104 protein-coding genes and 1 tRNA gene (1 of these 105 cut by a window edge) are annotated in these 115,343 nt (G+C 54.2%); 45 read left to right on the top strand and 60 right to left on the bottom strand.

Annotated elements, in window-relative coordinates; all coding sequences use genetic code 11:
- Positions 1 to 263, bottom strand: the 5' portion of a protein-coding gene (locus D9A02_RS04660) for a F0F1 ATP synthase subunit delta (RefSeq protein ID WP_120499797.1). Its footprint begins 298 nt before the window's first position; only the first 263 of its 561 coding nucleotides appear in the window; its start codon is at positions 261 to 263; its stop codon lies beyond the left edge, outside the window.
- Between the two features lie 381 nt (positions 264 to 644).
- Positions 645 to 1,109 (bottom strand): NUDIX pyrophosphatase, encoded by a 465-nt coding sequence (locus D9A02_RS04655; protein ID WP_120499901.1) that lies wholly within the window; start codon positions 1,107 to 1,109, stop codon positions 645 to 647.
- A gap of 91 nt (positions 1,110 to 1,200) precedes the next feature.
- On the opposite strand from D9A02_RS04655, the gene D9A02_RS04650 reads away from it, so the two are divergent.
- A complete protein-coding gene (locus D9A02_RS04650; RefSeq protein ID WP_120499796.1) occupies positions 1,201 to 1,536 on the top strand; it encodes a VanZ family protein in 336 nt (111 codons plus the stop codon).
- 8 nt (positions 1,537 to 1,544) lie between these two features.
- On the opposite strand, the gene D9A02_RS04645 is transcribed toward D9A02_RS04650, so the two are convergent.
- The 4 genes from D9A02_RS04645 to D9A02_RS04630 all read right to left on the bottom strand — a co-directional run bounded on the left by D9A02_RS04645 (position 1,545) and on the right by D9A02_RS04630 (position 4,837).
- Complete coding sequence (locus D9A02_RS04645; RefSeq protein WP_120499795.1) at positions 1,545 to 2,252, bottom strand: methyltransferase domain-containing protein; 708 nt, start codon at positions 2,250 to 2,252, stop codon at positions 1,545 to 1,547.
- A 77-nt stretch (positions 2,253 to 2,329) separates the two neighbouring features.
- Positions 2,330 to 3,676: a 3-phosphoshikimate 1-carboxyvinyltransferase gene (gene aroA / locus D9A02_RS04640; RefSeq protein ID WP_120499794.1), complete on the bottom strand. Its 1,347-nt coding sequence runs from the start codon at positions 3,674 to 3,676 to the stop codon at positions 2,330 to 2,332.
- A gap of 84 nt (positions 3,677 to 3,760) precedes the next feature.
- On the bottom strand, positions 3,761 to 4,117 hold the full coding sequence (locus D9A02_RS04635; RefSeq protein WP_120499793.1) for a RidA family protein: 357 nt from the start codon (positions 4,115 to 4,117) through the stop codon (positions 3,761 to 3,763).
- A gap of 75 nt (positions 4,118 to 4,192) precedes the next feature.
- On the bottom strand, positions 4,193 to 4,837 hold the full coding sequence (locus tag D9A02_RS04630; protein ID WP_120499792.1) for an RluA family pseudouridine synthase: 645 nt from the start codon (positions 4,835 to 4,837) through the stop codon (positions 4,193 to 4,195).
- Between the two features lie 218 nt (positions 4,838 to 5,055).
- Here D9A02_RS04630 and D9A02_RS04625 point away from each other — a divergent pair, with 218 nt between their 5' ends.
- The 3 genes from D9A02_RS04625 (at position 5,056) to D9A02_RS04615 (ending at position 7,659) form a co-directional block, all read left to right on the top strand.
- Positions 5,056 to 5,532, top strand: a complete 477-nt coding sequence (locus D9A02_RS04625; protein ID WP_120499791.1) for a DUF3592 domain-containing protein — start codon at positions 5,056 to 5,058, stop codon at positions 5,530 to 5,532.
- 157 nt (positions 5,533 to 5,689) lie between these two features.
- Complete coding sequence (gene aroC, locus D9A02_RS04620) at positions 5,690 to 6,793, top strand: chorismate synthase (RefSeq protein WP_120499790.1); 1,104 nt, start codon at positions 5,690 to 5,692, stop codon at positions 6,791 to 6,793.
- Between the two features lie 20 nt (positions 6,794 to 6,813).
- Complete coding sequence (locus D9A02_RS04615; RefSeq protein WP_120499789.1) at positions 6,814 to 7,659, top strand: DMT family transporter; 846 nt, start codon at positions 6,814 to 6,816, stop codon at positions 7,657 to 7,659.
- A 5-nt stretch (positions 7,660 to 7,664) separates the two neighbouring features.
- Here the strand turns inward: D9A02_RS04615 and D9A02_RS04610 are convergent, their stop codons facing one another.
- Together D9A02_RS04610 and D9A02_RS04605 are read right to left on the bottom strand one after the other, a co-directional pair.
- Positions 7,665 to 8,366 (bottom strand): response regulator, encoded by a 702-nt coding sequence (locus D9A02_RS04610; RefSeq protein ID WP_120499788.1) that lies wholly within the window; start codon positions 8,364 to 8,366, stop codon positions 7,665 to 7,667.
- On the bottom strand, positions 8,363 to 8,860 hold the full coding sequence (locus tag D9A02_RS04605) for a MarR family winged helix-turn-helix transcriptional regulator (RefSeq protein ID WP_120499787.1): 498 nt from the start codon (positions 8,858 to 8,860) through the stop codon (positions 8,363 to 8,365). The genes D9A02_RS04610 and D9A02_RS04605 overlap by 4 nt, the downstream gene beginning before the upstream one ends.
- A 159-nt stretch (positions 8,861 to 9,019) precedes the next feature.
- Between D9A02_RS04605 and D9A02_RS04600 the strand changes: the two genes are divergently transcribed.
- Positions 9,020 to 9,886: a branched-chain amino acid aminotransferase gene (locus tag D9A02_RS04600; RefSeq protein ID WP_120499786.1), complete on the top strand. Its 867-nt coding sequence runs from the start codon at positions 9,020 to 9,022 to the stop codon at positions 9,884 to 9,886.
- Between the two features lie 70 nt (positions 9,887 to 9,956).
- Here the strand turns inward: D9A02_RS04600 and D9A02_RS04595 are convergent, their stop codons facing one another.
- The 6 genes from D9A02_RS04595 to D9A02_RS04570 form a co-directional block, all read right to left on the bottom strand.
- Complete coding sequence (locus D9A02_RS04595) at positions 9,957 to 11,168, bottom strand: ABC transporter permease (protein WP_120499785.1); 1,212 nt, start codon at positions 11,166 to 11,168, stop codon at positions 9,957 to 9,959.
- 5 nt (positions 11,169 to 11,173) lie between these two features.
- Positions 11,174 to 12,445, bottom strand: a complete 1,272-nt coding sequence (locus tag D9A02_RS04590; protein ID WP_120499784.1) for an ABC transporter permease — start codon at positions 12,443 to 12,445, stop codon at positions 11,174 to 11,176.
- A gap of 102 nt (positions 12,446 to 12,547) precedes the next feature.
- Positions 12,548 to 13,639: an extracellular solute-binding protein gene (locus D9A02_RS04585; RefSeq protein WP_120499783.1), complete on the bottom strand. Its 1,092-nt coding sequence runs from the start codon at positions 13,637 to 13,639 to the stop codon at positions 12,548 to 12,550.
- A gap of 113 nt (positions 13,640 to 13,752) precedes the next feature.
- A complete protein-coding gene (locus tag D9A02_RS04580) occupies positions 13,753 to 14,853 on the bottom strand; it encodes an ABC transporter ATP-binding protein (RefSeq protein ID WP_120499782.1) in 1,101 nt (366 codons plus the stop codon).
- Positions 14,854 to 15,241: 388 nt separating this feature from the next.
- Entirely contained in the window at positions 15,242 to 16,639 is a 1,398-nt protein-coding gene (locus D9A02_RS04575; protein WP_120499781.1) for an aspartate aminotransferase family protein, read from the bottom strand.
- Positions 16,640 to 16,741: 102 nt separating this feature from the next.
- Complete coding sequence (locus D9A02_RS04570) at positions 16,742 to 17,437, bottom strand: GntR family transcriptional regulator (protein ID WP_120499780.1); 696 nt, start codon at positions 17,435 to 17,437, stop codon at positions 16,742 to 16,744.
- 146 nt (positions 17,438 to 17,583) lie between these two features.
- Here D9A02_RS04570 and D9A02_RS04565 point away from each other — a divergent pair, with 146 nt between their 5' ends.
- The 6 genes from D9A02_RS04565 (at position 17,584) to D9A02_RS04540 (ending at position 23,885) form a co-directional block, all read left to right on the top strand.
- Complete coding sequence (locus D9A02_RS04565) at positions 17,584 to 18,669, top strand: polyamine ABC transporter substrate-binding protein (RefSeq protein ID WP_120499779.1); 1,086 nt, start codon at positions 17,584 to 17,586, stop codon at positions 18,667 to 18,669.
- 61 nt (positions 18,670 to 18,730) lie between these two features.
- Positions 18,731 to 19,852, top strand: a complete 1,122-nt coding sequence (locus tag D9A02_RS04560) for an ABC transporter ATP-binding protein (RefSeq protein WP_120499778.1) — start codon at positions 18,731 to 18,733, stop codon at positions 19,850 to 19,852.
- Positions 19,853 to 19,854: 2 nt separating this feature from the next.
- Complete coding sequence (locus D9A02_RS04555; protein WP_120499777.1) at positions 19,855 to 20,745, top strand: ABC transporter permease subunit; 891 nt, start codon at positions 19,855 to 19,857, stop codon at positions 20,743 to 20,745.
- A complete protein-coding gene (locus D9A02_RS04550) occupies positions 20,742 to 21,557 on the top strand; it encodes an ABC transporter permease (protein WP_120499776.1) in 816 nt (271 codons plus the stop codon). Before D9A02_RS04555 ends, D9A02_RS04550 begins: the two co-directional genes overlap by 4 nt.
- A gap of 9 nt (positions 21,558 to 21,566) precedes the next feature.
- The gene (locus D9A02_RS04545) at positions 21,567 to 22,892 is read left to right on the top strand and encodes an FAD-binding oxidoreductase (protein WP_120499775.1); all 1,326 of its coding nucleotides are present in this window, start codon (positions 21,567 to 21,569) and stop codon (positions 22,890 to 22,892) included.
- 381 nt (positions 22,893 to 23,273) lie between these two features.
- A complete protein-coding gene (locus tag D9A02_RS04540; RefSeq protein ID WP_120499774.1) occupies positions 23,274 to 23,885 on the top strand; it encodes an HNH endonuclease signature motif containing protein in 612 nt (203 codons plus the stop codon).
- Positions 23,886 to 23,956: 71 nt separating this feature from the next.
- Here the strand turns inward: D9A02_RS04540 and D9A02_RS04535 are convergent, their stop codons facing one another.
- Entirely contained in the window at positions 23,957 to 24,880 is a 924-nt protein-coding gene (locus tag D9A02_RS04535; protein WP_120499773.1) for a DMT family transporter, read from the bottom strand.
- Positions 24,881 to 25,004: 124 nt separating this feature from the next.
- Here D9A02_RS04535 and D9A02_RS04530 point away from each other — a divergent pair, with 124 nt between their 5' ends.
- Positions 25,005 to 26,507: a malonyl-CoA synthase gene (locus D9A02_RS04530; protein WP_120499900.1), complete on the top strand. Its 1,503-nt coding sequence runs from the start codon at positions 25,005 to 25,007 to the stop codon at positions 26,505 to 26,507.
- Between the two features lie 119 nt (positions 26,508 to 26,626).
- A complete protein-coding gene (locus tag D9A02_RS04525; protein WP_120499772.1) occupies positions 26,627 to 27,973 on the top strand; it encodes an 8-oxoguanine deaminase in 1,347 nt (448 codons plus the stop codon).
- Here D9A02_RS04525 and D9A02_RS04520 read toward each other — a convergent pair.
- The 10 genes from D9A02_RS04520 to D9A02_RS04475 all read right to left on the bottom strand — a co-directional run bounded on the left by D9A02_RS04520 (position 27,970) and on the right by D9A02_RS04475 (position 40,321).
- Positions 27,970 to 28,797 (bottom strand): alkaline phosphatase family protein, encoded by an 828-nt coding sequence (locus D9A02_RS04520; RefSeq protein WP_120499771.1) that lies wholly within the window; start codon positions 28,795 to 28,797, stop codon positions 27,970 to 27,972. The two genes, D9A02_RS04525 and D9A02_RS04520, sit on opposite strands and share 4 nt — an antisense overlap.
- A gap of 3 nt (positions 28,798 to 28,800) precedes the next feature.
- Complete coding sequence (locus tag D9A02_RS04515; RefSeq protein ID WP_120499770.1) at positions 28,801 to 29,469, bottom strand: ureidoglycolate lyase; 669 nt, start codon at positions 29,467 to 29,469, stop codon at positions 28,801 to 28,803.
- Complete coding sequence (locus D9A02_RS04510) at positions 29,466 to 30,065, bottom strand: HD domain-containing protein (protein WP_120499769.1); 600 nt, start codon at positions 30,063 to 30,065, stop codon at positions 29,466 to 29,468. Before D9A02_RS04510 ends, D9A02_RS04515 begins: the two co-directional genes overlap by 4 nt.
- The gene (locus D9A02_RS04505) at positions 30,062 to 31,204 is read right to left on the bottom strand and encodes a TauD/TfdA family dioxygenase (RefSeq protein WP_120499768.1); all 1,143 of its coding nucleotides are present in this window, start codon (positions 31,202 to 31,204) and stop codon (positions 30,062 to 30,064) included. The genes D9A02_RS04510 and D9A02_RS04505 overlap by 4 nt, the downstream gene beginning before the upstream one ends.
- Positions 31,205 to 31,372: 168 nt before the next feature.
- The gene (locus D9A02_RS04500; RefSeq protein ID WP_120499767.1) at positions 31,373 to 33,838 is read right to left on the bottom strand and encodes an FAD-dependent oxidoreductase; all 2,466 of its coding nucleotides are present in this window, start codon (positions 33,836 to 33,838) and stop codon (positions 31,373 to 31,375) included.
- Positions 33,839 to 33,848: 10 nt separating this feature from the next.
- The gene (locus D9A02_RS04495) at positions 33,849 to 34,553 is read right to left on the bottom strand and encodes a hypothetical protein (protein ID WP_120499766.1); all 705 of its coding nucleotides are present in this window, start codon (positions 34,551 to 34,553) and stop codon (positions 33,849 to 33,851) included.
- A complete protein-coding gene (locus tag D9A02_RS04490; RefSeq protein WP_120499765.1) occupies positions 34,550 to 36,535 on the bottom strand; it encodes an FAD-dependent oxidoreductase in 1,986 nt (661 codons plus the stop codon). Before D9A02_RS04490 ends, D9A02_RS04495 begins: the two co-directional genes overlap by 4 nt.
- Position 36,536: 1 nt before the next feature.
- Positions 36,537 to 37,565, bottom strand: coding sequence for an L-threonine 3-dehydrogenase (tdh, locus tag D9A02_RS04485; RefSeq protein WP_367946743.1), 1,029 nt, complete (start codon positions 37,563 to 37,565; stop codon positions 36,537 to 36,539).
- An 8-nt stretch (positions 37,566 to 37,573) separates the two neighbouring features.
- Positions 37,574 to 38,770: a glycine C-acetyltransferase gene (locus D9A02_RS04480; protein WP_120499763.1), complete on the bottom strand. Its 1,197-nt coding sequence runs from the start codon at positions 38,768 to 38,770 to the stop codon at positions 37,574 to 37,576.
- Between the two features lie 30 nt (positions 38,771 to 38,800).
- Entirely contained in the window at positions 38,801 to 40,321 is a 1,521-nt protein-coding gene (locus tag D9A02_RS04475; RefSeq protein ID WP_120499762.1) for a trimethylamine methyltransferase family protein, read from the bottom strand.
- Positions 40,322 to 40,411: 90 nt separating this feature from the next.
- Here D9A02_RS04475 and D9A02_RS04470 point away from each other — a divergent pair, with 90 nt between their 5' ends.
- Positions 40,412 to 41,308 carry a LysR substrate-binding domain-containing protein gene (locus tag D9A02_RS04470; RefSeq protein WP_120499761.1) on the top strand — a complete coding sequence of 299 codons (897 nt, stop codon included), beginning with the start codon at positions 40,412 to 40,414 and terminating at the stop codon, positions 41,306 to 41,308.
- Here D9A02_RS04470 and D9A02_RS04465 read toward each other — a convergent pair.
- The 7 genes from D9A02_RS04465 to D9A02_RS04435 form a co-directional block, all read right to left on the bottom strand.
- Positions 41,305 to 43,305 carry a hydantoinase/oxoprolinase N-terminal domain-containing protein gene (locus tag D9A02_RS04465; RefSeq protein ID WP_120499760.1) on the bottom strand — a complete coding sequence of 667 codons (2,001 nt, stop codon included), beginning with the start codon at positions 43,303 to 43,305 and terminating at the stop codon, positions 41,305 to 41,307. The genes D9A02_RS04470 and D9A02_RS04465 overlap by 4 nt on opposite strands.
- Positions 43,306 to 43,351: 46 nt before the next feature.
- On the bottom strand, positions 43,352 to 44,407 hold the full coding sequence (queG, locus tag D9A02_RS04460; RefSeq protein ID WP_120499759.1) for a tRNA epoxyqueuosine(34) reductase QueG: 1,056 nt from the start codon (positions 44,405 to 44,407) through the stop codon (positions 43,352 to 43,354).
- Between the two features lie 68 nt (positions 44,408 to 44,475).
- Positions 44,476 to 45,114: a cell wall hydrolase gene (locus D9A02_RS04455; RefSeq protein ID WP_120499758.1), complete on the bottom strand. Its 639-nt coding sequence runs from the start codon at positions 45,112 to 45,114 to the stop codon at positions 44,476 to 44,478.
- Positions 45,115 to 45,278: 164 nt separating this feature from the next.
- On the bottom strand, positions 45,279 to 46,061 hold the full coding sequence (locus D9A02_RS04450; protein ID WP_120499757.1) for a dimethylarginine dimethylaminohydrolase family protein: 783 nt from the start codon (positions 46,059 to 46,061) through the stop codon (positions 45,279 to 45,281).
- Between the two features lie 13 nt (positions 46,062 to 46,074).
- The gene (locus D9A02_RS04445) at positions 46,075 to 47,676 is read right to left on the bottom strand and encodes a 5-guanidino-2-oxopentanoate decarboxylase (protein ID WP_120499756.1); all 1,602 of its coding nucleotides are present in this window, start codon (positions 47,674 to 47,676) and stop codon (positions 46,075 to 46,077) included.
- Positions 47,673 to 48,860, bottom strand: a complete 1,188-nt coding sequence (locus D9A02_RS04440; RefSeq protein WP_120499755.1) for a pyridoxal phosphate-dependent aminotransferase — start codon at positions 48,858 to 48,860, stop codon at positions 47,673 to 47,675. The genes D9A02_RS04445 and D9A02_RS04440 overlap by 4 nt, the downstream gene beginning before the upstream one ends.
- Positions 48,857 to 49,504 carry a TetR/AcrR family transcriptional regulator gene (locus D9A02_RS04435; protein ID WP_120499754.1) on the bottom strand — a complete coding sequence of 216 codons (648 nt, stop codon included), beginning with the start codon at positions 49,502 to 49,504 and terminating at the stop codon, positions 48,857 to 48,859. Before D9A02_RS04435 ends, D9A02_RS04440 begins: the two co-directional genes overlap by 4 nt.
- Before the next feature lie 84 nt (positions 49,505 to 49,588).
- On the opposite strand from D9A02_RS04435, the gene D9A02_RS04430 reads away from it, so the two are divergent.
- The 4 genes from D9A02_RS04430 to D9A02_RS04415 are packed head-to-tail and all read left to right on the top strand — an operon-like array spanning position 49,589 to position 52,731.
- Entirely contained in the window at positions 49,589 to 50,389 is an 801-nt protein-coding gene (locus D9A02_RS04430) for an ABC transporter ATP-binding protein (RefSeq protein ID WP_120499753.1), read from the top strand.
- A 36-nt stretch (positions 50,390 to 50,425) separates the two neighbouring features.
- The gene (locus D9A02_RS04425) at positions 50,426 to 51,199 is read left to right on the top strand and encodes a transporter substrate-binding domain-containing protein (protein ID WP_120499752.1); all 774 of its coding nucleotides are present in this window, start codon (positions 50,426 to 50,428) and stop codon (positions 51,197 to 51,199) included.
- A 9-nt stretch (positions 51,200 to 51,208) separates the two neighbouring features.
- A complete protein-coding gene (locus tag D9A02_RS04420) occupies positions 51,209 to 51,961 on the top strand; it encodes an ABC transporter permease (RefSeq protein ID WP_120499751.1) in 753 nt (250 codons plus the stop codon).
- On the top strand, positions 51,958 to 52,731 hold the full coding sequence (locus D9A02_RS04415; RefSeq protein ID WP_120499750.1) for an ABC transporter permease: 774 nt from the start codon (positions 51,958 to 51,960) through the stop codon (positions 52,729 to 52,731). Before D9A02_RS04420 ends, D9A02_RS04415 begins: the two co-directional genes overlap by 4 nt.
- A 58-nt stretch (positions 52,732 to 52,789) precedes the next feature.
- On the opposite strand, the gene D9A02_RS04410 is transcribed toward D9A02_RS04415, so the two are convergent.
- From D9A02_RS04410 to D9A02_RS04395, 4 genes are all read right to left on the bottom strand, one after another.
- Positions 52,790 to 54,139: an HlyD family type I secretion periplasmic adaptor subunit gene (locus D9A02_RS04410; protein WP_120499749.1), complete on the bottom strand. Its 1,350-nt coding sequence runs from the start codon at positions 54,137 to 54,139 to the stop codon at positions 52,790 to 52,792.
- Complete coding sequence (locus D9A02_RS04405; RefSeq protein ID WP_254054544.1) at positions 54,132 to 56,159, bottom strand: type I secretion system permease/ATPase; 2,028 nt, start codon at positions 56,157 to 56,159, stop codon at positions 54,132 to 54,134. The genes D9A02_RS04410 and D9A02_RS04405 overlap by 8 nt, the downstream gene beginning before the upstream one ends.
- 26 nt (positions 56,160 to 56,185) lie before the next feature.
- On the bottom strand, positions 56,186 to 58,297 hold the full coding sequence (locus D9A02_RS04400; RefSeq protein ID WP_120499748.1) for a hypothetical protein: 2,112 nt from the start codon (positions 58,295 to 58,297) through the stop codon (positions 56,186 to 56,188).
- Positions 58,298 to 58,395: 98 nt separating this feature from the next.
- Positions 58,396 to 60,522 carry a hypothetical protein gene (locus tag D9A02_RS04395; RefSeq protein ID WP_162932962.1) on the bottom strand — a complete coding sequence of 709 codons (2,127 nt, stop codon included), beginning with the start codon at positions 60,520 to 60,522 and terminating at the stop codon, positions 58,396 to 58,398.
- A gap of 806 nt (positions 60,523 to 61,328) precedes the next feature.
- On the opposite strand from D9A02_RS04395, the gene D9A02_RS04390 reads away from it, so the two are divergent.
- From D9A02_RS04390 to D9A02_RS04340, 11 genes are all read left to right on the top strand, one after another.
- Positions 61,329 to 62,075 carry a LuxR C-terminal-related transcriptional regulator gene (locus tag D9A02_RS04390; RefSeq protein WP_254054543.1) on the top strand — a complete coding sequence of 249 codons (747 nt, stop codon included), beginning with the start codon at positions 61,329 to 61,331 and terminating at the stop codon, positions 62,073 to 62,075.
- Positions 62,072 to 62,572 carry a hypothetical protein gene (locus D9A02_RS04385; protein ID WP_120499746.1) on the top strand — a complete coding sequence of 167 codons (501 nt, stop codon included), beginning with the start codon at positions 62,072 to 62,074 and terminating at the stop codon, positions 62,570 to 62,572. The genes D9A02_RS04390 and D9A02_RS04385 overlap by 4 nt, the downstream gene beginning before the upstream one ends.
- A 382-nt stretch (positions 62,573 to 62,954) precedes the next feature.
- Complete coding sequence (locus D9A02_RS04380; protein ID WP_120499745.1) at positions 62,955 to 63,386, top strand: hypothetical protein; 432 nt, start codon at positions 62,955 to 62,957, stop codon at positions 63,384 to 63,386.
- Positions 63,383 to 64,033, top strand: a complete 651-nt coding sequence (locus tag D9A02_RS04375) for a MotA/TolQ/ExbB proton channel family protein (RefSeq protein ID WP_120499744.1) — start codon at positions 63,383 to 63,385, stop codon at positions 64,031 to 64,033. The genes D9A02_RS04380 and D9A02_RS04375 overlap by 4 nt, the downstream gene beginning before the upstream one ends.
- Positions 64,026 to 64,409, top strand: a complete 384-nt coding sequence (locus D9A02_RS04370; RefSeq protein WP_120499743.1) for a biopolymer transporter ExbD — start codon at positions 64,026 to 64,028, stop codon at positions 64,407 to 64,409. Before D9A02_RS04375 ends, D9A02_RS04370 begins: the two co-directional genes overlap by 8 nt.
- Entirely contained in the window at positions 64,406 to 64,801 is a 396-nt protein-coding gene (locus D9A02_RS04365) for a biopolymer transporter ExbD (RefSeq protein WP_120499742.1), read from the top strand. Before D9A02_RS04370 ends, D9A02_RS04365 begins: the two co-directional genes overlap by 4 nt.
- A complete protein-coding gene (locus D9A02_RS04360; protein ID WP_120499741.1) occupies positions 64,798 to 65,610 on the top strand; it encodes a TonB family protein in 813 nt (270 codons plus the stop codon). Before D9A02_RS04365 ends, D9A02_RS04360 begins: the two co-directional genes overlap by 4 nt.
- A gap of 165 nt (positions 65,611 to 65,775) precedes the next feature.
- The gene (locus tag D9A02_RS04355; RefSeq protein ID WP_120499740.1) at positions 65,776 to 66,825 is read left to right on the top strand and encodes a hemin-degrading factor; all 1,050 of its coding nucleotides are present in this window, start codon (positions 65,776 to 65,778) and stop codon (positions 66,823 to 66,825) included.
- 56 nt (positions 66,826 to 66,881) lie between these two features.
- On the top strand, positions 66,882 to 67,697 hold the full coding sequence (locus D9A02_RS04350) for a hemin ABC transporter substrate-binding protein (RefSeq protein ID WP_254054542.1): 816 nt from the start codon (positions 66,882 to 66,884) through the stop codon (positions 67,695 to 67,697).
- Positions 67,698 to 67,701: 4 nt separating this feature from the next.
- On the top strand, positions 67,702 to 68,775 hold the full coding sequence (locus tag D9A02_RS04345) for an iron ABC transporter permease (protein ID WP_120499738.1): 1,074 nt from the start codon (positions 67,702 to 67,704) through the stop codon (positions 68,773 to 68,775).
- Positions 68,775 to 69,548, top strand: coding sequence for a heme ABC transporter ATP-binding protein (locus D9A02_RS04340; protein WP_120499737.1), 774 nt, complete (start codon positions 68,775 to 68,777; stop codon positions 69,546 to 69,548). The genes D9A02_RS04345 and D9A02_RS04340 overlap by 1 nt, the downstream gene beginning before the upstream one ends.
- A gap of 115 nt (positions 69,549 to 69,663) precedes the next feature.
- Here D9A02_RS04340 and D9A02_RS04335 read toward each other — a convergent pair whose 3' ends face one another.
- The 4 genes from D9A02_RS04335 to D9A02_RS04325 form a co-directional block, all read right to left on the bottom strand.
- Entirely contained in the window at positions 69,664 to 71,721 is a 2,058-nt protein-coding gene (locus D9A02_RS04335; RefSeq protein WP_120499736.1) for a TonB-dependent hemoglobin/transferrin/lactoferrin family receptor, read from the bottom strand.
- A 445-nt stretch (positions 71,722 to 72,166) separates the two neighbouring features.
- Positions 72,167 to 72,295: a hypothetical protein gene (locus D9A02_RS19500; RefSeq protein WP_301951087.1), complete on the bottom strand. Its 129-nt coding sequence runs from the start codon at positions 72,293 to 72,295 to the stop codon at positions 72,167 to 72,169.
- A gap of 19 nt (positions 72,296 to 72,314) precedes the next feature.
- Positions 72,315 to 73,406, bottom strand: a complete 1,092-nt coding sequence (locus D9A02_RS04330; RefSeq protein WP_120499735.1) for an aminomethyltransferase family protein — start codon at positions 73,404 to 73,406, stop codon at positions 72,315 to 72,317.
- A gap of 20 nt (positions 73,407 to 73,426) precedes the next feature.
- The gene (locus D9A02_RS04325) at positions 73,427 to 74,998 is read right to left on the bottom strand and encodes a trimethylamine methyltransferase family protein (RefSeq protein ID WP_254054541.1); all 1,572 of its coding nucleotides are present in this window, start codon (positions 74,996 to 74,998) and stop codon (positions 73,427 to 73,429) included.
- 515 nt (positions 74,999 to 75,513) lie between these two features.
- Between D9A02_RS04325 and D9A02_RS04320 the strand changes: the two genes are divergently transcribed.
- Positions 75,514 to 75,603 (top strand) — tRNA-Ser (locus tag D9A02_RS04320).
- Positions 75,604 to 76,262: 659 nt separating this feature from the next.
- Here D9A02_RS04320 and ychF read toward each other — a convergent pair.
- Complete coding sequence (gene ychF / locus D9A02_RS04310) at positions 76,263 to 77,360, bottom strand: redox-regulated ATPase YchF (RefSeq protein ID WP_120499733.1); 1,098 nt, start codon at positions 77,358 to 77,360, stop codon at positions 76,263 to 76,265.
- 69 nt (positions 77,361 to 77,429) lie between these two features.
- Complete coding sequence (locus D9A02_RS04305) at positions 77,430 to 78,257, bottom strand: PhzF family phenazine biosynthesis protein (RefSeq protein WP_120499732.1); 828 nt, start codon at positions 78,255 to 78,257, stop codon at positions 77,430 to 77,432.
- Between the two features lie 415 nt (positions 78,258 to 78,672).
- Here D9A02_RS04305 and trpA point away from each other — a divergent pair, with 415 nt between their 5' ends.
- From trpA to pth, 5 genes are all read left to right on the top strand, one after another.
- Positions 78,673 to 79,464: a tryptophan synthase subunit alpha gene (gene trpA, locus D9A02_RS04300; protein ID WP_120499731.1), complete on the top strand. Its 792-nt coding sequence runs from the start codon at positions 78,673 to 78,675 to the stop codon at positions 79,462 to 79,464.
- Between the two features lie 33 nt (positions 79,465 to 79,497).
- Complete coding sequence (locus D9A02_RS04295; protein WP_120499730.1) at positions 79,498 to 80,265, top strand: hypothetical protein; 768 nt, start codon at positions 79,498 to 79,500, stop codon at positions 80,263 to 80,265.
- 62 nt (positions 80,266 to 80,327) lie between these two features.
- Positions 80,328 to 81,491, top strand: a complete 1,164-nt coding sequence (locus D9A02_RS04290; protein ID WP_120499729.1) for an alpha-hydroxy acid oxidase — start codon at positions 80,328 to 80,330, stop codon at positions 81,489 to 81,491.
- 126 nt (positions 81,492 to 81,617) lie between these two features.
- Positions 81,618 to 82,283: a 50S ribosomal protein L25/general stress protein Ctc gene (locus tag D9A02_RS04285; RefSeq protein WP_120499728.1), complete on the top strand. Its 666-nt coding sequence runs from the start codon at positions 81,618 to 81,620 to the stop codon at positions 82,281 to 82,283.
- Between the two features lie 123 nt (positions 82,284 to 82,406).
- Positions 82,407 to 83,099 (top strand): aminoacyl-tRNA hydrolase, encoded by a 693-nt coding sequence (gene pth, locus D9A02_RS04280; protein ID WP_120499727.1) that lies wholly within the window; start codon positions 82,407 to 82,409, stop codon positions 83,097 to 83,099.
- Between the two features lie 4 nt (positions 83,100 to 83,103).
- Here pth and D9A02_RS04275 read toward each other — a convergent pair whose 3' ends face one another.
- Complete coding sequence (locus D9A02_RS04275; RefSeq protein ID WP_216824943.1) at positions 83,104 to 84,255, bottom strand: MFS transporter; 1,152 nt, start codon at positions 84,253 to 84,255, stop codon at positions 83,104 to 83,106.
- A 100-nt stretch (positions 84,256 to 84,355) separates the two neighbouring features.
- Here D9A02_RS04275 and D9A02_RS04270 point away from each other — a divergent pair, with 100 nt between their 5' ends.
- Positions 84,356 to 84,859: an Lrp/AsnC family transcriptional regulator gene (locus tag D9A02_RS04270; RefSeq protein WP_120499725.1), complete on the top strand. Its 504-nt coding sequence runs from the start codon at positions 84,356 to 84,358 to the stop codon at positions 84,857 to 84,859.
- 50 nt (positions 84,860 to 84,909) lie between these two features.
- Here D9A02_RS04270 and D9A02_RS04265 read toward each other — a convergent pair whose 3' ends face one another.
- The 6 genes from D9A02_RS04265 to D9A02_RS04240 all read right to left on the bottom strand — a co-directional run bounded on the left by D9A02_RS04265 (position 84,910) and on the right by D9A02_RS04240 (position 91,543).
- Positions 84,910 to 85,812 carry a glutaminase gene (locus tag D9A02_RS04265; protein ID WP_120499724.1) on the bottom strand — a complete coding sequence of 301 codons (903 nt, stop codon included), beginning with the start codon at positions 85,810 to 85,812 and terminating at the stop codon, positions 84,910 to 84,912.
- Positions 85,813 to 86,000: 188 nt separating this feature from the next.
- Positions 86,001 to 86,510, bottom strand: coding sequence for a peptide-methionine (S)-S-oxide reductase MsrA (msrA, locus tag D9A02_RS04260; protein WP_120499723.1), 510 nt, complete (start codon positions 86,508 to 86,510; stop codon positions 86,001 to 86,003).
- Complete coding sequence (gene msrB / locus D9A02_RS04255; protein ID WP_120499722.1) at positions 86,510 to 86,953, bottom strand: peptide-methionine (R)-S-oxide reductase MsrB; 444 nt, start codon at positions 86,951 to 86,953, stop codon at positions 86,510 to 86,512. Before msrB ends, msrA begins: the two co-directional genes overlap by 1 nt.
- Before the next feature lie 113 nt (positions 86,954 to 87,066).
- The gene (locus D9A02_RS04250; RefSeq protein WP_120499721.1) at positions 87,067 to 88,392 is read right to left on the bottom strand and encodes an aspartate aminotransferase family protein; all 1,326 of its coding nucleotides are present in this window, start codon (positions 88,390 to 88,392) and stop codon (positions 87,067 to 87,069) included.
- Complete coding sequence (locus D9A02_RS04245; protein WP_367946742.1) at positions 88,389 to 89,153, bottom strand: 3-keto-5-aminohexanoate cleavage protein; 765 nt, start codon at positions 89,151 to 89,153, stop codon at positions 88,389 to 88,391. The genes D9A02_RS04250 and D9A02_RS04245 overlap by 4 nt, the downstream gene beginning before the upstream one ends.
- Positions 89,150 to 91,543: an FAD-dependent oxidoreductase gene (locus D9A02_RS04240; protein ID WP_120499719.1), complete on the bottom strand. Its 2,394-nt coding sequence runs from the start codon at positions 91,541 to 91,543 to the stop codon at positions 89,150 to 89,152. Before D9A02_RS04240 ends, D9A02_RS04245 begins: the two co-directional genes overlap by 4 nt.
- A gap of 123 nt (positions 91,544 to 91,666) precedes the next feature.
- On the opposite strand from D9A02_RS04240, the gene D9A02_RS04235 reads away from it, so the two are divergent.
- From D9A02_RS04235 to D9A02_RS04210, 6 genes are all read left to right on the top strand, one after another.
- Positions 91,667 to 92,554, top strand: a complete 888-nt coding sequence (locus D9A02_RS04235; protein ID WP_120499718.1) for a MurR/RpiR family transcriptional regulator — start codon at positions 91,667 to 91,669, stop codon at positions 92,552 to 92,554.
- 85 nt (positions 92,555 to 92,639) lie between these two features.
- Positions 92,640 to 93,614 (top strand): TAXI family TRAP transporter solute-binding subunit, encoded by a 975-nt coding sequence (locus D9A02_RS04230; protein WP_120499717.1) that lies wholly within the window; start codon positions 92,640 to 92,642, stop codon positions 93,612 to 93,614.
- A gap of 86 nt (positions 93,615 to 93,700) precedes the next feature.
- A complete protein-coding gene (locus D9A02_RS04225; protein ID WP_120499716.1) occupies positions 93,701 to 96,304 on the top strand; it encodes a TRAP transporter permease in 2,604 nt (867 codons plus the stop codon).
- Positions 96,301 to 96,729 carry a universal stress protein gene (locus D9A02_RS04220; protein ID WP_120499715.1) on the top strand — a complete coding sequence of 143 codons (429 nt, stop codon included), beginning with the start codon at positions 96,301 to 96,303 and terminating at the stop codon, positions 96,727 to 96,729. The genes D9A02_RS04225 and D9A02_RS04220 overlap by 4 nt, the downstream gene beginning before the upstream one ends.
- Positions 96,730 to 96,924: 195 nt before the next feature.
- Positions 96,925 to 97,314, top strand: a complete 390-nt coding sequence (locus D9A02_RS04215; RefSeq protein ID WP_254054540.1) for a thiol-disulfide oxidoreductase DCC family protein — start codon at positions 96,925 to 96,927, stop codon at positions 97,312 to 97,314.
- Complete coding sequence (locus D9A02_RS04210) at positions 97,311 to 98,972, top strand: SDR family oxidoreductase (RefSeq protein ID WP_120499713.1); 1,662 nt, start codon at positions 97,311 to 97,313, stop codon at positions 98,970 to 98,972. Before D9A02_RS04215 ends, D9A02_RS04210 begins: the two co-directional genes overlap by 4 nt.
- A 273-nt stretch (positions 98,973 to 99,245) precedes the next feature.
- Here the strand turns inward: D9A02_RS04210 and D9A02_RS04205 are convergent, their stop codons facing one another.
- Together D9A02_RS04205 and D9A02_RS04200 are read right to left on the bottom strand one after the other, a co-directional pair.
- On the bottom strand, positions 99,246 to 100,631 hold the full coding sequence (locus D9A02_RS04205; RefSeq protein WP_120499712.1) for an aspartate aminotransferase family protein: 1,386 nt from the start codon (positions 100,629 to 100,631) through the stop codon (positions 99,246 to 99,248).
- Positions 100,632 to 100,815: 184 nt separating this feature from the next.
- On the bottom strand, positions 100,816 to 101,259 hold the full coding sequence (locus D9A02_RS04200; protein ID WP_120499896.1) for an Lrp/AsnC family transcriptional regulator: 444 nt from the start codon (positions 101,257 to 101,259) through the stop codon (positions 100,816 to 100,818).
- A gap of 82 nt (positions 101,260 to 101,341) precedes the next feature.
- On the opposite strand from D9A02_RS04200, the gene D9A02_RS04195 reads away from it, so the two are divergent.
- The 3 genes from D9A02_RS04195 to D9A02_RS04185 all read left to right on the top strand — a co-directional run bounded on the left by D9A02_RS04195 (position 101,342) and on the right by D9A02_RS04185 (position 103,642).
- Positions 101,342 to 101,941 carry a LysE family translocator gene (locus D9A02_RS04195; protein WP_120499711.1) on the top strand — a complete coding sequence of 200 codons (600 nt, stop codon included), beginning with the start codon at positions 101,342 to 101,344 and terminating at the stop codon, positions 101,939 to 101,941.
- 65 nt (positions 101,942 to 102,006) lie between these two features.
- On the top strand, positions 102,007 to 102,624 hold the full coding sequence (locus tag D9A02_RS04190; RefSeq protein ID WP_120499710.1) for a hypothetical protein: 618 nt from the start codon (positions 102,007 to 102,009) through the stop codon (positions 102,622 to 102,624).
- A 55-nt stretch (positions 102,625 to 102,679) separates the two neighbouring features.
- Entirely contained in the window at positions 102,680 to 103,642 is a 963-nt protein-coding gene (locus tag D9A02_RS04185; RefSeq protein WP_120499709.1) for an acetyl-CoA carboxylase carboxyltransferase subunit alpha, read from the top strand.
- A gap of 122 nt (positions 103,643 to 103,764) precedes the next feature.
- Here the strand turns inward: D9A02_RS04185 and D9A02_RS04180 are convergent, their stop codons facing one another.
- The 9 genes from D9A02_RS04180 to D9A02_RS04140 form a co-directional block, all read right to left on the bottom strand.
- Complete coding sequence (locus D9A02_RS04180) at positions 103,765 to 104,868, bottom strand: transporter substrate-binding domain-containing protein (RefSeq protein ID WP_120499708.1); 1,104 nt, start codon at positions 104,866 to 104,868, stop codon at positions 103,765 to 103,767.
- Positions 104,869 to 104,910: 42 nt separating this feature from the next.
- Positions 104,911 to 106,170, bottom strand: coding sequence for a transporter substrate-binding domain-containing protein (locus D9A02_RS04175; RefSeq protein WP_120499707.1), 1,260 nt, complete (start codon positions 106,168 to 106,170; stop codon positions 104,911 to 104,913).
- 29 nt (positions 106,171 to 106,199) lie between these two features.
- Positions 106,200 to 106,985 (bottom strand): PP2C family serine/threonine-protein phosphatase, encoded by a 786-nt coding sequence (locus D9A02_RS04170; protein WP_120499706.1) that lies wholly within the window; start codon positions 106,983 to 106,985, stop codon positions 106,200 to 106,202.
- Positions 106,986 to 106,988: 3 nt separating this feature from the next.
- The gene (locus D9A02_RS04165; protein WP_120499705.1) at positions 106,989 to 107,933 is read right to left on the bottom strand and encodes an FHA domain-containing protein; all 945 of its coding nucleotides are present in this window, start codon (positions 107,931 to 107,933) and stop codon (positions 106,989 to 106,991) included.
- Positions 107,934 to 108,030: 97 nt separating this feature from the next.
- Positions 108,031 to 110,262, bottom strand: a complete 2,232-nt coding sequence (locus D9A02_RS04160) for a serine/threonine-protein kinase (protein WP_120499704.1) — start codon at positions 110,260 to 110,262, stop codon at positions 108,031 to 108,033.
- Positions 110,263 to 110,597: 335 nt separating this feature from the next.
- The gene (locus D9A02_RS04155) at positions 110,598 to 111,899 is read right to left on the bottom strand and encodes a dynamin family protein (RefSeq protein WP_120499703.1); all 1,302 of its coding nucleotides are present in this window, start codon (positions 111,897 to 111,899) and stop codon (positions 110,598 to 110,600) included.
- Positions 111,896 to 113,953 carry a dynamin family protein gene (locus tag D9A02_RS04150; protein WP_120499702.1) on the bottom strand — a complete coding sequence of 686 codons (2,058 nt, stop codon included), beginning with the start codon at positions 113,951 to 113,953 and terminating at the stop codon, positions 111,896 to 111,898. The genes D9A02_RS04155 and D9A02_RS04150 overlap by 4 nt, the downstream gene beginning before the upstream one ends.
- A 65-nt stretch (positions 113,954 to 114,018) precedes the next feature.
- On the bottom strand, positions 114,019 to 114,924 hold the full coding sequence (locus D9A02_RS04145) for a hypothetical protein (protein ID WP_120499701.1): 906 nt from the start codon (positions 114,922 to 114,924) through the stop codon (positions 114,019 to 114,021).
- Positions 114,925 to 114,935: 11 nt separating this feature from the next.
- Complete coding sequence (locus D9A02_RS04140; RefSeq protein ID WP_120499700.1) at positions 114,936 to 115,331, bottom strand: hypothetical protein; 396 nt, start codon at positions 115,329 to 115,331, stop codon at positions 114,936 to 114,938.
- Positions 115,332 to 115,343 lie beyond the last annotated feature (12 nt).

Raw genomic sequence — 115,343 nt, 5'->3', positions numbered from 1 at the left:
GCCATCAGGTTCAGGCCGTTTTGCAGCTCGGGAACTAGTTTCATTTTCTTGCCAACCGCAGCAATCGCAGCCCCTTGTTCTGCACGAGGCACAACCGGGCTCTGGATCAGGTCGCGCAGCTCGGCACTGTCGTCCAGTGCCGCGGCAAGATCAGTTAAATTCTTCTCGAGTTTCGTCAAAGAGCTGGACTCTTTCGAAATTTCGAAGATCGCGGTGGCATAGCGGTCAGCAATGCCAGATGAGATCGAAGCTGGTTCGGACACGTCCACCCTTCCGATATTGGCCCCGGCTGTAGCTCTTAGCGGCTGGCTCCGGGGGCGTTTAAACACAGCGCACCGTAAGGAACACCGATTTTCCGCGTGGGTGTAGCAGAGCCGCGCTCACCTCGCAAGCCAGTTAGCCCAGTCTTCTAGGCAGTGAATATTGTTACTTTTCAGCTAGATAACCAGAGTGCGACCGAATGTGCCGAATTTAAATCTTGAAAAAGCGCTGCTTTCCACATGTTTTCAGCGATTCCTCCTGTTTGAAGCCTTCTCATCGTTAGCGATATCACGCCCGAGACACCCAAAGATGCGCATACCTCTTTGGGGTTATGCCGCCAGAAATCATACACTCAAACGGCCATAGATTCGGATCTCAACGTGTCACCCTTCAAACAATAGAAGTTGTGGATGGACTGGGCGATTGACAATCTCTTCTTCGACGTGCCGCAATACATTTCGCTGCCCCGCAAATGGCACCATATCTCTGGCCTGCTCAAATGAGACCCATTGAAAATCACTATGCTCGTGGTTCAATGATATCACATCATTATCACCGACAATTGCGACAAACACCGCCGCCATCGTGATTGCATCGCGGTCCGCCTCATAAAATTGCTCACATATATCTGCAGAATATAGCTTGAGCGCCGACAACCCAGTTTCTTCCATCAACTCACGCAACGCTGCCTGCCAGGCGGTCTCGTTTCCCTCAATGCCACCCGCAACCTGACACCACTCACCGGTAAGCGTCTGCGTCCGCTTCAGCAGTAACACCTCAGCTTCGGTCTCTACTTTTCGTAGGACGATCAAAGATACCATAAACGAACGGATTGGGATTTCTGACAATTTCGCCTCCTGAACTTTCATAAAAAACGACGGAATTGGTACCTTAATAATCTGGCTTTCTCACGTCATCAGATCGTTATATGTCGCACCAATGAAAAACCCAATCGCCCTTGTGCTCACCTGCGCCATTGCCCTGCTCATAGCCTATGGCACGCTCAAGCCCCCCGGCTCGTCAAGCGATCCTTGGATATTGAACGACAAACAAGTGCATTTCTTGGCGTTTGCGTTTTTGACCCTGCCCATGGGTTGGGTCCGCCCTCAGGCAGTATTGTGGCTGGTGCCGCTTGCCATTTGCTATGGCGGTATAATCGAACTGATACAGCCCATGTTCGGACGGGGCGCAGAGCTGGGCGATTTAATAGCCGACGGCTTGGGCGCTATGACCGGCGCCCTCCCGGGCTTAATCCGTCACAGCATCCGCAACTAAATCAGCAATTACGACGTTCTGAGCGTACAGGTGCTCCTCACCTTTCGCGCTTTTCGAAAATAGTCGTGCATACCCTGACGATCCCGGCCCAATATTCGTTCTTTATCAAGCCACGCCAATTCGTAACCTATAGCCTCGGCCATCATTTCCGTGGCTTGGCGGCTGGGTATCCCTACAACCGTCTGCGATAAGTTGCCCGATATTGGCGTCGCGTTGAGCACATTTTCAGTGTTTTCCAGAACCAATTGAATCATACCATTGTTGGCTTCAATAAATTCGCCATCGATAATGATCAGTTTCGGTTCAAGCTTCTGGCACAGTTTCAGCAGCCGCATGTGGTCCATGATGTGATAGAAAATCCCATAGACTGCAATCACGTCAAATTGCATGCCGTCCACAACCATTTTCTCCATGACATCAAAAATGTCACCACAGAGCAGCTTTACATTTGGTTTGAAATTTATTTCCGGAAATCCTGCAAACCGGTCAACCAGTTCCTGACGCGCTTCGACACCGGTCACCTCTCGCGCTCCTGCTGCTGCAAGGGCATAAGACCACCGCCCATCATGGCAAGCCAAGTCAAGAACCCGCGCATTTTTTAGATCCGAAGCAAAGGGCTCGACAATCAAACGATAACGCTGGTTCAGACGATAAACACCTGCTTCATCGAGATCATAAGGGGGCACATAATGCAAGAAATCGAAAAAATCCGTCATCGCCGTTCAGCCCTAGGAAGCAAAGAACATGACTTCTCAACTACAACGTCTACCGAAGTTGGCAAAGCCCCATTCCGTTATTCGCTACGAATATCAGCCCCCAACTGTGTCATCAGAGGTTCAAAAATCGGAAAGGAGGTCGCAATCGGGCCGCCGTCATCCACGCTGACGGGCTGTTGTGTGGAAAAACCGAGCACCATGAACGACATCGCAATCCGGTGATCCAGATGACTGGCACAGGTTGCGCCGCCCGGAACATTCCCGATACCCATGCCTGTGACAATCCACCAATCATCGCCTTCGTCGACTTCAACCCCGTTGGCGCGCAGGCCGCGGGCCATCGCATCAATCCGGTCGGATTCCTTGACCCTCAATTCTTTAACACCACGCATGACCGTCTGTCCTTCTGCATTTGCTGCGACCACAGACAGAACAGGGTATTCGTCAATCATGCTGGCTGCGCGCCACTCAGGCACCTCGATGCCCTTCATGTTAGGCGAATACTTGGCACGTAGATCGGCAACAGGTTCACCGCCCTCTTCGCGCATGTTTTCATAAACAAGATCCGCGCCCATCTCGCGTAGCGTATCAAACAAGCCCGCACGGGTTGGGTTCAGGCCAATATTTGGCACCAAGACATCCGACCCTTCGGTGATCAACGCTGCACAAACCGGAAAGGCTGCACTTGACGGATCACGCGGCACCGCAATGGTTTGCGGCTTCAGCTCGGGCTGACCTGTCAGGGTGATCACCCGACCATCATTGGTCTCTTCTGTGCTGATCTCAGCGCCAAAGCCCGCCAGCATCCGCTCTGTATGGTCTCGCGTGGCTTCCTGTTCGATCACCACGGTCTGGCCTGGCGCATTCAAACCCGCCAGCAACACCGCTGATTTAACCTGTGCCGACGGCACCGGCACGGTGTAATTCACTGGCACGGGGCTTTCGGCCCCAACAATCGTCATCGGCAAACGCCCACCAGAACGCCCAACCGTCTGCGCCCCGAACAATGCCAGCGGATCAGTGACCCGCGCCATTGGCCGTTTGTTCAGACTGGCATCACCAGTGAAGGTCACCGAGATCGGGCAGGTCGCCATCGCGCCCATAATAAGGCGCACACCAGTGCCCGAGTTGCCACAATCCATCACCTGATCAGGCTCAGCAAAACCACCAACCCCAACGCCATGCACGGACCACGACCCATCTTCATGCTTGGTCACTTCCGCACCAAAAGCCTGCATTGCCTTGGCCGTGTCCAGCACGTCCTCACCTTCCAGCAAGCCTGTGATCTTGGTTTCACCCACGGCCATCGCACCCAAAATCAGTGATCGATGCGAGATCGACTTGTCCCCAGGTACATCTGCCACCCCGGACAGGCCGGATGATTTATACGACGTCATCGGGATGGGGGTGCCGTGGCCAGACATGGGCGCGCCTTTCAAGATAGAATTCCACCGATCTGATAGCGCAACCACTTGGCCGCGTCCATCAGCATTGCAGGCAGGTTTTATTTATGCTTTGCCTTCTGCCGCAATCACCAGAAACTCAACTTTGAGCACTGGCCGCGCCAGTTTGGATTCACCGCAAGCACGTGCAGGCGCATGGCCGGGAGCAACCCAGTTGTCCCATACCGAATTCATCTCAGCAAAATCGTTGATGTCAGCCAACCAGATCGTTGTGTGCAAGATCCGGGTCTTGTCTGATCCCGCTTCTTCCAACAGGGCCTCGACCTTCTCCAGACAGGCACGGGTTTGCCCCGCGGCATCCTCATGCGTGTCATCGACCTGACCCGTCAGATAGATCACGCCGTTGTAAGATACGATCTTGCTGGACCGCTGTCCGGTGTGGTGGCGTACGATATCGCTCATGGTCTGATGTCCTTTGATAGATTTTCACGCATTCCCTGCCCGATCTATCGGCAAGGGGCAAGAGAGCATCAACGATCAGAACGGCACTTTCGCCCGAAACGACATGCCACGTCCGCTTTCAGGGTGGTTTACCCGCAATTCCTGTGCATGGAGCATCATCCGCTCATGCTCAGCAGCCGCGCCCTCGGCATAAAGCGGATCCCCCAGAATCGGATGCCCCAGCGCCAGCATATGCACGCGTAACTGATGGCTCCGGCCGGTGTGCGGCAGTAACCGCACACGGGTCTCATCCTTTGTGGTTTTCAAAACCCGCCAATCAGTGATCGCCTCTTTACCCGTCTCATGGCAAACCATTTGACGCGGGCGATTTTCCCAATCCACAATAAGCGGAAGATCAATGGTCCCGACCTTGTCCTGCAGCGTTCCCTCAACTCGCGCGACATATGTCTTTTTGGTTTTGCGGGTCTCAAACTGCATCGACAATGAGCGCTGCGCATGTGGCGTCAGGCCAAACACCATCACGCCTGATGTATCGCGGTCCAACCGATGCACCAAAAGTGCTGTCGGAAACGCCTCTTGCACGCGGGTCAGCAGGCAATCCGCCAAATGTTCTCCCCGCCCCGGAACGGACAACAACCCCTCAGGTTTGTTGACGGCAACAATTTCATAATCCTCATGCAGGACATCAAGCGGCGTATCGGGGGGGGAATAATCAGACATGGTGCCCGCCTACAGCAAGAATGCACTTAGGAGCCAGCTTTTATTGCGCAAAGACGGATATGCGGGACTTAGCCGGCATTGCAGCTCACGGAAAATTTAACCGCACCACGCCAACGTTCCCTCGTGTATAAGGCGTCTTATATGGTAACTTAAGGCAGTGGTAATAAAACATTCATTTGGGAGTTAAATCATCTGATGCTCATTACTATTTCTTTATCATGAACACTTTTCTGGAACAGCTTTTTTCGGGTGATCGTGATGCCATCATTCTGGGAGCCGCCGGCTATTTTGCGTTGATGGCGGTAATTGCGTTTGTTCGCATGTTCTGGCTCAGCCGTTGGCCAAGCGTCGTCGGCGTATTGCACGAGGAAGGAATTGAAGGTTCTGGCATGGGCGCCACTTCAACTGATGAACGCGAATATATAGCTATGGTACGTTACAGCTATTCCGTTAATGGCGTGACTTATGAAAGTGATCGCCTGAATGCATGGTACGTGTCTGTCACCCACAATTTGCGCGCGCTCCTAAAATATCAATTTCGTGGAATAGAGCGGCATGAGGGGGCCAATGTAACTGTTTTTTACAACCCTCGAAAACCACATAAATCATACCTCGATGTGCCCGGCTGGCGCTCGATTGTTCTAGTCGTGGGGTTGTGTTTCGGATTGGCGGCCTTAATTCTTTCCGCACTATAGCCATTCCCGGTATGTTTGATCTGGCTCTGAGCGGTCCCCGGATGCATTGCAGCATCCTCCACTGGTAAATCCTTATCAAAGCCACAAAGCAGATTACCTAAAACCACTTGAGGCACAGCGCACACAGCGATACACCGCTCTCAAAGGAGCGCCGCATATGAGCCTGAATACATTTGGTCATCTCTTCCGTGTCACCACTTGGGGTGAAAGCCATGGACCCGCTTTGGGCGCTACGGTTGACGGCTGCCCTCCGGGTGTGCCGATCACGCCAGAGATGTTGCAACAATGGCTTGATAAACGCCGCCCCGGCCAGAACAAAAACACCACGCAGCGCAATGAACCTGACGCAGTGGAAATCCTATCTGGTGTGTACGAAGGGCAAACCACCGGCACGCCGGTGCAGCTGATGATCAAGAACACCGATCAGCGTTCCAAGGATTACGGCGAGATTGCCAAGACCTTTCGCCCCGGTCATGCCGACATTACCTACCACCAAAAATACGGCCTGCGTGACCCGCGCGGCGGTGGTCGCAGCTCTGCCCGTGAAACCGCAGCCCGCGTCGCCGCAGGTGGTTTGGCCCGTGCCGCGTTGGCAGAACTGGCCCCTAATGTTGAGATCAAAGGCTACATGACCCGCATGGGCGATCTGGAAATTGATCGCAGCCGGTTTGACTGGGACGCCATTGAAGGCAATGATTTCTGGATTCCCGACGCCGAGGCCGCCCCCGAATGGGAAGCCTACCTGCAAGCCATCCGTAAAGACCATAACTCTGTTGGCGCTGAGATCGAGGTTGTCGCCCGCAACATCCCTGCCGGTCTGGGCGCGCCGATTTATGGCAAGCTTGATACAGACCTGGCCGCCGCGATGATGTCAATCAATGCCGTCAAAGGGGTTGAGATTGGCGAAGGCATGGCCGCCGCCCGCCTCAAAGGCACCGAAAACGCCGACGAGATTTACATGGGCGACAACGGCCCTGAATATAGCTCAAACCATTCGGGCGGCATTTTGGGTGGTATCTCCACCGGACAAGACGTGGTCGTACGCTTTGCCGTCAAACCCACATCATCCATTCTGACACCACGCAAATCGATCCGCATCGATGGCAGCCCGACCGAAGTGATCACAAAAGGCCGCCACGACCCCTGCGTCGGTATCCGCGCTGTGCCCGTGGCCGAGGCAATGATGGCCTGCGTCGTTCTTGACCATCTGCTGCTGCATCGCGGTCAGGTCGGCGACGGCCCGCGCGGCAGCATCGGTTAAACGTAGATAAGGAAACGCCCATGTCCCTGATTGTTTTTCTTGCAATAATCGGGGCGGCGCTTTTGCATGCCTCATGGAACGCGATGGTCAAAGGCAGCGATGACAAGCTGACCAGCATGGCCGCCGTTGTGTTTGGACACGCACCGTTTGCTGTGTTGGCCTTGGCGTTTGTGCCACTTCCTGCTGTGGCATCCCTGCCCTATCTATTTGCAGGCATTGGTTTGCACTTTGGCTATCAGATATTTTTGCTTCAATCCTATAAGCTTGGCGATCTGACGCAAGTTTATCCAATTGCCCGCGGCTCGGCCCCATTGATCGTCGCTGCAATTTCCGTTGCGATTTTGGGCGTCACGCTTAGCGTTTCAGAGTTACTGGCAATCGCGTTGATTGGCATCGGCATTATTAGCCTGACATTGGTGCGTCGCGCTGACGGTCAACGCAATGCCAAGGCCGCGTTTATGGCCCTGACCACTGGTGGATTTATCGCCTCTTATTCACTGATTGATGGATTGGGCGCGCGTGTTTCAGGAACGTCATTGGGCTTTTTCGCGTGGCTGGCGCTGGGCAACAGCCTGTTGATGGCACTCTATATTGCCGCCCGTTCACCGGGTACATTTAGGGCGGTCTTCACTCGTGGACGTAAGATCTTTCTGATCGGAGGCAGCGCATCGTTCATCGCGTATGCGCTGATTACATGGGCCTTTACGCAAGCCCCTATTGCCGTGGTCACCGCCCTGCGCGAAACCAGCATCATCTTTGCCCTGTTCATCGGTGTTTTCTTCCTTAAGGAGCGCCTGGATCTGGCCAAGCTGCTCTCGACTATGCTGACCTTGATTGGCGCAGCGTTGTTGCGCTACGCCAGATAACCGCTTTAATCCGGGATCAGCATATACCCCTCACCGCGCACCGTTTGCAGATAGCGCGGTTGTTTTGGGTCAGTTTCGATCTTGCGACGCAGGCGTGTAATTTGCACATCCACCGCGCGTTCTTGTGCCTGTCCCTTATCGCGGCCAAGATCCTCGACCAACTTGGCGCGGCTTACTGGTTCGCGTAAGTGCTCGGCAAAGATCCGCATCAACTGTACCTCGGTCGCCGTGAGGCGCACAGACTCTTCGCCGCGCATCATCTCGACCCGTTCGATATCAAATCGCACTGGCCCCATGTTCAGCACCTTGGGTGCCACCTGTTCTGGTTCCGGCTCGGGCATCCGGCGCAGAATGGCGTTGATCCGTAGCAACAGCTCTTTAGGCTCAAACGGTTTTGGCAAGTAATCATCCGCACCCGCTTCAAGCCCGGCGATACGATCATCAGTATCGCCTTTGGCAGTCAGCAGCAGGATCGGCGTTTGCAGATTTTCACGTAGGCTACGCGTCAGCGCAACACCGTCTTCACCCGGCATCATCACGTCCATCACGATCAGATCGAACTCCAAGCCCGACAGGATCCGCCGTGCATGGGCAGAGTCGCGGGCGATAGAAACCAGAAAGCCGTTACGCGCCAAAAACTTGCGCAGCAATCCACGGATACGTTCATCGTCATCCACAATTAACAGGTGGGGGGCTGGTTCACTCATACGTCTTTCTCCCTGATGGCCTGATAATGCCGGCGCATCTTCGCATCCATCATCTGCTCCAGAACCGCACGAAATCCGGCCACGGCTTCTGGGCCTGCATTGCGATACGCGGTTCGCATCCGAACACGTTGCGCATCACTCAGTTTCTTTTCAAGCGCTTCGCCTGCTTCTGTCAAAAGCAGGTTACGTTCCCGTTTATCCGACTTTCCCACCCGGCTTTCAACCAACCCATCTTCAACCAGTGTACGCAACACCCGGTTCAATGATTGCTTGGTCACACCAAGAATGCTCAGCAGGTTGTTGACCGTTGTGCCTGGGCTGCGTGAAATGAAGTGGATAGCCCGGTGATGGGCCCGCCCGTAAGCCATGGTTTCTAGAATGCGATCAGGATCCGCCGTAAAGCCGCGATAGGCAAAAAACATCGCTTCGATCCCCTGCCTCAACTTTTCATCCGTTAGAAAGAGAAGATCGTCACCGCTTGATCTGCTGGCCATCCTGCACCCCGGTTACTTACACTTTACAACACGATAATACGTCAGCTTTGTTGACATTCCAAGTGTGAACTGGTACCGAATCGCAGTTTCTTGGTAATTTTATGTCCGATACGGACATTTCCCGCGCAACAAATGAAAAATGAGCCTAGGAGAATGACAATGGCTGCCTATGATGACCGCGACGGTAAAATTTGGATGGATGGTGCAATGGTCAACTGGCGCGATGCCAATGTGCACCTTCTGACACATGGGTTGCACTATGCTAGCTCGGTCTTCGAAGGGGAGCGGGCTTATAACGGCAAGATATTCAAAAGCCGCCAGCACTCCGAACGCCTGCACTTCTCGGCTGATCAACTGGACTTTGAGATCCCCTTCTCGGTTGACCAGATTGAAGCCGCCAAAGAACAGGTTCTGAAAGAAAATGGTCTCACCGATGCCTACATCCGTGCCGTTGCATGGCGTGGCGCGGGCGAAGACATGGGTGTCGCCAGCGCACGCAACCCGGTTCGTCTGGCCATCGCCGCCTGGGAATGGGGCAACTACTACGGCGACGCCAAGATGAAAGGCGCCAAGCTCGACATCGCTAAATGGAAACGCCCAAGCCCGGAAACCATTCCAAGCCACGCCAAAGCCGCCGGTCTCTATATGATCTGCACCCTGTCCAAGCACGCGGCCGAGGCCAAAGGCTGCTCGGATGCGATGATGTTTGACTATCGCGGCTACGTGGCCGAGGCGACCGGTGCAAACATCTTCTTCGTCAAGGACGGCGAGGTTCACACACCTAAGCCGGACTGCTTCCTCAACGGCATCACCCGTCAGACCGTCATCGGTATGCTGGAAGAGCGCCAGATCAAGGTGCATGAGCGCCACATCGAGCCCGGCGAGCTAGAAGGCTTTGAACAATGCTGGTTGACCGGCACCGCCGCCGAAGTCACCCCCGTTGGCCAGATCGGTGATTACACCTTTGAGGTTGGCGCCCTCGCCCGCGAGATTTCCGAAGGCTACGAAAAGCTGGTTCGGGAATAATCAACGCACCATTCCAAAACAAAAAGGGCGCCACAATGGGCGCCCTTTTTTATGTATCTGTGTCGCTACTTTACTGCGGGCTCATACCGCGCAGGCGCTCTGATCGGCGGCGCAGGAATTCCAGCGTCATCAACAGAGCAATCGAGATTCCAACAAGGATTGTCGCCACAGCCAGAATGGTCGGGCTGATCTGCTCGCGCAGGCCAGTGAACATCTGCCAAGGCAATGTCTTCTGGCTCGCAGAGCCAACAAACAGCACCACAACCACCTCATCGAATGACGTGATAAAGGCGAACAGGCCGCCTGAAATCACACCCGGCAGGATCAAAGGCATCTGCACCCGGAAGAACGTTGTCACCGGATCCGCCCCCATGTTCGACGCGGCACGGGTCAATGAGCGATCAAAGCCCACAAGTGTCGCTGTCACTGTGATGATCACAAAGGGAATACCAAGAACCGCATGCGCAAGGACCACTTTCACATAGCCCACAAAGTTTTTGTTCAAGCCAAGCGTACCTTCCATCCAGTTACCGATCTGAGAGTAGAAGAAGAACATGCCTGTGGCTGAGATGATCAGCGGAACAATCATTGGCGAGATCAAAATCGCCATAATCGCCCGGCGTCCTGGCACGTGTGATTGCGAAAGACCAATCGCCGCCAATGTGCCAAGGCTCACCGAGATCACCGTGGCAATAGGCGCGATCAACAAAGAGTTCTTAAAGCTACGTTGCCATTCGTTGTTGGTAAAGAAATCGCGGTAATGCTTGAGTGAATACCCTTCCGGATCAAGCCGCAGCATTTCTGGCGTAAAGGTAAAGAAGTCCTGCGCGTTGAACGACAGTGGCATCACCACAAGAATCGGCGTGATCAGGAAGATAAAGATCGCGCCACAAATGACCCGAAAGCCATAGTGCCACAAAACCTGACCAGGTGTGAGGTACGGCAACAGGCGCGCACGATAGCGGCCTTCATATAGCCAGTAGATAAACCAGCTATAAAACCACCCCGCAAGTGCACCTATGATGGCTGCGGGAAGGCCGCCAAAAACAAAGCCAAGTATGGCCAACCCGATAATGGAAATCCACTTCGCGAGCTTTTCGTTCTTAAGCACCTGAGTAAAGACCAAGGCCAGTCCGGCAATGAAAGCCGCGCCAATGACCATCCCCAGAGGGCCTGACCCGTTGGCGGTCCCGACAAAGAGGCCAAGGATCGCGCCTGCGGCGGCGACAGTTGGCAAGACCAATGACATTGGCTTGCGTGAGATCGGTGTTAGTGCTGCCATCTGCCTTACCCCAGTTTAACGTTATCGATGCCGACGATCTTGTCGTAAGCCCAGTAGAGAATAAGGACCACCACCAGCAAGATTGTCCCCAATGCGGCCGCAAGACCCCAGTTGAGAGAGCTGGAAATGTGATAGGCAATCCGGTTCGAGATAAAGACACCTTTGGTGCCACCAACGATTTCAGGCGTGATGTAGTAGCCAATCGACAGGATGAAGACGAGGATCGAACCCGCACCAATCCCTGGGATCGATTGTGGGAAGTAAACCCGCCAGAACGCTGTCCAATTCGTCGCGCCCATGGATTTTGCCGCGCGCAGGTATGTCGGTTGAATGGTCTGCATCACCGAATACATCGGCAAGATCATGAACGGCAACAGAATGTGCGTCATCGCAACAACAGTACCAAACTGGTTGTTGATAATCACCAATCGCGCATCATCAGCCACAAGTCCTAACCAGACCAAAACCTCGTTGATCACACCTTGTTGCTGCAACATCACCTTCCATGCGGATGTCCGCACCAAAAGCGACGTCCAGAATGGAAGCAGGACTAAGATCATCAGCATGTTTGCTTGCCGAGCCGGCAGGTTCGCCAAGATCCAGGCGATCGGATAGCCTAGCAAAATGCAAGATCCCATGATGATCAATGACATGATCAACGTGCGGACAAACAGCTTCACAAGTACCTTTTTATTGTCAGGTTGTGCCTCGATGCCATCCGGTGTCTTCTGCATATCGATCGCATTTAAGAAGTAACCGTTGGTATACTTTCCCGCGTGAGTCTGGATAGTTTTCCAGTTTTCTACATCACCCCAGCCCTTGTGCAGCTCGATGAACTTTTCCTTGTATGGGGCATCCGCAGTGGGATCCCATTTTTTGATCTTCCGACCCGATTTGCGGAACATCGACGCCATGCCGGTTTTTTCATAATTCAGACGGGTGGCCAGTTTCGTGTGTTTTTTGGCCTTTACCGCTACGATCATGTCGCGCGCCATCGCGGCATACACCTCTTCCGACGGCAATTCCCCCGATGAGGAATCCCACTGCGCCAGAATTGGCACTGTTTCGGGCAGCGTATTGATGACGATGTCGTTCTCAACCGAGCGGAACAGCATCGAAATGATCGGGATGATAAAGGAAACCAGTACGAAAAACAGCAGCGGCGCAATCAGCAGCAAGGCACGCGTTTTCTGGACTCTCAAAGCACGGTTGAGGCTGCGCTTTAACGGTGTCCCGTCAGCGGCCAGCACCGGGCCTTTGTCGGCAGTGTCACTCATCTTCATCCCCATCGGTTCTTATTATTTTATTTATAGGGCCGCAGAGGTCTACGGCATGGAAAGGGCCGTTTTTCGGCCCTTTCCTTAATCATTCAGCACAACTTATTGTGCCAGCCACGCTTGGAACTTGGCTTCGATGTCGTCGCGATAGTCCGCCCAGAACTCGTAGTTATAGAGGAACGTGTTCGCAGCATTGTTTGGATCGGTTGGCATGTGTGGTGCCATGTCGATACCCAGATCAGCGTGCTTGCCAACCAGTGGTGCCGAAGACTTACGCGCCGGACCATAAGAGATCCATTTCGCTTGGTCGGCCAGACGCTGTGTGTCTGTCGCGAACATGATGTAGTCCAGAGCACGCGCTTTGCGCTCATCGCTCAGACCCGCAGGAATGATCCAACCATCAAGGTCAAACACCTGAGCGTCCCAAAGCATCGCAACAGGTTGCTTTTGCTCTTCGATCACGCTGAACAGACGACCATTGTAGGTCGAACCCATCACAACTTCGCCGTCCGCCAAAAGCTGTGGCGTATCCGCACCGGCAGACCACCAGACAACGTCGTCTTTGATGGTGTCCAGTTTGGCCAACGCTCGGTCTTGACCTTCCTCAGTTGCCAGAACGTCATAAACGTCTTCCTTGGCAACACCATCACAGAGCAGTGCCCATTCGACATTGTTGATCGAACGTTTTTCCAGCGAACGCTTACCAGGATAAGCTTCGGTATCGAAGACGTCACAAATCTTGCTTGGTGGTGTGTCACCTACCAAGTCAGTGCGATAGCCAAATGTGGTCGAATAAACGATCTGCGGAATGAAGCAATCGCCAACCAGCAGGTCGCCAAAGTCTTCCGACGCAGGTGTGCCATCCGGCGCAGGCGCCAACATGGTGTCTGGGTCGATTTCCATTGCCAGACCTTCGTCGCACAGACGCAAAGCGTCAGCCGCAACAACGTCCACAACGTCCCATGTCACGTTGCCCGCTTCGTCCATCGCACGCAGCTTTGCAACCGCTTCGGCAGAGCTATCATCGTTGATGATGGTGACCCCAGATTTTTCCGAATACGGGTCATGATATGCGTTCTTTTGCGATTTAGTATAAGCGCCACCCCAGGAAACGATGGTCATTTCCTCAGCTGCAACCGCGCCTGCTGCAACAGTCAGCGCTGTCGTTGTAAGCAGTGTTTTGGTCAGTGTCATACAGTAGTCTCCCTAAATTAGCCCGCTGCTAACATTATTAGAGCCCCGTCACGGGCGAACATTGGAACTCTTTATCCATCGCACGCCCAAGGACATGCGATATTCTTTAGCCCTTAGGCATCTAGTGCGCGGCAGTCTTCCGGCAACCAGCCGATCTCGATCTGCTCACCCGGCTGCAAACGCACCTGATCCGGCGCGTTCCGTGTCTTGACGATAAATTCGTCATTGCCAGCCACCCGCAGACGTGTGCGGAAGATGTCGCCCATGTAGATGAACTCAAGCACTTCCGCTTTCAGCGTATGCGCGCCCTCTTGCAGGCGGTCTTTGTTAAACTCAACACGCTCTGGCCGGATTGACACACGGGTGCGATCGCCAACTGCGCTCACATTCACCGGCTTACAATCGATAAGTTCGCCATCATCCAACTGAACCAGCGCCTGACCACCCTTGAGCTCTTTAACAGTTCCCAACAGCGTGTTGTTTTCGCCAATAAACTGCGCAACGAAGCTGTTTTTGGGCTCTTCATACAGCGTATCCGGTGGATCCAGCTGCTGAATACGGCCATCATCAAACACCGCAACGCGGTCTGACATGGTCAGCGCTTCAGTCTGGTCGTGCGTCACGTAAACCGTTGTAATGCCAAGGCTGTGTGCCAGGTGGGTAATTTCGAACTGCATTTTTTCGCGCAGCTGCTTATCAAGCGCGCCCAGCGGTTCATCCATCAAAACCAGCTCAGGTTCAAACACCAGTGCACGTGACAAAGCGATCCGCTGCTGCTGACCGCCTGACAACTGTGCCGGCCGACGGCCACCAAAGGCCCCCATTTCAACCATCTCCAGCGCGCGCTTCACTTTGGCTTCACGCTCCGACTTGCCAATTTTGCGCACTTCCAATGGGAAGCTCAGGTTTTCAGCAATCGTCATATGTGGGAACAGGGCGTAGTTCTGGAACACCATACCAATTCCGCGTTTATGCGGCGGGATGTTGTTGATCGATACACCGTCCAGTTTGATCGATCCGTGTGTCGCCGTCTCAAATCCAGCTAGCATCATCAGGCAAGTGGTTTTACCAGATCCTGAGGGCCCAAGCATCGTGAGAAACTCACCTTTGGGCAATGCGAGATTGAGATCCTTTACGACCAGTGTTTCGCCGTCATAACTTTTCTGAACGCGTTCAAACTCAACGAACGCATCGTTGTTGCGTGGCTCGGCCAACTGTGTCTCCCCATTGTTTAGTCGTGGTTGTTCCACGTTTGCCCCAGACTAAACTCCGAAAAATGTCGCGGTGCAAGCTCAATGCGGCATTTTCTTCCGAATTCGCGACACCCGCTTTCAGACGACCATTTCGTTCATAAAATACACGAATGATACTGAGATCCACACACAATAGACCGTTTCAATATGCGCAAACCATCATAATTATAGGCAATTCGCCATATCCAAATACAGGCAATTGGCCTTCAAAAGACCTAGATTAATAAGAAACCACAAGAGCCAAGCTGCTTGCGGTTTCTTGAAAATCACAGGTATTCAAATGAAAAATCGACGGGCACCAACTTTGACCCGATTCTGATTCTCCACAAACGACCCCGCCAGCCAGCTATTAGCTAGCCGCTTGCATCAGCCCTTCACTTTTCAGCTGCGCATGCGCCTGATCCAGCGCCTTCCATGCGCGTTCAGCCAATGCATCGATATCACCCTTGGTGATGACCAGTGGAGGCGAAATCACCATCCGGTCTCCCACATGACGCATGATCAAACCATTAGCAAAACAATGCTCGCGACAGATCAGACCCGCCGTACCGGCCTCTGCCGCAAATTGCGCCCGGCTGTCTTTATGCGGTGTCAGAGCCAGAGATCCCATCATGCCACAGATCTGGGTTTCCCCAACCAACGGATGGTCGTTAAGGCTGTCCCATTTTTGCTTAAGATACGGACCCGTTTCTTTACTCGCTGTTTCAACGATACCTTCTTCGTCCAGCAAGCGCAGGTTTTCCAAAGCAACCGCACAGGCTACCGGATGGCCCGAATAGGTATAGCCGTGATTGAATTCGCAACCATTCAGCACCTCAGCCACCTCATCGCAGACCAGCGATCCGCCGATTGGCGCATAGCCAGAGCTCAAACCCTTGGCGATGGTCATGATATGCGGCTTGATGTTGAACGTTTCTGAACCAAACCAGTTGCCCGTCCGGCCAAAACCAGTGATCACCTCATCCGCGATCAGCAAGATGTTGTATTTCTCGCAGATACGCTGAATTTCCGGCCAATATGTTTCTGGCGGAATGATCACCCCGCCTGCACCCTGAATAGGCTCACCGATAAAGGCAGCAACCTTGTCTTCACCCAGTTCCAGAATGGCCTCTTCCAGTGCACGCGCACGCTGCAGCCCGAATTCATTCGGGTCCATGTCTCCACCTTCAGCATACCAGTTTGGCTGGTCGATATGATGAATGTCCGGGATCGGCATGCCACCCTGCGCATGCATACCAGTCATACCACCCAGCGAACCACTGCCCACCGTTGACCCGTGATAGCCATTCTTGCGCGCGATGATGGTTTTCTTTCCAGGATGGCCTTTTTCGGCCCAATAGGTGCGTACAAGACGAATGTTAGTATCATTCGCCTCAGATCCCGAACCCGCATAAAACACATGGTTCAGATCGTAAGGGGACAACTTCGCCAGACGTTCGGACAAGGCAATCGCCGGAACGTGTGTGGTCTGGAAGAACGTGTTGTAATACGGCAGCTCAAGCATCTGGCGCGCAGCCACTTCGGCCATTTCTTTGCGGCCATAGCCAACATTCACACACCACAGGCCCGCCATGGCATCCAGAATTTCGTTACCCTCACTGTCGGTCAAGGTCGAACCGGTCGCGCGTGTAATAACACGCACGCCTTTTTCGTTCAGCTCGCCGCCATTGGTAAACGGGTGCAAATGGTGAGCCGCATCAAGCGCCTGAAGTTCTGCCGTCGGCATATGGTTGGAAATGACTGTCATGACAGGCCCTTCTCATTAAAGAAATTATACGTGACCAATGTCCAAGCTTGGTCATCGAAGCTTGCCCCTAAAATATGATCAAATTTTTTCGTGTCAATCGAATCAATGCTGCGCGGCTTCAATCTCTAAAGCGTGACGCACTTGCTCCATCCCTTGAATCACATCCTCACGAATGGCGCGGGCCGCGGCCTCAGCATCCCGTGCATGCATAGCATTCAGAACTTCTTTATGTTTATCAGGCAGGTTCTGCGTTCCCATCCGGCCACAAACAACACGCAAAGATGGGCCAAAACGTAACCACAACCCGTCAGCCAGATCTGCAAGAATCGGCGCATCCGCAATTTTATACAACCGCTTGTGAAACTTATAATTAAGCTCCAGATAGCTTTTTAGGTCCCCTTTTCTAATGGCATTGTCATGATCCGAATCAATCGCTGTAAGAAAATCCAGATCCTCCAGCGTCGCACGTTCTGTCGCGCGAAGTGCCAGATGCGGGTCAAGCCATTGTCTTGCAAGAATTAACTCGCTGATATTATCCGCATTCAAAAGCGGAACACACACGCGCCGGTTACCCTGAAACTCCAACGCGCTTTCAGCCGTAAGGCGCCGGATTGCCTCGCGGACCGGGGTCATGCCCGTCTCCAATCGCTCGGTCAAACCCTGAATTGTTACGGGTTGTCCCGGTGTTAAATCACCAAACAAAATCAGGTCCCTTAACCGGCGGTATACAACCTCATGCGCAGGCAATCTTCCTGCTGTTTGAACCACTTGGCCGATTTTTTTGTCTGGCTTGTTCATTTTTAGGGCCCTTGTTGCGGCTTTATCTATCTCTGTTCTTGCGAGTTTAGCCTCTGCGTGAAAACATTACCATATTGCCAAACGCGTAATAATTTGATCAAATCCGCGCAAGGCGTCATAGACATGCCGACCAACGGGAGAAAACCATGAAAAGACTAATCCTGACCACAACCGCCACTCTGGCCCTTGGCGCACTCAGCGCTGCGGCAGAAGAGGTGCGGGTTTATAACTGGTCCGATTACATCGACGAAGAACTACTGGCGAAATTCGAAGAGGAAACCGGGATCGATCTGATCTACGATGTCTTCGACAGCAACGAAGTCCTCGAAACCAAACTGCTGGCTGGTGGCTCAGGTTATGACGTGGTTGTTCCGACCGGCTCGTTCATGGCCCGCCAGATCCAGGCAGGTGCGTTCCAGAAATTGGACGCATCACAGCTGCCCAATTCCGCAAACATGTGGGAACCGATCAAAGATCGCACCGCGCTATATGATCCCGGAAATGAATATTCAATCAACTACATGTGGGGCACAACTGGCCTGGGCATAAACACCGCAAAAGTTGCCGAAGCACTTGGTGATGACGCACCAACGGATTCTCTGGCATTGGTATTTGATCCAGCCAACATGGAAAAGCTGGCCTCATGCGGCGTTTATTTCCTCGATGCCCCGGATGAGATGATCCCGGCGGCGCTGAAATACATCGGCGAAGATCCAAACAGCATGGATCCTGAAGTCGTGGAAAAGGCAGAGCCCATTCTGGCGGCGGTCCGCCCTTATATCAAAAAGTTCCACAGCTCAGAGTACATCAACGCTTTGGCAAACGGTGACATCTGTGTGGCCTTCGGCTGGTCAGGTGACATTCTGCAAGCCCGTGACCGCGCGGCTGAGGCCGAGAACGGTGTAGAAATCGAATACAACGCCCCAAAAGAAGGCGCCCTGATGTGGTTCGACCAAATGACCATCCCGGTCGACGCACCAAACCCAGAAGGTGCGCATAAGTTCCTGAACTTCATCATGGACGCGCAAAACATGGCGGCGGCGTCCAACTATGTCTATTACGCCAACGGCAACTTGGCCTCGCAAGAGTTTCTGGTTGAAGACGTAATCGACGACACCGCGATCTACCCTGATGAAGAGACTGTAAAGAACCTCTACATCAAGGAATCCTATCCGCCAAAGGTTCAGCGTAAAGCGACCCGGATGTGGACAAAGATCAAATCAGGCACCTAAAGCTTTATAATTTGGCCCGCGCAAACAATTTGCGCGGGCTCTTTTTTATCCGGGGATAGTGATGAACCAGACCGTATTTGCTCCGTGGGAAGATCCCGCCGCCAAGCCGCTTATTCAGTTCAAAAATGTGACTAAGCGTTACGGCGACTTCACCGCGATCGACAACCAGTCGTTTGATATCTACGAACAAGAATTTTTTGCCCTGCTTGGCCCTTCAGGCTGCGGTAAAACCACGATGATGCGGATGCTGGCGGGTTTCGAAACTCCAACCGAAGGCACTATCTTGCTGGGTGGCGAAGACATCGCCCCCATCCCCCCGAACAAACGCGCCGTGAACATGATGTTCCAGTCTTACGCGCTGTTCCCACACCTCTCGATCTGGGAAAACATCGCCTTTGGCCTACGCCGGGACAAAATGCCCAAAGATCAGATCGAAGCCCGCGTCGAAGAGATGCTCAAGCTGACGCGGTTAGAGCAATTTGCTCGCCGCAAACCGCACCAGATTTCTGGCGGCCAACGCCAACGCGTTGCACTGGCCCGCTCACTCGCTAAAGCCCCCAAGCTGCTTTTACTGGATGAGCCGCTGGGTGCACTTGATGCCAAGCTGCGTCAGGACACACAGTTTGAACTGATGGACATACAGGAAAAGACTGGCACCACCTTCGTGATCGTGACCCACGACCAAGAAGAGGCGATGACTGTCGCAAGCCGCGTCGCTGTCATGGACCACGGCAAGATCATTCAAGCCGACACCCCATCGCAAATCTATGAGGCGCCAAATTCCGTCTATGTAGCCGACTTCATCGGTGATGTGACCATTATCGAAGGCGGCGTCACTGCCAAAGACAACGGATACGAGGTTGCCTTTGCCGAAGGTCAGTCAGTTTTCGCAGAATCCTCACTCAAGCTGACCAATGGCCAGACCGGCCATATCGCGATCCGCCCCGAGAAAGTGGCGATCTCGTCCGAGAAACCCAAGGGCGTACGCAACGCCGTACAGGGTAAAATTCTCGACATCGCCTATCTGGGCAATCTTTCAACCTACTATGTTGAATTGCCCAACGGACAAACCGTAAAATCACAAACCGCCAACACCCGCCGCCTGTCGCGGCGCAGCTTCACTTGGGAAGATGAGGTGTGGCTGTCGTGGACAGATACCGCCGGTATCTTGTTGGAGGGCTGAGCATGCGCCGCGCAGTCCTGATCCTCGTCCCATATCTCTGGCTACTGGCACTGTTCTTGGTGCCGTTTCTGATCGTTTTGAAAATAAGCCTGAGTGACGCCGCCATTTCGATCCCACCCTATACGCCAACCTTGGATTTCTCCGCTGGCTGGCAAGGGATCAAAGAGTTCTTTTCTGAGCTGGATTTTGAGAACTTCCTCTTCCTGACCGAAGATGATCTTTATTGGAAAGCCTACCTGTCCTCGCTCAAAATCGCGACAATCTCGACCATCCTGACGCTCATCGTCGGCTACCCGATGGCCTACGGCATGGCCAACGCGCCCGAACATTGGCGCCCGACGCTGATGATGCTGATCATCTTGCCGTTTTGGACCAGCTTCCTTATCCGGGTCTATTCATGGATGGGGATCCTGTCGACCGAAGGCTATCTCAACCAGTTCCTGATGGGTATTGGTGTCATTTCCGAGCCCCTGGTCATCCTGAACACCAACATCGCGGTCTACATCGGTATCGTTTACACCTACCTGCCCTTTATGATCCTGCCGATTTATTCCGCATTGGAACGGCTGGATGGATCGTTGCTCGAAGCCGCCGAAGACCTCGGCTGCTCACGCCTCTCAGCCTTCTGGCTGGTCACCATCCCACTCAGCAAAAGCGGCATCATCGCCGGCAGTTTCTTGGTCTTCATCCCAACACTGGGCGAATTCGTGATCCCATCCCTACTGGGCGGCTCCAAAACCCTGATGATCGGTAAGGTCTTGTGGGAGGAGTTCTTCAACAACCGCGATTGGCCGGTGGCCAGTGCGGTGGCGGTGATCTTGCTGTTGATCCTGATCATCCCGATCGTGCTGTTCCAGCGTAACGAGCAAAAGCAACGGGAGGCCGAAGGATGAGACGTCTAACTTGGTTCAATACCACCTCTCTCACGCTGGGCTTTGTCTTCCTCTATCTGCCGATGATCATCCTGATCATCTTCAGCTTCAACGAAAGCAAACTTGTCACCGTCTGGGCCGGGTTCTCGACCAAATGGTACGGCGAGCTGTTCCAGAACGAGGCCTTCCTCAATGCAGCCTGGGTCACCATCCGCGTCGCGGTGATCAGCTCTACCATTGCGACCGTTCTGGGTACGATGGGGGCTTACGTCTTGGTCCGCGCAGGTCGCTTCAAAGGGCGCACATTGTTTTCGGGCATGATCTACGCACCATTGGTGATGCCCGAAGTGATCACCGGTCTGTCGCTGCTGCTTCTGTTCATCGGCATCGGGTTGGATCGCGGGATTTACACCATCATCCTGGCACACACCACGTTTTCGATGTGCTACGTCTCGGTGGTGGTCTCCTCGCGGCTGGTCAGCTTTGACCAGTCACTGGAAGAGGCGGCGCTTGATCTGGGCTGCACCCCGATGGAATCCTTCCGTCTGGTCACGCTCCCGATCATCGCCCCTGCGGTCATTTCCGGCTGGCTTCTGGCCTTTACCCTGTCGCTTGATGATCTGGTGATCGCCAGCTTCACCGCTGGCCCCTCGGCCACCACCCTACCAATCAAGATCTGGTCATCGATCCGCCTTGGTGTTAGCCCTGAGATCAACGCGCTCTCGACGCTGATGATCGCGGTGGTAACGGTCGGAGTGATCACCGCTTCGATTATCTCGAAACGATCCACCTTGCGACAACAGGCCGAAGAACGCGCTGCCGACCAATCGTAAAGGGCAACCATGAAGCGTATCTTCCCGGCCTACACCTATGGCGACGCGCCCCGCGCGAACTGCTACTGGCCAGCAACCGCAGATCTGCCCGACGTCGAAACAGCGTCGGGCACACTTCACGCTGACATCGCCATCATCGGCGCAGGCTACACCGGGCTGAATGCCGCCCTGCGACTTTCTGAGGCGGGCGAAGACGTCATCGTGCTCGATACCCACGCCCCCGGCTGGGGTGCCTCTGGTCGCAACGGCGGCTTTTGCGGGCTTGGCGGCTCCAAGGCCAGCGACCCAATGCTCAAACTGATGTTTGGCGAAGCGGCGCGCCGCGAGTACCGCCTTGCCGAATGGGAGGCGGTCAAACACGTCACCAGAACGCTCTCCAAACACAACATCGACGTTGACGCCCATTCCGAGGGCGAGACCGTCGTGGCCCACACGCCCAAAGCCTTCAAAGGCTTCGAGTACGAGGCCAAACAAACCGAGGCCGACCTTGGCGTCACCCCCACCATCATCGAAACGCAGAACATGCCGAAACACGGGCTTGGCGCAAATTTCCATGGCGCGATGACCACCCCTATCGGCTTTGCCATCAACCCGCTGAAATACGTGCGCGGATTGGTCGACGCCGCCACAAAGGCAGGCGTGCGGATCTTTGGCCACTCCCCGGTGCAGCGCATCGATCACAGCCAAGGCTTCACGCTGACCACCGACGCCGCCCAGATCAATGCCAAACGTCTGATCGTGGCCACTAACGGCTATTCCTCGGACGACCTGCCCGACTGGCTGCGCAATCGCTATCTGCCGACGCAGTCCAACATTCTGGTCACCCGCCCGCTCAGTGACGACGAAATCACCGCCCAAGGCTGGACCTCGCACCAGATGTGCCACGATTACCGCACCCTGCTGCATTACTTCCGCCTGATGCCCAACAAGCAGATGCTGTTTGGCATGCGCGGCGGCATGTTCAGCTCACCGGGCGCTGACGCCCGCATGTATAAAACCATCCGGCGACATTTTGACACCATGTTCCCGGCGTGGTCCCATGTGGAAACACCCTACAGCTGGAATGGCTTGATCAGCATGGCGCAGGATTTGACCCCCTATGCCGGGCCGATCCCGGAAATGGAAGGTGCTTATACCGCGCTCTGTTATCACGGCAATGGCGTCGCCATGGGCAGCTACGCAGGCGCACTTCTGGCCGATCAGATACTGGGAAAGACCGGAGACCTCCTCCACCCCAAAGTCATGCACAGCCCACACAAGAAATTCCCCTTGGGCCGCCTGCGCCGCGCCACCCTCTGGCCGGTCTATGCCTATGCCGGGATGACGGGGAATTAGGTTAGTACGCACGCCCTCCTACGCTGGCTCGATGTAGCTCGCTATGGAAGACACACATCGTTCTCAACCTCCCGCCCGGCGGCGCCGGGCAGCGCCCGACCTCCCCCCGGAGGGCGCTTTTGCACCCTCACCCCATACGGAACCGTCCCTAGTGTGGCACTCTCGTATCATCCGACTAAGGAAACAAACGCCCTCCAGGTCGGCTGCTGCCCTAGCGTTGAATACTAGTACCGCACTGTAACCAATCTCACCCTTTCAATTTGAATTCGGTGTTTTCCAATTCATAACTAAGGAAATTGACCACTAATATTATTTGCCATTCAAAATACCTTAAGTAGAGTTGAACAAATGGTATTCAAATGTGTTTTGAGAGCAAAATAAATGCAAGACGTCGAATATGTTAAAGCCGTTCTTTCTGAGAATTATTCGACAGAACGTTCACATGAAATTCCTTATCCCGCACTTGAGGAGGTAATAGAGCAAACTCCATTCAATTACATAGATGGTATTGTTGAAGGAGAAACACCGAACGGTAGCAAAAGTCGTGAAGGCCAAGACTATTATTGGTTTCAGCACGAAGGAAAATCGATATTATCTCATCGCTTCATCGCTGCGGTTACTATCGGAAAATGGGTTCCGCGAGATTTCGATGTGGATCACATAAATCACAACCCATCTGACAACAGGCCCTCTAACTTGCGTGTCGTAACACGACGAGACAACGCGGGTAATAGACGCAGAGCACTTCTATCAGATCTAGCAGACCTCGAACATGTCGCCGAAGTACTCAAAGAGCGAAGACAAAAACAAGAGCCTGAGCTGGAGCCCGAACTAGCATCCAATTTAGAATTTCGTGAAACAAGTGAGAACGATGACAGCTTTGCCCACTCTTCAGACTCAATGTTAACTTACACAGGCGAGACAAAGCCTGCCAACGATGGCTACAAATGGTATAGAACGAATATCGGGTCGTGGCATTTACGCAGAGGTTAATGCAGGCTGATCCAACATTCTTACAATTAAATATTGATCAGACCCACGTGGATGGATTTAAATCTCGCCCCCTACCCCTGCGGCGTCTTCAACGGCCTTGCCTTACCTCGTTGCAATCCCAACTGATGCTCACGCCAGATGATGATGCAGCCCGCCAGCACTACCAGTGACGCGCCCAGCAGCATGGTCTTGGTCGGCACCTCGTCAAAGATGAAATAGCCAATCAGCAGCGCGAATATCATCGAGGCGTAATCAAACGGTGCCACCACGCTGGCATCGGCAAACCGATAGGCCGAGGTCAGGAAAATCTGCGCCAGCCCGCCGATCAGCCCGGCCAGAATCAGATAGACCCATTCAGCCTGCGTCGGCCAAACCCAACCCAATGGCAGGGTCAGCAGCGACAGCAAGGTCGAGGTCAGCGAGAAATAGAACACAATCGCCGCCGTCTGTTCGGTTGCCACCAGCTTGCGGATGTAAATCTGCGCCAGCGCCGCACACAACGCCCCCATCAACACCAGCACCGCCCCTACCGCGGCCCCGGTCTCCACCGTTGGTCCGCTTAACGTGCTTAGCCTTGGCGACAGAACAATCATCACCCCCACCAGACCCAGCGCCACCGCGCTAATTCTGAACACACCGACCTTTTCGTTCAGAAACATCGCCGCAAACACCACCGTCATCAACGGCGCCGCATAGCCCAGCGCCGTCACTTCGGGCAGTGGCAACAACCCCAGCCCGGCAAACATCATCCCCATCGCCGCCGTGCCAACAAACCCGCGCCAGAAATGCCCTATGGGTGATTGCACCTTCAGGCCGGTCTTCAGCTCTTGCCGGTACCACAGCCAGATCAGGATCACCGGGATGGCAAAGGCGGATCGGTAAAACACCGTCTGTCCGGCCGGCACATGCTCAGACGCCGCCTTGATCAGCGACGACATCACGATGAACAGCATGACCGCGATGAGTTTCAGAGTGATGCCTTTGATCGGTTGCATGACGCGTCCTCTTCTCCGCCAAGCAATGATCCGATCCCGGCAAAAGGTCAATCTCCACCCTTGCGTTTCGGGGGCAGGCTCGGGCAAACAGTTGTGTACATAACTGGGGTCAAAAATGTACAGCCTGTACGCAAATAATCACCTGCTCAGCCAGCTCTCTGCCGCCGCTCCGGTAGGTAAAACCTTTGCAACGCGCCCGGGCTTGCCTGATGTCACCTACGGCGATCTTTTCGCCGGGGCCGAACGCATGGCCGCCACTCTGGCGCGGCTGGGTGTGGCCCCCGGTGATCGCGTTGCCGTGCAAGTATCCAAGTCAATCGAGGCCATCCAGCTTTACCTTGGCACCGTCATGGCGGGGGGCGTGTTTCTCCCTCTGAACACCGCATATACCGGCGCGGAACTGACCTATTTCTTTGGCGATGCCACTCCCACCGTGATTGTCTGCGATCCAGCGCGTCTGGACGAGATTACCCCTCTCTCAGGAGGCGCTTCCGTGCTCACCTTGGCGGGCGACGGCAGTGGCACACTGACAGAAGAATCAAATGCGCAACTATCTGTTTTTAATTCAGTTTCACGCTCTCCGGATGACCTCGCCGCGATCCTCTACACCTCTGGCACCACGGGCCGCTCCAAGGGCGCGATGCTCAGCCATAACAACCTGTCGTCGAACTCCGCCACCCTGCGAGACTACTGGAAATTCACCCCAGATGATGTGTTGATCCACGCCCTGCCAATCTTCCACACCCACGGCTTGTTCGTGGCCACCAACGTGGCCCTTCTGGCCGGGGCCTCGGTGCATTTTCTGCCCGGCTTTGACGCCGATGCCATCATCAAGGCCATGCCCACGTCAACTTCCCTAATGGGCGTGCCCACCTTCTACACTCGTCTATTGGACCATCCAGGCCTCACGCCCGAGGCCACCCAAAGCATGCGCCTCTTCATCTCCGGCTCCGCGCCGCTCTTGGTCGAAACCCACGAACGTTGGGAGGCTAAAACAGGCCACAGAATCCTCGAACGTTACGGTATGACCGAAACCAACATGAGCACCTCGAACCCCTACAACGGAGAACGCTGCGCGGGCACGGTGGGATTCCCACTGCCCAGTATTGAGTTACGTATCATGCAAGACGGTAAAGAAGTTCCTAATGGCGAGATTGGTGTGCTCGAGGTGCGCGGTCCCAATGTGTTCCAAGGTTATTGGAAAATGCCCGAAAAAACCGCTGAAGAACTACGTGCTGATGGCTGGTTTATCACTGGGGATCAAGGGCTTATAGATGATCGCGGCTATGTCACCATTGTTGGCCGTGAAAAGGATATGGTCATCACAGGTGGCTTCAATGTCTACCCAAAAGAGATCGAAAGCCTGATTGATGACATCAGCGGCGTGAAGGAATCCGCAGTCATAGGCCTGCCACACCCCGATTTTGGTGAGGGTATCGTCGCTGTGATTGTTCGTGACGACGAGGCCCTGATCGAGGATCACATTGCCTTCTCTCTTGAGGGACAGGTCGCCCGCTTTAAGCAACCTAAAGCGATAAAATTTCTCCCCGAACTCCCCCGCAACACCATGGGCAAAGTTCAGAAAAAAGCGCTGCGTGAGCAATTCAAGGATCTGTTCGCCTCGTAGCGCGAACAGCAACCCTGTTGACCTGAGTACCACTCAGCTTGTACCAAAGGCAGGCTGGTTCTTACCCGTTTTCCACCAGCAGATCACACTCCTCTGAGGCGGGCAAAGAAGGAGTGTACATGCCCGAAACCCTGATCCGCAATGCCGACACAATCCTGACAATGGATGATGATCGCCGCGAGCTTGCTGGCGCTGACATCCTGATGCGAGATGGCGTAATTATCGAAATCGGGTATAGCCTTGAAACCAAAGGTGAAATTCACGATACCAAAGGCTGTGCTGTCACGCCCGGGCTGATCAATACCCACCACCACCTTTACCAGTCCCTGACCAAAGCTGTTCCCGGCGGGCAAGATGCGTTGTTGTTCGGCTGGCTGCAGACGCTCTATCCGATTTGGTCCCGTTTTGGCCCCGAAGAAATGTTTGTCTCCGCCCAGATCGGTTTGGCAGAATTGGCCTTGTCCGGCTGTACGCTCAGCTCGGACCACCTCTATCTATATCCCAACGGTTCACGTCTGGATGACACCATTGCAGCAGCGCAAAAAATCGGCCTGCGCTTCCACCCTACGCGCGGAGCGATGAGCATTGGCGAAAGCGACGGAGGCCTACCACCCGACAGTTTGGTCGAACGCGAAGATGCCATACTGGAAGATTCCATTCGTGTGATCGATGCCTTTCATGATCCGTCAGAGGGATCAATGGTCAGGGTTGGCTTGGCCCCCTGCTCGCCATTTTCTGTCAGCCGTGACCTGATGCGTGATGCCGCCTTGTTGGCGCGCGACAAGAAGGTAATGCTGCACACGCATTTAGCGGAGAATGAAGAAGATATCGCCTATTCTGAGCACAAATTCGGCTGCCGTCCGGGACAATATGCCGAGGATCTTGGCTGGACCGGATCGGACGTCTGGCACGCCCATTGTGTTAAACTCGATGGCAAGGAGATTGATCTTTTTGCCCGCAGCGGCACTGGGGTCGCGCACTGCCCGTGCTCCAACTGTCGGCTGGGCAGCGGGATTGCGCCAGTACGCCAAATGCGGGATGCCGGGGTCAAAGTCGGGCTTGGTGTGGATGGCTCTGCAAGTAACGACAACGGCAATCTGATTGCTGAGGCGCGCCAGTCAATGCTGTTACAACGCGTCGCGAGCGGGGCCGATGCCATGTCAGCCCGCGAGGCACTTGAGATTGCGACACGCGGTGGGGCGGATGTTTTGAACCGACCCGATTGTGGCCGTCTAGCCGTGGGAAAACGCGCCGACATTGCAATCTGGGATGTCTCGGGCATTGAAAGCGCAGGCAGTTGGGACCCTGCCGCCCTACTGCTGGCTGGACCGACAAAGGTTAAACACCTCTTTATCGAGGGTCGTCAGGTCGTACGAGATGGACATATCACCACGATCGACCTGCCACGCGTAATCGAGCGCCAGAACCAACTGGCACTCAATCTGCAGGAACGTTCAGGGCCTTAGCACAGAGTTTGCGCCCGCATGGTTTCGGGCACATCCATACCCAGCAGTTTCAGAACGGTTGGGGCAATGGACTTTTGATCCAGCACATCACCCGCAGGCGCATCAACTTTATCGCTGAACACATAGAACGGTACTTGGCGCAGTTCCGGTTGATCTCCGGCGTGGTGGTGGTCGGAATTGATGCCGTGATCGGCCGTGACAAACACCTCATACCCAGCTTCACGCAGGCGGGGGATCAGGCGGGCAAGGGCGATGTCCACCTTGCTGGCCTGAATCCGGTATTCTGAAGATTCCCCACCGAACCAATGCCCCAGCGTGTCACAGCTGGACGTGTGGAACAGCAGATAGTCCGGCGCATGATCGCGCGCGATCCCCCAAACCTGTGCACACATGTCCACCTCGGCCGGCATAGCAGAGTTTTCCGGACAGTAGCCTTCCATCGAATAGTATCGCGCATGCGGCACGGGGGCATCCGGGTTATTAATCTCACCATGCTCGAACGGGTCAAAAGACGACCCACCATAGAGCGTATGATAATAGCAATGCGCCACCGCCCCGGTCACACGATCCGCCTGTTTCAAGATCGAAAACAGGTTAGGTTTGTTGGAGGGTCGGATCATTTCATTGCCGATGATCCCATGCTCCACTGGCGGCAGGCCGGTATGGATCGTCTCATACAAGGGCGCGGAAATGGTCGGCAGCTCGCTTTGCATTTTCCACAGGCGGGCATGGCCAGCCTCTACTGCGGCTTGCAAGTATCCGCAATCCGACAGGGCCGTGTCATAGCGCAGGCCATCGACGATAATCAGGCAGGTTTTGGTCATGTTTTACAGATCTTTGATTTTGGAGGGATCGAGTGGACAGGACAGATAGACCCCAAATTCCTGACCAATATCGGCGCTGACGCGGGCGTGTACAGCCCCCTGACGGTCCAGAAACCGTTGGTTATCTTCAACCGGGAAAATCCCCTCGTGCCAGATTCCAGCGTGGATATATAGACCTTTGTCGCCCTCACACCAAAAAGCCACCACCTTATCCGGGGTCAGATTGTCCCCCGGCAAGGCTACAGGCACTATGAAGGGTTTGTTGTCGATGGGCCAGAACATCTGCCCGCCGTCGGGGTGATAGTTCATATGCCAGAGCAGAACCTGATCCCGCGGTGCGGTTTGTGCCTCAAGCTTGGCCTGCTGTGGATCCGTGGACCAGCCCAGAACGTAGTTGCCGTTGACGGCCTCGTTCTCACCGTAAAGCACATCACCCTGCCAAGTCCCTTTGAACACGCCCTCAACATAGCCGCCTTCATCACCGGTGCCCTGATCAATCGGGCGCCACCCCTGCTGTGGCCAGCGGGTGATGGCAATCTCAAACGTATCCGGATCATCGACTAGGCAGCCATAGCCTTCGACGCTTTTATCGGTCGCACGAATGAGCGGCACCTCGTGCCATGGTAATGATGGCTTGCTGGAGGCTTCAAAGATATATTCAGGGGCGTTCATTGGACGGCCTCCGTGCAATGCAGATCGACCATCCGCTGCACCATTGGTGCAAAATGCCAAAAGTCAGGTGTTTCCATCCCATCGCGTTTGCCCGCGTCATCCAAATACCGCACGGCCACGATTTTTTTGAAGTTTGGATTGGCTTCAAATTCAGCCACTTCCTCTGCTTTCATCGGGCCACCCTGCAGGTTCAGGGAATGCACTGAGGCCTCACTTAGCCGGTCAAAATACTCTGGCTTAGCCGCGCAGAGATACCGCTTGGCCGCCACGTGGTAGCGGCAACAGTCGGTGATCACACTGGGAAAAAACCGCTCCAACACCTCTGCCCCGGCATCCTCATGATGCCGGTCCTCGGTGTCGTCCATGCTAAAGGTGCCAAACTCGGACGTGAAATGCCCGATGTCATGCAAAAGCGCGCCAACGATGATTTCTTCAGACTGGCCGTTTTGTTCGGCAATCGTCGCGCCTTGCAGCATGTGTTCACCCATAGTGACAGGTTCACCAAGGTATTCCTCTCCACCGCGTCGATCAAAGATCGACCCGATGAAATCGACGATGTTATCGCGGTTCAGGCTTTCGATATCCGGTTTACTCATTCTGCCGCCATCCCGGTTTGCTGTGCCAATGACGCGTAGGTGGACCGCAAGCCGTCCATGTCGGCATAGCAGCCTTGGAACCAGCGAGTGCCTGTTCCGGAATAGGCTTTGCGCGCATGCAGAACCCGGGTATTGTCCACGATGAAGCTCTCTCCCGGCTCCAGGCGAAAGGTAACTTCCATATCCGGGCCATCAATGATTTCACCCAAACGACGATAAGCCGCATAATAGGTTTCCATCTGTTCAAACGGCACATCCGTGACCGCCGCCAGTGACCGGTTGTTAAACCGTACTCCGACCAGCTCCCCATCGGGCGCCAGTTCGATCATCGGACGGCGTGATTGCAGGCATACGCCCTCTTCACCCGCGTATTCAAACCGCGCACAATATTGGCTTAGAACGCGGAAGTACTCCTCATTTTCTTCGCGCAGGCGCAGCGCGGCGGCAAACCCATCAACCACCATGTTTTCACCACCCGCAGCCGAGCTTTCAAGGCAATAGAGCACCTGAATTGACGGAACCGGGTCGCGATAAGGGTTGTCGGTATGCGCCTGAAGGCCCAGCCCGGTGAAGGCCAGATTGGTTGGGTTTACTTCGGTGCGCACCTCGAAATGTTTACCGTAGTTGGTGTCGCGGACAAAGCCGAACAGATCGACCACATCGAACAAAGCCCCATCTTTGATCGGGCCATTTTCTAGCTTGCCAAAGCCATAACGTGTCACAGCCCCCAGCCAATCCCTCAGGGCGTCCCCACCTTTGGCAAGTTCCTGAAAGTCGCCTGTTGGCACAGCAGTCTGAAGTTTCGCAGTCCATGGCTCAATATTGTCACCTGTCCAACCGGCAGCACGCACATCAGATCGATCATAAGCGTGATCCATCAGCCATGCCGAATCAAACGCAATTTCGCGCCCTTCGGGTGCAAATGTCACGATGACCTGATCGCCGTCCACTTTCGCATCTGCAACATGCGTGTCAGCCGGAATATCGCGCAGTGCGATCAGGCGCTGGCCGTTGCCGGGTGCACGGGTCTCGGAATCCCATGCGTTGTCCCGCAGCCACATGGCATGAAACCGCGCCTCATCTGGCCCGGCTATCAGCCGAATCGCACGACCTTCGTTAATAATTTCTACGGCATTCATCGCTTATCTCCTGTACGCAAGCTGGCTCGCTAATGTCCGTTCACCTTTAGCATCGGTCAGTAACAGCGGCATGTCGGTCAGGGATGCGACGTCCTACTATGTCCAAAAACGACAAAAGCAGGTCTGTTTTCCCGGGTCGACAATTTATCGACCCGGGTTGTTTTTGCATTAGGCGCGCATGTTCGCGCCGTTGGCGTCATATATAGGTGCACCCAGTACCTCGGCATCATACATCTCGCCTAGGATCTCGATCTGCAGCTTGGAACCGGCCTCGGCGTGGTCTGAGTTGACATAGGCCATAGCCATGGATTTGCCTGCATGGTGGGCATATCCGCCTGAGGAGATATATCCCACAGCCGCGCCATCGCTAAGCACCGCCTCATCGTTGCTGACGTCGATGCCATCAACCTCAATGGTCAGCGCCACCAACTTTCGCGTCACACCTTCATCGCGGAATTTCTGCGTCGCTTCCTTGCCAACAAAGTCCTTCTTCCAGTTGATGAAGACATCCATGCCAGATTCAACCGCGTTGAAATCAGGACGGAAATCAAGCGTCCAGACGCCCCAGCTTTTCTCAAGGCGCATCGACATCAGCGCCCGCGCGCCGTACCAGCGATAGCCCAGATCGTCGCCCGCCTCTTCAATCGCCTCAGAGAGTTTGATTAGGTACTGCGGCTTGCAATAAATCTCATACCCCAGCTCGCCCGAGAAGCTGATCCGGTTCAGGATCACCGGCACGCCGCCAACGTAGGTCTGACGCAGATCGCGGAACTTGAACGCCTCCGCCGAGACGTCATCCCGGCAAATCCGCTGCAACAGTTCGCGTGATTTTGGTCCTGAGAGCGCAATCCCGTGCCAGTCGTCCGAGACGTTTTCATACGACACATCCGCTGGCAGATCTTTCTCAAACCAGCGACGGTGTGCCTCTTGCATTGCGCCAGAGCCGAACAAAATGAAGTGCTCTTCGCTTAGGCAGGCCACGGTCAGGTCACCATAGAGCTTACCGGCAGGGGTCAGCATTGGCGTCAGTGTCAAGCGGCCCGGCTTTGGCACATAGCCGGCCAAGGTGCGATCCAGATAGGCGCGTGCACCGGCACCCTTGAACTCATGCTTGGCAAAGTTCGCGATCTCGATGCCACCAACCGCTTCGCGCACGGCTTTAACCTCACGCGCGACATAATCGTGGCTACGGTTGCGCTGGAATGTTGGCTCTTCGTGTGCGTCTTCAGGGCTGTCGGCAAACCACAGGGCGTTTTCAAGACCAAAGCCCTGCCCCATCAACGCACCTTTGGCGAGTAAGCGATCATAGAGTGCGGTGGTTTTCTGCAAACGGCCCTTTGGCAGGGTCTCGTTCGGAAAGGTCATCACAAAACGACGTTCGTAGTTCTCAGTCGACTTCACGGTGCCCCAATCGGGTGTCGCCCAATCACCAAAGCGCGCCACATCCATGGCCCAGACGTCAATTGATGGCTCACCATCAATCATCCATTCCGCCATGGTCAGTCCAACGCCACCACCCTGACAGAAACCGGCCATGACGCCCACGGCACACCAGTAGTTTTTCATGCCCGGAACCGGCCCGATCATCGGGTTGCCGTCAGGGCCAAAGGTAAACGGCCCATTGATCGCATCCTTGATGCCGGCGTTGCCAATAGTAGGGATGCGTTCAAACGCCAGTTCAAGCCGGTCGGCAATCCGGTCCAGATCAGGTGCCAACAGTTCGTGACCGAAATCCCAAGGCGTACCACCAACTTTCCACGGAGTGCCTTTGGGCTCATAGGTGCCCAGCAGCATACCTTGGCGTTCCTGACGGAAATAGATGTTGGCCTCGTAGTCGATCCCAGCCGGCAAGCGACCCGCGCCGCCCGGCTTCATGCGTTCCACAATTTCAGGAATCGCATCGGTGATCAGATAGTGGTGCTCCATTGGCTGCACCGGGATATTGATGCCCTGCATATGGCCAACTTCGCGCGCCCATAGACCCCCACAGTTAACGATATGCTCGGCGTTGATCACACCCTTGGGGGTTGTCACATCCCAAGTGCCATCAGCGCGTTGCTCGGTTTTTGTCGCCGCGCAGTGCGTGAAGTACTGCGCGCCGTGGACCTTTGCCGCCTTGGCAAAAGCATAGGTCGCACCGGACGGATCAAGATCGCCATCCTGATCATCCCACAGCGCCGCATAGTACTGGCTGGTGTCGATCAGCGGATGCCGCTCCGCCAGTTCCTTGGGGCTAATGAACTCTTGATCCAACCCCATGTAGCGCGCTTTGGAGCGTTCCCGTTTGAGGTAGTCATACCACGTCTTGTTCGACGCTGCGTAAAATCCACCGGTCATGTGCAGGCCCACAGAATGGCCTGAGGTTTCCTCGATCTCTTTATACAGGTCTATGGTATAGCCCTGCAGGCGGCTGATGTTGGGATCCGAGCTGATGGTGTGGATCTGACCGGCCGCGTGCCAGCTGGACCCGGAGGTCAGCTCATCGCGCTCCAACAGAACAGCATCTTTCCAACCAAACTTGGCAAGATGGAACAGGATCGAACAGCCAACAACGCCACCACCAATCACCACCACCTTGGCGTGCGATGGCAGTTTTTTGGCGCCAGTGCTTTCCTCTTTTTGAATCTCAGGCATGATTGTCCTCTTAGTTTTCGAGTTGTTCGATGATGATGGCGTGGAACGACCACAGACCACTCAGGTTATAATCTTCGCAATGCAGCGGGATCAGACGCACGCGATCCTTGGCCCGGCTCAACGCCTGACCCACAGAGCCTAAACGGCAGTCCCAATCGCCCTCGGCATAAAGGTCGTAGAAATCAATACGATCTTCGCGGCTGTAATCTTCCTCGCTTTCAAACGGCGGGTATTCTGCGCGCAAAATTGCCAGTTGTGCCCGGCCTGCAGCGCGGATGGCAAACGGTGTCAGGACCTGCACCTCTCCCTTCATCAACGCACCATCAACTAGAGCAAAGTCCTCGACCTCCCATGGCGATGGCACCAGTGGCTCCGCACCAACCTCGCGCAAGATCTCCATCATGCCATTGGTTTCGCCATCGCGTTCGGTAATCGTACCGGGGAACAAAAAGTCATCGGTTTCCAGATGATTGATCCCGATCCGGCGCAGGGGCCAGTACCCGGTCGCTTCACCGGTCTCCAGACTGATCTCGATCAGATGCTGATCATGCAATGCATGAAAGTGCGATCCCAGATTGTCGGTGATGTCACGCAAGACATAGAGATGCGATTGCGTCGCTGCCAGAATGCGGTCATCCGAAAAAGTGGCGCGCGGCGGGGTGGCCATGGCCATTCCAGCCAAGATGCAAAAGATGCATGTCAGGAATCGGATCATAACTTACCTCCTATCTGTAGACCGGCCTTGCGGCCCTCATAAAATGCATAGGGCGCTTGTCGTGGTGCCGCCGCATCACCAATTAGAACCGGGTTCAAGTCAGAGATCTCTACCGAGATCGGATCGAAGGACCGATTGGTTGTGGCCATGACCAGCGCCGAGGCTGCGATCTCCTGCTCAGTATCATCCAACAAATTACGTACGGTTGCACCCCGCCCATGCCATGCCGCGACAGCGCTTTCGGTGTGAAACGCCACGCCTAGGCGCGCCAATCGTGCCCGGATCGGGATATCCGCACTGGTGCGGGCCAGTTCCTTCCCCACCAACGGATCCGGCGTGACCAGCACCACTTGTTTGCCCATCTCAGCCAAATGCCACGCAGTGCCAACACCGCGCATATTCCCGCCTTCGTCGTAGACAATCACGCTATCGCCCAACCGGGCTTCTCGACGCATCACCTCTTCGGGGGCATAGACATTGCCATGCTTCAACCCCGGCAAGACCCCAAGCTGCGGCACCCAGCGTTGTGCGGCGTCTTCGTCCGGCAAAGAGCCTGTGGCCAATATCACCTCATCGAAAGCAATATCTGTCAGATCATCTGCATCCAGATAGGAGTTCAGTACCAACTTCACGCCAAGTTTCTCAAACTGACGCTCATACCAATCCATCAAATCTAAAATTTGCGCCCGGCGCGGTTGCTCACCTGCCAGCCGGAACTGGCCACCGATCATGCTCGAGGCTTCGTGAACTTCAACGGTGTGCCCGCATTCCGCCGCCACACGTGCTGCCTCCAACCCAGCCGGACCAGCGCCGACAACCAACACCTTTTTCGGAGTATCGGTCTTGGCAAACCGATCACCACCCCATTCATGCTCACGTCCCACAGAGGGGTTGATCAAACACGAAATCCAGTAGTCTCTTGAGCGCCGCCCCCAACACATCTGGTTGCACGATATACAGCCACGGATGTCTTCCGCCCGACCCTCTGCCACTTTGCGCGCCAGATGTGGGTCGGCGATTTGCCCGCGCACGATTGCAACAAGATCCACCTCGCCCGAACTTAGAACTGTTTCTGCATTCTCTGGCGTGCGAATACCGCTTTCAGACTGCACCTTGGCATGTTTGAGCTCTTGTTTCAGCACTTGCGTGGCTGAAACCGTCAACTTCTCCCCAACCGCAAAAGTTGGCATCAGGTTTTCGTAATCGAGAAAGCCACCTGACCCGCAAGTGACATAATCCAGATGGCCTGTCGCATCATGCAACGCCACAATTTCTGTCAGTTCTTCAATCGTGCTAAGTACAGGGGCCTCCGAATGACTGACAGATAACCCAACGATGAAATTCTCTCCGCAGGCGCGACGGATACCTTCCAGAATACGCATCGACATGCGGGTCCGGTTTTCTAGCGATCCGCCCCATTGATCATCACGTCGGTTGCTCCAAGGTGTCCAAAACTGCTCCAGTAATGAATGATAGGCCGCCCAGATCTCTACCCCGTCAAAGCCGGCCTTCTGGCACCGCACCGCCGCCGCGATGAAGGCTGCAATCATCTCTTCGATCTCTCGCTCATTCATCGCGTGACTTCCGTCACTGTCGTGATAGCTAGGCAGGCCCGATGGCCCCCAATGCGGTTGATAACTAAGATCAGAGTCACCATGCGCGCCAATGTGGTAAAGCTGCTGCAATACAACTGCACCTGCGTCCTGCACCGGTTCCACAATCTTGCGAAACGCAGGAATAACCGCATCGTCCTCGGCCACGAAATTTCCACGGGTCAGGACGCCTGTGCGGTGCACCGGCACGGGCTCTGCCACGATCATGCCTGCACCACCAATGGCCCGCTCCAGCAAATATGCCCCGAACTGTTCCCCGGGCAGGCCGCCCGCAGACATATTCGCCGTATGCGCGCCAAACGTGATCCGATTGCGCAGCACCTTATGGCGCAGTGTCAATGGTTCCAGCAGGCGTGGAAATGTACTCATTTCAACTCTCCCAATCCATAACAACTTTGCAGGCAGAGCCATCTCGCATGGCCTCAAAGCCCGTTACAAAATCATCGATGCCAATGCGGTGTGTAATGAGGCCAGAAACATCCAAGCCCCCCTGCACCAACGCGATCATCTTGTACCAAGTTTCAAAGATTTCCCGGCCATAGATACCTTTGATATGCAGCATCTTGAAAATGACCTTGTTCCAGTCAATGTCAAAACTGGCTGGTGGAATGCCCAACAAGGCAATACGCCCCCCGTTGTTCATCGCAGAAATCATATCGCGGAACGCCGGGGCCGCACCGGACATCTCCAAACCAACGTCAAAGCCTTCGGTCATGCCGATACGCGGCATGATATCGCGAAGTGATTCCTGATCGGCCCGAACAGTGTGTTCGACACCCATTTTCTGTGCCAGTTCCAATCGTCCGGGGTTGATATCAGTGATCACAACCTTGCGGGCGCCCACCTGTTTGGCGATCATCGCCCCCATGATCCCGATCGGGCCAGCCCCAGTAACGGCGACATCCTCGCCCACCAGATCAAATGACAACGCCGTATGCACAGCATTCCCTAACGGATCAAAGATCGACGCAATTTCATCTGAGATGTCTTCCGGTATCGGCACCACGTTGCTTTGTGGCAGGCACAGGTATTCTGCAAAGCTGCCCGCACGGGTGACCCCGACCCCTTCGGTATTGCGGCACAGATGGCCCTTACCCGCACGACAGTTGCGGCAATGGCCACAGATGACGTGACCTTCGCCCGATACACGTTGCCCAATTGCAAACCCATTAACGGCCGCACCAATATCAACAATTTCACCGCAAAATTCATGCCCTGTCACCAATGGCACCGGAACCGTTTTCTGGGCCCACTCATCCCAGTTCCAGATATGCACATCGGTGCCGCAGATCGCAGATTTCTTGACTTTGATCAGCACATCACTTGGCCCCGGTTCAGGCACCGGAACATATTCCATCCAAAGCCCCGGCTCAGGTCGGGATTTGACAAGGGCTTTCATCTGATTGGTCATTTGATCACCCCGAGCTCGCGCCCCACCGCCTCAAATGCGTCTATCGCTTGATCCAGCATATCGCGGGTCAGTGCCGCGCTCATCTGCGTGCGGATGCGATCTTGGTCTTTTGGCACTACCGGAAAGCTGAATGCGGTGACATAAACGCCGCGCTCATTCAGTTTGGCAGCCATTTCCTGTGCCAGTTTTGGATCACGCAACATCACGGGAATAATTGCATGTTCGCCTGGTAACAGCTCAAAGCCCAACGCACCCATCCGTTCACGGAAATAAGTCGCATTCTCCCACAAACGCGCCCGCAGGGTATCGCCGTCCTCCAATATGTCGAACACCTTCAATGACGCCGCTGCAATCACCGGCGCTAATGTGTTGGAAAAGAGATAGGGGCGCGACCGTTGGCGCAGCCAATCCACCACTTTAGCCGAGGCAGCAGTATACCCTCCTGAGGCGCCACCCAGAGCCTTACCCAAAGTGCCTGTGATGATATCCACCCGGTCCATCACGCCACAATGCTCTGGCGTGCCACGCCCGTTGGGGCCGACAAACCCAACAGCGTGGCTATCATCGACCATCACCATGGCATCATATTTTTCCGCAAGATCACAAACCTCCGCCAACTTGGCGAAGTAGCCATCCATCGAGAAGATACCATCCGTCGCAATCAGGCGATGTTTTGCATCAGAGGCTTCTTGCAAGCACCGTTCCAGATCAGCCATGTCAGAGTTGGCATAGCGCAGCCGCTGCGCCTTACACAAACGTACGCCGTCAATGATACTTGCATGGTTCAACGCATCTGAGATGATCGCATCATCCGGGCCCAGAATGGTTTCAAACAACCCGGTGTTGGCATCAAAGCAACTGGAATACAGAATGCAATCTTCCATCCCAAGAAAGCCGGCAATGCGCTTTTCCAGTGCGATATGCTCTTCTTGCGTACCGCAGATAAACCGGACCGAGGCCATGCCGTATCCATATCGATCCAACGCATCGCGACCAGCTTGAATGATCTCCTCGTTATCGGCCAGCCCCAGATAGTTGTTGGCGCAAAGGTTGATCACATGATCACCGGACGCCAGCGCCACCTGCCCCGCCTGTTTGCTGCTGATCACCCGCTCGGTCTTGTACAGCCCGTCGCGCTGTAGCCCATCCAGCCGCCCGGCGATGTCTTGATCAAATCTGTCTGATGCACGCATGATGTATCCTCCCATGGTCCCAATTAGATCTTAGTACCATGCCTCAGGAATTTCTGATTTGCGACGGGCAATATACTCGCGCAATTCTTCATCTATGGCAGCGTCAATCTCGGGCTGTTCATAGCGCTTCAGCATATCGTTCCAGCGCTCATAGGCCCGCTGGCGCATATCCTTAGATCCGCCCTCTTCCCAGCTTTCGACATTCTCGCTGTCGCTCAGCGCGGGCTCATAGAATGCAGTGGTGTAATTACGCATGGTATGTGCGGACCCGAGGAAGTGGCCTCCCGGCTCAACCTCTTCGTAAGCATCGCGTGCCAATGCCTCATCCGAGGTATCCAAGCCTTGCCCCAGAACTTTCTGATAACTGCCCAGACGGTCGGCATCCATGATCAGTTTTTCAAATCCGGTGCATAGCCCCCCTTCCATCCAGCCCGCGGCATGCAGCACAAAGTTCGCACCTGCCAGCATGGTGGAATGCATCGAATCCGCACTTTCGTAAGCTGCCTGCGCATCCTCGATCTTGCTGGCGGTCAGTGATCCACCACACCGCAGAGGCAAACCCGCACGGCGCGCCATCTGGCCAATGGCGTAGTTCGAAATCACCGGCTCGGGCATGCCGAAGGTTGGCGCGCCAGACTTGAGGCTCATCGAGCTGAGGAAATTACCCAAGATAAACGGCGCGCCCGGGCGCACGATTTGCGCAAAGGCACAGCACATCATCGCCTCGGCCATCGCCTGTGTGACACTCGCGGCGGTCGACACCGGCCCCATTGCACCCGACAAGATAAAGGGCACCACAACGATCCCCTGCCCACGTCCACAATAGACTCGGATCGCCTCGGTCACCACACGGTCGACCAACAGCGGAGAGTTGGTGTTCACATTACCCATGATGACGCAATGCTCGTCCATCACGTCCTTGCCATGCAGGATCTCAGCCATATCAACGCTATCCTGCGCACGGCTCATCTCTGTAATAGCGCCCAAATGCGGTTTGTCGCTGTGGATCATATGGGTGTAAACCATATCAAGATGACGGTGGCTAACTGGCACATCACAGGGCTCACAAATCACCAAACCGGTGTGATGCAAATTGGGGTGCATATAAGCCAGCTTCACCAGATTCTCAAAACTGTCCATGTCACCATAACGACGGCCACCCTCGACATCGCGTACAAATGGAGCGCCGTAGATCGGGGCAAAAACCTGATTGTTACCGCCAATCACCACGTTGCGGTCGGGGTTACGCGCCACTTGGGTAAATTCACGTGGTGCTTTGGCGCAAAGGCTACGAATCCAGTCCGCGGGCGCTTTGACAATGTCGCCTTCGACTTTTGCACCGGCGTCTTTCCAGACCCGAAGCGCCTCGGGATCATCGCGAAAGGCAATACCAACATCTTGCATGATCCAATCAACCTGAGCTTCCAGCTTGATTACAGTTTCCTCATCCAGAACATCATAAAACGGCAAATTCCGCTGAATATAAGGTGACGCCGGGGCCACAGCCTCCTCTTCACCAGAATTCCGTCTGCTTCTTGCGCGTCGTGCCATTGCAATTCTCCCATGCCTTGGAAACAATCTATTGCAAACTTTTAAACCTGTGATCCTTGTAAATATCATGGTCTTGGATAAGTTGTGCTTATGCAAAAGCTTTGGAAACTTGTCTCGTCTCCTCGTCATCTTCTGGTGTTCGAGGCTGCAGCCCGCACCGGGTCCTTTACCCGTGCGGCACAAGAGTTGAATGTTCAGCAACCGGCTGTTTCCGCTGCAATCAAACAGTTAGAAATCGCTCTTGGTGTGCCCTTGTTCACCCGTGCCCATAAATCGGTCAAGCTGACACCATCCGGCGAGCGGCTTTTCACGGATGTCGCGGCGTCGTTTGATCGGATCCATCAAACCGCCCAGATGCTCAGCCAGCGCAATGCGCAAGAACATGTCACGCTGTCCGCTTCAACCGCATTTGCGCACTACTGGATGGTGCCAAAGCTCACGCAATTTCATACCGCCCACCCTGGTGTCGACCTGCGGCTGCAAACCTCAGACCGGGAACCTGACATCGGGGCTGAAGGCATCAGCTTGGCCATCCGCCGGGGCTATGGCAACTGGGATGGCTGTGACTGTGCCCTGATCGCACCTGAGGTAATATCGCCCATCGCCTCAACCCGGGTGATGGCTGCAGCGGTGAACCTCAAGAACATCGCCAATCTGATCAACCAACCGCTGATCCACCTTGAGGAACCTGTGCGCGTTCGCCCCGACTGGGCTGCATTCTTCACCCACTGGAACCTGCCCGTGTCCGAGCCACGCTCCGGCTTGCGCCTGAACGATTACGCACTGGTTTTGCAGGCAACAATGGCGGGCGAAGGATTTGCCCTTGGTTGGCATCACACCACCCAAAACCTTGTTGCACAAGGCTTGCTGGCCTCCCGCGATGAATGGTCATGGAGCACAGGTGCGGGGTTTTATCTTGTGTGGTCCTCGACCGTACCGCTTAGCTCGCAGGCCAAACAAGTAAGGGATTGGTTGATCTCACTTTAAGCCGCTATCCTTGGGCGACCGCTGGCCTCTACCGTGATCTCCGCCTCAAGGAATACCTCGCGCGCCTCAGCTTCGGCGGTGCGCAAATCGCGGTGGGTTGAGACGGTGATATCCTCTGCTCCGGCAGCATCCGCTTCACGTCGCGCCTCGGCCGTCAGGGTGCTTTCCAAGGCGGCCATGGCTTTTTCAGCCTCGGCGTAATCCTCTGGTCCGGTGTCCAGATGCACCCGGAACCGTCCCTCTGCCGGGCTGGTCACGGTGCCACTGCGCCGGATCGTTACCCGACCAACGACCGCACCAATTGCATTGGCCACGCCCGCATGTTCTGGCAAGATCATCTCGCAGCCGACCCGCTCACCTACCGCAGGGTAATAGCTGGCGGCCGAGGCCCCAAGACCAATCACTGGCACGTTGATACCCGTATCGATGCGAACCAACCCTTTGTGCGTCGCCAAACCGCGTTGCATCAACACATGCCTCGCCAGATCAGCTGGTGGCAGGCCGAAACCTTCGTCCTCTTCATCAAATCCAGCTTCCAGTAGAGCCAGCGAAGTCTGGTGTGTCAGCTGATCAATGATCATCTGTGCCATCTTCTCAGGATTAGGATTCAACATATTGCCCGAGCCGGTTCGTTTGCGGCCGATAAGTTCCATCGCCTTTAGTGCTGCATCGCGATCCCAGCTGTCTAAACACCCTAGAACATGGCTCGCATCCGACGGTGTCACGCCAGAAACCTGTACCAGCCCCCGTTTCACCAACCGTTTGAGGGCCTGACTTTCCATCCGAGTTTTCAGGATTTTGGCGACTGGATGCACCCCCGTTCCGATACGTTCCAACACCGTCAAATCACGGTCCTGCAAGCCACCGGCCTCGATCCCCGGCACGGCGCGAACGAACTTTGTATCATATTCTCCGGGCGACGTGCTGCGCAATTGCTCGTCTAGAACCGCATGCACAATCTCGGGCGCTTCCTGTGCAATCAGGCTGACCGGCAAAACCCGGCGTGGGCCGAGTGAAACGCCCCCCTTCAGGCCCTCATCATTGACATGCACTTCACTGTCGCCGCCAAGGCCGGTGGTCCGCATTGCTACTGCCTCGACCATGGTCCGCCACGGGCCGACACGTGCGCCTGCCGGGTCAATCGCCGGGCGACCATCGCGCAAGACAGCCACGTCAGTTGTGGTGCCACCTATGTCCGAGACCAGTGCAAAATCTGCGCCCGTCATCCAGCTTGCACCAACAATACTGGCCGCTGGGCCACTCAAAATAGTCTCAATGGGACGTTCACGCGCCTGCTCGGCTGAGATCAGCGCGCCATCACCACGCACCACCATTAATGGTGCCTCAATACCTAACTCGACCAACTTGCCTTCAGCTTTTTCGATCAGCTTGGCAATCATCCCGATCAACCGCGCATTCAATACGGCCGTCAGGGCGCGTTTGGGCCCGTTCAATTTTGCCGAAAGCTGATGAGAACAAGACACAGGTCGACCAGTAATATCGCGGATCATCTCCGCCGCCGCCAGTTCATGCGCCGGATTGCGCGTGCCAAACTGCGCGGCGACTGCAAAGGCCGAAGCGCCATGATCAGAGGCCAGCCAAGCAGCCAGCGTCTCTTTATCCAAGGCATTCGCCTCGCCGCCTGCGTGGTTGTGACCGCCTGTAATCACCACAGCCGGATCCCCCGCCAAAGCCTCACTCAACCCGTGGGTCTCAAGATCACGTTCGCGAAAGCCGATGTAGACCAACCCCACACGCCCGCCCTGCCCTTCAACCAGCGCATTTGTTGCCAGCGTGGTGGACAACGACGCCATACCGATGTCGGAAACATCTGCGCCGCTTTCTGACAAAACCGCCTCAACCGCCTTGCCGATACCTTCGGCCAAATCATGGCGTGTGGTCAGGGATTTCGCACTTGCGATGACGTCCTTCTCATCGCGGATCAAAACCGCGTCAGTATAGGTTCCACCTGTATCAACACCCAACAGCAATGCCATTTACCGGCTCCCTCATTCTGTTCGCAACAGGCGGTTTAGCGAGTTTTCACAGGCTTTCCATCCCTTTTGCGTCATTTTTCAGTCGCAGAACCGCCCAGCGCGCAGCATCCGCGACAGTTTCGTCCGGGTCTTCACATAAATCCTGCGCAAATCGCTGCAATTCGGCACACCCTGAGTTCCCAATGGCATAGAGTACATTGCGCACGAATCTATCACGCCCAATGCGTTTAATCGGGCTGCCGGAAAACTTTGCGCGAAAAGCCGCATCATCCAATTGCACGAGTTCTGCCAACTCAGGTGCGATCAGATCATCCCGTGCGTGATAGCGCAACTCACGCGCTTCAACAGCAAACTTGTTCCAAGGGCACGCCGCTAAACAGTCATCACAACCATAAATCCTGTTGCCCATCAAGGCCCGCAGATCCGGATCTATCGGGCCTTTATGCTCAATCGTCAGATAGGAAATGCAGCGCCGTGCATCCAATTGATAAGGCGCGGGAAAAGCATTCGTCGGACAGGCATCAAGACAGGCTCGACAACGCCCACAGTGATCAATCTCGGGCGCGTCTGTGTCCAGTTCCAGCGTGGTAAAAACCGACCCGATAAAGAACCAACTGCCCAACTGGCGACTGACCAGATTGGTGTGTTTGCCCTGCCAGCCCAAGCCCGCCGCTTGCCCCAACGGTTTTTCCGGCACAGGGGCTGTGTCCACAAACACCTTCACATCACCGCCCCCCTCGGCAATCAACCAACGCGCCAGCCGTTTCAGGCGCTTCTTGACCAGATCGTGGTAATCCTTGTTCCGGGCATAAACAGATATTGTCCCGACATCGGTTTGCGAGATTGTCGCCATCGGGTCATCCTGCGGCGTGTAGCTTTCGCCCAACACGATCACAGACCGCGCCTCGGGCCAGAGCGCCGCCGGGTTTTCACGCCAATGGCTGCGCTCTTCCAGCCATCCCATTTGGCCGTGATAGCCTTGCTTTAGAAACGCCTCCAATCGCTCTGGCACCTGCGGTACATCCCATGGTCGACAGATTCGGCAGGCGTCAAACCCCTCTGCCAATGACTGCGCGATCAGAGCCTTTTTCAATTGCTCCATGACGCGCGGCCTCCTGTCTGCTGGGTGTTACGGTAGCCCCACGCGCATATCGCGCGCGCCGGCAATCATCAACCTTCGCTCTCGCCCTTGGGCTGTTCATGCGGGCCAAGAAACAAATGGTTCCCGATATTGGCCAGTGGTTTCATCTTCTTGGCCCAGCCCGGCGAAACCGAATGTGCATGATAATAAATCGCACCACGTGTAAAGCCCCAAGCCCCATGTTCCAGCAAAAACGCAGCCACACGCTGCGCCCGCTCATAAGCACCGGCTTCTGCATACTCCTCAGGCAGGCCATCGCAAGCGTAACTGAACTGGCACGCATTCTTGTTCTTGCTGCCCTGATAAATCACGCCGCAAACTGAATCTGGAAACGCCGGATGCGCCGCCCGGTTCAAAATGACCTCAGCCACAGCGATCTGACCACGCACCGTTTCACCCCGCGCCTCAAAATAAAGCGCCTCGGCAAGGCATTTTTGATCTTCAGTCATCTTTTCGGGGAATGGCAGGCCCGCAACCCAGATCGAATCAAGCAAAGAAACTTCATTCAATGTTGGCGTCGGTGGTAAATCATCACGCTCCGGACGCTCCATCTGGTAAGTTCCAACAAGTGCGGTATCTGACGTGGCATGTTTCACCAGAGCGGCTACCAACAATAAACTTGTGACACTTACCAGCCCCGCAAATATAAACTCGCTGCGTATGTTCATCCCATTCCTCCCGCCCTCATGCTAGAGGACTCCGCGCTCAAATAGCAAGACATGCGGATTGGGGCTAATTTAAGGAATATGAACGCGATGTAACCACTGCCTTGCCCTAACTCCACGTTGCGGCGGAAAAATAGGCCTAAGCATCCATCCACAGTATTAGCTTATCAGAACCTCAGCGACAAACAGGACATACCACCATCCAGCTTAGCACATTCAGTGTTGCTGATTTCTACGACCTCATAGCCATTCTTGCGCAGCATTTCTGCCGTGCGCGGAAAGCCCGCCGGGCTGAGAACAAACTGGTTGAACCGGATCGAATTGGCGGCGGCCTCTTCCCCGTCAGCGACATGCAGGACGCGGTACCCTTCAAAACAGCCCGAAGCATCAAGCCGTTTGGTCGACAAGATTGTCTCGCCGTCCAGCAGCGAACAGTCGGTTTTGAAATGCAGCACGCCGGGAGGGGTGAACACCTCACGCACAGAGTGACCCCAGTCCGCAACAATCGCGGTCAGCTCTGCCACGCCTTCAGCATCTGTACGATCTGACCGCCCGACAAGGATTTCACGACACGTAACCAGAATATCGCCACCCTCAATATGGCCAGGGCCTTTGATTTGGCGGACATTGTCATAGACCTTGCGAATTGCGGGCTCCATCTGGGCCACTTCGCCCATTCTGCTGGGGGCGCCAGGGCGCATCATCACCGCACCTTGCGGCAGGCAAAGCGTTGTATCCTCAACAAAAACCGCATCTGGAAAATCCTCCAGTGGGGGCAGTTCAATTACCTCTGCGCAAGTCTGTTTGAGCGTGGCAACGTAGTGGTCATGTGCCGCCTGCATCTGGGCCAGATCGGGTGTGCCAATATGTTCCGCACGCAGACCATCGGTAATGCTAGCAGCTGGGCGGCGGGTGATCGCGCGGGAAAATTCAAAGGTTGGATCGGTCATGGAACGTTCTTTCTCAGGATACGTTGTGCGATTGATTTGGCGCACGAATTTCAATCAGCCGCGGCCCGTCGGTGGCTTGCGCCATCTTGAGAGTTGCGGCCACAGTTTCCGGCTCGGCTCCAATGCGCCAAAACGGCATGCCACAGGACGCGGCCACATGTTCAAAATCTGGTGGCGTTGGATCACAGCCCAGCACCGTAACCCCAACCGCCTGCATCGATGTGGCAATCTCCTGATAGCCAAAGTTGTTCCAGATCACGAAGGTTATCGGCAGGTTTTCATCCACTGCGCACATCAGCTCTGGCAGGCTGAATTGTGCCCCCCCGTCACCCGCGATGCAGATCACCGGTGCCGTAGGCTCTGCAAGTGCCGCACCAATTGCCGCCGGAATGCCGAACCCAAGCGCCCCGAATCCAGTGGCAGCGTTGAACCAACCTGCCGGGCGGTCGTGGTCATAATAGAGATTGCCCGCATAGATCGGATAGACGGAATCGCCTACGGAGATTGCGTTTGGCACCGCCTCGCGCATTGCGGTCAGAACTTCGCACAGCGCACGCATTTCAGGGCCAATTTCCTCGTAGGCCTCTTGCCGCGTTTTAGCAGCCACATCTTGGCCGTGATGGTTTGCTGTCGCGCCTGAAAGCTGAGCGTTGATCGCGTCGAGAGCAACTGAAGCCTCGCCAACGATTGCAAGCTCTGCCTCGTAGCGGGCCAGTTGATCAGGGCAAAGATCAATGCGGATCAAGGATTTCATCGCTGCCATCTTTCCGGTGGCATACATGTCATAATCGGTCTGGCCCAATTCAGTTCCCACTGCCAAAACCACATCGGCGGATTCGATCAGCGCACGCACGGCATTAAGACTGGCACTGGCAGGAACGCCCAAGGGATGATCAAACATCACCCCACGCGCGTTTACCGTTTGCACCACAGGTGCACCCAAGGTTTCGGCCAGCTTTTGTAGCGGCACCCCGGACCAACGGGCCCCGCCGCCGGCCAATATGACCGCAGATTTAGCACCGGCCAGCATTTCACAGACCTGAGCAATCTGATCCGAGTCGCATACATGGACCGCAGGCTTTGCGCTCGTTGCAGACGCGCTGGTGTATTCTGAACCCGCCACATCCAGAGGGATCTCGATATGTGTCGGGCCAGGGCGGCCGGTGCTGAACGGCGCATATGCCCGGTCAAGTGCGGGTGTCAGCTCCTCTGCTGCCTCGACCCGCTCCGACAACAAAGCCACCGTTTGCGCCATAGCGCGTTGGTCCGGAAGTTCATGCAAATGGCCCAGACCTTTGCCCAGACTGGACAGCGTGTTCACCCCAGAAACCACCAGCATCGGCACACTGTCGGCGCGCGCCTGCCCCATGGCCGTCAGGGTGTTCGCCAGCCCCGGACCAGTGATAACAAAAGCCACACCAGGCTTGCCCGAAACCCGGGCATACCCATCCGCCATGAACCCTGCGCCCTGTTCGTGCCGGGGTGTGATATGGCGAATGCCTGACGTGGCCAAACCACGATACAGCTCGACCGTGTGTACACCAGGGATGCCAAAGACAACTTCAACATCACGTTCAACCAGCTGGGAAACCAGAGCCTCTCCGATACTTGTCATGCGTTTTCGAGCTCCAGTTGCTTGGCGTGCTTGATGATCCGGTCGCAAGCAGTGGCAAACGCTGCTTCATCAACGGTCAAAGCGACCCGCACCCAATTGTCCATTGTTTCCCCAAAAGAAGCCCCCGGCATCACCGCGACCTCGCCGTGCTCCAACAGGTGCAGCGCATAATCCTCACCGTTCATGCCGGTGGCTGAGACATCGATCATGGCAAACATGCCCGCCTGCGGCCGATGAACCTGCAATTGGGTCTCCTCCGCCAGACGCTCATATAATCGCTGCGCCCTTGCCGCATAACGTTGCGCCATTCCCGGTGCCACAGATGACCCATCGCGAATGGCCTTTTCTGTCATATCCGCGATGAACGGCTGATTACCGAACAACATGGTTTCGGACAAAGGCAGTAAAGCCTCAACAAAGTCTGGCGGGCCTACACACCAACCACTGCGAAAGCCGGGAGCTGCGTGGGATTTTGAAATGGACGACACCACAATGACTCGGTCGGCCAGCTCAGGCTGCGACAGGGGTGAGGAAAACTCTGACCCATCAAAGATCAGCTCTTCATAGACCTCGTCCGAGACGATCCACAGATCATGTTCAATCGCCAGATCGCCAATAGCTTTGATATCTTCTTCAGTCAGGATTGACCCCGTGGGATTATGTGGTGTGGTCAGCAAGATGGCTGATGTTTTGGCTGTGATCCGGGCTGCTATATCCTCGGCATTTATGCGAAAGCCGTTTTCTGACCGGATTGGCACAGGCATCATATCGGCGCCACTGGCGCGAACAACACCTTCATAAGTGGCATACATCGGATCCCCAACCAGAACCTCGCAACCGGCCTCGGCAACGCCCATCAACACGGCATAAAGCGAGGTCTGCGTGCCCGGAAAACACAAGACCTGATCCGCATCAATATTCTGTCCTGTGCGGTTGGAATACCGCTCAGCCAAAGCGGCACGCAGCCCCGCCTCGCCTCGTCCGTTCGAATAAGTGGTGCGTCCGCGGTGCAGTGAACCAATTGCCGCTTCGATCAATTCGCTAGGAGCGGGCACGTCCGGTTCACCAATGGTCATCTCAACGATGTCCTGCCCTTGGGCCACAAGTTCCTTGGCCTTCAGATAAACCCCCCACTTGGCGCCACCCAGGCCCGCCAACCGTTTTGTAATCGCTGTCTGTTTCATATCTGGCCCTCTGTCGTTGCCAATTCCAATCCGATGATAGCCCCCACCGACTCAAGGCCGATTTCGGGCAACTCCCCCGGTTCAAACGCTCCGGGTAACGCACCACCTTCTAACCACAACCCATCAATCACCGCGTTACAGGCAATCGCCAGACCGCGCAGTTTCTGCGGCGTGGCGGGGATCTGTGCCTCGACCAACGCCTCTGAGATCAGAGCCTCCAGCCGGTCACGAAAATCATGATATGTCTGTTCGTGAATGGCCTGCATGCGCGGATCTTCACGCACTTTGTTTAGAAAACTGGCCCACAGGGACACCGAATTTGCATCTACAACCGGGGCCGTCAGACCCGCTACCACAAACGCGGCTAGCCGGGCTTTGCCTGTCGCATACGCACCCACGCTCAACTCTGACGTCTGATTGGTCATGTGACTCATATGCGTCTCATAGGCCGCAAGAATCAGGTCTTCCTTGGTCTTGAAGTAATGCCGGATCAAACCTTGCGTCACCTCAGCCCGCTCCGCAATAGCGCGCACGGTTGCGCCACGCACACCCTGCTCTGAAATCAAGGACAACGTCGCCTGAATCAGCGCTTCCTTGCGCAGCTCTGCGGGCTCTCGCCTGAATTTTGGAGTGGTTTCAGACACAAAGGATTCCAGTTTTTCTAATTATACACTTGCATAATTACGGAATCGCGGCATAACTACAAGCCAGAAAATGAGGGGAGTACGATGGACACTGCAGAATCCGCTGCTGAAACCAGTGCCGCGCCAAACGTTCAGGACGAGGCCATTCGCATCACCGATATGCATAAATCCTTCGGCGCGCTCGAGGTACTCAAAGGCGTCTCACTGACCGCGCACAAAGGCGATGTTGTTGCCATTATCGGTGGCAGCGGCTCAGGCAAATCAACCTGCCTGCGTTGCATCAACTTTCTTGAAACCCCAAGCGCGGGTCAGATCGTTATCAACGGCGAAGAGGTTAAGATGCGCGCTGATGGCACACCCGCAGACCGTCGCCAGATTGAACGCATCCGCACCAAACTTGGCATGGTGTTTCAGTCCTTTAACCTCTGGACTCACCGCACATTGCTGGAAAACGTGATCGAAGTACCGATCTATGTGCTGAAAATCCCACGCGAAGAAGCCATTGAACGCGCCAAGGTACTGCTGGATCGGGTGGGATTGGCCGACAAGGCCGATACTTTCCCCTCATTCCTGTCGGGTGGGCAACAGCAACGTGCAGCAATCGCACGGGCGCTGGCGGTCAATCCTAGCGTGATGTTGTTTGATGAACCAACAAGTGCCCTTGACCCGGAATTGGTTGGCGAAGTGCTGACCGTGATCCGCGATCTGGCTGCTGAAGGGCGCACAATGCTGCTGGTCACCCACGAAATGAAATTTGCCCGAGAGGTCGCAACCCATGTTGTTTACCTTTTTGAGGGACGGATCGAAGAACAAGGGCCCCCGGCCGAGCTTTTTGGAAACCCTAAATCCGCCCGGCTTCAACAATTTCTGAAATCCGTCGGCTGACGGCATACCAAGCAAACCATAACAGGGAGAATAATAATGACATTCAAGAAACTGATGATCGCAGGTCTGACGACCACTTTGCTGAGCGCCGGCGCCGGCGTGGCCGAAGAAGTGAAGATCGGAATCGCGGCTGAGCCATATCCACCGTTTTCATCTCTTGACGCTTCTGGCGAATGGGGTGGTTGGGAGATCGAAGTAATCAACGCCGTCTGCGCAGCTGCCAAGCTGGATTGTGTGATCACGCCAGTAGCATGGGATGGGATTATCCCGTCACTGACTGGCCAGCAGATCGATGCGATCATGGCCTCAATGTCGATCACCGAAGAACGCCTAAAAACTATCGATTTCAGCGATGCTTACTACAACACCCCTGCCGTGATTGTTGCAGACAAATCGATGGACATCGAAGCCACGCCGGAATCCCTTGCGGGTAAGATCATCGGCATTCAGGCTTCAACCACACACCAGGCCTATGCAAATGCCCATTTTGGAGATGCAGCTGAGATCCGCGTTTACCAAACACAAGACGAAGCCAACCAAGATCTGTTCGCTGGTCGAATTGACGCCACGCAGGCTGATAGTATTGCGATGGCAGATTTTGTCGGCACAGATGCCGGTGCCTGCTGCGAAATCAAAGGCGCCGTTGCCAGTGACGAATCCATTCTGGGCCGCGGCGTTGGCGCCGGGATCCGCAAAGGTGATGATGCCCTGCGCGATAGCCTAAATGCAGGCATCGCTGCCATTTTGGCAGATGGCACCCACGAAGAGATCACCTCGCGTTACTTCAACGCCAGTATCTACAGCGAATAAGCCCGCATCGTGGAATACATTCTCGAAACACTCGGTCTTGCCCAAAGCGCAGAACTGCTATCTCTCAGCCCGCCGGGCTGGGGGGGAAACCTTCTTCGTGGCCTCGCTAATTCCTTGCAAATCGCCTTTGGCGCCTTTGGCTTTGGCTTGGTGATCGGGTTGTTTGGAGCTTACGGAAAACTCTATGGCGGGGTGGTCACACGTGATCTTCTCGCCATATACACCACAGTCATTCGGGCCGTGCCCGAACTGGTACTGATCCTGATTCTTTACTATGTCGGCTCGGACCTGATCAATCAGGCATCACAGGCACTCGGATACGGCCGGGTTGAAATTAGCGGTGTTGTCGCCGGCATTTGGGTACTGGGCATCGTGCAAGGTGCCTATGCCACCGAAGTGTTGCGTGGCGCGATCAAAGCGGTTCCCCAAGGCCAGATCGAAGCTGCCCGCGCCTTTGGCATGCCGCCATTCATGTTGATGCGCCGGGTGACGATTCCGGCAATGATGTCATTTGCCACCCCCGGTCTGGCCAATCTGTGGCTCATTGCCACCAAAGACACTGCACTGTTGGCGATTGTCGGCTTTAGCGAGCTCACCTTGGAAACTCGTCAGGCCGCTTCCAGTACTCGCGCCTATTTCACCTTCTTTCTCGCAGCAGGTGCGCTCTATTTGATGGTGACATTATGTTCCGGCGCTGTGTTCGCCCGGATCGAAAAATGGGCGCGACGCGGGCAACCCTCACTGAAAGGGGGTGCGCGATGATCACTGTACGTGCTTTGATGCAGCCCCACAGAATTGTTTTGATGGCGCTGTTTTCCGCCTTTGTGATCTGGTGCGCGGTCTCTCTACGTTGGGATTGGCTTCCAACCTACATGCCTCTGGCTCTCGAAGGGTTGTGGCGCACGATCTGGATCATGGCTGTCACCTGTGTGATCGGATTTTTGCTAGCAATCCCACTGGGCCTCGCTCAGGCAATAGGCCCTTGGTATCTCTCGGTTCCGGCTCGCGTGTTCTGTACCGTCATTCGCGGCACGCCGTTGTTGTTGCAAATCTGGCTGTTGTATTACGGTTTGGGATCTTTGTTTCCGCAAATCCCATGGATCCGCGGCAGTGAACTTTGGCCCTACTTACGGCAAGCTTGGCCCTATGCGGTACTGGCCTTATCCCTATCTTATGCCGGCTACGAGGGAGAAGTCATGCGCGGGGCATTCTCTGGCGTCAACAAAGGCCAGCTTGAATCGGCCAAGGCCTTCGGCATGCCACGTTTTACTATTTTCCGCCGCATCTGGTTGCCACAAGCAATCCATAACGTCCTGCCAACCCTGGGTGGAGAAACCATTCTGCAACTCAAAGCAACACCGCTGGTGGCAACCATCACTGTGGTCGAAATCTACGCCGTGTCGTCACGGGTACGTGCAGATACTTTCATTGTGTACGAGCCGCTCCTATTGCTTGCCGCAGTTTACATGGTCATCGCCGGGATCATTGCCCTGTTGTTTCGCCGCCTCGAGATGCGCATACCGTCGAGATAACCGCTCGGTTCATCAATGAATCGCGCCCCCCCGATTGCCCTCTATACGGGATTTGCGGTTACTGTTCGCGAAAAGCACGGGCCATGCTGTCGACCACAGGCTTTGCGATGTATTGAGCAAAAGTACGTTCTTCGGTTGTGATCATGATTTCAACTGGCATACCCGGTTTGGGGGAAAACCCCCCCGAAACTTTTGCCAGCTCAGCCGGAGACAAGGACACCCGAACGACATAGACCTCGCGCGCGGTGGGTTGGTCAGATGTATCTGCAACAATGGCATCCGCCGAAACATATTCAACCGTCCCATGCAATATGGGCGTTGTTCGCTGGTTTAATGCAACCAGCCGCACGGTCGCAATCTGTCCCCCCTTCACGCTATCAATATCGCTGCGTGGAACCAGCGTCTCTATGATCAACGGAGCGTTCTCAGGCAGGATTTCGGCAATCGGGCGACCGGTTTCGATCACGCCACCGGCAGTATGATAGTAAAGACGCACAACCGTGCCTGAAACCGGGGCCAGAACATCGGTTCGCTCCAGCACGTTTTCAGCCTTGCGCATTTGTTCCCGAATACCTTCCAGCTCTGATTGCACCGCTTGCAATTCAGATAGAGCCGCGCGGCTGTATTCATCATGGGCTTTTTGAATTTGAGTGTTGAATTTTCTTTTCATCTCAGCAACTTCATCCACTTCTGCCTGAAGTCGGGCAATGTTTCCCAGTGCTTCAAGCCGAGCGCGCTTCAGGTTGGTCAGCTCTGTGCGTCGCGTCAGACCAGAGGCAAGCAATTCGTTCTTGGATTTGAGTTCCTCATCCAACAATTCAATCTGCTCATGCAATGTCCCCATCTGATCAACATACCCACGCCGCCGAGCACCCAGCGCATCGATGTTACGCTCAACCAATGCGACGTCATTACCCAGCCCCGAGCGAGCCACCTCAAACGCTAGGCGTTGACTGTCTATGATTGATGCAATTTCAATATCCTCCATCAGAGGCGTAACAATCTCGGGCAGGTCCATCTCAGTTTGATACCGGTGTTGCGACAGCAGCCGCTGCTGGGTGATCATCAGCCTGACTTGGCGCAGGAACAGTTCGCGTTTGCTGGCTTTGGCCAATGTCTCATCCAGCCGAACAATCGGCTCGCCTACACTGACAGTAGAGCCTTCAGTGACAAGGATTTCCTTGATGATCCCGCCCTCAAGGTGTTGCACAATCTTGTTCTGCCCCGTGGCCACGAAACTACCCTGTGCAATCACAGCTGCGGCCAGCGGCGCACCAAAGGCCCAAACCCCAAATCCGCCAAAGGCCAAGATCATAAGCGAAATGCCAAAAAAAGCATGGCGTGAGATCGAGCGAGGTACTTCAGCATACCATTCTGAAGCAACTTGAGCTTGTGGTACATCAGGCATTTTCCGGACCCTCGTCTTTCAAATTTGGTGGCGTTTTTGGATTTGGCGGCGGAACGGATTGGCTTGCGGCCCGCCTATTTCGGTCTTCGGCAAGCTTGGCCATGACCTGTGTGCGTTCGCCGAACAGGCTGATGTTGCCGTTGGCCAAGAGCATGATCTTGTCGACCACATTCAACAGCGCCGGTTTTTGCGTGATAATCACCGAAGTGATCTTGTTGGCGCGCGCATGCTCGATCGCCTTAGCAAGAGCCTTGTCACCAGCCACATCCAGATTAGAGTTCGGCTCATCAAGTACCAAAAATCGCGGATCACCAAAGAACGCCCGCGCCAGTGCAATACGTTGCTTTTGCCCCCCTGACAAAGGCGACCCATCTGCGGCAACCATGGTTTCATAACCCTGCGGTAGTTGTGCAATCATGTCATGCACATCGGCCAAAACAGCGGCGCGGTGGATCTGCTCATCAGTCGCGCCTTCCTGCATGCGCCCGATATTTTGTTTGATAGTGCCGGGAAACAGCTGCACATCTTGCGGCAAATAACCGATGTTTTCGCCCATCTGGCGCGGATCCCAGTTGCGCAGATCCATCAGATCAAGCCGCACATTGCCCGATGTCGGCAGAATAGAGCCCACCAACATTTTTCCCAGCGTTGTTTTGCCAGCACCCGAATTGCCAATCACCGCCAGCGCCTCTCCGGGATGTAGAGAAAAGCTCAGCCCATTCAACACAACCTGTTTGGTGCCGCCCGGCACATAGAGCAGACGTTCAACATCCAACCTCCCCTCTGGGTTCGGCAACCACAGGCGTTCGAACTGTAACTTTGATCCGCTCAGCAATGTTCTGATCCGGCCGTAGGCCGCACGGGTTAGTAGGAAGGTGTTCCACCCCTCGATCGATCCCTCGACCGGGGCTAAAGCACGCCCCGCAATAATGGATGCAGCAATCACCATACCGCCAGTGATTTCGCCCTGAATCGCCAGATATGCACCCCACCCCAATAGGCCCACCTGTGTCAACAAGCGGATACCCCGTGAGATTGCCGCCGAAACAATATTGCGATCTTGCGCGCGAACCTGTGCAGTCAGTGAAGCTGCAGTATCACGCCCCCAGATTGACACCGCCTCGGGGATCATCGCCATTGCATTGATCACCTGACTGTTGCGTGACATTGAATCCAGGTGAAGGTTAGCTTTGGACTGTGCCATTGTGGCCACTGCAAACGGTTTGGAAGTGACTTTTTGGTTGATGATCGCGATCACGAATAGCACTCCGGCAGTCGCGAGTACAATCATCCCCAGATCCGGATGCACCAGATAAATGGCCAGCATAAACAGCGGTGCAAATGGCACATCCAGAAAAGAGATCAACGTGCCTGAAACTAGAAATCCACGCAATTGCTGCAGATCACCCAGAGTTTGATATTCGCGACCATTGCCATTCAAAGAGGCATGCGCCGCAGCACTCAGGATTGGTGCGCCCAGCTGGGCGGCAACTTCGACCGCGGTGCGCATCAGCATGAACCGCCGGACCGCATCTAGAATGGACTGCAAAATCACCGCGCCCACAATCACCACAGACAGCATGATCAATGTATCAACAGAGCGGCTGGTCAACACCCGGTCAGAAATCTGGAAAAGATAAATCGGGATCGACAGCACTAATAAATTGGTGGCACAGGTCAGAATGAAGACGAAAATCAGATTGAGCCGAACCGCTGCCATGCCGCGCTTCATACTGGCGCCATAGTCCTCGGGTTGAATGCGTTTATGGAATGATCGACCACCCCCACCACCGCCGCCGGGTGGCGCTGGCGGTGGCGGGTCTTTTTTGCGCGCGATCGGGCCGGTCTCTGCGTCAATCGTAGTCCCGAGTTTATCAGAGGTATCGCGCGCTTCATTGGGCGGCGTATCTACTCTCATTTCAGGATCAAGCTTCAATGTTTCGCACTTGTCCTTTTCCCGCTGTTGGCGGTCATTCGAAATGTCATTTTTAAAATCAAAATCAGCACTGTGATCTTTCAACGTAAATACTCCACAATATGCGGCTATCAGGCCAGAAGCGTTTGCATAACGTCCATGCTACTGGACTCCATTTCTAGCGGTTGCACGACGATTTCTTCTGGAAGTTCGGGCTGTGCATCAATCATGCTATTGGCCAAAAAGGCCGCAACCGCCTCGGACGACAGTTCTGCCATTGCAACACCGTTTTCAACGGCGGTGGCTGCGTCATCAATCAGGCCCGCCTGATGGATCAACGCATCACTATACACTTCTCCCGCGGCCATGACGGTGGAATCTATCCCATCATCATGAATAGTAGCCGCATTCAGCAAGGCATTCTCGCCGGTAGCGACAGTCACATGATCTGTCGCATCGGCAACAAATTCATCCAACGCCAGATACACCTGATCAGCATCGCCAACATAATTATGCTGCTCGATTGCGTTGAATTCGACCAGGTCGCCTTCGATGTACAGAACCGATAGGGTCTCCAACCCCTCAAACACCTCATCCGTTGCTAAAGCCGTGGAAACCGTTTCGGCTCCATCAGCCAATGCTTCGGCATCGGCCATCATTTCGTTGGACATCTCAACGACCGTATCGATCCCAGTATGTTCAATTGACGCGCTGTTTTGCAGATAATTTCCGCCAGTATCAATCGCGTCAGCAGCCCAGGTTGAACCGGTGATTGTGTCACTATCGAGCAAGACATTGATCTGTTCGATCATGTTAATCGTAATCATGCTGCCGCCAACAATGATCAGGTCATAATGAAAGCCCAATTCGACCATGGTGGTGAAATTGGATAAGATATTCTCTCCCATCCCGATCTGGGTGTTGTATCCTGAAAATTCGATCTCGGCGCGATCATGATCTGTCGCAAAAATGTGCTGCTGCACCCAGTTCATCGCAACCACGTCGCCTTCGACACGCGCAACATTCCAGTATGATGGGAAAACAAGCGGCTCTGAATCTTCAACATCATCGATATCCGCTTCATCAATGTCCGCTTCAGCATCAGCATCTGTGTCGTCATCGCTTGCCAACATGGTGACGTTTTGCTCGTCGGATTCTTCCTCCGTTTGCTCTGCTTCCACCGGCTCTGTCGATGCGGCGATAATCTGCGCGGCATTCAGCGCCCAAGAAGCAGTGACAGCACCGCCCCCACCGCCAATATCATGCTCGGATAAAATGTTGATCTGGCTGATTATGTCCAGCTGAACCACATCCCCCATGACACCGATCACCCCTGCATCCACCCAGTTTGAATAAACAAAGGTTTCATTCACTGACAGGTTCTCACCCGTTTCTACGTGATGCCCCTCTTCTATTTCATAGGGGTTGGCATGATCTTCATGGCCCGGAGGTCCATCGTAGGGAACGTCGTCAGCGTCGTCCTCATCCTTTTGCAATGCAACAGGCATGTTTTCTAAAAAGTCGGGCATATCCTCGGCCTGCACACCGTTGATATAAATCCCTGTTGCACTTTCACCGTGGTGAACAGTGGCATAGGCATCCTCTTCATCCGTTGAATACTCGATGTCCTGCGCCGCCTCGATGATATTCATCAACGCTTCGGTCGCAGGTAAATGACCTGCGACCATTACTTCGGACAGACCCAACGATAAGGATTCCGCAAGTTCCGTGAGCTGGGAGGAATACACTGATGGATCTGCAAAATCGTAATCATGGTAGAAACTCAGAAAATCATCATCCGTCAAATACAAAACCTGTACTGTGACGGTCATGATCGAATTGGGTAGTGGTACCAACACTTGTGGCTCCATCGTACCGCTGATCTGCAAGATACGTCCGCCGCCACCGCTTCCGCCGCCTGACGCGGGGGGAATATAGGGTTCTGGAACATCCTCAAAGCTGAATGCGGTGTTCTCGTAGGGTAGCGCCAAGGGATTTTCCAGCAGCCCATCTGATGCGACGATCATTTCGGGTGGAAGCTTCACCTTCGTGTCCACCTCATGCTTTTTCAGCTTGTAAGGCGCGTTGAGTGTAATTTTGATCTCAGGATGATCTTCCGGTTTGTTCTCTTCGTGCTCGACGCGGAAGGCATCATACCAATCCCGCATTCGTCCTGCTTCGACATCAACATGAAAAAGTCCGATAAAATGAGTAATGGCATCTGTGGTGCGATCAAGTGGCATTTTTAGCGCCCTTTGTTGTCAACATCCGCGTGCTTTCGGAATAATTAAATCAATAATAGAAAGGGTCGGTTTCCCGACCCTTTCCGGTTTCAAATATCTCAACTAAGGTCGTCGTCACCGACCACGCTTGAGTTCAGGTTGCCGCCAACCACAGTCATATCGACTGAGTTGCCAAGCACGTTGGCCCCCATGACGATATTCTGGTTGAAGGCAGTCAGATCGACTGCAGCCGCTGCAGAAGCAAAGGACTCGCCGGAGACATATCCATCGTCACCATTGCCTGAGCCCCAGGATCCGCCAGTGCCACCGGCACCACCGTCACCGTTTGTGGCATAACCACCAGCACCGCCCATAGCGTCACCAACCATGGTGTCACCGATAGAGCCAGCGCCACCAGTTGAGCCGCCGCTTGCACCACCAAATGAGGTATTTGTTCCGCCGTCACCGGTATCACCGATCGCAGAATGTGCACTTGCAGTACCTACGTTGGACGATGTGGCATCATCATCTGAATCCGCGTCACCACCGTATCCAGCGATTGCTTCGGCCATGCTGTCAGCAGTGCCTGCAACATCATGTGTCGCCATGATGTCATTGCCACCACCGTCACCACCATCAGAGTCAGCATCTGCACTACCATGCGCATTGGCATTTGAGGCCGCATCGGCAGCATTCGAGCCTGCGCCACCTGTGCCGGTTCCTGTACCTGTACCGGTACCATCACCTGCAACATCATTGGTTGATGCATTGTCGCCCGCGTCGCCGCCGGTTCCGGTGCCAGTACCCATTCCGGTACCTGTACCTGTGCCGTCACCTGAGGTGCCGTTGCCATTGCCACCGTCACCGCCAGTTGCAGTCCCAGTCCCGGTGCCAGCTGCATCCGCTGCTGAATCTGCAGCAGAGTCCGCATCACCACCTTCGGCATTTGCAATCGCGCCATTCAGCAGACCAAGGCCCGCCCCGGCAAGTGCACCTGCTGAACCGCCGCCTGCGCCGCTACCAGCAAGGCTTCCTGCGGCGCCTAGGCCTTGACCATCGGCATCTCCTTCACCGCCGTCGCCGCCTTCACCGGACGCACCAGTTGCGCCGATGCCTGCACCCAAACCAGCGCCAAGGCCACCGCCATCGCCACCATCAGCATCTGATTGTGCGTTTGACAGACCAGCCGGGCCAACACCCAAGCCGCCACCAAGACCAGCAGCATCACCGCCGGTTGCGTCCCCATTTTCGGCATTTGCACCCGAGGCTGCACCCGTCAGATTACCGGCAAGTGCACCAGAATGACCACCATCGCCAGCAGTACCTTGCGTACCGCTCACATTGGCGCTGACGTTGACATTGGTACTGTCTGTATCAGCATCACCACCATCGCCACCATCGGTGTCGCTATCGGTTTCTGCGCTTGAACTACCGTGTTCGAATGCTGCGGTGATTGCTGCAGCATCACCGCCATCGCCACCATAACCATCGGCATCACCACCGTCGCCAGAATCAGCATCTCCACCACCGGCGTAACCGCCTGCGGCCAGACCACCGTGTGCGCTTCCGCCATCAGCATAGGCGTGACCACCACCAGACGCTCCGTCATTGTCAACTTCAATGCCATCATCCGATGTCGCGGTTCCGCCTGTTGCGTAGCCATTAAAGTTAAACTCGGCGTCATTAGATACATTTGGATTATACAGCTTGTCGTTATCGACCAGATTTGATGACTGTGTATTCATCACACCTGTTTGCGTGCCGCTTGTCGTCCAATCGTTGAGGGCATCATCAATCCCCAGATCGTTGCCTGGATCCATATCGCCATCAGCGCCATAAACATCACCCTTGATGATGGAATGATCGATGTCGTTGATATCGTCATCACGTGGGATCCATTCCCCACCGCCAAAATCGATGTTGATGTTGTTGGTGTTGCTATCGTCACCACCATTTTGGTTGTGTTGTTGCTGTTGTTGCTTCTGACCTTGCTTTTGGCCTTGATCCTGACCTTGGCCCTGATCGTTTGAAGATGTGTTTTCGTTAGATGCGTGCGCACCTGCCAAAGCACCGGCAATCGCGCCAGCATCAGCATCAGCATTGGCCTCTTGGTCCTGCTGTTGCTTTTGTTGATCAACGTCTATTTCGGCTTCTCTCACGTACACGTGATTGTCGATATCGGCATCAATATGGTCGACCTTAATATCGTCGAACATTACGTTTTGATTTGAACGTTTACCTGACATAATGGAATATCCTTAATATGGCATCATTTCTCACCGTCAGTCATTTCAAAGACGGTACTTGATAGATGCGATTTCAATTGATTGTCGGCCGTCACAAGCGGGAAAATCCGCTCAAACCACTGGCCGCAGTGGTCTTGCCACAACGCCTTACCCCCTTCAATTTCATCGAAATCTCAGATTTGAGCAGCACAAAAAGATACTTGCGTGCTGAATTTGGCAGCGACTGATAAAGGGAACTGATTACAGAATTTTAAAACTGGAAATGTACTGGGAAAATCTAAAGTACTGACAAATCGGATTGCGAATGTTTCGTTAAAATATGCTTATTAAAATACGACTCCGAAAAACTGAGCCGTGTCCAAAGGTGACACGATGTGCGTGACTGAAAAAGCTGGCCAAAGTGTTAACAAGCCTGAAAAATGGCACATCTCAACTCACAAACGCGACGTCATCCCATTGTAATATTAAGATTTATCAAACTTAAATTAATTTGCATGAAATACCTATTTTCCAGTTTCGCCCTGGTGTTTTCAGCTAAACTTACAGAATTAAAGTTAATATTAATCGTTTTTGCATTAACCATTATTCAACCGGGAATTCGAAGATTCGAGCCAGATTAAGTAATTGTTTTAAAATTATAATTTCAAAAAAACATTGCAATCAAGACGAAATTCTGACGGAACTTTCACGGCAGTTTGATTAGTAATTCAACCCGAATCGGAGTATATTATTAATAGAGGTGGGGGCCTCTCGTAAAATTTATTACGAATTCCGTGAAACTTACTTATTTTATTTAGGTCAATTAAATGATTGAGTCGAAAGACATATTCTCACCCGAGATGGGGGAGTCCGAAACAGATGCCGTAGTCTTTATCGGCAACTCGTGCGACTTTCCCAATACTTTGCTGCGAATTGTACAGGCCGAATTTCAAGGCATGAGTGCATTTCGCATCAACAGCTTTGACAGCCCCAAAACCTATGCCGACAACATCACGCCCAGATTGCTGATTGTCGACGAGAAGCTAACTGAACAACTTGCTATGCAATATGCCGAAGTGCAGAAACGCTTTGACGAGGCGAAAATCGTCCTCGCCTATCGCAAGGTCGAACACGCCCGTGGCATTTTTTCCATGCAGCAAACTCAGGGCAAATTCTCCGACATGCGCTTTATACCATCCAACGCCCCGGTCATGGGCTGGATCTCGATGGTTCGATTGCTCTTGGATGGAGGATACATGGTTCCAGGCGATCTGCTTGCGCCCTCTTCCGTGGATCAAAGCTGCATCGCGCCCATGCCGACCGCAGCGCCACAGCCAGTGCCACAACCAGATCAAGACAAGGCGCTTACTCCACGTGAAAACGAAGTCTTGGAATTGGTAGCCCATGGGCACCGTAACAAGAACATCGCAAACCACCTCAAAGTTTCAGAGCATACCGTCAAACTACACATCCATCACATCTTTGCAAAGATTGGCGTAAATAACAGAACTGCCGCTACCAATTGGTTTTTGGCCCAAAGTCAAACCAGAGACATCGACAGTCCCAGAACATGATCACACCCGCATCAGAACCATCGTTTGACGATGCTTTACTGCTGATCGGTCGCCTTAACTATGCATGGACCAATACAGAAAGCGTATTGGTCCATCTGATTGCAGGTCTCACGAAAACAGACAAGCAGACCGCCACGATCATATTTTTGACCCTTAACACCATGCGGGCACGGGTTGATCTGGTTGAACGGATGGCCAAGCTTGATCCGACACCGGCAGAACATCGCAAACGCATTTTGGCCGCGACAAAGAAACTTGTGCAACTGTCAGCCGTGCGCAATCGCTACAACCACTCCATTTATGCCTTTGATCCCGAAAGTGGTCACGCCCGCACAATTTTGATGCGTATCGCTGACCGCAAGGATGAAATTAAGATTGGCCAAAGTAGCGATCTTGATTCCGCTGCGATGGATTCCATCCGCAAAGTGATCGAAGATCTCACCCTTTTAAACCGAGAGTACTGGGCCATTATCAAAGAATATGGCTACCCCAGTTGACTATGAATGAAAGGTGATACGACCATATAACAGGCATTCTCAACCCGGCATAAGCCGCTTAGTGTCCACCAAATCACAATAACATAGTTTTTCAATCAACTATTGTAATATTAGCAAATTTGTATACCAAGCGTTTCGACACACCCCAGCAAGCCGCTCAGGTTCCGCCAGGTTCGAACACTAAGAACACTGCATAGCGGAACTTTGGGATGCCTCTTGACCAAGACCTCATTTTCTCAGTCTCGACCTTAACTCTGCCCTGCGTTTGTGCGTTTGCGTCAGGCACCACTGTTGATCTGGGCGTAGTTGTTCAGAAAGGCAGGCGTCAGACATCATTCCTCGCTGCCCAAGCCCACCATGCGTCAATCTATAGAGTCATGATATGAAGACCGCTCCAGTTTTTGCTTGCTTGACTAGCCTTGTACTTGGCGCAAGTCTTGCGCAAGCACAGGACACTGTGGCCACTCCCGGCATCGCGATCGAGTTGAATGCCGTCCAAACTCAGGACAACAGTTGTCGGCTGTCATTCGTGGTTCAAAACACTCATGCCGCTGAGATCAGCAACGCCGTCTATGAAACCGTCTTGTTTGACGCCACCGGTCAGGTCGAACGGATGACACTATTAGATTTTGGAACACTTCCCCCCGCACGCCCTCGTGTCCGGCAATTCGTATTATCGGGCGTGAGCTGTGACGACCTGAGCCAAATACTGATCAATGGGGCACATGCTTGTGTGGCAGCGGGGTTAGAGAAAACCGCCTGCACACAAGACATCAAATTGACCACACGCACAAATATCGAGGTAACAGGATGACCGACCTTATAAATGCCCTCAGACAGGTGGCGGACATCGGCGGGCCGGTTGTGATGATTTTGATGGGGGTATCAGTCATCACACTGGCAACCGTTCTGTTCAAACTCTGGCAGTTCGCAGTGGCTGGTGTGGCCCGGCACAAGGCGCTGTCTGACGCGGTTACCGCGTGGGATTTGGGTGACCGTTCTGGTGCCCGGGCACATCTGGCGCGCTCCAAAAGCTATCTCGCGCCAGTGATCAAGATGGCATTTGAAGGTCAACCCAGTGATGCTCACCGTCTCCAGGCCGAAGTCGAGAGCCGCTTTGCCCGACTGGAAACCGGGTTTCGCTTTCTTGATTCCGTCGCACAATTGGCCCCGCTTTTGGGATTGTTTGGCACGGTCCTGGGCATGATCGAAGCCTTTCAAGCCCTGCAAGTCGCAGGGTCACAGGTTGATCCGTCTATTCTGGCAGGTGGCATCTGGGTGGCACTTTTAACAACGGCGGTTGGTCTAGTGGTGGCAATGCCAACCGCATTAGTCCTGAGCTGGTTTGAGGGGCGCATGGATGCAGAACGCATCACTGGCGAACGCGCCTTACAAACCGTTTTGCACCCACAGGGCATGGCCGCCACTCAGGCCTCAGACGGCATGCTGGCTCATGCGTAGACGTCTGCAACGACGGCGGCTATCTCTGACATCCCTGATTGATGTCATTTTTCTGCTGTTGCTGTTCTTCATGCTGACATCAACCTTTTCCAAGTTTTCCGAAGTTGATCTGACAACGGCGACCAGTGGGGTAAATACGTTGTCAAAGCATCGCCCCATTTTCCTGAAACTTGGGCAAGACGCGTTGAGTTTGAATGGTCATGTGGCCACATTAAACGCCTTGCCAGAAGCCTTGGCAGCACAACGCACGGACAGCACTAAAACCACTCTGGTGGTTAGCCTATCAGAGCAAGTTCCCGCCCAAAGGTTGGTCGATCTGTTGGTGGTCCTGCGCGGCATCACAGATCTGAACTACACAGTCTTGGGGGGAGTATGATTAAGCAGCATCGCAAACCCACCCGCGAACCGACGATTGCATTGATCAATATCGTTTTCTTGATGTTGGTGTTTTTCATGGTGGCCGGCACACTTTCTCAGCCGCTCAACAAAGATCTAAAGCTGGCTCAAACTGACGAGTTAGATGGGCGCGCGCCTCCGGATACACTAGTTGTGCATTCTGATGGTCGCATGATGTACCGCGGAAAGGTCGTCGAAAATGCCGCTGCCTTCTTGGCGCTAAAGGATATTGAGGGCAATGAAGAGCGTCCGACTGTCCGTATTGTACCAGACAGAGAATTGAATTCGCATGTCTTGCTTACTCTCGCGAAAGACCTGCGTCAGGCTGGTGCCCAGCGCATTGTTCTGGTGACCGAAAGGGGCCTGCAATGAGCTCGCGATTGCCCCTGATAAAACTGTCCGTGCTAGGGATTGCCATAGCAGTACACGCCTATGCCGTTTGGTACTATTACACACCTGAACAGGTTGAAATCACGGGATCAACTGCCGACGCAGAAGCGCGGCTGGGATCGTCCTTTACTGATCTGGTCACAGGTGTGGAAACCGCCGCCGAGGTGATAGAAACGGTTGAACCGGTCGAACCCACAGTGGTTGAGCCGTCCCAACCTGAAACCATTGAAGTGCGACCGGAAACACCGGACATCTCCCCTGATGCCACCTCACTGGTACCGATTGCCCAGCCCGTGTCAGCGGATCAAACCGCAGATCTTTTGCAACCGATCAAGGAGCAGTCGACCAAGACCCGCCCCAAGAAAAAGGTCAAGCAGAGCGAACCTCACGCAAAACCTAAGCCGGAGACTAGAAAGTCCTCTAAAGGCAACGCCAATAAAAACGCGAACGCAGGTGGTGCCTCCTCCAGCAAGACAGCACAATCTAATGGCGGGGCAGCCACCAGACCAAAGGGCGGCAAGGCAGGAAATGCAGCAGCCAGTAATTACCCCGGCAAGGTAATGAAAAAGATCTCGCGGGTATCCCGACCTCGGGTGGGACACAAAGGCGCGGCAGTGCTTTCTTTCAAGATCGCTACGAACGGCAGCATTGGGACACTTTCCATCGCCAGCAGTTCTGGCTCTCAGAAACTTGACAAAGCAGCACTTGCCGTGCTGCGTCGTGCGGCCCCCTTCCCGCGTCCTCCCGCAGGCGCCAGAACATCTTTTACAATCAAAATTGAGGGTCGATGAAGATGCGTTGCATTCTAAATTCCGCGCGACATTGTCTCTTGCAGCCCCAACTCAAATCAGACTATTATAGTCAGAAATAAGACGTGCTGAACGCCCGTCAGCTACGCCCGGTCTTTGCCGTTAGCCAGCCACATCTTAGACATTCAATATGTGAAAGAGACTGGCATGACCGAACTGCATCCAGAACAAATCCTTGCGGCGCAGGCTGAAAACCCAAAAATGCGCGAACGCGATCTAGCAGATAAGCTGAACATCCGTGAGGCACAGTTGGTCGCTGCACACATCGGTGTCGGAGGTCTACGTATCGACGCACACCCTGATACCATTATGGATGCCGCCCAGAAGCTGGGCGAAGTCATGGCTCTGACCCGCAATGAAAGCTGCGTCAGTGAAGTGGTTGGAACCTACGGGAACTATCACTCAGGCGCGCATGCCTCGATGATCTTGATGGATGAGATTGATATGCGGATGTTTCCGGCACAGTGGAGACATGCCTTCATGGTTGAAAAAGAAACGGATAATGGTTTGCGCAAAAGCCTGCAGGTGTTTGATGCAGCCGGCGATGCCGTGCATAAGATATACTTGCGCGACACATCTGATCATGCGGCTTGGGACATGCTCAAGCAGACCCTCGCGGTTGAGGATCAATCACAAACACTGATCATTGAACCGCGCGCGGAAAAGGAGCCTGCCAAATCCAACCTCGCGAAGCTCGATGTTCTACGCGATGAATGGGCGCGCATGACAGACACCCATCAGTTCATGCGTCTGACCTCTAAACTAAAAATGAACCGCCTCGGGGCCAACCGGATCGTCGGTGAACCCTTTGCACGTCAGGTCGAAGCTGAGGCCGTCAACAGTGCCTTGCAAACCTTGGCGCAGGACGGAACCGAGGTGATGATTTTTGTGGGCAACCGCGGATGCATTCAAATTCATTCTGGCCCGCTCAAAACTCTGAAAACCATGGGCCCGTGGCAAAATGTTCTCGACCCACGCTTCAATCTGCATCTGCGCCTTGATCACATCGCCGAGGTTTGGGTGATCGATAAACCGACACAACGCGGACCCGCCGCATCGCTGGAAGCTTTTGACCAAGATGGTGGGTTAATATTGCAAATCTTCGGGATAGGAAAAGAAGGTCGCGACAGCCGCCCAGCCTGGCGCGAACTGCTTGCACATTTACCATCCCTCAACCTACCAGAGGTCGTGTCGTGAGAACTTCCAGCCTCAAAGTTTTGCTTCGTTCGTTCCTAACTTTCGGCGCAGTAGCTGTGCATACCCTTGTTGCGCAAGCCGATGAAACAACTGCACCGCGTGTGGTCAGCATTGGGGGTGCGGTGACAGAAATTGTCTTTGCCCTTGGCAAGGACGACACGCTGGTCGCCAGAGATACAACCTCGGTTTATCCAGCGCAGGCAACCCACTTGCCAGATGTGGGATATATGCGAGCCCTCGCAGCAGAGGGTGTGTTGTCCGTTGGGCCCACGCTGATCCTCAGCGATATTGGTGCCGGCCCGCCAGAAACGTTGACCGTTTTGAAAGACGCTGATGTCTCGCTAATTATGGTGCCCGAAGCCCGCGATGGCGCTGGAATCGCTAAAAATATTCGCCATATTGGCGCTACACTAGGTGCATCCCAACAGGCTGAAACATTGGCAAATCGAGTTCAGCAAGACCTTGAAACATCGCATCAACAGGCCCTGCAAAAGGCTGGCACATCACGTAAAAAAGTCCTATTCGTGCTAAGCGCGCAGGGCGGCCGCATCATGGCCGCGGGTCAGGACACTGCGGCGCAGGCGATGATTGATCTGGCAGGCGGTATCAACGCGGTGCAAGCGTTCGAAGGCTACAAGCCAATGACGGATGAGGCCATTACTCTTGCGGCTCCCGATGTCATCCTGATGATGGATCGTGGCGGCTCACATGATATTACGGATGAAGATCTGTTTGCCCTACCAGCTTTGCAATCGACGCCTGCGGCGCAGAACAAAACCGTTCTGCGCATGAATGGGTTGTACCTTCTGGGTTTTGGCCCACGGACGGCAGATGCGGTCGCAGATTTAAGCGCTGCCCTATACGGCGAATAAGCCGATGGTCGCAATAAGCGAGACCACCACGACTTCAACTCCGATAGATCGGCGTGTGTTTGCCCGCCACCTGCATGTTTGGCTGGGCCTCTTACTAGCGGCATCCATTCTGGCCAGCATTGCAATTGGTGCCGCGCATATCTCGCTCTGGTCTGCTTTGTCAGGCTTGCTCAAGGGTGAGACGTTACCAGCGGCCACTAAGATTGTCCTTTGGGACATTCGCCTGCCACGCACCATCATGGGCTTTTTGATCGGCGCAACGTTGGCTGTCAGTGGTGCGTTACTGCAAGGGCTATTTCGCAATCCCTTAGCCGATCCAAGCATCGTCGGCGTCAGCACCGGTGCCAGTCTGGGGGCGATCACGGCCATCGTTTTGGGCGGGGCTTTGCCTGCGGCGATAGCCAGCCAGATCGGCGCGTATCTGGTACCTGCAGCGGCTTTTCTGGGCAGCTGGATCGCAGTCATAGTACTCTATCATCTGGCCACCCGTGGCAGCCGAACCTCAGTTGCCACCATGTTGCTGGCAGGTATCGCCTTAACGGCCCTTGCCGGGGCCCTGTCTGGGTTAATGATTTTCTGGGCAGATGATCAGCAACTGCGCGACCTAACGTTCTGGCAGCTAGGGTCACTTGGCGGTGCCACATGGTCCAAAGTCGGCATAACTATACCAATCATCGCACTGGCACTGGTCGCGGCCCTCCGGCTCGCCCCGTCCCTCAATTGTTTCGCATTGGGGGAAACCACGGCTCTGCATCTTGGAATTCCAGTTCAGCGGGTAAAACGAATGACAATTCTGACCGTCGCAGCAGGCACAGGCGCTGCTGTCGCCGCCTCAGGCGGGATTGGATTTATCGGCATTATCGTACCACATCTTTTACGACTGGCGACTGGACCGGACCACAAACCACTACTGATCAACGCAGCACTCTTGGGGGGCGCTTTATTGATCTGGGCCGATGTACTAGCACGGATCATACTGGCCCCTGCCGAACTGCCCATTGGGATCGTCACCGCGATCATGGGTGCACCAGTGTTTTTGTTCATTTTGATGCGCAACCGCCAAGGATTGGGACTGTAATGTTAAAGGCCCGACACATCGGTTTCTCATACCGTCACAAAACCGTTTTGAATGCGCTGAATTTCACTGCAAAACCCGGCGAAATCACAGCCATAGTTGGCCACAACGGATCCGGCAAAACGACATTAATGAAAGTTATTACCGGTGAAGAACAGGCCAAGGGCAATGTCACCTTGAATGGCATCCCCGTTGCGCCAGATATGGCCCGCCAATTGGCTACGGTACGTGGTGTTCTGGCGCAATCCACTCAACTAGCCTTTCCGTTCAAAGTAATCGAAATCTTGCGCATCGGGCTTTTAGCCGGGCCCTATGCACGCCGGGATGCGGTCATGATGCAGGCGCTTGAGGCCGTGGGCCTGTCAGGATTTGCCGATCGGTTTTATCACCAGTTATCCGGCGGCGAACAACAACGGGTGCAATTGGCCCGCGTGTTGTGTCAGGTCTGGCAGCCATTGCAAGATGGCGCCCCCTGCTGGCTGTTTCTGGATGAACCGGTCACCAGTCTCGATATAGGTCATCAGGTCGGGATCATGGAAATGGCGCGTAATTATGCGGATAATGGCGGCGGTGTGGTTACGGTCATGCACGATTTGAACCTGACTTACCGCTATGCCGATAACGTGGCACTGATGAAAAATGGCACGATACTTGCACAAGATGCCCCATCCGAGGTGTTTAACGATCATGCCCTGACTGAAGCCTACAGTCATCCTTTGCAAGTGTTGCATCCAGCGGGTCAAAGCAGCCCATATATCATGCCTGCTTTCTTGTAATTACTCTCATCAAACACATAGATTAAAAAACAGGGCGTTGTCTAAAAACGCCCTGTTTCAAGTCGATAATCGGTGACTTCCCTAGGCCTCCCTAAAAGGGCGCCTAGGGTTTGGATCAAAACGAATAAGCCGCTGAGATTTTGAAGGTCCGTCCTGCCTGCGACAGCCCATTGGGATAGATTTGGTATTCCCGGTCAAAGACGTTATCGACGCCGGCGCGGAAGACCGCATTCTCAAAGACGCCTTTTTCCGGTGCCCAACTGGCAAACAGATCCAGTAACTCATAGGACTCACCTGGGGTACTCCCATTCGGCACATCATCCTGTTTCGCCGCAAAAGTCGCCCGCGCACCCACGGCCCATTCAGATGTTGGACGGAAGCCCAACGTCGTAATCAACCGGTCTTGCGGGATTGAGCCCAGTTCCTGCCCGTTCGCGGCATCCCCGCGCGCCAGCGAATATGCCGCCCCGGCAAACCATAGGCCAGCATCATAATCCGCTTCGGCTTCAAAGCCCCAAAGCTGGGCGTCGATATTGCGAGTTGTCGTCGTGCCGCCCAAGACAAAACCAGTTCCGGGCACAAATGTTCCGGTCCCCCGATCGATGAACGTTACAACCTGATCGATGTAATCCTTCACGTCAGCGTAATAAACATTGGCCGCAAAGCTCAGCTTGTCACCGCTTGACCAGATTCCGTCCTTTTCGAAACGTGTGCCGATTTCGTATTGCGTGGAGCGTTCCTCTTTCAGGTTGGGATTCGGCACAAAGCTGTTCACACCGTTGAACACCGGCGCACCCGGAGGGCCCAGAGGAAACCCAGCCGTCGCGAAATGCGTGCCGTCGTTGTAAAGTTCGGTCAAAGACGGCGCGCGGAAAGCTTGAGCAACATTACCAAAAACCTGCCAGTTGCTGTTGGGTCGATAGTTGAAGCCAATCCGAGGGGAAAAGAAGTCTTTCTCCTGATCTGCCAGCGTAGGATCGTCTGCATCACGGTCATAGCGATCATAGCGCAAGCCGGTGATCAGATCGAATTGCGAACTCAACGCCAGTGTGGCCTCAGCAAAGACGCCGATCGTAGTCGCCTCTGCAGAGGGAAATTGCAGTCTGTCCGCGCCGTTACGCGTGCCATCCTGACTATCACGGATCAGCTCAAGACCGTAGACAAGGCCAATTGGAATGCCAGCTTCAAACTGCGACCGGTTGACCAACTCAAACCCGATCGTATCGTACTCGGTTTCGTCAGAACGACCGTCCGAAAATCGATCTTCCTCGATCTTAAGAAAGTTGCCATAGACCAAGGCTGACAAATCAACCAAGTCCGTACTTTCCGGGTTATAGTCCCACGACAGGCGCACAGTGGTGATATCTGCATCACGATCGACATCATTGGTACCAGTTGACGCCGCATTGGCATTCGGCGGCGTCGTGCCGTCATCCGCATATTGCGAAACACCCAACTCAATCCGATGTTCGCTTGTCGGTTCAATCCCCAGTTTGAACAACCCGTTCACCACATCGATTTGCGAGTTGCGGATATCATTGCCATTACCGCTTTTCAGATCAGAGCCATACTGCTGCACACCAAAGAAACCCAGCGCGTCAACTTTACCCCAGTCTCCGTAAACCGTAGCGGTACCATCCCAGATATCCCCGTTTGAGGAATAACCAGTTTTCAACCGTGCCCCAACAGTCTGTCCCGGTTTCAACAGGTCGGCCGCATCGCGTGTCTCAACCGAAATCACACCACCAAGCGCACCTGACCCATAGAGCGTAGAACCACCACCACGCACGACCTCAACGCGTTGCACAATATCGGGATCAACAAAGAACCGCCCTCGGTGTGCCTGATTGAAATTCAACCGGCCACCATCAAAGCGCAATACGATTTGATCGTCAGTAAAGCCGCGAATGTTGGGTTCTTGCGAGACGGCCCGCGGCCCCCCATCGATAGATACCCCCGGAATGTCTCCGAGCAGTTCTTCAAAGGTATCAGCCTGCTGGTTTTCCAGGTGGTCACGATCACGTACAGATGCGGCCACAGGTGTGTCCAATAGCGAACGCTCATCCCGTAAAGCGGACTCCAAATACAACGGAGGCAACTCAACCGGAACCTCCTGTGCGACCGCCCCACTGGCCAAAATTGTCATCGGGATTGTGATGTGCAGCTTTTTCATAATTGCCCCTCATTTGCATAGATATGCGGGGGCCTGCCCGTTAGGTGGGGCCGCAGTTGGCCTTGCGTTAATAATTCTTACTAAATTAGTAAAGTAATAAATTAGAATATTAACGACGAGCCAGCGGGTTCATTTGTCAATGTTACAGAAAAGACGCAACACATGTCGAATAGAGAGTACCATCACTGACAATCGCAAGAAAAACGTCCTTCCCATTTGAACTATTGCACTTCAGTTACATGGATATACGCGAATGTTATTGCTCAAAATCACGGAGCTGCATTCACAACCGGCACACCTTTCAAGTCGTCGTTTCCTGTGATCGGAAACATAAACATACGTGCCTGAGATGGGGACTTATCAAATCGTATTTTATATCGTTTTGCCAACGCAGCAGGCTCTCAAAACCACAAGACAAAGCGATCCCGATGATCGACATTTGCGTTTACTCAAAGGGGCCCAGAATGGAAGATCGGCTGGTCAACGAAGAACCGGGGACGAGAACAACGCTGACGATCTGTGCTGGTAATGATTGCGATGGCTGCTCATCATTAAATGCCAAACGATCCAGCATGCCCTGTCCCCGATCCCGATTATGTATGGGTGTTGGTTTTGCTCGGATCATAGAATGGTAGCGCCGCAACCACCGCTGTCGTGGAAATTCCATCTCCCACCAGATCAACCGTCGCTCCAACTTCAACCTCAGAGGACACATGCGCCAAAGCGAGAGACTGCCTCATCCGGTGTGAGTAACAGGGGCTATTGACGACACCAACATCGTGCCCATTTACCGACAGTACTTCGGCACCGTTAACCATGTCAGGGTGATCAACAATCAAGCCCACATTTTGCACGGCACCATTGCCCTTTGCAGCCATAACCGCATCTTTGCCTCGGAAACTAGATTTTGAAGTACTGACTGTAAAGCCCAAACCAACCTCCCACGGTGTATTGTCGGTGCTCATGTCGTAGCCGTAAAACAGCAATCCCGCCTCAATGCGAACTTTGTCCAATGCCGTGAAAGAACATGGCATTACACCATTATCCACCAATTGATCCCAAATATCAGTGATGACCGAGCCGTCGGCAAAAATCTCATACCCACGTTCGCCCGTATAACCAGTCCGCGAAATCCGGCACGAGTGGCCAAACAGCACCGCAGGCGTATGGTGGAAATATTTCAACGGCTCCAGATCAACATCACAATGAGCGTTTAGAATACCCAAGGCTTTAGGGCCTTGAACCGACAGGTCGTGCAGGTCGTCAGTGAATTCAACCGCCACATCCCGGCCATTGGCCGAGGCCTCCAGCAAAGCCATTGTATCGCCTGAGCCATGCGCGATCATCCATTCGCCATTGCCATTGTTGGATACGATCGCATCATCTGCCAACGTCCCCTGTTCGGTCAAAACACTCAGATATGCAGCCTGCCCCGGAGCAATTTTACTAATGTCGCGGGTCGTCAGGTGATCCAGAACTGACGCCGCCTCACTACCGCGAACAAGCACCTTTTTAAGCGGCGACATGTCAAACATGCCGGCAGCGTCTCGTACCGCATCATGTTCATCGTTAGGGTCGGTCTCATAGCTCCATGCAGTGCCCATCCCATTCCAATCTTCCAATCCAGATCCAAGCGCCCTGTGACGAGAGGCGAGCGCTGATGTTCGGCTTAGTTCTTCAATCATTTTTTTTCCTTTTGGGGGGTTTAGTACCATTCATCAGGCATCGACGCTTTGCGTCGCGCCATGAAATCAATCAGCGCTTCATCTATGCTGCCATCCATCTGGGGCATTTCATATTCTGCCAACAGTTCTTTCCAACGCGAATTCGCGCGCTGTGCTGCACTGAGCTCGCCATTTTCAGCCCAGGTCTCATACGGGCCCGTATCTGGAATCTCGGATTGATAATTGGCCGAGGCAAAGTTCCGCATCGTATGACTGGTGGATAGAAAATTCTCCCCCGGCCCGGCCTCCAGATACGAGTCGCGCGCCAAAGTTTCATCGTTCACCGGAAAACCATGCAACATCTGCATCATCATTCCGCAGTGATCTAAATCCATCACGAATTTTTCGTATGACATGGTCAGCCCACCTTCAAGCCACCCTGCCGCATGCCAGACCTGATGCGCCCCGGAAATCATTGTTGCCCACATGGCACTGGCGCTGTCTTGCATCGCCTGCCCGTCTGCCGCATTTGATGAGGTAATTTGCCCACCACCAGAGCGAACAGGAATGCCAAGGCGGCGGACAAGCTGCGACAATGCCATTGTCGACAGGTTCGCTTCGGGAGTGCCAAATGTCAGGGCCCCGGATTTCAGGTTCATGGTCGAATGGAAGCTGCCCAACACCGTCGGGCAGCCTTTGCGCACCAGCTGTGTCAGGGCAATGCCAACCATGCCTTCGGCTAAGGTCTGTGCCGTCACCGCAGCCTGTGACACCGGCCCCATCGCCCCACCAAAGATCGCAGGGGAAACCGCTACACACTGGTTCGCCTCGGCATATACACGCAAGGCACCGGACATCGTATCATCGAAAACCAGCGGCGAGTTGACGTTGATATTGGCCTGAATGACAGCGTTTTTTTCCATAAAATCGCGCCCAAACACCAACCGCGCCATTTCTATGCTGTCTTGCGCGCGCTCGGGTGAGGTGACACTGCCCATAAACGGCTTGGCTGAATAACGCAGATGCGCGTAAACCATATCCAGATGGCGCTTATTGACCGGCACATCAACCGGCTCGCAGACCGTGCCACCCGAATGGTGCAACCAGGGTGAGGCATAAGTCATCTTCACAAAATTCTGAAAGTCCTCAAGCGTCGCATAACGCCGCCCCTTGTCCAGGTCTGTCACAAACGGTGATCCATAGCCCGGCATCAAAACGATGTTGTCTCCCCCCAAGGTTACGGAATGTCGCGGATCTCGTGCGTGCAATTTATATGAACGTAGCGCGGTTGAGCACAGCTCTCTCGCATGGCCCGGCTCAAAGCACACACGCTGATCCTTTACAGTCGCACCGACATCACGAAACAAGGCCAACGCAACATCGTCTCCACGAAACTCGACCCCGATTTCACTCAATATCCAATCAGCTTGCGCCTCCAACGCCTGCAACTGTTTCTCGGCCAGAAAACCATAGGCTGGAATAGAACGGTGCTGTAACTCTGCTGCTGTGAACTGAACAGAATTTGATGCCTCGGCACTGACACGGCTTGCCCGCCCCCCACGACGCGATGATCTTTTTTGAACACCTTTATCGCTGCGCATTTTGTGTTCCATGAAAGCCTCACATCAAAACAGACACCTTTTGCCTGCTATTGATCTGTAGTCTGGCAGAATGGATAATTTGACAAATCAAAATATTTGCACAAATCGTATAAAATAATTAAACGCACATTCACCATTATAGCGCTACCTGGATATTTGGAACCGCTGACAGGCAGTCAATCGGCCCTGCATCTACGCTGCGGTTTTCTTGCGGTCATTTATGAGATGTGATCCTTCAAAAACCGCTACATCGCATCTGTCATGGATGTGCCCGCGGATTTTTGCTTCTTGGCCACGTCATTGATCAAGCTCACATCGGGCAGGATCGCCCCGATAGCCGTGGTCACGCTACCGATGAAAGTCATGTCAGCAACAGTGAAAACTGCCGTAAATGAGACTACGATATGACCTGCATGCAATGATTTTTCGAATATTTATAAACTCTTTAGTGGAAATATGCGCGTATCGCAGAATTTTGCTAAATCATAGGCTTGCAGCTTTGGAATGTTGCCGCTAAACACGCCAGCGGAGCTGTGGCCGAGTGGTCGAAGGCGCTCCCCTGCTAAGGGAGTAGGCCCGGAAGGGTCTCGAGGGTTCGAATCCCTTCGGCTCCGCCATATCAAACTTTTTGCTTGGATGGCCCCTAACGCCTTGAATAGTCCGGCGGTTTCGGGTGTTCGAAGTCCCGTTTTTCGGGAGTAGGAGATACGCTCCTTAAACGCCAGTCTCAGTACTATTTTACGCCCCAATAGATTGCCGCTTTGCCAGACATTCCAAGGGTTTGCGAGAAAGACCAGCGCGTGTTCGAACATTTGCTCAAAGGGGTGCAGTGTTTTGCCCTGAGTGCTGAGCTTTTCATCCAAGATCAGCTTTTGCCGCTCCATCTTTTTAATACGCTTTTCATAGGCCGTAATGAGTGTTGGGCTCTCAGTATCAACCACACGGTCCAGCAGGCTTTCAATTTGTTTTTTGATCTGTCGCTGTTCTGTGCGGTCCAGATGATCGAGTTGAGCGTCGGGGCCAAAAACCTGGCCATGATGAAACTGAGCTTTCATGATGGCCTGAAGGTAACCGCAAAAATCCGGCGTTCATGCTAAATGCACAGAGCCAACCAACGCGCTCGCAGATAGAGGCTCGGAAACGAAGTCGTGGTGTCAAAGGCAAATATGGAGAAAGTAATCGCCATGAGTCCGAAGGCCGAGAGGGCCTGGCATAATCATGCCGGATCAGACACTCTCGAACTGCCTAAAGTGCAGAGCCGAGGCGACGCGCCTACCTAGTTGTTGAAGAGGAAGTGCATCACATCGCCGTCTTTGACAGTGTAGCCCTTACCTTCAGCGCGCATTTTGCCGGTGTCTTTGGCGCCTTGTTCGCCGTTGCAGGCGATATAGTCGTCAAAGGCGATGGTTTCGGCGCGGATGAAACCTTTCTCAAAGTCCCCGTGGATCACGCCAGCCGCCTTGGGCGCGGATGTGCCGTGACGGATGGTCCAGGCGCGGGCTTCTTTCGGGCCGACGGTAAAATATGTTTCCAGATGCAGCAGGTCGTAACCTGCGCGAATAAGCCGGTCGAGCCCCGCCTCGGTCAAGTTCATTTCTTCTAGAAACATCACCGCTTCGTCGTCTTCCAGCTGGCTGATCTCTTCCTCAATCTGGGCCGAGATCACAACGCTTGATGCCCCCTGCGCGGCGGCCATGGCCTCAACCCGCGCGGAAAATTCGTTGCCTGCAGACGCATTGGCTTCATCGACATTGCAAACATACAAGATCGGCTTGGAGGTCAGAAGCTGCAGGTTTTTCCACGCCTTGGCATCTTCAGCGTCAACCTCAACCACGCGGGCAGATTTCCCTTCTTCCAGCACGGCTTGTGCGGCGGCCAGCAGGCGGTCGTGTTGCTGGGCTTCTTTATCGTTGCCTTTGAGCTTGCGCACCAGACCAGCGCGGCGTTTTTCGATCGATTCCAGATCGGCGAGCATCAGCTCGGTCTCGATCACTTCGGCATCATCAACCGGATCAACCCGGCCCTCAACATGGGTGACATCTTCGTCTTCAAAGCAGCGCAGCACATGAGCAATGGCATCGACTTCACGAATGTTGGCCAGAAACTGGTTGCCCAGCCCTTCGCCCTTGCTGGCTCCTTTGACCAGACCGGCGATATCCACAAATGTCATGCGTGTCGGGATGATCTGTTTAGAGCTGGCGATGGCGGCCAATTGCTCAAGCCGCGCATCAGGCACAGCCACATCGCCGACATTCGGTTCAATCGTGCAGAACGGGAAGTTCGCGGCCTGCGCCGCGGCGGTTTTGGTCAGCGCGTTAAACAAGGTGGATTTGCCCACATTCGGCAATCCAACGATACCCATCTTAAAGCCCATATCCTGACCCTTCTGCTTGGTTGACGGGCTGCTTCTATTGCCAGCCCGTCCCCGACGCAAGCCAAGGTTTCAGGTGATCGGTGCGGTGAGGCCCGAAATCTCGATCGGGGCGCCCTGCCCTGCACGCGGTTTAACCTGCAAAAGCGATGGGCGGCCCATGTCTACGCCTTGGGTCACCTCAAAACCACTGTCTTGATGTCCGACATCGCGCAGGTATCCCGCCAATGCCGCCGCAGCCGCGCCAGTGGCCGAGTCTTCATAAACACCGTGCCCGGCAAAGGCGTTGCGGCTATGGATCTGCGTTGGGTTCTCACGCCAGATCAGATTGACTGTGACCAGATCATGAGCCTGCATCAACGCCGCACCGGCATCAAAATCATATGACATGTCGCGCAGTAGATCGTGCCGCGCCAACGGCAATAGTAAATGATCAGCGCCACCATGAATCCAAGCCGGGGCAATCTCTGGGTCAAGATCAGTTTCTGAAATCCCGAACAGCTGCAAAAACGCCTCTAGTGTGTTGGGCGGAACAGGTTGATGTTTGGTCGGAGGAGAAATCAGTTTTGCGCCCCAGTCATCACCTTCGCGGTATGCTGAAACAGAAATTGAGGTTTCGTTCAGGATCAGATCATAGCCTTTGGCCCCAAACGCCTGCCCCAATGCCGCCCCCAGCGCGATGGTCGCGTGACCACAAAAAGGCACTTCTTGTTGCGGCGCAAAGTACCGTGTCCGAAACCCACCCTGATGCGGGGCCGCAAAAACCGTTTCTGAATATCCAACCTCAGCTGCTGTTTGCTGCATATCCGACACGTCAGGAAGGATATCCTGTATCACAACACCTGCGGGATTGCCGCCTTGACCATTTTGCGTGAATGACGCCAGTTTCTGAATATTCATAATACCCTCCTGTACCTGTCATAGGGATATGAGGATACAGGTACGTAATGCAAATTGAGAATTTTGATGCTCCCCATCACTCGTCGGAATAGCCCACCATCCATGCCTTAAGACAGGCAGCCACGTATGAGGGGACTCGTGGCCGCCTGCCCCAATGCGCCCTTGGCTTTAAGCCATGGAACGCTTGAAGGCGTTGCAATCATAAAACGTCACTCGTTACCAAAAAGCTGATCAAACTATCAACCGAGACACAAAACACTCGTCACTATGCTGCAATAACAAACCGCGAGCCGTTATTATTCGATGAATATTTGAACTTTTATTTCAACTTCCCCCAATGGCCGGTCCAATGAAATAGCGGATTGAAGCGCCCGCTAATTTGCGCGACAAAGGCGCGGAAGTAACGGAGCACTCCATGACACGTATCGATGCCAAATTTGCCGAACTGAAAGCCGCAGGAAAAAAGGCCTTTGTGTCTTACATCATGGCCGGGGACCCCGATTATGACACCTCGCTCGAAGTGGTAAAGGGTCTGCCGGGTGCTGGCGTCGACATTATTGAACTGGGCCTGCCATTCACCGACCCGATGGCCGATGGCACCACCATTCAGCTGGCAGGGCAACGCGCGCTTGCGTCCGGCATGACGCTGGAACGCACGCTACAATTGGCCACAGAGTTCCGCAAAGACGACGATACAACCCCGATTGTGCTGATGGGTTATTACAACCCGATCTACAATCGCGGCGTTGAGCAGTTTCTGACTGATGCCAAAGCCGCAGGCATTGACGGGCTGATCGTGGTGGACCTGCCGCCTGAGGAAGACGACGAGCTGTGCATTCCAGCCCAAGCTGCAGGCCTGAACTTCATCCGTCTGGCCACACCGACAACCGATGATCAACGCCTGCCCAAAGTGATGCAAAACACCAGCGGCTTTGTCTATTACGTCTCGATCACCGGCATCACCGGCGCGGCAGAGGCTGAGGCCGTAGATGTCGCTCCCGAAGTTGCACGCATTCAGGCCGCCAGCAACCTGCCTGTGATCGTGGGTTTTGGCATCAACACGCCCGAAAAATCCAAAGCCATCGCCGAAGTAGCCGATGGCGCTGTGGTCGGCTCCGCCATCGTCAGCAAAATCGCCTCTGGCACGCCCGTCTCTGAGGTGCTGGACTTTGTCCGCAGCCTCGCCGACGGCGCGCATCAGGGGTAAAAGGATACTTCCCTGATCCTCTCAAGCATCATCTTGATCAAGATCGCGGTCACAATGGTGGTTGTGATCGGGTTATCGATTATTGCCGAACGGGTCAGCCCCAAGTTGGCAGGCCTTCTGGCGGGTTACCCGCATGGCATTGCAATCGTGCTCTATTTTATAGGGGCGGAACAGGGCGTGGAGTTCGCCTCGCGCGCCGCTCTCTATGCCATCGGCGGCTTATCGGCGAATGTGGCGCTATGTTATGCGTATTCCCGGCTATGCCGAACGCGATCACTCGCCAATGTCATCCTTGCCGCAGCGGGCAGCGTGGTGGTGTTTCTATTCGTCTCAGCAGTGCTGCAACGACTACCGTTGTCAGCACTTTTCGCCAGCCTGCTGACCCTTGGCATGATCGCGCTGATATATGCGCTATTGCGCCATACCGAAGAGATCAAACTCCTCACCAAAACGCGCCTTGGGGTCATTGCGGTATTTGCCCGCGCAGTTTTAGCCGCCGGAATTGTCCTGCTGATCACAGGGCTTGCTGACAAGATCGGGCCGGATTGGGCCGGGTTGTTGGCCGGTTTTCCAATTGTCACTTTCCCCTTGCTGCTGATCATTCACCACGATCATGGCCCGGCCCCTGTGCACACCATGATCCGTGTTTATCCCATCGGCCTGATCGCACTTCTCGTCTATGCCTTGACGACCTCTTTAACTTTCCCGGTGATTGGCATCGGCTTGGGTACTCTGGCGGGCTTTGGCGTGGCGACGATCTATCTGATCGGCCTCAAACTGGTTTCGGGATCCCTGCGCTAAGGGATTGCATCAAAACCTCCATATTGGTAAATAAACATAACCAATATTACCGGATATCTCATATGCCTGTCATCACCTGTATCGACGACCTCAAACAGATATATCTTCGTCGCACGCCCAAGATGTTCTATGACTACGCAGAATCCGGCAGCTGGTCAGAGCAGACCTTTCGCGAAAACACCTCTGATTTCAATAGGATCCATCTGCGTCAACGGGTGGCCATCGACATGACCGGGCGCAGCACGGCCAGCCAGATGGTCGGGCAGGACGTGAGTATGCCAGTGGCTCTGGCCCCGGTGGGCCTGACCGGCATGCAATGCGCTGATGGCGAGATCAAGGCCGCACGTGCCGCCGAAAACTTCGGCGTACCCTTTACCCTCTCCACCCTGTCGATCTGCTCGATCGAGGATGTGGCAGAACACACAACCAAACCCTTCTGGATGCAGGTCTATACCCTCAAGGACGATGACTTCATGTCCCGCCTGTTTGACCGCGCCAAAGACGCAAATTGCTCTGCCGCCGTCATCACGGTTGATCTGCAGGTTTTGGGGCAGCGCCACAAGGATCTGAAAAACGGCCTTTCCGCCCCGCCAAAACTAACTCCGAAATCCGTTGCCAACATGATGACTAAGGTCCATTGGGGCTTGGGCATGCTGGGCACAAAACGGCGCGAGTTCCGCAATGTCATGGGGCACGCCAAAGGGGTCAGCGATCCGTCCTCCTTGTCTGCATGGTTCGCCGAGGCCACCGACCACACCCTCAACTGGGACCGTATCCGCCAGTTTCGTAAGATGTGGGATGGACCGCTCATCATCAAAGGCATCATGGACGCACGTGACGCACGCGAGGCCCTGAACGTCGGCGCAGATGCGATCATCGTCTCCAACCACGGTGGGCGGCAGCTGGACGGTGCGCTCAGCGCCATTCGCGCCCTGCCCGAGATTATGGACGCCGTTGGTGACAAGATCGAGGTGCATCTAGATAGCGGCATTCGCTCTGGTCAGGACGTGCTCAAGGCGCTGGCGATGGGGGCCAAAGGCACCTACATCGGCCGTGCCTTTGTCTACGGTCTTGGCGCGATGGGCGAGGCTGGCGTGACCAAAGCACTGGACATCATCCACAAAGAGCTGGACACCTCGATGGCCTTGTGCGGGCGCACCGATGTTTCGGCCTTGGATCGTGACATTTTGATGGTGCCAAAGGGATTCTCGGGCGATTGGGAATAAATTCAGCGATACCCGGTGCCGCGCATAGAATCCCCTTTCCATTTAGCCAAAATTGGTCTATGGGCACGGCTTCACGCGGGTATACAGCCTTGGAGGATACCCGCCCTAACCTATTGGAGAATTATTATGGCTGGAGCAATTCCTGATCTTCACGCCCTGGAACGTGCGGGGACAGGCAAGGGCGCCGCTCGCGCAGCACGTCGTGCTGGCATGGTTCCGGGTATCGTTTTTGGTGGTGACGTTGATCCACTGGCGATCCAAATCCCATTCAACGAGCTGTTCACGCGTCTGAAAAAAGGTCGTTTCAAGTCGACCCTGTTCAACCTCAAGGTTGACGGTCAAGAAGACGTCCGCGTCATCTGCCGCGACGTACAGCGCGATGTTGTCAAAGACCTGCCAAGACACTTCGACCTGATGCGCCTGCGTCGGACCACAAAGATCAACCTCTTCATCACAGTTGAGTTCATCAACGAAGAAGAAGCTCCCGGCATCAAAAAGGGTGGCGTTGTAACGGTTGTTCGGAACGAAGTTGAGCTGCTTGTCACAGCGAGCGACATCCCAGAAAAGATCACTGTTGACCTGACCGGCCTGAACGTTGGCGACACAGTTACCATCTCAGACATCACGCTGCCAGCTGGCGCGAAGCCAACCATCGACCGTGACTTCGTGATCTGCAACATTCAGGCACCATCCGCACTGAAATCCGAAGATGATGGTGACGAAGAAGAAGCAATTGAAACCGAAGTCATCGCCGATGGCGAAGCTCCGGCGGAAGAGACAGCAGAAAGCTAAGCCAAATTGGCACTGTCTTTCTGAAGCTATTGAACGCGACGCCTCGGCGTCGCGTTTTTTTATGGCGGTTGATTTGTAACACCATGCGCCGTAGATCACGACAAACGAGAATGGAAACACCGCATGCTTATGTTTGTTGGCTTGGGAAATCCGGGCGCGAAATATGCTGGCAATCGCCACAATATCGGTTTCATGGCCTTGGACCGGATCGCCGAGGATCATGGCTTTGCACCGTGGAAATCCAAATTCCAAGGCCAGATCTGCGAAGGTCGCCTTGGCTCAGAGAAAATCCTGCTTCTCAAACCTGAAACTTTTATGAACCTCAGTGGTCAATCCGTAGGCGAAGCCATGCGGTTCTACAAGCTGACCCCAGACGACATTATCGTGTTCCATGATGAACTGGATCTCGCCCCTGGTAAACTGCGTGTCAAACAGGGTGGCGGCCATGCCGGCCACAATGGCCTGCGCTCAATCCACCAGCATATTGGCGAGGCTTACGCCCGCGTCCGCCTTGGTGTTGGCCATCCGGGGCGCAAAGAATTGGTCGCACATTACGTGCTGCAGGACTTTGCCAAAGCAGATGCCAACTGGCTGGATGATCTAATGCGCGGCATTTGCGACGGCGCAGCAGAGCTGGCCGCGGGCCGCAATGACAAGTTTCTCAATGCCGTCGCACTACGGCTGACGCCCGCGCGGTCCTCCAAGACCAAACCGGCAGAGAGCACAAAGCCCACGAGCATGAAACCCGCAGCAAAACCGCAGGCCGCGCCCGACACCCGAACCGCTTTGCAAAAGCTGGCCGACAAGTTCCGTTGATATATCAGGCCTGCATGCCAACATGCCTCCGTCTGGCCGACAGGGCATAGACGGCAGCGGGAACAATACAAACCGCAGCAACATAGGCCGCAGCACTGAAACCGTAGGCTTCAAACACCGGCTTAAAACTTATGGTTCCGACAAACATCGCCACATAGGTCACCGCACTGTTCAATCCCATGACCGCCGCGCGCTGCGTAGGCGAAATCGCGGCCAATTGCCCGATCAACAGGTTGAGCCCCAAATGGTTCACCGCGCCCCAAATGAAGCACATCGAAAACAACGCGATAGCCGATGGAGCACCCACAGCCAACGCAACATAAATTCCGATCATCGTGACAAACACCACCGGTGCCGCCTGCTTTGCCCCAAACTTGTCGATAAACTTATCTAGAGAGGACGCCAATCCAAACCCGATGCCGTAAACCAACGCAGCCATGCCCGTCACACTTGTGGACAGGCCCAACACCCCACTCAGATGCGTCCCAAGGTACGCATACAGTCCGTAAAACGCGACCATGAATGCCATCACAGAGGTTAAAAGCCCCATCAGTCCGGGCAACCGCAAGACCGACAGAGGTGAAACCGCCTCGGGCCGCTCCCCGGTGCGCGGCAGGCCTTCGACAGCGCGCCACAGCAGCATACCAGTTCCTACTGCCAGTAATGCCATCACCGCAAACACCGCGCGCCAATGCAGCGCATCCGCCAAAAGCGACGACGCGGTAACCCCCAACACGAGGCTCAACGTCCAGCCGGTTAACACCTTACCCAGCGATGCGCTTTCCTCCCCCGGCTTGGAAATCACCGCCGTCAAACCGTAAGCCGCAGGCAAAGCCACACCCGCGGCCAAACCCGCCAATGCCTGCCCCACCACCAAGACCCACAGGGCTGGGGCAACAGCACTGACCGTCATCGCGACGGCCAATACCCCAAGCGCACAACACACCGAGCGCGCCAAGCCAAAGCGATCCGCACGCGGTGCCAGCGTAATCGCGCTCAGCGCTGTTGCTGCGCCATAGACCGCAGACGCCAACAACACATCTGCAGGCATGCGTCCGTCAAACGACAAGGCCACTTCCCCGGCAATCGGGCTCAGCAAAAGCGCGTTTGAACCGACGACCCCAACGGCCAGCATCAAGTACCACAGTGCAGACACGGTGTTTCCTCCAATAGATACGCGGCAAAAATATTGCATTTTATAAATTTACAAAACACCATATCGTATCACTCTAAATATTCAGAATAAGGTTCTGCACATGTCCAAAGACGCCCATGGTCTCGACGCCATCGACAGAAAGCTATTAAGTCTTTTGTCTCAGGATGCGGAACAAACCTATGCCGAGATCGGCAAACAGGTCGGCCTTTCCGCCCCGGCAGTCCACGAACGGGTCAAACGCTACAAGGCCACAGGCCGAATCAAAGCTGTCGCCGCCCAACTGGATCCATCGATGACCGGGAAAAATTTTCTGGCCTTCATCCACGTGGATTCAACCGGTTGGGCCAAATCAGACGCCATGCTGGAACTGCGCGATTTCCCCGAGGTCGAGGAAATGCACTCGGTCGCCGGTGACACCAGCATGATCCTTAAGGTCCGAATGGAAAGCACCCCCGCAATGGAGGCCCTGCTGGCCCGGATCTACAGCCTGCCCGAGGTGAAGATGACCAAAAGCTACGTGGTGCTTTCCACCGCACTCGAACGTCCGGTGCAGGCGGGGATTACCGACTCTTTCACGCCCTCCATTTGCACCGTCTCAAAATAGGCGGGAAAATCTGCAGCTGCGTTTGTCCGCTCAGAGCCCATTCTGCTTATTCAAAACACTGACCATTTGGTCGCATTCGAAAGCATTTCCGCTGCGCGTGTGCCAGCGTGAGAGTTGCCGTAAAGATTGAGCCCCGGCGACCAAATTGCAATAGATGCTACATTAGGTGCGATAGCCAAAATACCACCTCCAACACCACTTTTCCCCGGTAGGCCAACGCGAAATGCAAAGTCACCAGACCCATCGTAATGCCCACAAGTCATCATCAATGCATTCACCCGTCTAGCACGTTGGCGCGATATGACCTTTGGCGCACCTTTTAGGCCCGCTAAAGATCGCCCCGCCATCGCCAATTGATCAGTTGTCATCTCGATTGCGCATTGATGAAAATAGGTGCCCAGCGTGAGTTCCGGGTCACTATTAAGGTTGCCGTGCGACTTCAGGTAATAGGCGAGCGCCTTGTTACGTGCCCCGGTTTCTTGTTCAGATGCGGCAACTGTTTCATTAATGTAAATACTGTCTGACTCTGACATGTGCCTGATAAGCCCTAGTATTTCCGCAAGTGCCATCTTGGGTTCTCGCCCTGACAAAAGCGCATCGGTGGTCACAATTGCTCCGGCATTTACATAAGGGTTTCGAGGACGGCCCAATTCCCTTTCGAGCAAAACGACTGAATCAAAAGAATTACCCGATGGCTCTCGACCGACGCGACTCCAGAGTTGGTCCCCGACGCGTCCAAGTGCCGCGACAAGCGCAAATACTTTGGTAATGCTCTGAACGGAAAACGGTTTGGTCGCGGCACCCGCGCTGATCAACCTACCATCAGCCAAGCACACGCTGATCCCAAATTGTTGCGGATCAACACTCGCAAGTTCAGGAATATATTGCGCTGTTTTCCCCCAATCATCTTGTCGAACTATCTCTGCCGCTATGGACTTAAGTATTTCTTCCAATCTGATACCTCATAGCAAAATCATTGCCCAATACATGCTCTGATGAGCTTCCAAGCTCCCACAAATTTCGTTTATATTTAGCTAACCGAGAGTGTGAAACCAATGATTGCTTTGTCCGCTTAGCGGACCACCCCCATTTACAAATCTGCCAAGCAAAACGGGCCTCAAAACTTGAGGCCCGCTTCAATTCATTCCGCTGCGTCGCGTTTGGGCAGGACCCAATCGGGTCGAACGAAGTGGCAGGTATATCCGTTTGGCACCCGCTCCAGATAGTCCTGATGTTCAGGTTCAGCATCCCAAAAATCGCCCTCTGGCGCCAGTTCAGTCACAACCTTGCCGGGCCACAACCCACTGGCGTTCACATCCGCAATTGTATCAATCGCCACAGCCTTCTGATCTTCATCGACAAAGTAGATCGCAGATCGATACGACATCCCCAGATCATTGCCCTGCCGGTTGACTGTGGTAGGGTCGTGGATCTGGAAAAAGAACTCCAGCAACTGACGATAGCTAATCTTGGCCGGATCAAAGGTGATCTCGATCCCTTCGGCATGGGTGCCGTGATTGCGATAGGTCGCATTCGGCACGTCGCCGCCCGTGTATCCCACCCGCGTTGACAAAACTCCGGGCATCTTGCGGATCAGATCCTGCATGCCCCAAAAACATCCCCCCGCCAGTACTGCGCGCTGTTCCGTCATTATATGTCCTCCACTTGATCCAGATACGCACCGTAACCTTCGGTCTCCATCTCGTCGCGATGCACAAACCTCAAAGAGGCCGAATTGATGCAATAGCGTAATCCACCCCGGTCCTGCGGTCCATCCGTGAACACATGGCCCAGATGGCTATCGCCGTGGGCTGACCGCACCTCGACACGGATCATCCCGTGCGTGGTATCGCGCAGCTCGTTCACATGGTCATGCACCAAAGGCTTGGTAAAGCTGGGCCAGCCACAGCCGGATTCGTATTTATCGCTTGAGGCAAACAAAGGCTCACCCGATACGATATCCACATAAATACCCGGTTCCTTGTTGGCCAAAAGGGCCCCCGTGCCCGGGCGCTCGGTGCCGGATTCCTGCGTCACCCGGTATTCCTCGGGCGTCAGGGCCGCAATTGCGGCATCGGTTTTACGATATGTCATGGACATCCCCCTTATGATCTGTAGCTCAGATCACCAGATGGGGTGCCGCGCGTCAATTGCAAAGCATGTGACACCCGGCTGACAGAATGGTGATCAGCCGGGTAATCTTTGTTTCAGCCAGCCAGAACTTGGTCCAGCGCACGCGACAAGATATCAACAACGCTATCAAGCTCTGCCTCGCTCGCAATGAACGGCGGTGCCAACAGAACGTGGTCGCCATTTCGACCATCGCGCGTGCCCGGCATCGGATAGCAGATCAATCCTTCTTCAAAAGCCACTTTCTTGAACCGCTTGGCCACCGCCTTGGTCGGATCAAACGGCGTCTTGGTCTCGCGATCCGCGACAAACTCCAACCCCTGAAACAGGCCCCGGCCCCGGATATCGCCCACATTCGGATGTTGGCCAAAACGTGACAGCAATTGCTGATGCAAATACGCCCCACGCGCCTGCACTTGCGCGATCAGGTCATTATCCAGCATCTCACTCACCACCGCCAGTCCGGCCGCTGCCGCCACTGGGTGGCCAATGTAGGTATGCCCGTGCTGAAAGAAGCCGGTTCCACCCGCAATGGTGTTATAAATCGCACCCGAACACAGCATCGCGCCAATCGGCTGATAACCCGCGCCCAATCCCTTGGCGATGCACAGGATATCCGGTCGTACATTGTCGGCGTTGCAGGCAAACAGATGCCCGGTTCGGCCCATGCCGCACATGACCTCGTCCAAAATCAGCAGCACGCCGTATTTGTCACAAATCTCGCGGATGCGGGTGAAATACCCCTCAACCGGGGGCACCGCACCCAATGTGGCTCCCACAACCGGCTCAGCCATGAACGCCATGACCGTATCAGGCCCCAGCCGCAGGATTTCATCCTCCAACGCCTGTGCCGCACGCTGACCGTAATCATATAGGCTCTCGCCCTCTTGGCGCTCGGCATATTCATAACAGGGATCAACATGACTTACGTCAATCAACAACGGAGAAAACTGCTGCCTGCGCCATTCATTGCCACCTGCAGCCAAGGCACCTAGCGTATTGCCGTGATAGCTCTGGCGACGGGCAATCAAATGCCGGCGTTCTGGCTCGCCCCGCTCCGTGAAATACTGCCGCGCCAGTTTGATCGCCGCCTCGGTCGCCTCGGACCCGCCCGAGACAAAGTAAACACGGTCGATGCCCTCGGGAGCATTCGCGATCAGCAGATCGGCCAGCTGTTCCGCCGGATCAGAGGTAAAGAACCCGGTATGGGCAAAGGCCAGTTGATCCACCTGATCCTTGATCGCCTGCTTGACGCGTTCATTGGAATGCCCAAGGCACGACACTGCCGCCCCACCTGAACCATCAAAATACCGTTTGCCGCTCTGATCAATCAAAAAGCACCCGTCCCCGGCAACCGCCATCGGCGGCTGCACGTGACAATGACGTGGAAATACATGGCTCATGCTGCAATCCTTTTTAAGCTATTCATCAAATGGGTAACCGACTGCGCGTTATCCGCAAACAGTCCGTCGTCATTATCATCCAGATTATTTTCGAACCCGACCCGCAGGTTGCCGCCTTTACGCGCCGCTTCAATCAGGCACGCATGCTCATGCAGCCCAAAGGCGCAGACCATCCAGGGCGCGCTTGCTTCATGACCCGCAAGATGTGCGTTCAGGTCTTCAGGCACTGCCGCCACCCGCGGCGTGTATTTACCCAGAACAAAGATCACGCTCGTCTGATCCGTCCGCACGATGCCCTCCGCTTGCCACTGTCGCAGCAGTTCAGCATCTCTCGGGTCATAAAGGATATGCTGCACTTCGGTGCCATTCTCGGCCATCGTGCCATAGACCGCATCCGCCAATTCAGGCGACCGCGCCATCTCACGCACCGACACGCTGGCCCAGCCCGGTTTCACGTCACGTAGGCATTGCAACTGCTGCGCCACATCAAACCGCCCACCGGATTCGGTGGTAATCTGCAACCGCATCTCCGGCACGACCTGCGCCAAGGCATCCAGTGTTTCACGATACCGCCCCGCATCCAGCGAATGCAGGCCCTCGTCATCGCGCACATGTAGATGCAGCCCATCAGCCCCCGCCTCAAAGCAGGCGCTTGCTGTCGATAGAATATCATCCATGGTCACGGGCAAGGCCGGGTGGTCCGCCTTGCCGCGCCGTGCCCCGTTGGGGGCGACCATTACAAATGGTTGCTTCATGCTCATGGTTTCATCCGACTCCCATCCGGGTCAAACAGCGGGCCAATGGTGATTGTCGCATCAAACATTTGCCGCGCGATATCCAACTGCACCCGTGCACCATCAGCGACCTGTGTTTTCACATGGCCCAGCGCCACGGGCTTTCCGATCCGGTAGCCAAAGGCACAAGTACTGGTTTGGCCGATAATCTCGCCATCCAGATAGATCGGCTCATGCCCCAACGGCATGGCACTCTCATCGTCCAGCGTGAGCGACACAACATTCGGCTGCGCGCCATTGGCCAGCCGCTCCTGCAGCGCCTCGTATCCGATGAACCCGCCTGACTTGCGTGTTGCAAACAGCAACCCGGCCTCAACCGGTGTATTGTCACCATCCAGCTCGTGCCCCATCGCGCAGAAACCCTTTTCAACCCGCATCGAGGTCTGTGCAAACATCCCGGCTGGCTTCGCGCCTGCCGCCGTCAGTGCCGCATAGACCGCATTAGCGTTCTCAGCCTTCATGGTGATTTCCCAACCGGCTTCACCGACATAAGACATCCGAACAGCCCGTACATGCTTGCCCGCGATATGTGCCGGGCCGACCTTGAAGTAACCCAACTCATTCAACTCGGGCGCGCCCACTTCGGAGATAATCCGCGAGCTCTCTGGCCCCATCAGCCCCAGCACGGCGTAGTCTTCGGTGCTGTCTGTCAGCATGACATCAAACCCTTCCGAGTGGCGACGGAACCATGCCAGATCGCGTTTGATCGCAGCGGTGCCGACAAACAGCCGGTAGTGATCCTCGGCAATCCGGTGCGCGGTGATGTCCGATTCAAACGTACTGCGCTCATTCAGTACCGAGGTATAGATCGCGCTGCCCGGTTTGCGGCCCATATAGCCCGCGCAGGTTTTGAGCATAAACGCCTCAGCATCCGGACCAGAGACCTCGATCTTGCCAAAGGGCGAGGCATCAAAGATCGCAGCCCCTTCATGCGCCGCCTTCACCTCGGCCGCGACATTCTCAAACCAGTCCGGGCGCTCGAACGTCATCCGCGGCTCTGTTGTCTTGCCAAAATACAACGGACGCTCCCAACCGTAGAACTGCCCCATATGCGCACCAGCTGCTTTGTATTCGTCTTCCAGCGGCAGGGCACGCAGGTTCCGGGCGGTTGAGAGCTGTTTGCCCGGATAAGCAATATCATAATGCGTGCCCAATATCTCAGGCGCCCGCGCCATCAGATGCTCAAGCGAGTTATAAATCGGTGCAAACCGTTTTGCATCAGCTTCAGCCAAATCATAGGCCGTGTGCCCATGCACAATGCAATGCGCCAGGTTCATCCCCGCACCGCCACCAGAAGCCAGACCAACCGAATTCAGACCACAGCCCAGGAACAAGCCACGCGTCTCGGCGGTCTCGCCCAGCATGAAAGTCCCATCAGGAGTAAAGCTCTCTGGTCCATTCAACAGCATCTTCACCTCAGCCGTCTCCAGCGCTGGCAAACGGTTTAGGGCCAGCTCCATCATCGGCTCAAAGTGATCCCAGTCTTCCGGCAACAGGCCAAATTCAAATGTCTCGTCCAGAACACCCGGCTTGATCGGCTTACCCATCGGCTCAAAGCATCCAACCAGTAACCCGCCACTGTCATCGCGAATATAAAGATGGCTATCATGGTCGCTCAGCGTCGGCGTATTGCCTACGATGCCATCAATCGGCTTGGTCAGCAGATAGAAATGCTCGCACGCTAGCGCCGGCACTTCGGCCCCCGCCATGGCTCCGGTCTCGCGCGACCACAGGCCAGTACAAAGCGCGATCGCATCACACATCACCGTACCTTGCGTTGTCTCAACCCCGGTGATCCGGCCATTCTCGGTCAAAATCCCGGTGACACCGGTGTTTTCAAAAATCTTCGCGCCCATGCCCTTGGCCGATTTGACCAAAGCCGCACAAACATCGCTGGGCGACACCCGCCCATCATCGGGTGACCACACCGCCCCCAGCACGTCATCGGCATTCATCAGCGGCCAACGTTCCTTGGCCTCTCCAGCCGAAACCGAGTACGCCTCAATCCCATAAGCATGCGCCAGCGCCTCTTGGCGTTTCACATGTGTCATCCGGTCCGGCGTTGTCGCAATCGACAAAGACCCCTTCTGGATCCACCCAACAGATTGTCCGGTCTCTTCCTCTAACTGTGAGTAGAGATCGACCGAATACTGGATCATCCGCGTCAGATTGTGCGAATGCCGCAGCGCCCGCACCTGCGCCGCCGAATGCCACGTCGTTCCCGACGTCAGCTTATTACGCTCCAGCAAAATCGCATCACCCACGCCCATCTTGGCAAGGTGGTACAGGGTCGAGCACCCCATAATGCCCCCCCCGATCACCACGACCGAGGCATGTGACGGCAAAACAGTTCCCATTGGGTTTCTCCAAACACCTGACGTTGCGGCACTTTCCGCATTGATTCGAAAAATTACACAGCATTCGGCTTTTTGTAAAAAATATCATATGTTATTATTTCAAGGCCGAATCCGGGGAATCTCATGGATCCAACGTTAAAATCGAAAATTATTTCGCAGTTGAAAGAAGACTTTCCAAATTATCCTCCACGCATTCAGCGGGTGGCAAAATACATACTGGATAATCAATCCGACTTTGGATTGGACCCGGTGCGCGTCACCGCGGCCAAGGCAGATGTCAGCACTTATACCCTTGTGCGGGCTGCAAAATCTCTTGGCTTCCACGGTTTTGACGACCTGCGCGCCCCGTTTCGGCACGCCCTAGTCGCCACTACGGCTTATGAAGAACGTCCCGAATGGCTTGAGACACAGCAATCAGAGGGCATTTTGGGTCCAATTCAGGCCCAAAGCGCACTCAACACGTTATCTATCGTCCAGCATTCCCTGCAGCGCCTTGACCCTAAGGAAGTGGAGCGCGCAGTTGAAACCATGCTGGAGGCCAGAAACGTCTACATCACTGCCGTGCGCGCCAGCTATAGTCTGGCGTATTATTTCCATTACGTCGGGCGGATGGCCCTGCCCAGCCTGCAGCTGATTCCCCGACACATGAATAGCGCTCTGGATGAGCTAACTCTTGCCGGACCGCGTGATGTGATGATTGCGATCACAATTTCCCCCTATTCAAGAGAAACGATTGAGGCCTGCAAGTTTGCCCAATCACGCGGTGTAAAGCTGATTTTCCTCACTGATTCCGACCTGATTTCACCCGATCTAAACCCCGAACATGTCTTTTCTGCATCCACAGTCAGCACCCATCATTTCGCTTGTTTTACTGGGCTTATGGGCATCTCTGAGAGCCTGCTGGCGGCACTGGTTTCCATGGGCGGCGCCCCTGCCCGCGCGCGAATCAAATCATACGAAGAACTGCGCGCTGCGAACTCCGCTTACTGGGTTCGGCAAAAAAAACGTTAGTTTTTCGTGACATTGTGATCGGTATAGGGAAACTTCAACTATTCGTGACGCGCAAGCGTCCGTAGAATTTTTAGGGAGATAACTCATGAAACACACGAATCTGACCCTCGCTGCAGCTGCTGCACTGACAATGGGTCTGGGAAATGCCGCAAGCGCGGCCGATCAGCAGTTCATCACGATCGGCACCGGCGGCGTGACCGGCGTGTATTACCCAACAGGTGGCGCAATCTGCCGTCTGGTCAACAAAGGTCGCAAAGACCACGGCATTCGCTGCTCGGTCGAATCCACTGGCGGTTCAGTCTACAACATCCGCACCATCCGTCAGGGTGAGCTGGACTTTGGTGTTGCCCAATCCGACGTTCAGGCCGCTGGTCTGGCCGGTACAGGCTCATTCGCTGACGATGGCGCCTTCTCAGAGCTGCGCGCTCTGTTCTCGGTACACCCAGAGCCGATGCACCTGATGGCGCGCGTTGATTCAGGCATCAACACCGTCGAAGATCTGAAAGGCAAAAAAGTAAACATTGCCAACCCAGGTTCAGGTACACGCGTTCTGGCCGAAACCCTGATGGAATACAGCGGTCTGACCAAAGATGACTTCTCTCTGGCAGCAGAGCTGAAATCATCCGAGCAATCCGCAGCTCTGTGTGATGGCAAAATCGACGCCACAATCTGGGCCGCTGGCCTGCCAAACGGTTCCAGCCAAGAAGCCACGTCTTCATGTGATGTGAAAATCATCCCACTGGAAGGTGAAGGCATCGACAAACTGCTGGCAGACATCCCTGCCTACGCAGCCGCAACCATCCCAGGTGGCATGTACCCTGGCAACGCTGACGACATCCCAAGCTGGGGTCCAAAGGCCACATTCGTAACCTCGGCCAACGTGTCAGACGAAGTTGCTTATGCGGTAGTTTCTGCAGTCTTCGATAACTTTGATGACTTCAAAAAACTGCACCCTGCCTTTGGTCGTCTGGTTGAATCAGAAATGATCGCCGACGGTCTGACAGCTGAACTGCACCCAGGTGCGGTTAAGTACTACAAAGAAAAAGGCTGGATGGAATAATCCAGCTGGTTTGAATATCACCTCCGGCACCACGTGCCGGAGGTTTTTTGTTTAAAGTACTAAAATTTCCTTCGGGAGGGGACAGAATGGCCGATAACACAACAAACGTGGCCGATGACAATGAGCTAGAGGACTTCGTCGCGGATTCCGATACAGGCGGACGCGCACCGAAAGACGCCTTTGGCCGTAACGCGCTATGGTACATTCCGCTGTTTTGGTCGCTGTACCAGCTGTGGATCGCATCACCACTACCATTCATTCTGAAAATCGGGGTTTGGAACGATACGCAAACGCGTGCGATTCACCTTGGTTTTGCCGTTCTTCTGGCGTTCATCGCCTTCCCTGCTCTCAAATCCAGCCCGCGCAACAAAATCCCGATTCTGACTTGGGTTGTCGCATTGATCGCTGCTGCGGCTGCCTCTTATCAATGGTATAACTATGCGGGCGTTTCAGCGCGTACAGGTGCACCAAACCAAATGGACCTTGTGGTCGCTGTCGCCGGGATCATCCTGCTGCTCGAGGCCGCGCGCCGCTCGCTGGGCTTCCCGCTGATGGGTGTGGCCCTGTTCTTCCTCTCTTACGTCTTCTTCGGCTCATCTTCCTTCTTGCCCGAAGTGGTACAATGGAAAGGCGCCTCAATCGAGAAAGCCATGAGCCACATGTGGCTGACCACCGAGGGCGTCTTTGGCGTTGCTCTGGGCGTGTCGTCCGGCTTTGTTTTCCTGTTCGTTCTGTTTGGTGCCCTGCTTAACCAAGCGGGTGCTGGCAACTACTTCCTTAAACTTGCCTTTGCGGCTCTTGGTCACCTGCGCGGTGGTCCGGCCAAAGCTGCTGTGATTGCCTCTGCGGCAACTGGCCTGATCTCTGGATCGTCCATTGCCAACGTTGTCACCACCGGCACATTCACCATTCCGCTGATGAAAAAGGTAGGCTTTTCACCAGAAAAAGCTGGTGCGGTCGAGGTATCATCCTCGATCAACGGGGTCCTGACACCACCTGTGATGGGGGCTGTGGCCTTCCTGATGACCGAATATGTCGGCATTTCATACGTTGAAGTGGTGAAAACCGCGATCATCCCAGCCGCGATTTCCTATGTCGCACTGGTCTACATTGTGCACCTCGAAGCACTGAAGATGAAGATGCCCGGCACCAGCCGCATGCATCCCGTCAAGTTCATGCTTGGCGCGATCTTGATCATCGCCGTATCGATCATCATCGCTGGCGGCACACTTTGGCTCTGTGGCCAAATCGTCACCATCCTCAGCTCCACATTAGGTGGCGCATCCATGCCTGCCATTCTTGCGATTATCGCAGTGTCCTATATCGCGGCTGTACGTTTTGCCGCCAAAGCCCCGGATCTGGATATGAGCATTGAATCGATGCAGAATCTGCCACCCACAAGGGAAATCTTCAAGACCGGTATCCACTATCTGATGCCGATCCTGCTGCTGATGTACCTGCTGATGGTTGAACGCAAATCACCCGGTCTTTCGGCCTTCTGGTCAACCGTGTTCATGCTGGTCATTCTGGCCACGCAAAACCCGCTCAAAGCGTTCTTCCGCAATCAAACCAACATCGGCGCACACCTGCGTGCTGGTTGGAATGACATCACCGAAGGCCTGATCATCGGTGCCCGCAACATGATCGGCCTTGCCGCCGCCATGGGTGTCGCCGGGATCATCGTTGGTGCGGTGACGCTGACCGGTATTGGTCAGGTCATGGCCGAATTCGTTGAGTTCCTCTCTGGTGGTAACCTGCTGGCGATGCTGTTCTTCGTTGCGATCATCTCGATCATCCTCGGGATGGGCCTGCCAACCACAGCCAACTATATCGTTGTCAGCTCGCTGATGGCCGGTGTGGTGGTTGAGCTGGGCGCGCAAAACGGCCTGATCGTGCCGCTGGTCGCGGTTCACATGTTCGTCTTCTATTTTGGGATCATGGCAGATGTGACGCCGCCGGTGGGGCTTGCCTCCTTTGCGGCGGCTGCGATCTCCAAAGGCGACCCGCTTAAAACTGGGTTCCAGGCGTTCTTCTACTCGATCAGAACCGCGCTGCTGCCGTTCCTGTTCATCTTCAACACCGACTTGTTGTTGATCGATGTCGGGCCCTACCAAGCGGTCTTCGTCTTCGTCATCGCGCTGATCGCCATGCTGCTCTTTGCCGCCGGGACCATGAATTACTTCATGACCAATTCCCGTCTGTGGGAAAGTGCCGCCTTGTTACTGGCCGCGTTCACGCTGTTCCAACCCGGTTATTTCCTCAACCGGATTGCGCCAGAGTTTGAAACACGCCCGGCGGCAGAACTCTACACCATGGCTGAAGGGGCCGCTGCAAATACATCCCTTCGGGTGCGGCTGGCCGGCGAAAATATCAATGGCGATCCCGTTGATGCGCGCTACCTGCTGCCACTGGGCGAGGCTGGCGCAGACGGTCAGACCCGTCTGCTCAATGGTGCAGGCATTGAATTCCGCGATGAAGACGGCACCCTGTTCGTTGACAATCTGGAATTTGGCGGACCATCTGAACAGTTGAAAATCGACTTTGATTGGGAGTTGATGGAGCTTGAAGTTGCAGCCGACCGGATGCCAAAGGAACTCTTCTACCTTCCGGCTTTCTTACTGATCGGTCTGGTGACCATGTTGCAGCTGGGTCGCAAACGCAAAGAAGAAGCCGAGGAGGCAATGGCATGACCCAACATATCCTATGCGCGGTCGATTTGACCCACCCTAAATCCGAGGGCGCCATTCTGCGCAAAGCCGCAGATCTGGCCGGGTTCTATGGTGCAACACTCAGCGTGGTAACGGTCATCCCTGATTATGGGATGTCCATCGTCGGCAGCTTTTTTGAGGAAGGAACGCTCAAAAAAGCAACCGAAGCCACCAACCAGCAACTGCATGACTTCGTCGCCGAGACCATTCCCGGCATTGAGGATGTGCAGCACATCATAGAAATCGGCACGGTCTACGAACAGGTGCTCGACGCTATCGAACGCTCCAACGCCGATCTGGTGGTGATGGGCGCGCAAAAACCCACCTTGGCAGATCGAGTGCAAGGGCCAAACTCCGCCCGAGTGGCCCGCCACGCCAAAACTTCAGTCCTGATCGTGCGCACCTAAAAACATCTATCGCTTAAAAACAGCGCCCATCCCGTCCCTGGAGTGGGCGTTTTCTATTTGGCTCAAATCACCCCAGCGACATTTTGTAACCTGTGCGCAGGTTAGTATCAGCCCTACAACTTAAACATGCTCAGGCAACGCGCGCCATATTCATACCGACACGATTCATCAGTCCCCACATTTGAGGCTGGCGACGTGTTCACCGTGATGGACGCACACTGTGCCTTGTGTGCCCGTGGGGCCCGCTGGATTGCCCGCAACGACACCGCGCAAGAATTCCGTATCCTTCCAATCCAATCTCCGGCAGGTCGCGCCCTGCTACACCATTACGGACTGGACCCGAACGACCCCACGACCTGGCTCTACGTCGAGCATGGTCAAGCCTATACTTCCCTCGACGCCCTCGCCCGCGTCGGCACCCGGCTGGGTGGGGTTTGGCAAGCTCTACGCCTCTTCCACCTCCTGCCCAAAGCCATTCAAAACCCGCTCTATCGCACCGTTGCCCGTAATCGCTATCGCCTGTTTGGCAGCACCGACCTATGCAACCTGCCCGACCCCGATGTCCGTAACAGGTTAATCCCATGAAGATCCTCATCCTTGGCGGTTACGGCGTTTTTGGCGGGCGTTTAGCTGAACTTCTGTCAGATCTCCCCCAACTGGAACTGCTGATTTGTGGCCGCAATCTCGACCGCGCCATAGCCTTCTGTAACGCCTATCATGGTCAGCCACAGGTGCGCCCCCTCGCTCTGGATCGGGCACAGATCCATACCTGCCTGACCACAGAACAACCTGATCTGGTGGTCGACGCCTCCGGCCCGTTTCAACATTACGGCGATGATCCCTATCAGGTGGTCAAAGCCTGCATTGATGCTCGCATCAATTATCTCGATTTCGCCGACGCCGCCGACTTCGTCTTTGGCGTCACCCAGTTTGACCAATCCGCCCGGGACGCTGGGATTTTTATTTTATCCGGTGTCAGTAGCTTCCCGGTTCTGACTGCCGCCGTCCTGCGCGAGATGTCCAAAACCATGGACCTCACTTCAGTCGAAGGCGGTATCGCGCCCTCGCCCTACGCTGGCATCGGTCTCAACGTGATGCGCGCCGTTGTTGGCTATGCGGGCAGCCCGGTGAAATTAACCCGCGGTGGCAAACAAACAACCGCCAGCGGGCTAGCCGAAAGCCGACGACACACCATCGCAGTGCCCGGACGGTTGCCACTCAAAAACATCCACTTCTCGCTGGTGGACGTGCCTGATCTGCAGGTCATCCCGCCTGAACATGATACCTTACAAGACATCTGGATGGGCGCCGGGCCGGTGCCCGAAATCCTGCACCGTGCTCTGAACCTATTGGCCAAAGCGCGCGCGGCCTTGCACCTGCCAGCCCTGACGCCACTGTCGGGCCTGTTTTACAAAGTTCTGAACATGATGAAGTTTGGCGAACACCGGGGTGGTATGTATGTGCAGGCCACGGGTAAGCGCGAAGGGCAAGACCTTACCCAGACATGGCACCTTTTGGCCGAAGGCAATGATGGCCCCTATATTCCCTCCATGGCGATCGAGGCACTCATCCGCAAACTCTTGAACAAAGACACCCCCGCCCCCGGCGCCCGGACCGCGACGCGAACCTTAGAGCTATCCGACTACGATCAGCTGTTTGAAAACCGCACCATCTTTACCGGTTTCCGCTTAACTCCACCCCTCAATGCTTCACTCTATCGGCACATTTTAGGTTCGGCGTTTGAAAGCCTGCCTACGCCAGTTCAACAGTTGCATGACAGCGCCAACAAACGCGTTTGGAGCGGTCAGGCAGAGGTGCGTCGTGGTAAAGGATTTCTGGCCAATCTCGTCGCCCGCGCGATCGGCTTTCCGCCGGCGGCCGCTTCTGTCCCGGTCAGCGTCACGCTTGACCCTCAAACCGGTCAAGAGCACTGGACCCGAAACTTTGGCGGCCAGACCTTTTCATCGCAGCAAATGGTGGGTACCGGACGCAGTCAACATCTTCTGGTTGAACGCTTTGGCCCGATCAGCGTGGCCTTGGCACTGGTTGTAGAGGAGGACAGGATGTATTTAATCCCACGCCATTGGTCCTGCCTTGGCTTACCGTTACCCCGTACCTTACTGCCCAAAGGTCAAACCTTTGAAACCTTCGACGGGGACCAGTTTTGCTTCAACGTCACAATCGCAGCCCCGCTCATCGGGTTGATCGTTGCGTACAAGGGAACACTGCAACCCGCAGATTAGGCCCACATTGAGCCACTGATCCGCCTGCTTCATCTGGCAATAAATATCCCCGCCAGAGCAACCCCGAGACGAAGGCCGAAGACGAGACAACCTGCGCGCCGCAGGCGCACATTTGGGTTATCCGTCTCTAAACTGGTCGACCGGCTCAAAGTCCCGATATTCTCCCCATCGGTTTGTGTACATAACTAAGGGTCAAAACGTACAGGCTGTACACAAATCACAAAAGAAAAAGGCCGCTGATGCGGCCTTTTTGTAGAGTATTTCGTGAGTGGTTTAGCCGAACACTTTAGACAATGCATTGTCCGTTGCGGTGACAATCTCGTCGATATCGCTTTTAGTCGCGATCAGCGCAGGGCTATAGGCCAGCATGTTGTTGAAGCCCGGGATCGCTCGGTTTGAGGCGCCAATAATCACACCGTTTGCGTTACAATCCCCTGCAGTGGCCTGAACCAGCTTTTCGTCAACCGGCTCTTTGGTGCTGCGATCTGCGACCAATTCAACACCCAAGAACAAGCCCTTGCCGCGCACATCTCCGATAACTTTATGCTTATCTTGCAACGCTTTAAGTTGGTCCAACATGTAGTCACCCATCTTAACGGTGTTGTCCAACAGGCCCTCTTCTTCAATAATGGCCATGTTTTCAATCGCCGCCGCCGGACCTGCAGTACATCCACCAAAGGTGGAAATATCGCGGAAGTAGTTCATCGGATCGGTCGCGTCATCTTTGAACATGTCAAAGACTTTTTCGTTAGTTACACAGCAAGCAATCGCCGCGTAACCCGAAGCCACGCCTTTGGCCATGGTCACAAAATCAGGCTCAATGCCATAGTGCTGATAACCAAACCAAGTCCCTGTCCGGCCAACGCCACAGACAACTTCGTCAATGTGCAGCAAGATATCGTACTTCTTGCAGATTTCCTGCACACGTGGCCAGTAACCTTCTGGTGGCACAATTACACCACCACCTGCGGTCACCGGCTCAAGGCACAATGCACCAACGGTATCCGGACCTTCAGCCAAGATAACCTCTTCAATCGCATTGGCAGCTGCGATGCCGTACTCTTCGCCGGTCAGATCCCACTGTGCGCGATATTCAAGACAATGCGGCACACGGATGAAACCTGGGGTAAACGGACCGTACTGTGCCCCACGCTCGTCCTGACCACCAGCAGACAGCGTGGTGATGGTTGTTCCGTGGTAGTCGCGGTCACGATACAGGATCTTGTGCTTTTTGCCGCCATAACGCTTGTGCGCAATCTGGCGAACCATTTTAAAGGCTTTCTCGTTCGCTTCTGATCCTGAGTTTGTGTAGTATACACGGCTCATGCCAGGCATCTTGTCGATCAGTTGCTCAGCAAAAATAGCACCAGGGATGCTACCAGCAGTGTTTGCGAAATATGGCAGCTTGATCAGCTGGTCCCGCACGGCATTAGCGATCCGCTCACGGCCATAACCAACGTTAACGGTCCAAACACCGCCAGAAACCGCATCGATATGCTCTTTGCCCTTTTGGTCCCAGACGCGCATACCACGGCCTTCAACGATGATTCGGGGGTCAGCGGTTTCAAAAGGTTTATGCTGGATCAGGTGGTGCCAGACGTGGGCACGGTCAGCTTCCACAACCTTGCTGATATCATTATCAAAAATCTTGCCGTCCATAGCAGTGCTCCATCAGATGATGCCGGGCGTTTTCAGTCGAGTGAAAATGTGCCGGAAAAGGATCTTGTATTCATACCATATCAGCCTGAGATACGCAGAGTCTGATAGGGCCAAACCTTTCCCAGATATAAGGCCAGTATAGCAATCGACAAAAGCATTCCCGACAGTTTCACGTTATTCCCCGTCAGGCCCGCTCATCCTTTGGCGACCCCATGACCACGTAAGACGTGATCGAGCTGACTTGCGGCAGCGTCCCGACCACATCCGTGTGAAAGGACTTATACGCTGCCAAATCCGCCACTTCGATGCGCAGCAGATATTCAACCGCGCCGGTGGTGTTGTGACATTCGACCACTTCAGGTGCGACCGCCATCGCGCGTTCAAACGCCTGCTGGCTGGCTTTGGTGTGTGAGTTGAGCCCTACAGTTGCATAAGCAACGAACCCCACCCCCAATTTGGGACGGTCCAGAATTGCGCGATATCCAATAATGACACCACGTCGTTCAAGATCCTGCACCCGGCGCAAACAAGCCGAGGGCGACAGGTTGATTCGATCTGCCAGTTCAAGATTGCTGATCCGGCCGTTTCGGGACAGTTCACGCAATATATGATCGTCAATATGATCCATTAACATTTTATGTTGCAATTTTTCACGACCTACAACAAATATTCGCAATTCAAATGCGCAAACCACATCATAAATTGCACGTATGACAATTGAACTTTACTCCGCCCTCTTTACCTTTGCTTTGGTCACGGTCATCACGCCGGGGCCTAATAACCTGATGCTCATGGCCTCGGGCGCCAACTTTGGCTTTCGGCGTACTGTGCCGCATATGCTCGGTATTGGCCTCGGCATGCCAACGATGGTGGTGCTCGTCGGGATTGGGATCATGCAGATCTTTGATCTCTGGCCTGTTAGCTATACCGTTCTGAAGGTCGCCAGCGTTGCTTATCTGCTTTATTTAGCATGGAAAATTGCAAATTCAGCAGCACCCAAAAACACCGAGACCGAGGGCAAACCGCTCACTTTTTTGCAATCAGCGGCCTTTCAATGGGTTAATCCCAAGGCTTGGACCATGGCGTTATCAGCGATTACTCTATACGCCACAAGCCGCGATCTGACAGCCGTGCTTTGGGTCGCAGGAACTTATGTTATGGTCTCCTGTATCAGCACCACCAGCTGGACCGTACTGGGCCAGCAATTGCGGCGCATATTAAAAAATGAGACCCGTCTGAAAATCTTTAACATCACCATGGCGCTGTTGCTGGTGGCCACATTGATCCCCGTACTCTGGCCGAAAAACTGATACTCCCTGTTTTCATCACAGGCTTTCATAGATAAGTCATCCCCCAGTTCAATTGGGGTCCTTCAATGGCATTAACATTCATTCATACTGCCGAAGTGCATTGCGCCACATTTAATGCACTGCGCGATCAGATTTCGCCGGACACCGAAGTCTTGCATATCGTAAGGCCTGATTGGCTTGCGCGCGCGCAAACTGGTATTGCCGCTGAACTTGCGCAAGAGATCACTGAAGAGATACGCCTGATCGAAGGCGTAGTAATTTGTACCTGCACAACGATCGGAACCGCCGCAGAAGAAGCCGGCGCCATCCGTGTGGACTGGCCGATGATGCAAGCTGCTGCCGCTACGGGTGGTCCAATCTTGTTTGCCTTCTGTCTCGACAGCACCTATCAGCCCAGCCTTGCGTTGCTGGACAAAGCCCTAGAAGAGGCAGGCTCTCCGACTAAAGTTCATACTATGTCACTTGGTCAGTATTGGCCGCTGTTCGAGGCAGGGCAGGTCGATGCCTTTGCCGCCGTCATTGCCAGCGAAATACGCGGAATGGTCGAATTCAAACGTGAGATGGCCTGCGTGGTTTTGGCGCAAGCTTCTATGGCCGTGACCGTATCTTTGCTTTCAGACCTATCAATTCCGGTATTCAGCTCGCCCGAGTTCGCATTTCGTGCAGGATTAGCCGCGATGTGATTGCAAATTGCCCGCGATAACGCCATATATCGCAACGACAATTGTGGAGCATAGAATGACCAATTATCTCGACTTTGAAAAACCATTGGCCGAAATCGAAGGCAAAGCCGAAGAGTTGCGGGCCATGGCGCGTGCCAACGACGAGATGAACGTTGAGGATGAAGCCGGCGCGCTGGATAAAAAAGCCGCCGATATGCTGCGCGATCTATACAAGAACCTGACGCCCTGGCGCAAATGTCAGGTCGCACGCCACCCCGAACGGCCGCATTGCCGCGACTACATCGAGGCATTGTTTACCGAATACACACCGCTGGCTGGTGATCGTAACTTTGCTGACGATCTGGCAATCATGGGTGGGTTGGCGCGTTTCAATGACACGCCCGTTGTTGTGATCGGTCACGAAAAGGGCAAAGACACACAGTCACGTATTGAGCATAACTTTGGCATGGCCCGCCCCGAGGGTTACCGCAAAGCCATCCGACTGATGGAAATGGCCGGGCGCTTTGGCCTTCCTGTGATCACCTTGGTCGACACCCCCGGCGCCTATCCCGGCAAAGGCGCTGAAGAACGCGGCCAATCCGAAGCGATTGCCCGTTCAACCGAGAAATGCCTGCAAATCGGCGTACCACTTGTCAGCGTGATCATCGGCGAAGGTGGATCCGGCGGCGCGGTGGCCTTTGCCTCGTCCAACCGTTTGGCGATGCTGGAACATTCAGTTTATTCAGTCATTTCCCCCGAAGGCTGTGCCTCGATCTTATGGAAAGACGCCGAAAAAATGCGCGAAGCGGCCGAAGCGCTGCGCCTCACAGCACAGGACCTGACCCGCCTTGGCATCGCAGATGAGATCATTTCTGAGCCAATGGGTGGCGCACATCGCGACGCCAGCACCACGATCAACGCCGTTGGCGAAGCCATTGCCAAGATGCTTGATGGCCTGTCTAGTCAATCCCCTGATGAGCTGATCCAAGATCGCCGTCAGAAGTTCCTGAACATGGGTTCCAAAGGGTTGGCCGCCTGACCCCAGCCGATGCTCAAGCGGTCACGACTAAGATCATCATCTCGGGCAAATACTGAGCGAAGTATAATAAGAAAGGGCCGGTCCATTGGACCGGCCCTTCAATTTTGAGATCTAGATGCAGCTTAGTTAGACGCAGCAACCAGTTTGTCGTTATGCTCTTTCAGTGAGTCTGAAATAACAGCATACCACTCGCCAGATTCACGCATCTCGTTCAAACCACGGTTCAACATGGCAATGTACTGACGGCCATATGGGTTAGACTTGTGTGTAACAAAGCGCAGGCTTGAGAATGTGTTCACAAATGGATTCTCAACGATATCTTGTTGCGTCAGACCCATTTCGCTGAATACGTCTGCTGCTTTTTGCACCTCAAAAGAAGCGATATCTGCAGTACCATTCAAAACCGCATCCATGCACTCAGGACCGGTCACTGGGCGGATCATTTCAATCGCAGGAGCGACCAAGCCTTGCTCTTCAAGGTCATGAGTGAACCAGCTGTCCATACGGCAGATCGTTGCCCCTTGGAAATCTTTGAAGGAGCTTGCTGTTGCGTATTCGCTGTCTGGCAGCGTGTAGAAACCGATCACAGCGTCATAAACACTGACAGAACCGTCCAAAGTGTTACAGCGCAGTGCTGTATTCTCTGACCATTCGTAAGATTTGTTGCTGCAGTCAGGAATGTACCAAGCCATCGAGATGTCGAACGCGCCCAGTGGCAACAATGTTTCCAGGTGCGAACCCCAGTCATCTACGAAGCTGACAGAGTAATCACGCTGGTTGCCACCACGGTTCAATGCGGTTGTCGCCAAACGAACGATGAAACCACCACCATTCAAATCTTCAGTTGTGAACGGCGCCCAGTTACCACCAGTGACCAGCTTGATCGGGGGTTCATAGACGTTTGAGACGCGGTTCTTCGCAGCGCGATCTTCTTGCTCAGCGATCAATTCTTGCGCTGTCTGACCGTTTGCCAGGCTACCATCTTCACAAGGCAGGGCCAGAACAAGACCAGGCGCCAATTGACCGGGATTGTCAATTGTGTTTCGGTTCGCGTTAAAGATTGGCTGATAGTTGGATGTGCCATATGCCGTGATCGAGATCGTCGCCAAGGTATCACCATCGGCCACAGTATAATTAGAACATGCTTCTTGCGCGCTCGCAGCTCCGGCTGCCATCATAGCCACACCGGCAAATGCGGTAAGTGTGATATTTTTCAAGTCAAACATAGTAGTCCTCCAGATATTCCAAATTCATGCCCATTTTGGGCGTTAACCATTTTCCATTTGATAACGCAGTGCGGTCGAGATGATTTCGCGCCATTCGCCAGATTGCTGCATGATTTCCAAGCCTTCGTTCAATGTTTCCAGCAGCGCTTCACCATCAGGGTTGTCGACATGCGTCATAACATTGAGCGACTTGATCGCTGCAAGGTTGGGGTTTTCAATCAGTTCGAAATCGTACCCAAGACGGGCAATTGCCTCCACTGCGAGATGCGCTTCGATTGCAACTACATCGGCTGTGCCTGCCATCACGGCATCGAAACACTCATCCGGGGTATCCGGACGCATCAGTGTAATTGCTGGCTCGTACAGTCCGACAGCATCCATATGGCTGAGAGACCAGCCTTCCGGGCGACAGATTGTTGTGCCTGCAAATTCAACATAGCTTTGTGCTTCCTCATAGCCGGAACCGTCACGTGCAAAGAACGTGTCTACAACTTCGTAGAATGGATTAGAGAAGTTGTAAGCTTCGCACCGGTCTCGATCACTTTCGGAGAGCGCAGCTAATTCTTCGCAATTTGGCCGCGACCATGGAAAGGTTGCATCGAATGCCAGAGTTGGCATCAGCAGATCTAAGTGAGAGTTCCAGTCGTTAACGAACTGGATCTTATAAGATTGCTCTGGCGCAGCACGTAATAGCGCCGTCTCAATCAGTCGCGTATACAGCCCGCGGTCTGGCAGATCTTCATCAGTAAACGGTGCATAGTTACCGCCAGTGATGAGCAGGGCCTGACGGTCCCGGATTTCTGGGCGCTCATCGGTGCCAGCACCGCGGATCAATGCAGCCCCTTCGGCACGCGCTGTTTCGATCTCGGATTTTGCATTCACCCGAATTTCGGCCAACTCTTCGGCAGTGGCGCCGCGAGCTTCGGCTTCTGCGACGGCAACGCGAGCTTCGGCTTCAGCTATCGCTTTCGCCGCACGATCCTCAGCAGCACGCACCAGATCAGACGCCATTTCTGCGGCCAACTTCTCGGCTTCGGTCTTATCCTCGGCGCTCGAACTTGCTGTTTCCACACAAGGCAGCTTCAACTTTTCACCAACGCGAATGATGTTTGGGTTTTTGCCAATGACATCCCGGTTTGCATCATAGATCGCTCGATAATCGGCAGTTCCATAAACTGTCATCGCCAGTTCACGTAAGCTGTCACCACGCTGAATGGCATATGTGGAACAGGCTTCCTGTGCGAAAGCTGAGCCAGATGCGCCTGCAATGGCAAGGCTGGATGCTATTATATACTTCTTCATAGTCCTCGCATTCTCTTTTTCGTTTATTTTCAAACAGATAACAACTTTACCACGGCAATCGAAATATTATCCTGATCAGGATCTTCTTTGCTATGAACAGCCGTCAGAAGAGAATCAGAAATTTCTTGAGCGCTGAGCCCGGCACAGGCATTCAGAACCTCGAGGATTTGTGCATCCTCGAGATATTGAAGCCCATCGCTGGCCGCGATCAGCACATCACTCGGGGTTAGTTCCAGTGGCACACTGGGACAATCAACCTTAGGGATTGGAGCACCCATGATAACTGAGGTCAGCTGGTTGCGATCCGGGTGAACCTTGGCCTCTTCAGCACTCAGCAATCCTTGCTGGACCTGTGCATCAATCATTGGGGCCATCGAATGGTCCTCATTAATCTGAACCAAATACCCATCACGGAACAGGTACAGTGGTGAATCCCCGATCGAGATCCAGAACAGGCGATTCTTCAGTAAAAGCGTCCCCAGCATGGTGGAGCCCATTTTCAGGGCACCCTCGCTGTTTTCTGTATAACCTGAGACATCTGCATTCGCCTGCATCGCTGCAATTGGCAAAGCATCCATCAGGTTGCCCTCGATCACGTCACTGTCTTCAAGCTGCACGTCAAGTACAGATCGCCAAGCTTTGGTTACCAGATCAGATGCGACTTCACCTGCTTCGTGTCCCCCCATGCCATCGGCAACGACTACATAGGCGGCTTCGGCCGTATCAAAAGTTCGCGTCGCGATTGCATCTTCCTGCGTCTCGCGACGACCCTGATCCGCAATGACTGCGATGTCATATGTTGGGGCTGCGAGCATTCTTTATGAATCCGTCCAATCAAAGGTTTCATCACAGCAAGCAACAAAACGCATGGTAGTTTCACTGATCCGGATTGAATCACCATTAGACAGCGGCACCGTGGCTAGGACGGGGCTGCCGTTCAAGCGTACGAGATTGGCCTTACCGCCATGTCCAAGATAACATTTGCGATCTTCAGGATCGTAGGCAATCACCGCATGACTGCTACGTGAGATACCAGAATCGCCGAAATCGAGCTGGATAGCCTGATCGTCATTGCGACCGATCTGCATCAGGCCGGCAGTCAGGTTCAAGCTTGCACCGCGGCCGGGGCCAGACGTAACAACCAACCACCCCACAGGGAAGCTCACTTCTGCCTTAGCCGCTTTTTCTGCCGGGACCTGCTCCATCAAATCCTGAACATGCGTGTCTGGGCGTTCAAAACCCAAGAAGGTAGTTTTCACCCTGTCACGACGATTGTCAGCCGGAGCTGTTGCTGTGTTTTCCGCTACAGCAGCGGGAACCGCTTCATCTGCAGGGGTTATCTCTTCAACCGCTGGGGTTGGTGCTGCAGAAATCGATGCAACGTCTTCGATCTTTGCAGACTCTGGTTGAGGCGTAGGTTCCTCTGATTTAGCTTCGGCCTTGGATGCCTCTTCAACATTCAAGGTTTCGTTGATCACCAGAACATCAGGCATGTTTTCCATCGCCGCCATGGTCTTGGCATCGTCCTGCTCGGTATTATGATCAGGAAAATCGGGCATTTTGACTTCAGGAAGCAGCTCCTCTGTTTCCTCAAAGGACCCAGTTTTGCTTTTCTCTTCAGCCAGAACTTGGCGCAAAACATTCAGGTCTGCGATTGGCTCAAGTTTTTCAACATTGGTGGATTCCGCTTCACTTTTTGCGTCATCATTCGATTTTGCTGAGCCTTCGAGAAGTCGGCTGAGGGGGCTTTTATATTTGAACATATCTACTGAACCTTTTCTTCTTCTCGGAAAACGGAACCTGCGTTCCAAACGGAATTGGGAGTTAACATTGCGGTGACCTGGCCTGATATAAGCACCATCATTTCGTCACCAGTGGCATGCTGGCATTCTGCTGAATACCGTTGCGAGTGATCACAAGCTCCATCTCAGAGCGGCCCTGTGACATCAGTCGGTCAAGAGCTTTTTCCAAACTGTCCTGCGCATCAAAATCTGTACCCGTCACGGTTTCTTGGACAAGAATGTCACCGACACGTAGCGACGTGTCATGATCTGCCGACAGCTTGCGAACTTCAGTTCTCCAGCCTTTTTCGCTATCGCTCCGCACCGCCAATGTGACACCGTTCTCAAGTCCGGAAACCTGAACGGCGGGCATGGCCAGCAACCCGTTCGAAACGCGCTTCTCACCCATAGGACGATAGCGCACCACAACCCGAATATAGCCATCTGAATCAACTGTATGGTTGCGAAGAACCAGTGATTCCAAGGGAATATTTCTACGAATAGGTTCACCGTTCAATGTGTAGATAACTGCGCCACGCTTTACCCATTCACCTACGACAGACAAATCCTCCCCTGAGGTAACGCCTGTAATCGCGATCGCGTTTGCATTCGACACTTTGCGGAATCGCGACTGGAACGGAATGTCTACATCCCAATGTGAGAAAGCAACCTGCTCTTCAAGAAGTTCAACAGGCTCAGCTATCGCGACTGCTGCTTCTACACTGACGGTTTCTTCTACCGCAGGTTCTGCACCTGAGGCGGCGTCCGTATTGATCTCTTCCGAAATTGTGGCGTCTTCAACTGGCGCAGCCTCCGTTGTTTCTACAGCCGCTGGTTCGTCCACGATTACCTCAGAGACAACTGGCTCTTCAGCTACGACAACCTCTTCAACTGCGGCAACTTCAGTTTCTACTACGACCGCCTCTTCATCAGTTACGGATGCAGCATCATCCGGTGTAGTTTCTGTTTCTGCTGTCGTGACAACCTCTTCTGGTGTGACTTCGATTACTGTCGCTGGCGCAACAGCAACGTCAGTTGTTACCGACGCGTCATCACCACCACCTGAGAAAGCAAAATATCCGCCTGCAGCCAGAGCGACCACCGCCGCCGCAACCCCTGCGATCACTTTACCATTTCCACTAGCATCGCTGTGTACAACTGTATCGATCGTGCTCGCGGATTTATCCCGTGCAGCAGATTTTCCGTGCTCGGCCTCGATCTCCAACTCCGAACTTCCACTCAGCAGTGCATTTACAACTGCCTCAGCATTCTCAGTTTCTGCCTGAATACGCTTTTGCTCGGCTTCGCTCAGTTCTTCTTCCTCTTCGCGATCTACTGCTACGATCACGGAAACCGGGCGATAGCTAAAATTGTCGAAGACAACGCCTTTGCCACGGAACATGCGCAGCCAGTCTAGCGCCGTTTGCAGACGGTCTGGCACATGGACTTCCATCGCTTTGTCGATCGCCTCGAGGAAGCCATCAGGATAGCCATCAATACGTCCACTTACAGCAACATATGGATCGGGCTCACTGTTGTTGAAGGCATCAAGACGGGTCTGTCCATCGATAGGGCGTTCGCCGCTAATGGTGTGATACAGCGTCGCTGCCAAAACATAGAGATCACTGCTTGGGCCTTGTTCTGCACCGCGAACATAGAACTCGTGTGGGGAATAACCATCTTTGATAACCCGCAATGTCAGCAAAGCGGCTGATTTATTTGCAGCTTGTTCACGGGCCGCGCCAAAGTCGATCAGAACTGGTTGCTTGTTTTCATCTATCAAGATGTTGTCGGGTGAAATATCCCGATGCAACATTCCACTATCGTGAATGAATGAAACAGCTGACAGCATTTTTTCAGTAACTTGCACGATGAAGTCAGGAGAACTCTCATTCTTGCTATCCTGAACAAAATCCAGAAGGTCACAACCGCGAATTAGGTCCATCGCGATATAAGCAGTCTGGTTATCTTCAAAAACTTGATGCACGTCGACGATATTAGGGTGAACTAGCCGTGCGTGGTTGCGGGCTTCCTGAATAAACAGATCAATGATTGAGCGCAGATCTTTATCATATGCAGGATCCACAGCCTCGACCAGGTCACCATTACGTCGACACAGTGCGCCTGGATAGCATTCCTTGATAACCACATCGCGATCCAGGCTATCGCGCGCAAGATAAGTGATTCCGAAACCACCATTGCTAAGGAAACTCAGGATTTCATACTGCCCTCGAAGCAACTTTGCCCCAGGCCGCAGCCCTTCAATCTGATTTTCATCTTGTGTGTCTTCGACAGCCCGATTCTGACTCATTTCTTCCCACCATGCTTGCTAAACCTGCGGGACATCAGCCAGAGTGTTGGCTGTGAAACTCTTTAAAAATACATACAACCGCAGAGTACCCAGTCATTGGTTAGACTGAAAAAATAAGACTAAACTTTGGCCCCCGGATGACTTCGGTATGGTTCACGTCATCATCAGAAAAACGCTTCAATTCTGCACTCAAAACATTGATTTAAAATAAATAAAAATAAATTAAAATCGCCGCCTCGCGGTCATCGCCATAAGACTGACATGATAAAATCAGGCCCTTGGCCTGATTCCACAGTTCAATTTCGCCAGAATCATTCTTTCCAAGACAGAAACAATCAAGTCCCGGTGAGGGCCAGAGAATCTGTCGAAGTGCTGCCAGCCCATGCTAAATTGTCGCCAAGTTGTGACAAAATGCTAACGGCGTCCCTCAATACGTCACTGCCGCTCTCATATTGCAGCAACAACAACAGATCTGCGGCTTTTTCAAACTCTGCGGGAACCCATACAGAAGAGTGAACCAGACCACCTTCAGTCTCAAGGCGTTCGGCGAACTCCTCCACGACTTCCTGACAGTTCTGCAAGAAGATTGCAGGCGTCATATCTGTCGTCTCACGCAATTCTTCATAGATCTCCGCGATGGCTGCCAGCCATTCTTCCAATATGGGGTTACTTATGTCGGACGGAGCATGTTGAGGCTTTTCTTTTGTCGCCTGTCCAGATTGCCGGACAGCGCTCGGGCTCGCAGCTTCACCCGATGCCCGATCAAACTCTGAAAGTACGGGTAAAAATAAGTTCTGCAAATCCGCCTGCGCATCCGCAATATCCTTTCGGCGACGTACAGAGGCAATCTTCAGCACTTCTTCAGCAAGATGTTGACCACCGCAATCCTGCCATAGCTTCAAGTCTGGCTCCGGCTCACCGGCCATCGCCTTGACGGCCTCGGGAGTTCCAATCGGTACGATTGACTGGAACAGCCCATCTTTTTCTTTTTCCAACCGGGCAATGACACGGTCCAGTGCATCGCGCACTGGCGGCAAATCGGCGTGCGTAACCGCCAGCATGCTATTTTCGCGCAACTTGGCAGGCACTTGAGACCAAAGGCGACGTTCGCTTTCTCGCCAGGCATTGGCCCCATTGGTGCACCAAATGACGCAATCTACAAATTTCAGCAACCCTAACACCTGATCATAGCTTTCCTCAAGCGCGCCAGTGCCTGGCAAATCAAATAGGGATACCTCGCGCAGCGCCGGGGAGTTCAACCCCACTGAAATGAAGTCTGGCTTGTCAGCGGCAGCTTTTTCCAATGCGATTCCGGCATATGTTTTCGCCGGCTTCTGCCACCAGCCAACAGTTGTCTGTGGCTCGTCGGCATAGGTCACGATTACCAATGGCAATTCCAAATGCTGCGGCCCCGTGGGCAACACATCCGCCCCTGCAAGCATATTGGCGAGGCTGGATTTCCCAGCCCCGAATTCCCCAGCGAAGCCAATCGCAATCGCATTAGACAACCGTTCCGCGTGCCCTAGCGCCCGTGCCCTGAGCTCTTCCAGCTCTGGGGATGAGGGCATATTCTCTGTACTTGAAAGGAAGCGGTCCAGCTGCCGTACTTCCTGTTCTGTATCGGAAAAATCGATCACTCCGCAGCCTCCGCTTGCCTGTCATCTGTGTCTTTGGCACCAAAAACAACATTCAATTCATCCGCGATTCGCCGCAGCTGATCGAACGCAACTTGTGGATTCACCTTTGCCTCTGCTCCATCATCCTCAGAGCCCGTCTCGTTGCTAAAATGACCTGCCAAAAGCGCCTGATGATGACTCAGCACTGTTTCCATACGCTCAATGATATCTGTGCGGGCAGTATCGACTAGGTCATCACCGATCATCTCAAATTCTTCAGTAACCAACTGTTCAGCTCGGGTCACATAGCTGCTTTTTGAAAACAACCGTGACAACCAAGACATCCGCAACTCCACCGTGATACCCCGGCCAAGCGCTGCTGTATCCGGACGGTACCAGCGAACAGCACTGGTATTCATTCTTCCGCTTTCACTCTCTTGCCAACCCGGCAGAGTCTGCAGCACCGCGTTGCTTTGCATGTCGATGCTGTAAAGTTCGTTCAACAACCGCTGGCGCACAACCTGCGTTGCATCCTGTATCAATTCGCGCATGCGTTCTCGCAGCGCAGTGAAATCCAGCTCGGTTGCCGCACCATGCGCAAGCAGTGGCGATTTGCCGTCAGGCCCACGAACAACGCTTGATACCAGTTCGGTAACTGTATCGTCCATTACGCCTCTAAGGTTGGCAAATATCTCGTCCATATCCCGGATCATGTCTTCTGATGTCTCAGCAATCGTCGAGCGCAAGGAATTGAATGTCTCATTGTTGCTATCACTCACTGCTGCGCCTTCAATCGGCTCATGACCCAAGGCCCGAAGCCGCGCCTCGCTACGTTCAAGCTCTCCTTGCGCGAAACTATTCAGATGCTGCCACGCCATCTGCAGCTGTTCGCCACATGTTCCTTCGGTCAGAGCACCCGTGACATGGCTGCGCAGCTCCGGCAGACCAGACGCCACCATCGCAGCAAACCTCAAGATCGCCTCGCGGCTGACAGGACCATCGCCCTGCTTCATATCCTTGACGCCATCAAGGTACTTTTGCATCAGCGCAGGGTTGGCGCGTAACCAAGACAAGACCTGATCGTGGTCAACGCCACTTTCATCGCCAGTCAAAGCATAATGCGCCCATTGGGCACTGCCGGTCAGCACTTCGATTTTCGCGCCACCAAGCGCTTTCTTTAGCCCTTGTTCAACATCCGTTTTGACCTTGGTCGCATCTTCCGCGCCGTTATTTAACTCATCAACACGATTGATGAAGACCACTAACTGACCCAACTCAAGCGCCTGCATCAAGCGAAACAGTTTCAAATCTGCCCGTGACAACGCTTGATGCGCAGACAGCACCACAACGAAAAAGTCTGCCTGTTTCAGGTATTGCCGCGAAATTTCCTCGCGGATCAATAAAGGGTCATTGACGCCCGGCGTATCCGTAACGGTCAGCGGAAACGGGAAATGCCCCAGCTCGAAATAAACCTCGGCCTTGCGAGTGACATCACTATACATTCCGCGATCTGACAATGGTTCATCAGTATCGCAACCCATATCGCCTGGGTCGTCGCCAGCGCAGACGTAGCGCATCAAGTCATCTGTCGACAAATCCTCAAGATTATGGCTTTGCCCCAGCAGATCTTCGTAGCTTTCGCCTAGGCGCAGCCGTGCGCGATTTTTCATCGCATCAACCTGCTCTTCGATCATCTCACGCTTATAGCTGTCCTCTTCGTCTGAGAACATTTTGCGCAATTCTTCGCCCTCGGCAATCAACTCCTGCCATTGTGCGTTGTCGAAAAAGTGGAACTCGGCCCCTTTTTGCCTCCCCGAGGGATGACCAAAGTGCATATCGGTAATGACCGTTGTCCAAGGATTCACATCCGATGGCAAGAATTCGGCACGCCCTATGAAACCGTTAATCAGCCGTGACTTGCCTGCCTTGATCTGACCAACGAATGCGACGCCCGGCTTCAGGTTAGACAGATCCTGCTGAATTCGAGAAATAAACAACCGCGTTTCATCGTTTGTCACATCATGCATTTCTTGGGCGATCCGGATCAGTTCCCGGCGGTTCACATCACTATTCATCTTACTTACAAGTCAGGCTTGCTCCCAAAGTTCTTGGACAAATTCTATCATACAAAGTCATCATTTTAATCTTTGTGTTCTTGATTCACGGCTTTCCAAAGGCCAACCGCTGCACCCAACTTACGCGCTTCATAGACCGCGATGGCGGTGGCATTTTCACCACGAACCACCGCTAGGCTTGGTGCTTTTTTGTCAGCAGAACGCATCAATATCATCTGCGGCCCCTGCAGGGCCGACCCGCAATCCTCAGCCCAGACGGACAGATCACTAGCGAATTGATTTAAAATTTCCGTATCAGGACTAAAGGCAGCCCCATCGACACATGCTTCACCAGAATCCAAAGGAGCACCATCTTTGGCAGTAACGCGCAAACGCCCCAAAGCAAAGCCAGCGGCGCCGTCAAAAAACATTTGGCTCAGAGATGGGACGGATGACGTTTTGACTTCAGTCTCGCCCTTTGATGTTGGCTTATCCAGCTCTGCTCCAGCTTGCTCATCCGGCGCATCCAGGGATGCGTCTATGACTTCGACGGCAACCTCAACCAATCCAAGTGTAGCACAAGCCCGTTCAAGTTCATTATATGTAATCCCCACATCATCGGCATCCGGGGACGTATCAGGATGCAATGACAACAGCTCCAGCGGCCCCGGTTCAGCGCAGAAATCAACAATCATCTGCGCAAGCCTTTGGGTGATATCTTCGCGTTGGTCGGTTGCAAAATCTGGTAAGTCATGGCCTTTGGCCTCGACCGCCTCAGTGACGCGTGCGCTGTTCACCTCAAGGCACAATCGCGTGCCATTTGCGACCATGAATTCCAACCTACGCGGTAGGACGGTGTTGCGGATGCTATTCAAAATGGCGTCTTTGCGCACCACTGCGGTATCACTATCCAACGCATTCTCTGGTGAATTGCGGGCAACCGTGCTGTTACTCAGCGTGCCCAGCATATCGATGATTTCAGGTTCAATCATTACGACACTCCTCACATCGACTCGGCGATGACGCCAAGACTCATGTGCGATTTCGTTAACACCATTCCGGCATTCGCGCTGTCACGGCAAATGTAGCAAACAACATGATCTGCGTATTCCCGCGCTTTCAAAAAGACATAGAGATACGTCCCAGAGAATATCGCCACTTCCTTGAAGCCGGTAGCAGTATCGTCATCCGTCACGGTCAGCATTTTTTCAAATGCCTGCACGCCTTGCCCCTGAAACAGATTCGAAATCGCAATCGACAGAGTTTCCAACAAAGGTGCGCTGCCAGTGTCATTCCCATGCATCGCCAGCAACATGCCAGTATCCATGTCAATGTACCCGGCCGCAATGCAGTCGGGTATGGTATCCATCGAGGATTTTAATGCGGCATCAAGTGACATTCGTCGGGTCCA

The organism is Roseovarius sp. EL26, from assembly GCF_900327775.1.
In the GTDB taxonomy this organism is placed as follows: Bacteria; Pseudomonadota; Alphaproteobacteria; order Rhodobacterales; family Rhodobacteraceae; genus Roseovarius.
The sequence above is the reverse complement of the archived record's forward strand: the minus strand, read 5'-3'. Positions and strand labels throughout refer to the sequence as shown.

What these genes read in the sequence shown, in the direction of transcription:
- D9A02_RS04650 (WP_120499796.1), top strand. Translation starts at nt 1,201, where the DNA reads ATGAAAAACCCAATCGCCCTTGTGCTCACCTGCGCCATTGCCCTGCTC.
- D9A02_RS04645 (WP_120499795.1), bottom strand. Translation starts at nt 2,252, where the DNA reads ATGACGGATTTTTTCGATTTCTTGCATTATGTGCCCCCTTATGATCTC.
- aroA (WP_120499794.1), bottom strand. Translation starts at nt 3,676, where the DNA reads ATGTCTGGCCACGGCACCCCCATCCCGATGACGTCGTATAAATCATCC.
- D9A02_RS04635 (WP_120499793.1), bottom strand. Translation starts at nt 4,117, where the DNA reads ATGAGCGATATCGTACGCCACCACACCGGACAGCGGTCCAGCAAGATC.
- D9A02_RS04630 (WP_120499792.1), bottom strand. Translation starts at nt 4,837, where the DNA reads ATGTCTGATTATTCCCCCCCCGATACGCCGCTTGATGTCCTGCATGAG.
- D9A02_RS04625 (WP_120499791.1), top strand. Translation starts at nt 5,056, where the DNA reads ATGAACACTTTTCTGGAACAGCTTTTTTCGGGTGATCGTGATGCCATC.
- aroC (WP_120499790.1), top strand. Translation starts at nt 5,690, where the DNA reads ATGAGCCTGAATACATTTGGTCATCTCTTCCGTGTCACCACTTGGGGT.
- D9A02_RS04615 (WP_120499789.1), top strand. Translation starts at nt 6,814, where the DNA reads ATGTCCCTGATTGTTTTTCTTGCAATAATCGGGGCGGCGCTTTTGCAT.
- D9A02_RS04610 (WP_120499788.1), bottom strand. Translation starts at nt 8,366, where the DNA reads ATGAGTGAACCAGCCCCCCACCTGTTAATTGTGGATGACGATGAACGT.
- D9A02_RS04605 (WP_120499787.1), bottom strand. Translation starts at nt 8,860, where the DNA reads ATGGCCAGCAGATCAAGCGGTGACGATCTTCTCTTTCTAACGGATGAA.
- D9A02_RS04600 (WP_120499786.1), top strand. Translation starts at nt 9,020, where the DNA reads ATGGCTGCCTATGATGACCGCGACGGTAAAATTTGGATGGATGGTGCA.
- D9A02_RS04595 (WP_120499785.1), bottom strand. Translation starts at nt 11,168, where the DNA reads ATGGCAGCACTAACACCGATCTCACGCAAGCCAATGTCATTGGTCTTG.
- D9A02_RS04590 (WP_120499784.1), bottom strand. Translation starts at nt 12,445, where the DNA reads ATGAGTGACACTGCCGACAAAGGCCCGGTGCTGGCCGCTGACGGGACA.
- D9A02_RS04585 (WP_120499783.1), bottom strand. Translation starts at nt 13,639, where the DNA reads ATGACACTGACCAAAACACTGCTTACAACGACAGCGCTGACTGTTGCA.
- D9A02_RS04575 (WP_120499781.1), bottom strand. Translation starts at nt 16,639, where the DNA reads ATGACAGTCATTTCCAACCATATGCCGACGGCAGAACTTCAGGCGCTT.
- D9A02_RS04570 (WP_120499780.1), bottom strand. Translation starts at nt 17,437, where the DNA reads ATGAACAAGCCAGACAAAAAAATCGGCCAAGTGGTTCAAACAGCAGGA.
- D9A02_RS04565 (WP_120499779.1), top strand. Translation starts at nt 17,584, where the DNA reads ATGAAAAGACTAATCCTGACCACAACCGCCACTCTGGCCCTTGGCGCA.
- D9A02_RS04560 (WP_120499778.1), top strand. Translation starts at nt 18,731, where the DNA reads ATGAACCAGACCGTATTTGCTCCGTGGGAAGATCCCGCCGCCAAGCCG.
- D9A02_RS04555 (WP_120499777.1), top strand. Translation starts at nt 19,855, where the DNA reads ATGCGCCGCGCAGTCCTGATCCTCGTCCCATATCTCTGGCTACTGGCA.
- D9A02_RS04550 (WP_120499776.1), top strand. Translation starts at nt 20,742, where the DNA reads ATGAGACGTCTAACTTGGTTCAATACCACCTCTCTCACGCTGGGCTTT.
- D9A02_RS04545 (WP_120499775.1), top strand. Translation starts at nt 21,567, where the DNA reads ATGAAGCGTATCTTCCCGGCCTACACCTATGGCGACGCGCCCCGCGCG.
- D9A02_RS04540 (WP_120499774.1), top strand. Translation starts at nt 23,274, where the DNA reads ATGCAAGACGTCGAATATGTTAAAGCCGTTCTTTCTGAGAATTATTCG.
- D9A02_RS04535 (WP_120499773.1), bottom strand. Translation starts at nt 24,880, where the DNA reads ATGCAACCGATCAAAGGCATCACTCTGAAACTCATCGCGGTCATGCTG.
- D9A02_RS04525 (WP_120499772.1), top strand. Translation starts at nt 26,627, where the DNA reads ATGCCCGAAACCCTGATCCGCAATGCCGACACAATCCTGACAATGGAT.
- D9A02_RS04520 (WP_120499771.1), bottom strand. Translation starts at nt 28,797, where the DNA reads ATGACCAAAACCTGCCTGATTATCGTCGATGGCCTGCGCTATGACACG.
- D9A02_RS04515 (WP_120499770.1), bottom strand. Translation starts at nt 29,469, where the DNA reads ATGAACGCCCCTGAATATATCTTTGAAGCCTCCAGCAAGCCATCATTA.
- D9A02_RS04510 (WP_120499769.1), bottom strand. Translation starts at nt 30,065, where the DNA reads ATGAGTAAACCGGATATCGAAAGCCTGAACCGCGATAACATCGTCGAT.
- D9A02_RS04505 (WP_120499768.1), bottom strand. Translation starts at nt 31,204, where the DNA reads ATGAATGCCGTAGAAATTATTAACGAAGGTCGTGCGATTCGGCTGATA.
- D9A02_RS04500 (WP_120499767.1), bottom strand. Translation starts at nt 33,838, where the DNA reads ATGCCTGAGATTCAAAAAGAGGAAAGCACTGGCGCCAAAAAACTGCCA.
- D9A02_RS04495 (WP_120499766.1), bottom strand. Translation starts at nt 34,553, where the DNA reads ATGATCCGATTCCTGACATGCATCTTTTGCATCTTGGCTGGAATGGCC.
- D9A02_RS04490 (WP_120499765.1), bottom strand. Translation starts at nt 36,535, where the DNA reads ATGAGTACATTTCCACGCCTGCTGGAACCATTGACACTGCGCCATAAG.
- tdh (WP_367946743.1), bottom strand. Translation starts at nt 37,565, where the DNA reads ATGAAAGCCCTTGTCAAATCCCGACCTGAGCCGGGGCTTTGGATGGAA.
- D9A02_RS04480 (WP_120499763.1), bottom strand. Translation starts at nt 38,770, where the DNA reads ATGCGTGCATCAGACAGATTTGATCAAGACATCGCCGGGCGGCTGGAT.
- D9A02_RS04475 (WP_120499762.1), bottom strand. Translation starts at nt 40,321, where the DNA reads ATGGCACGACGCGCAAGAAGCAGACGGAATTCTGGTGAAGAGGAGGCT.
- D9A02_RS04470 (WP_120499761.1), top strand. Translation starts at nt 40,412, where the DNA reads ATGCAAAAGCTTTGGAAACTTGTCTCGTCTCCTCGTCATCTTCTGGTG.
- D9A02_RS04465 (WP_120499760.1), bottom strand. Translation starts at nt 43,305, where the DNA reads ATGGCATTGCTGTTGGGTGTTGATACAGGTGGAACCTATACTGACGCG.
- queG (WP_120499759.1), bottom strand. Translation starts at nt 44,407, where the DNA reads ATGGAGCAATTGAAAAAGGCTCTGATCGCGCAGTCATTGGCAGAGGGG.
- D9A02_RS04455 (WP_120499758.1), bottom strand. Translation starts at nt 45,114, where the DNA reads ATGAACATACGCAGCGAGTTTATATTTGCGGGGCTGGTAAGTGTCACA.
- D9A02_RS04450 (WP_120499757.1), bottom strand. Translation starts at nt 46,061, where the DNA reads ATGACCGATCCAACCTTTGAATTTTCCCGCGCGATCACCCGCCGCCCA.
- D9A02_RS04445 (WP_120499756.1), bottom strand. Translation starts at nt 47,676, where the DNA reads ATGACAAGTATCGGAGAGGCTCTGGTTTCCCAGCTGGTTGAACGTGAT.
- D9A02_RS04440 (WP_120499755.1), bottom strand. Translation starts at nt 48,860, where the DNA reads ATGAAACAGACAGCGATTACAAAACGGTTGGCGGGCCTGGGTGGCGCC.
- D9A02_RS04430 (WP_120499753.1), top strand. Translation starts at nt 49,589, where the DNA reads ATGGACACTGCAGAATCCGCTGCTGAAACCAGTGCCGCGCCAAACGTT.
- D9A02_RS04425 (WP_120499752.1), top strand. Translation starts at nt 50,426, where the DNA reads ATGACATTCAAGAAACTGATGATCGCAGGTCTGACGACCACTTTGCTG.
- D9A02_RS04415 (WP_120499750.1), top strand. Translation starts at nt 51,958, where the DNA reads ATGATCACTGTACGTGCTTTGATGCAGCCCCACAGAATTGTTTTGATG.
- D9A02_RS04410 (WP_120499749.1), bottom strand. Translation starts at nt 54,139, where the DNA reads ATGCCTGATGTACCACAAGCTCAAGTTGCTTCAGAATGGTATGCTGAA.
- D9A02_RS04400 (WP_120499748.1), bottom strand. Translation starts at nt 58,297, where the DNA reads ATGCCACTTGATCGCACCACAGATGCCATTACTCATTTTATCGGACTT.
- D9A02_RS04395 (WP_162932962.1), bottom strand. Translation starts at nt 60,522, where the DNA reads ATGTCAGGTAAACGTTCAAATCAAAACGTAATGTTCGACGATATTAAG.
- D9A02_RS04390 (WP_254054543.1), top strand. Translation starts at nt 61,329, where the DNA reads ATGATTGAGTCGAAAGACATATTCTCACCCGAGATGGGGGAGTCCGAA.
- D9A02_RS04385 (WP_120499746.1), top strand. Translation starts at nt 62,072, where the DNA reads ATGATCACACCCGCATCAGAACCATCGTTTGACGATGCTTTACTGCTG.
- D9A02_RS04380 (WP_120499745.1), top strand. Translation starts at nt 62,955, where the DNA reads ATGAAGACCGCTCCAGTTTTTGCTTGCTTGACTAGCCTTGTACTTGGC.
- D9A02_RS04375 (WP_120499744.1), top strand. Translation starts at nt 63,383, where the DNA reads ATGACCGACCTTATAAATGCCCTCAGACAGGTGGCGGACATCGGCGGG.
- D9A02_RS04370 (WP_120499743.1), top strand. Translation starts at nt 64,026, where the DNA reads ATGCGTAGACGTCTGCAACGACGGCGGCTATCTCTGACATCCCTGATT.
- D9A02_RS04365 (WP_120499742.1), top strand. Translation starts at nt 64,406, where the DNA reads ATGATTAAGCAGCATCGCAAACCCACCCGCGAACCGACGATTGCATTG.
- D9A02_RS04360 (WP_120499741.1), top strand. Translation starts at nt 64,798, where the DNA reads ATGAGCTCGCGATTGCCCCTGATAAAACTGTCCGTGCTAGGGATTGCC.
- D9A02_RS04355 (WP_120499740.1), top strand. Translation starts at nt 65,776, where the DNA reads ATGACCGAACTGCATCCAGAACAAATCCTTGCGGCGCAGGCTGAAAAC.
- D9A02_RS04345 (WP_120499738.1), top strand. Translation starts at nt 67,702, where the DNA reads ATGGTCGCAATAAGCGAGACCACCACGACTTCAACTCCGATAGATCGG.
- D9A02_RS04340 (WP_120499737.1), top strand. Translation starts at nt 68,775, where the DNA reads ATGTTAAAGGCCCGACACATCGGTTTCTCATACCGTCACAAAACCGTT.
- D9A02_RS04335 (WP_120499736.1), bottom strand. Translation starts at nt 71,721, where the DNA reads ATGAAAAAGCTGCACATCACAATCCCGATGACAATTTTGGCCAGTGGG.
- D9A02_RS19500 (WP_301951087.1), bottom strand. Translation starts at nt 72,295, where the DNA reads ATGCTGGATCGTTTGGCATTTAATGATGAGCAGCCATCGCAATCATTA.
- D9A02_RS04330 (WP_120499735.1), bottom strand. Translation starts at nt 73,406, where the DNA reads ATGATTGAAGAACTAAGCCGAACATCAGCGCTCGCCTCTCGTCACAGG.
- D9A02_RS04325 (WP_254054541.1), bottom strand. Translation starts at nt 74,998, where the DNA reads ATGGAACACAAAATGCGCAGCGATAAAGGTGTTCAAAAAAGATCATCG.
- ychF (WP_120499733.1), bottom strand. Translation starts at nt 77,360, where the DNA reads ATGGGCTTTAAGATGGGTATCGTTGGATTGCCGAATGTGGGCAAATCC.
- D9A02_RS04305 (WP_120499732.1), bottom strand. Translation starts at nt 78,257, where the DNA reads ATGAATATTCAGAAACTGGCGTCATTCACGCAAAATGGTCAAGGCGGC.
- trpA (WP_120499731.1), top strand. Translation starts at nt 78,673, where the DNA reads ATGACACGTATCGATGCCAAATTTGCCGAACTGAAAGCCGCAGGAAAA.
- D9A02_RS04290 (WP_120499729.1), top strand. Translation starts at nt 80,328, where the DNA reads ATGCCTGTCATCACCTGTATCGACGACCTCAAACAGATATATCTTCGT.
- D9A02_RS04285 (WP_120499728.1), top strand. Translation starts at nt 81,618, where the DNA reads ATGGCTGGAGCAATTCCTGATCTTCACGCCCTGGAACGTGCGGGGACA.
- pth (WP_120499727.1), top strand. Translation starts at nt 82,407, where the DNA reads ATGCTTATGTTTGTTGGCTTGGGAAATCCGGGCGCGAAATATGCTGGC.
- D9A02_RS04270 (WP_120499725.1), top strand. Translation starts at nt 84,356, where the DNA reads ATGTCCAAAGACGCCCATGGTCTCGACGCCATCGACAGAAAGCTATTA.
- msrA (WP_120499723.1), bottom strand. Translation starts at nt 86,510, where the DNA reads ATGACGGAACAGCGCGCAGTACTGGCGGGGGGATGTTTTTGGGGCATG.
- msrB (WP_120499722.1), bottom strand. Translation starts at nt 86,953, where the DNA reads ATGACATATCGTAAAACCGATGCCGCAATTGCGGCCCTGACGCCCGAG.
- D9A02_RS04250 (WP_120499721.1), bottom strand. Translation starts at nt 88,392, where the DNA reads ATGAGCCATGTATTTCCACGTCATTGTCACGTGCAGCCGCCGATGGCG.
- D9A02_RS04245 (WP_367946742.1), bottom strand. Translation starts at nt 89,153, where the DNA reads ATGAGCATGAAGCAACCATTTGTAATGGTCGCCCCCAACGGGGCACGG.
- D9A02_RS04240 (WP_120499719.1), bottom strand. Translation starts at nt 91,543, where the DNA reads ATGGGAACTGTTTTGCCGTCACATGCCTCGGTCGTGGTGATCGGGGGG.
- D9A02_RS04235 (WP_120499718.1), top strand. Translation starts at nt 91,667, where the DNA reads ATGGATCCAACGTTAAAATCGAAAATTATTTCGCAGTTGAAAGAAGAC.
- D9A02_RS04230 (WP_120499717.1), top strand. Translation starts at nt 92,640, where the DNA reads ATGAAACACACGAATCTGACCCTCGCTGCAGCTGCTGCACTGACAATG.
- D9A02_RS04225 (WP_120499716.1), top strand. Translation starts at nt 93,701, where the DNA reads ATGGCCGATAACACAACAAACGTGGCCGATGACAATGAGCTAGAGGAC.
- D9A02_RS04220 (WP_120499715.1), top strand. Translation starts at nt 96,301, where the DNA reads ATGACCCAACATATCCTATGCGCGGTCGATTTGACCCACCCTAAATCC.
- D9A02_RS04210 (WP_120499713.1), top strand. Translation starts at nt 97,311, where the DNA reads ATGAAGATCCTCATCCTTGGCGGTTACGGCGTTTTTGGCGGGCGTTTA.
- D9A02_RS04205 (WP_120499712.1), bottom strand. Translation starts at nt 100,631, where the DNA reads ATGGACGGCAAGATTTTTGATAATGATATCAGCAAGGTTGTGGAAGCT.
- D9A02_RS04200 (WP_120499896.1), bottom strand. Translation starts at nt 101,259, where the DNA reads ATGGATCATATTGACGATCATATATTGCGTGAACTGTCCCGAAACGGC.
- D9A02_RS04195 (WP_120499711.1), top strand. Translation starts at nt 101,342, where the DNA reads ATGACAATTGAACTTTACTCCGCCCTCTTTACCTTTGCTTTGGTCACG.
- D9A02_RS04190 (WP_120499710.1), top strand. Translation starts at nt 102,007, where the DNA reads ATGGCATTAACATTCATTCATACTGCCGAAGTGCATTGCGCCACATTT.
- D9A02_RS04185 (WP_120499709.1), top strand. Translation starts at nt 102,680, where the DNA reads ATGACCAATTATCTCGACTTTGAAAAACCATTGGCCGAAATCGAAGGC.
- D9A02_RS04180 (WP_120499708.1), bottom strand. Translation starts at nt 104,868, where the DNA reads ATGTTTGACTTGAAAAATATCACACTTACCGCATTTGCCGGTGTGGCT.
- D9A02_RS04175 (WP_120499707.1), bottom strand. Translation starts at nt 106,170, where the DNA reads ATGAAGAAGTATATAATAGCATCCAGCCTTGCCATTGCAGGCGCATCT.
- D9A02_RS04170 (WP_120499706.1), bottom strand. Translation starts at nt 106,985, where the DNA reads ATGCTCGCAGCCCCAACATATGACATCGCAGTCATTGCGGATCAGGGT.
- D9A02_RS04165 (WP_120499705.1), bottom strand. Translation starts at nt 107,933, where the DNA reads ATGTTCAAATATAAAAGCCCCCTCAGCCGACTTCTCGAAGGCTCAGCA.
- D9A02_RS04160 (WP_120499704.1), bottom strand. Translation starts at nt 110,262, where the DNA reads ATGAGTCAGAATCGGGCTGTCGAAGACACACAAGATGAAAATCAGATT.
- D9A02_RS04150 (WP_120499702.1), bottom strand. Translation starts at nt 113,953, where the DNA reads ATGAATAGTGATGTGAACCGCCGGGAACTGATCCGGATCGCCCAAGAA.
- D9A02_RS04145 (WP_120499701.1), bottom strand. Translation starts at nt 114,924, where the DNA reads ATGATTGAACCTGAAATCATCGATATGCTGGGCACGCTGAGTAACAGC.
- D9A02_RS04140 (WP_120499700.1), bottom strand. Translation starts at nt 115,331, where the DNA reads ATGTCACTTGATGCCGCATTAAAATCCTCGATGGATACCATACCCGAC.